Annotated in this window: 96 protein-coding genes (1 of these 96 running past the window's edge); 45 read left to right on the plus strand and 51 right to left on the minus strand. The window is 41.3% G+C overall.

Annotated elements, in window-relative coordinates; all coding sequences use genetic code 11:
* The first annotated feature begins 224 nt into the window (after window positions 1-224).
* Both GL182_RS03205 and GL182_RS03210 read left to right on the plus strand, forming a co-directional pair.
* Entirely contained in the window at window positions 225-1,274 is a 1,050-nt protein-coding gene (locus tag GL182_RS03205) for a ParM/StbA family protein (RefSeq protein ID WP_317167783.1), read from the plus strand.
* Window positions 1,275-1,278: 4 nt separating this feature from the next.
* On the plus strand, window positions 1,279-1,845 hold the full coding sequence (locus GL182_RS03210; protein WP_163378102.1) for a polymer-forming cytoskeletal protein: 567 nt from the start codon (window positions 1,279-1,281) through the stop codon (window positions 1,843-1,845).
* Window positions 1,846-1,929: 84 nt separating this feature from the next.
* Here the strand turns inward: GL182_RS03210 and GL182_RS03215 are convergent, their stop codons facing one another.
* The 9 genes from GL182_RS03215 to GL182_RS03255 form a co-directional block, all read right to left on the minus strand.
* Window positions 1,930-3,321: a sodium-dependent transporter gene (locus tag GL182_RS03215; RefSeq protein ID WP_163378103.1), complete on the minus strand. Its 1,392-nt coding sequence runs from the start codon at window positions 3,319-3,321 to the stop codon at window positions 1,930-1,932.
* 42 nt (window positions 3,322-3,363) lie between these two features.
* Window positions 3,364-4,311, minus strand: a complete 948-nt coding sequence (locus tag GL182_RS03220; RefSeq protein WP_163378104.1) for an SDR family oxidoreductase — start codon at window positions 4,309-4,311, stop codon at window positions 3,364-3,366.
* Window positions 4,286-5,137, minus strand: a complete 852-nt coding sequence (locus GL182_RS03225; protein WP_163378105.1) for a peptidylprolyl isomerase — start codon at window positions 5,135-5,137, stop codon at window positions 4,286-4,288. The genes GL182_RS03220 and GL182_RS03225 overlap by 26 nt, the downstream gene beginning before the upstream one ends.
* Window positions 5,130-6,068, minus strand: coding sequence for a hydroxymethylbilane synthase (gene hemC, locus GL182_RS03230; protein ID WP_163378106.1), 939 nt, complete (start codon window positions 6,066-6,068; stop codon window positions 5,130-5,132). The genes GL182_RS03225 and hemC overlap by 8 nt, the downstream gene beginning before the upstream one ends.
* Window positions 6,068-6,976, minus strand: a complete 909-nt coding sequence (gene rimK / locus GL182_RS03235) for a 30S ribosomal protein S6--L-glutamate ligase (RefSeq protein WP_163378107.1) — start codon at window positions 6,974-6,976, stop codon at window positions 6,068-6,070. The genes hemC and rimK overlap by 1 nt, the downstream gene beginning before the upstream one ends.
* Window positions 6,977-6,978: 2 nt before the next feature.
* Entirely contained in the window at window positions 6,979-7,419 is a 441-nt protein-coding gene (locus tag GL182_RS03240; RefSeq protein ID WP_163378108.1) for an ATP-dependent zinc protease, read from the minus strand.
* A 57-nt stretch (window positions 7,420-7,476) separates the two neighbouring features.
* Window positions 7,477-8,610: an ATP-binding protein gene (locus tag GL182_RS03245; protein WP_163378109.1), complete on the minus strand. Its 1,134-nt coding sequence runs from the start codon at window positions 8,608-8,610 to the stop codon at window positions 7,477-7,479.
* An 11-nt stretch (window positions 8,611-8,621) separates the two neighbouring features.
* Complete coding sequence (locus GL182_RS03250) at window positions 8,622-9,824, minus strand: putative sugar nucleotidyl transferase (RefSeq protein ID WP_163378110.1); 1,203 nt, start codon at window positions 9,822-9,824, stop codon at window positions 8,622-8,624.
* A 72-nt stretch (window positions 9,825-9,896) separates the two neighbouring features.
* A complete protein-coding gene (locus tag GL182_RS03255; RefSeq protein WP_163378111.1) occupies window positions 9,897-10,142 on the minus strand; it encodes a type B 50S ribosomal protein L31 in 246 nt (81 codons plus the stop codon).
* A 207-nt stretch (window positions 10,143-10,349) separates the two neighbouring features.
* On the opposite strand from GL182_RS03255, the gene GL182_RS03260 reads away from it, so the two are divergent.
* The 5 genes from GL182_RS03260 to GL182_RS03280 all read left to right on the plus strand — a co-directional run bounded on the left by GL182_RS03260 (window position 10,350) and on the right by GL182_RS03280 (window position 16,511).
* On the plus strand, window positions 10,350-12,020 hold the full coding sequence (locus tag GL182_RS03260) for a hypothetical protein (protein ID WP_163378112.1): 1,671 nt from the start codon (window positions 10,350-10,352) through the stop codon (window positions 12,018-12,020).
* A 72-nt stretch (window positions 12,021-12,092) separates the two neighbouring features.
* Window positions 12,093-13,925 (plus strand): ABC transporter ATP-binding protein, encoded by a 1,833-nt coding sequence (locus tag GL182_RS03265; RefSeq protein ID WP_163378113.1) that lies wholly within the window; start codon window positions 12,093-12,095, stop codon window positions 13,923-13,925.
* A gap of 34 nt (window positions 13,926-13,959) precedes the next feature.
* Entirely contained in the window at window positions 13,960-14,313 is a 354-nt protein-coding gene (locus tag GL182_RS03270; protein WP_163378114.1) for a hypothetical protein, read from the plus strand.
* Window positions 14,314-14,362: 49 nt separating this feature from the next.
* Window positions 14,363-15,901: a YifB family Mg chelatase-like AAA ATPase gene (locus tag GL182_RS03275; protein ID WP_163378115.1), complete on the plus strand. Its 1,539-nt coding sequence runs from the start codon at window positions 14,363-14,365 to the stop codon at window positions 15,899-15,901.
* 142 nt (window positions 15,902-16,043) lie between these two features.
* Window positions 16,044-16,511, plus strand: coding sequence for a polymer-forming cytoskeletal protein (locus GL182_RS03280; RefSeq protein WP_163378116.1), 468 nt, complete (start codon window positions 16,044-16,046; stop codon window positions 16,509-16,511).
* On the opposite strand, the gene GL182_RS03285 is transcribed toward GL182_RS03280, so the two are convergent.
* Both GL182_RS03285 and GL182_RS03290 read right to left on the minus strand, forming a co-directional pair.
* Window positions 16,505-17,614 (minus strand): trans-sulfuration enzyme family protein, encoded by a 1,110-nt coding sequence (locus GL182_RS03285; RefSeq protein ID WP_163378117.1) that lies wholly within the window; start codon window positions 17,612-17,614, stop codon window positions 16,505-16,507. The genes GL182_RS03280 and GL182_RS03285 overlap by 7 nt on opposite strands.
* Before the next feature lie 293 nt (window positions 17,615-17,907).
* Window positions 17,908-18,387 carry a DUF4293 domain-containing protein gene (locus tag GL182_RS03290; protein ID WP_163378118.1) on the minus strand — a complete coding sequence of 160 codons (480 nt, stop codon included), beginning with the start codon at window positions 18,385-18,387 and terminating at the stop codon, window positions 17,908-17,910.
* 102 nt (window positions 18,388-18,489) lie between these two features.
* Here GL182_RS03290 and truA point away from each other — a divergent pair, with 102 nt between their 5' ends.
* From truA to GL182_RS03415, 25 genes are all read left to right on the plus strand, one after another.
* The gene (gene truA, locus GL182_RS03295) at window positions 18,490-19,245 is read left to right on the plus strand and encodes a tRNA pseudouridine(38-40) synthase TruA (RefSeq protein ID WP_163378119.1); all 756 of its coding nucleotides are present in this window, start codon (window positions 18,490-18,492) and stop codon (window positions 19,243-19,245) included.
* A gap of 11 nt (window positions 19,246-19,256) precedes the next feature.
* Entirely contained in the window at window positions 19,257-21,032 is a 1,776-nt protein-coding gene (locus GL182_RS03300; RefSeq protein ID WP_163378120.1) for an ABC transporter ATP-binding protein, read from the plus strand.
* A gap of 114 nt (window positions 21,033-21,146) precedes the next feature.
* Window positions 21,147-21,734, plus strand: a complete 588-nt coding sequence (locus GL182_RS03305) for a hypothetical protein (protein ID WP_240469547.1) — start codon at window positions 21,147-21,149, stop codon at window positions 21,732-21,734.
* A 2-nt stretch (window positions 21,735-21,736) separates the two neighbouring features.
* Window positions 21,737-22,255, plus strand: coding sequence for a hypothetical protein (locus GL182_RS03310; RefSeq protein ID WP_163378122.1), 519 nt, complete (start codon window positions 21,737-21,739; stop codon window positions 22,253-22,255).
* 154 nt (window positions 22,256-22,409) lie between these two features.
* A complete protein-coding gene (locus tag GL182_RS03315) occupies window positions 22,410-22,955 on the plus strand; it encodes a hypothetical protein (protein ID WP_163378123.1) in 546 nt (181 codons plus the stop codon).
* Window positions 22,956-23,098: 143 nt separating this feature from the next.
* The gene (locus GL182_RS03320) at window positions 23,099-23,644 is read left to right on the plus strand and encodes a hypothetical protein (RefSeq protein WP_163378124.1); all 546 of its coding nucleotides are present in this window, start codon (window positions 23,099-23,101) and stop codon (window positions 23,642-23,644) included.
* A 112-nt stretch (window positions 23,645-23,756) separates the two neighbouring features.
* Window positions 23,757-24,782, plus strand: coding sequence for a uroporphyrinogen decarboxylase (gene hemE / locus GL182_RS03325; RefSeq protein ID WP_163378125.1), 1,026 nt, complete (start codon window positions 23,757-23,759; stop codon window positions 24,780-24,782).
* Between the two features lie 246 nt (window positions 24,783-25,028).
* Window positions 25,029-25,721: a sugar transferase gene (locus GL182_RS03330; protein ID WP_163378126.1), complete on the plus strand. Its 693-nt coding sequence runs from the start codon at window positions 25,029-25,031 to the stop codon at window positions 25,719-25,721.
* A gap of 478 nt (window positions 25,722-26,199) precedes the next feature.
* Window positions 26,200-26,781 (plus strand): sugar transferase, encoded by a 582-nt coding sequence (locus GL182_RS03335; RefSeq protein ID WP_240469550.1) that lies wholly within the window; start codon window positions 26,200-26,202, stop codon window positions 26,779-26,781.
* A 385-nt stretch (window positions 26,782-27,166) separates the two neighbouring features.
* Complete coding sequence (locus tag GL182_RS03340; RefSeq protein ID WP_163378128.1) at window positions 27,167-27,964, plus strand: polysaccharide biosynthesis/export family protein; 798 nt, start codon at window positions 27,167-27,169, stop codon at window positions 27,962-27,964.
* Window positions 27,965-27,975: 11 nt separating this feature from the next.
* Window positions 27,976-30,348: a GumC family protein gene (locus tag GL182_RS03345; RefSeq protein ID WP_163378129.1), complete on the plus strand. Its 2,373-nt coding sequence runs from the start codon at window positions 27,976-27,978 to the stop codon at window positions 30,346-30,348.
* Window positions 30,349-30,386: 38 nt separating this feature from the next.
* Window positions 30,387-31,757, plus strand: coding sequence for a lipopolysaccharide biosynthesis protein (locus GL182_RS03350; RefSeq protein ID WP_163378130.1), 1,371 nt, complete (start codon window positions 30,387-30,389; stop codon window positions 31,755-31,757).
* Entirely contained in the window at window positions 31,754-32,428 is a 675-nt protein-coding gene (locus GL182_RS03355; protein ID WP_163378131.1) for a CatB-related O-acetyltransferase, read from the plus strand. The genes GL182_RS03350 and GL182_RS03355 overlap by 4 nt, the downstream gene beginning before the upstream one ends.
* 9 nt (window positions 32,429-32,437) lie before the next feature.
* Window positions 32,438-33,691 (plus strand): hypothetical protein, encoded by a 1,254-nt coding sequence (locus tag GL182_RS03360; protein WP_163378132.1) that lies wholly within the window; start codon window positions 32,438-32,440, stop codon window positions 33,689-33,691.
* A 45-nt stretch (window positions 33,692-33,736) separates the two neighbouring features.
* Complete coding sequence (locus GL182_RS03365; protein WP_163378133.1) at window positions 33,737-35,074, plus strand: glycosyltransferase; 1,338 nt, start codon at window positions 33,737-33,739, stop codon at window positions 35,072-35,074.
* Window positions 35,075-35,076: 2 nt separating this feature from the next.
* Window positions 35,077-36,090 carry a glycosyltransferase family 4 protein gene (locus tag GL182_RS03370; RefSeq protein WP_163378134.1) on the plus strand — a complete coding sequence of 338 codons (1,014 nt, stop codon included), beginning with the start codon at window positions 35,077-35,079 and terminating at the stop codon, window positions 36,088-36,090.
* A gap of 29 nt (window positions 36,091-36,119) precedes the next feature.
* Window positions 36,120-38,282, plus strand: coding sequence for a bi-domain-containing oxidoreductase (locus tag GL182_RS03375; protein WP_163378135.1), 2,163 nt, complete (start codon window positions 36,120-36,122; stop codon window positions 38,280-38,282).
* A gap of 46 nt (window positions 38,283-38,328) precedes the next feature.
* A complete protein-coding gene (locus GL182_RS03380) occupies window positions 38,329-39,225 on the plus strand; it encodes an AAC(3) family N-acetyltransferase (protein WP_163378136.1) in 897 nt (298 codons plus the stop codon).
* Between the two features lie 5 nt (window positions 39,226-39,230).
* Window positions 39,231-40,319 carry a glycosyltransferase gene (locus GL182_RS03385; protein ID WP_240469553.1) on the plus strand — a complete coding sequence of 363 codons (1,089 nt, stop codon included), beginning with the start codon at window positions 39,231-39,233 and terminating at the stop codon, window positions 40,317-40,319.
* A 1-nt stretch (window position 40,320) separates the two neighbouring features.
* Complete coding sequence (locus GL182_RS03390; protein WP_163378138.1) at window positions 40,321-41,460, plus strand: hypothetical protein; 1,140 nt, start codon at window positions 40,321-40,323, stop codon at window positions 41,458-41,460.
* Window positions 41,447-42,661, plus strand: a complete 1,215-nt coding sequence (locus GL182_RS03395) for a delta-aminolevulinic acid dehydratase (RefSeq protein WP_163378139.1) — start codon at window positions 41,447-41,449, stop codon at window positions 42,659-42,661. Before GL182_RS03390 ends, GL182_RS03395 begins: the two co-directional genes overlap by 14 nt.
* Window positions 42,662-42,876: 215 nt before the next feature.
* On the plus strand, window positions 42,877-43,632 hold the full coding sequence (locus GL182_RS03400; protein ID WP_163378140.1) for a WecB/TagA/CpsF family glycosyltransferase: 756 nt from the start codon (window positions 42,877-42,879) through the stop codon (window positions 43,630-43,632).
* Window positions 43,633-43,711: 79 nt separating this feature from the next.
* Window positions 43,712-44,779, plus strand: a complete 1,068-nt coding sequence (locus GL182_RS03405) for a glycosyltransferase family 4 protein (protein ID WP_163378141.1) — start codon at window positions 43,712-43,714, stop codon at window positions 44,777-44,779.
* A 72-nt stretch (window positions 44,780-44,851) separates the two neighbouring features.
* Window positions 44,852-45,814: a hypothetical protein gene (locus GL182_RS03410; RefSeq protein ID WP_163378142.1), complete on the plus strand. Its 963-nt coding sequence runs from the start codon at window positions 44,852-44,854 to the stop codon at window positions 45,812-45,814.
* 111 nt (window positions 45,815-45,925) lie between these two features.
* Window positions 45,926-46,936, plus strand: coding sequence for a glycosyltransferase (locus GL182_RS03415; protein WP_163378143.1), 1,011 nt, complete (start codon window positions 45,926-45,928; stop codon window positions 46,934-46,936).
* A 69-nt stretch (window positions 46,937-47,005) separates the two neighbouring features.
* Here GL182_RS03415 and GL182_RS03420 read toward each other — a convergent pair whose 3' ends face one another.
* On the minus strand, window positions 47,006-51,940 hold the full coding sequence (locus GL182_RS03420; RefSeq protein ID WP_163378144.1) for a malectin domain-containing carbohydrate-binding protein: 4,935 nt from the start codon (window positions 51,938-51,940) through the stop codon (window positions 47,006-47,008).
* Window positions 51,941-52,386: 446 nt separating this feature from the next.
* Here GL182_RS03420 and GL182_RS03425 point away from each other — a divergent pair, with 446 nt between their 5' ends.
* Window positions 52,387-52,665, plus strand: coding sequence for a hypothetical protein (locus tag GL182_RS03425; RefSeq protein WP_163378145.1), 279 nt, complete (start codon window positions 52,387-52,389; stop codon window positions 52,663-52,665).
* A gap of 302 nt (window positions 52,666-52,967) precedes the next feature.
* On the opposite strand, the gene GL182_RS03430 is transcribed toward GL182_RS03425, so the two are convergent.
* The 9 genes from GL182_RS03430 to GL182_RS03470 all read right to left on the minus strand — a co-directional run bounded on the left by GL182_RS03430 (window position 52,968) and on the right by GL182_RS03470 (window position 63,225).
* Window positions 52,968-53,762: an alpha/beta hydrolase family protein gene (locus tag GL182_RS03430; protein ID WP_163378146.1), complete on the minus strand. Its 795-nt coding sequence runs from the start codon at window positions 53,760-53,762 to the stop codon at window positions 52,968-52,970.
* 482 nt (window positions 53,763-54,244) lie between these two features.
* Window positions 54,245-56,683: a right-handed parallel beta-helix repeat-containing protein gene (locus GL182_RS03435; RefSeq protein ID WP_163378147.1), complete on the minus strand. Its 2,439-nt coding sequence runs from the start codon at window positions 56,681-56,683 to the stop codon at window positions 54,245-54,247.
* A 129-nt stretch (window positions 56,684-56,812) separates the two neighbouring features.
* Window positions 56,813-57,922 carry a mechanosensitive ion channel family protein gene (locus GL182_RS03440; RefSeq protein WP_163378148.1) on the minus strand — a complete coding sequence of 370 codons (1,110 nt, stop codon included), beginning with the start codon at window positions 57,920-57,922 and terminating at the stop codon, window positions 56,813-56,815.
* A gap of 129 nt (window positions 57,923-58,051) precedes the next feature.
* Window positions 58,052-59,038 (minus strand): glycoside hydrolase family 25 protein, encoded by a 987-nt coding sequence (locus GL182_RS03445; RefSeq protein ID WP_163378149.1) that lies wholly within the window; start codon window positions 59,036-59,038, stop codon window positions 58,052-58,054.
* A 27-nt stretch (window positions 59,039-59,065) separates the two neighbouring features.
* Window positions 59,066-59,614 (minus strand): DUF2589 domain-containing protein, encoded by a 549-nt coding sequence (locus GL182_RS03450; protein WP_163378150.1) that lies wholly within the window; start codon window positions 59,612-59,614, stop codon window positions 59,066-59,068.
* Window positions 59,615-59,618: 4 nt separating this feature from the next.
* Window positions 59,619-59,903 (minus strand): hypothetical protein, encoded by a 285-nt coding sequence (locus tag GL182_RS03455; RefSeq protein ID WP_163378151.1) that lies wholly within the window; start codon window positions 59,901-59,903, stop codon window positions 59,619-59,621.
* 6 nt (window positions 59,904-59,909) lie between these two features.
* A complete protein-coding gene (locus GL182_RS03460; RefSeq protein WP_163378152.1) occupies window positions 59,910-60,644 on the minus strand; it encodes a DUF2589 domain-containing protein in 735 nt (244 codons plus the stop codon).
* Between the two features lie 141 nt (window positions 60,645-60,785).
* On the minus strand, window positions 60,786-61,769 hold the full coding sequence (locus GL182_RS03465; protein ID WP_163378153.1) for a helix-turn-helix transcriptional regulator: 984 nt from the start codon (window positions 61,767-61,769) through the stop codon (window positions 60,786-60,788).
* A gap of 220 nt (window positions 61,770-61,989) precedes the next feature.
* Window positions 61,990-63,225 carry an MFS transporter gene (locus GL182_RS03470; RefSeq protein ID WP_163378154.1) on the minus strand — a complete coding sequence of 412 codons (1,236 nt, stop codon included), beginning with the start codon at window positions 63,223-63,225 and terminating at the stop codon, window positions 61,990-61,992.
* A 927-nt stretch (window positions 63,226-64,152) separates the two neighbouring features.
* Between GL182_RS03470 and GL182_RS03475 the strand changes: the two genes are divergently transcribed.
* The 5 genes from GL182_RS03475 to GL182_RS03495 all read left to right on the plus strand — a co-directional run bounded on the left by GL182_RS03475 (window position 64,153) and on the right by GL182_RS03495 (window position 68,468).
* On the plus strand, window positions 64,153-65,001 hold the full coding sequence (locus tag GL182_RS03475) for an SPFH domain-containing protein (RefSeq protein WP_163378155.1): 849 nt from the start codon (window positions 64,153-64,155) through the stop codon (window positions 64,999-65,001).
* 3 nt (window positions 65,002-65,004) lie between these two features.
* A complete protein-coding gene (locus tag GL182_RS03480) occupies window positions 65,005-65,511 on the plus strand; it encodes a hypothetical protein (protein ID WP_163378156.1) in 507 nt (168 codons plus the stop codon).
* A 4-nt stretch (window positions 65,512-65,515) separates the two neighbouring features.
* Window positions 65,516-65,695 (plus strand): Arc family DNA binding domain-containing protein, encoded by a 180-nt coding sequence (locus tag GL182_RS03485; RefSeq protein ID WP_163378157.1) that lies wholly within the window; start codon window positions 65,516-65,518, stop codon window positions 65,693-65,695.
* 121 nt (window positions 65,696-65,816) lie between these two features.
* Window positions 65,817-66,356 (plus strand): HEAT repeat domain-containing protein, encoded by a 540-nt coding sequence (locus GL182_RS03490; RefSeq protein ID WP_163378158.1) that lies wholly within the window; start codon window positions 65,817-65,819, stop codon window positions 66,354-66,356.
* A 45-nt stretch (window positions 66,357-66,401) separates the two neighbouring features.
* The gene (locus GL182_RS03495) at window positions 66,402-68,468 is read left to right on the plus strand and encodes an alginate lyase family protein (protein WP_163378159.1); all 2,067 of its coding nucleotides are present in this window, start codon (window positions 66,402-66,404) and stop codon (window positions 68,466-68,468) included.
* Between the two features lie 47 nt (window positions 68,469-68,515).
* On the opposite strand, the gene GL182_RS03500 is transcribed toward GL182_RS03495, so the two are convergent.
* The 3 genes from GL182_RS03500 to GL182_RS03510 form a co-directional block, all read right to left on the minus strand.
* Window positions 68,516-70,078: a SulP family inorganic anion transporter gene (locus GL182_RS03500; protein WP_163378160.1), complete on the minus strand. Its 1,563-nt coding sequence runs from the start codon at window positions 70,076-70,078 to the stop codon at window positions 68,516-68,518.
* Window positions 70,079-70,412: 334 nt separating this feature from the next.
* On the minus strand, window positions 70,413-71,756 hold the full coding sequence (gene purB, locus GL182_RS03505) for an adenylosuccinate lyase (protein ID WP_163378161.1): 1,344 nt from the start codon (window positions 71,754-71,756) through the stop codon (window positions 70,413-70,415).
* Window positions 71,757-71,891: 135 nt separating this feature from the next.
* Window positions 71,892-72,626, minus strand: a complete 735-nt coding sequence (locus tag GL182_RS03510) for a DUF4397 domain-containing protein (protein WP_163378162.1) — start codon at window positions 72,624-72,626, stop codon at window positions 71,892-71,894.
* A 206-nt stretch (window positions 72,627-72,832) separates the two neighbouring features.
* Here GL182_RS03510 and GL182_RS03515 point away from each other — a divergent pair, with 206 nt between their 5' ends.
* Complete coding sequence (locus GL182_RS03515) at window positions 72,833-73,933, plus strand: ferredoxin--NADP reductase (RefSeq protein WP_163378163.1); 1,101 nt, start codon at window positions 72,833-72,835, stop codon at window positions 73,931-73,933.
* Window positions 73,933-74,439 (plus strand): hypothetical protein, encoded by a 507-nt coding sequence (locus GL182_RS03520; protein WP_163378164.1) that lies wholly within the window; start codon window positions 73,933-73,935, stop codon window positions 74,437-74,439. The genes GL182_RS03515 and GL182_RS03520 overlap by 1 nt, the downstream gene beginning before the upstream one ends.
* Before the next feature lie 79 nt (window positions 74,440-74,518).
* Here GL182_RS03520 and GL182_RS03525 read toward each other — a convergent pair whose 3' ends face one another.
* The 8 genes from GL182_RS03525 to GL182_RS03560 all read right to left on the minus strand — a co-directional run bounded on the left by GL182_RS03525 (window position 74,519) and on the right by GL182_RS03560 (window position 82,308).
* Complete coding sequence (locus tag GL182_RS03525) at window positions 74,519-75,436, minus strand: DUF4097 family beta strand repeat-containing protein (protein WP_163378165.1); 918 nt, start codon at window positions 75,434-75,436, stop codon at window positions 74,519-74,521.
* A 19-nt stretch (window positions 75,437-75,455) separates the two neighbouring features.
* Window positions 75,456-76,481, minus strand: coding sequence for a hypothetical protein (locus GL182_RS03530; protein ID WP_163378166.1), 1,026 nt, complete (start codon window positions 76,479-76,481; stop codon window positions 75,456-75,458).
* Between the two features lie 21 nt (window positions 76,482-76,502).
* Complete coding sequence (locus tag GL182_RS03535) at window positions 76,503-77,261, minus strand: hypothetical protein (protein WP_163378167.1); 759 nt, start codon at window positions 77,259-77,261, stop codon at window positions 76,503-76,505.
* The gene (locus tag GL182_RS03540) at window positions 77,251-77,820 is read right to left on the minus strand and encodes an RNA polymerase sigma factor (protein ID WP_163378168.1); all 570 of its coding nucleotides are present in this window, start codon (window positions 77,818-77,820) and stop codon (window positions 77,251-77,253) included. The genes GL182_RS03535 and GL182_RS03540 overlap by 11 nt, the downstream gene beginning before the upstream one ends.
* 130 nt (window positions 77,821-77,950) lie before the next feature.
* Entirely contained in the window at window positions 77,951-78,394 is a 444-nt protein-coding gene (locus GL182_RS03545) for a carboxypeptidase-like regulatory domain-containing protein (RefSeq protein WP_163378169.1), read from the minus strand.
* A gap of 166 nt (window positions 78,395-78,560) precedes the next feature.
* Window positions 78,561-79,961 carry an MBL fold metallo-hydrolase RNA specificity domain-containing protein gene (locus tag GL182_RS03550; RefSeq protein WP_163378170.1) on the minus strand — a complete coding sequence of 467 codons (1,401 nt, stop codon included), beginning with the start codon at window positions 79,959-79,961 and terminating at the stop codon, window positions 78,561-78,563.
* A 58-nt stretch (window positions 79,962-80,019) separates the two neighbouring features.
* Window positions 80,020-81,918, minus strand: a complete 1,899-nt coding sequence (locus GL182_RS03555; RefSeq protein ID WP_163378171.1) for a PspC domain-containing protein — start codon at window positions 81,916-81,918, stop codon at window positions 80,020-80,022.
* 51 nt (window positions 81,919-81,969) lie between these two features.
* Window positions 81,970-82,308, minus strand: coding sequence for a PadR family transcriptional regulator (locus tag GL182_RS03560; protein ID WP_163378172.1), 339 nt, complete (start codon window positions 82,306-82,308; stop codon window positions 81,970-81,972).
* 393 nt (window positions 82,309-82,701) lie between these two features.
* On the opposite strand from GL182_RS03560, the gene GL182_RS03565 reads away from it, so the two are divergent.
* Both GL182_RS03565 and GL182_RS03570 read left to right on the plus strand, forming a co-directional pair.
* Complete coding sequence (locus GL182_RS03565; protein WP_163378173.1) at window positions 82,702-83,817, plus strand: PorV/PorQ family protein; 1,116 nt, start codon at window positions 82,702-82,704, stop codon at window positions 83,815-83,817.
* Between the two features lie 7 nt (window positions 83,818-83,824).
* The gene (locus GL182_RS03570) at window positions 83,825-88,852 is read left to right on the plus strand and encodes a C25 family cysteine peptidase (RefSeq protein WP_163378174.1); all 5,028 of its coding nucleotides are present in this window, start codon (window positions 83,825-83,827) and stop codon (window positions 88,850-88,852) included.
* Here GL182_RS03570 and GL182_RS03575 read toward each other — a convergent pair.
* Window positions 88,844-90,346 carry a hypothetical protein gene (locus GL182_RS03575; protein WP_163378175.1) on the minus strand — a complete coding sequence of 501 codons (1,503 nt, stop codon included), beginning with the start codon at window positions 90,344-90,346 and terminating at the stop codon, window positions 88,844-88,846. The two genes, GL182_RS03570 and GL182_RS03575, sit on opposite strands and share 9 nt — an antisense overlap.
* A 223-nt stretch (window positions 90,347-90,569) precedes the next feature.
* On the opposite strand from GL182_RS03575, the gene GL182_RS03580 reads away from it, so the two are divergent.
* Window positions 90,570-92,285, plus strand: coding sequence for an Ig-like domain-containing protein (locus GL182_RS03580; protein ID WP_163378176.1), 1,716 nt, complete (start codon window positions 90,570-90,572; stop codon window positions 92,283-92,285).
* Window positions 92,286-92,567: 282 nt separating this feature from the next.
* Window positions 92,568-93,491 (plus strand): sugar phosphate isomerase/epimerase family protein, encoded by a 924-nt coding sequence (locus GL182_RS03585; RefSeq protein ID WP_163378177.1) that lies wholly within the window; start codon window positions 92,568-92,570, stop codon window positions 93,489-93,491.
* Between the two features lie 71 nt (window positions 93,492-93,562).
* On the opposite strand, the gene GL182_RS03590 is transcribed toward GL182_RS03585, so the two are convergent.
* From GL182_RS03590 to GL182_RS03610, 5 genes are all read right to left on the minus strand, one after another.
* The gene (locus tag GL182_RS03590; RefSeq protein WP_163378178.1) at window positions 93,563-95,017 is read right to left on the minus strand and encodes a DUF6600 domain-containing protein; all 1,455 of its coding nucleotides are present in this window, start codon (window positions 95,015-95,017) and stop codon (window positions 93,563-93,565) included.
* Between the two features lie 156 nt (window positions 95,018-95,173).
* Window positions 95,174-95,341: a Lacal_2735 family protein gene (locus GL182_RS03595; protein ID WP_163378179.1), complete on the minus strand. Its 168-nt coding sequence runs from the start codon at window positions 95,339-95,341 to the stop codon at window positions 95,174-95,176.
* A 47-nt stretch (window positions 95,342-95,388) separates the two neighbouring features.
* Window positions 95,389-96,972: a toxin-antitoxin system YwqK family antitoxin gene (locus GL182_RS03600; RefSeq protein ID WP_163378180.1), complete on the minus strand. Its 1,584-nt coding sequence runs from the start codon at window positions 96,970-96,972 to the stop codon at window positions 95,389-95,391.
* A gap of 239 nt (window positions 96,973-97,211) precedes the next feature.
* Window positions 97,212-97,799: a hypothetical protein gene (locus tag GL182_RS03605; protein ID WP_163378181.1), complete on the minus strand. Its 588-nt coding sequence runs from the start codon at window positions 97,797-97,799 to the stop codon at window positions 97,212-97,214.
* 11 nt (window positions 97,800-97,810) lie between these two features.
* A complete protein-coding gene (locus tag GL182_RS03610; protein WP_163378182.1) occupies window positions 97,811-98,809 on the minus strand; it encodes a 3-oxoacyl-ACP synthase III family protein in 999 nt (332 codons plus the stop codon).
* A gap of 446 nt (window positions 98,810-99,255) precedes the next feature.
* Between GL182_RS03610 and GL182_RS03615 the strand changes: the two genes are divergently transcribed.
* Window positions 99,256-101,832: a malectin domain-containing carbohydrate-binding protein gene (locus GL182_RS03615; protein WP_163378183.1), complete on the plus strand. Its 2,577-nt coding sequence runs from the start codon at window positions 99,256-99,258 to the stop codon at window positions 101,830-101,832.
* A gap of 59 nt (window positions 101,833-101,891) precedes the next feature.
* On the opposite strand, the gene GL182_RS03620 is transcribed toward GL182_RS03615, so the two are convergent.
* The 13 genes in view from GL182_RS03620 to GL182_RS03680 are tightly spaced (at most 53 nt apart) and all read right to left on the minus strand, a layout consistent with a single transcriptional unit that may run on beyond the window.
* On the minus strand, window positions 101,892-102,848 hold the full coding sequence (locus tag GL182_RS03620; RefSeq protein WP_163378184.1) for a beta-1,6-N-acetylglucosaminyltransferase: 957 nt from the start codon (window positions 102,846-102,848) through the stop codon (window positions 101,892-101,894).
* Between the two features lie 16 nt (window positions 102,849-102,864).
* On the minus strand, window positions 102,865-103,710 hold the full coding sequence (locus tag GL182_RS03625; protein WP_163378185.1) for a polysaccharide deacetylase family protein: 846 nt from the start codon (window positions 103,708-103,710) through the stop codon (window positions 102,865-102,867).
* Window positions 103,711-103,740: 30 nt separating this feature from the next.
* Entirely contained in the window at window positions 103,741-104,607 is an 867-nt protein-coding gene (locus tag GL182_RS03630) for a hypothetical protein (RefSeq protein ID WP_163378186.1), read from the minus strand.
* Window positions 104,608-104,614: 7 nt separating this feature from the next.
* A complete protein-coding gene (locus GL182_RS03635) occupies window positions 104,615-105,625 on the minus strand; it encodes a Gfo/Idh/MocA family protein (RefSeq protein ID WP_163378187.1) in 1,011 nt (336 codons plus the stop codon).
* 49 nt (window positions 105,626-105,674) lie between these two features.
* On the minus strand, window positions 105,675-106,154 hold the full coding sequence (gene pssE / locus GL182_RS03640) for a PssE/Cps14G family polysaccharide biosynthesis glycosyltransferase (RefSeq protein WP_163378188.1): 480 nt from the start codon (window positions 106,152-106,154) through the stop codon (window positions 105,675-105,677).
* Between the two features lie 48 nt (window positions 106,155-106,202).
* On the minus strand, window positions 106,203-106,691 hold the full coding sequence (gene pssD, locus GL182_RS03645) for a PssD/Cps14F family polysaccharide biosynthesis glycosyltransferase (RefSeq protein ID WP_317167778.1): 489 nt from the start codon (window positions 106,689-106,691) through the stop codon (window positions 106,203-106,205).
* A gap of 53 nt (window positions 106,692-106,744) precedes the next feature.
* Window positions 106,745-107,761 (minus strand): glycosyltransferase family 4 protein, encoded by a 1,017-nt coding sequence (locus GL182_RS03650; protein ID WP_163378190.1) that lies wholly within the window; start codon window positions 107,759-107,761, stop codon window positions 106,745-106,747.
* Window positions 107,762-107,772: 11 nt separating this feature from the next.
* Complete coding sequence (locus tag GL182_RS03655) at window positions 107,773-108,867, minus strand: glycosyltransferase (RefSeq protein ID WP_163378191.1); 1,095 nt, start codon at window positions 108,865-108,867, stop codon at window positions 107,773-107,775.
* 25 nt (window positions 108,868-108,892) lie between these two features.
* Window positions 108,893-109,918 carry a glycosyltransferase family 2 protein gene (locus GL182_RS03660; protein ID WP_163378192.1) on the minus strand — a complete coding sequence of 342 codons (1,026 nt, stop codon included), beginning with the start codon at window positions 109,916-109,918 and terminating at the stop codon, window positions 108,893-108,895.
* The gene (locus GL182_RS03665) at window positions 109,915-111,198 is read right to left on the minus strand and encodes a hypothetical protein (protein ID WP_205603567.1); all 1,284 of its coding nucleotides are present in this window, start codon (window positions 111,196-111,198) and stop codon (window positions 109,915-109,917) included. Before GL182_RS03665 ends, GL182_RS03660 begins: the two co-directional genes overlap by 4 nt.
* A complete protein-coding gene (locus GL182_RS03670) occupies window positions 111,195-112,598 on the minus strand; it encodes an oligosaccharide flippase family protein (protein ID WP_163378193.1) in 1,404 nt (467 codons plus the stop codon). Before GL182_RS03670 ends, GL182_RS03665 begins: the two co-directional genes overlap by 4 nt.
* Complete coding sequence (locus GL182_RS03675) at window positions 112,595-113,500, minus strand: beta-1,6-N-acetylglucosaminyltransferase (RefSeq protein ID WP_317167779.1); 906 nt, start codon at window positions 113,498-113,500, stop codon at window positions 112,595-112,597. The genes GL182_RS03670 and GL182_RS03675 overlap by 4 nt, the downstream gene beginning before the upstream one ends.
* 27 nt (window positions 113,501-113,527) lie before the next feature.
* Window positions 113,528-115,343, minus strand: the 3' portion of a protein-coding gene (locus tag GL182_RS03680) for a GumC family protein (RefSeq protein WP_163378195.1). 530 nt of this gene lie beyond the right edge of the window; the window shows 1,816 of its 2,346 coding nt (coding positions 531-2,346); the start codon falls outside the window, past its right edge; the stop codon is at window positions 113,528-113,530.

The following is a 115,343-nucleotide window of genomic DNA, read 5'->3' on the forward strand; positions in this document are numbered from 1 at the left end:
ATTACGGGCATAAACTTGCAGGAGTAGCTTGTTATTTCGCAAAGGTTCCTTTAATTTGTCTTTAAAGAGAAGGTTAGTCACCTGCTTCCTTAATATATTGATGAAAAATAATTAAGTTTGTAGATACCTGTATCCTTGAAGAGGTGGTTTGTTTAACTTTCTAAGGTCTTGACAATTTTTAATATTATATTGGAAAAAGAACTTGGTAAATTGTTTTATAAAAGATAAAAGCAAATAAAAATTCCATGATAGAAGTAATAAAGTACCCCAGTGTATTGGAAAGTAGTAATCTTGAACTCAGGAACGTGGCAAAGGATTTGGTCTCAGGGCTAAAAATTTATCACGATAATATTGGTTACCTGGTTGGGGATTTGGCATTGTCCGAAGGTACATCACCTCACAGAAATATCAACAGTTCACCGGAAGAAATCGATTACAGGATATTTTTGAAAGCCGGGCTGCTTTTGGCTTCCCAGAAGTTGGGCAGTCCCATTACTGTGACCACGGGTTTTCCTTTTTCTACATTTCAGGTATTTAAAGAGAATGCCTATCGCTTATTGGAAAATGAACATATTATAGAATACGACACCCAGACATTTGGTGGGGGAGGCCGCAAAAAAATGGCAGTAGAAGTGGATAGGGTAGCTGTAATTCCGGAAGTGGTAGGGTGTAGCATGGCCGTCCGGCAAATGTACAGCGATGCCCCTAAAAATTTCTTCATGATCAGTCTGGGCTATGGTACCATGGAGGCCATACTAAGTACAGAAGGGGGGCTGGTACAGCGGTCCAGTGTGTCTACATTTGGACTCCGATATGCCATTAACCTGATTACCAGGGAACTTCAAAAAGACAATTACCTGGATCTGAAAACCGAACATCAGATCGATCAATACTTTAGTGAAGGTACAATTATATTAAACAGGAAGCGTTTAGATTTAAGGGAATTGCGCAAGCAGGTGATCATACAATATTACAATGACGTTATTTCACCTTCCATTAGGAAAGCTTTTTCAGATAGTGATTTTTCTAAATCCGCTGATCTTTATTTGGCCGGAGGAGGCGCCAATTATGTTGAATTGGTAAATCTTTTCAGGGATGAATTTGATGGCTTGTTGAATGTGCATGTTCCCGATGCTCCGGAACAAATGGCATCAATTGGTTATTGCTACAACAGTTTGGCCATTGGTGGAGGAGCTAAAGATAAGGCTGTGGGATTAGATCTGGGCAATAGCTCAACTATCCTTACAACATTCAAGCAAGAAAAAGAAGAATAATCATATGAAATTTGGATCCAATAAGCAACAGAACGAAGAACCAAATGTAGGAAAAGTGACGGTTTTGTCACTGGGCTTTGAGCTAACAGGTGACATTATATCCAAAAGCGATATCCGCGCAGATGGTATATTAGTAGGGAGTATCCGTACCGATAAAAGAGTGGTAGTAGGAGAAAAAGCCTCCATTACCGGTGATATTATTGCAGAGGAAATCAGTATTAGTGGAGAAGTAGTCGGTGATTTGTACATCAAGGGAGAAACCACCATTTATGCGAATGCTAAGGTTTCCGGCAATATCAAAACAAGTTCCATTTTTATCCATAAGGGTGCCCAAATCAATAGCGGAATTCAGGTTTTGCAGACTCAGGAAGTAGAAGAAGCTTCCAAATCCAGCAAAATTAATTCGGTGAGCAGGGAGGAACTTTACTCCATGTTGGACGACAGGTCCGCCCCAAAGAGAAATAAAGAGGTGCCGGTGAAACCCATATCACAGCCCAAAACCAGGACTTACAATGATTCGTCCTCAGATAGTGAAGAAGACAATTCCATGGATTATCCCCGGTCCTGGTAATTGGCCACTGACTGTTGTTTTATCCTGATTGAAAAAAAATGGCAACCCACTGATGGGTTGCCATTTTTTTTATGCCATATGGTCTTATCCTCCTTCGCCTGGCTCTCCAAAAACACCCACCATATTTAACAATACAAGAATAATCACAATGGGACAAATCCATTTGATGAAAAAGATCCACGCTTTTTTGGGAAAGCCTTCAAATGAAACAGCACCCATAGAAAGTTCTGAGGCATATTCTTTAATGTTTTTCACCCAACCGGTGTAAAGGCTAAGCATCAGACAAATCACTACAATCGCTAAAGTACCAAAAAAGAAATCCATTAAATCGAAAAATCCCGTGATCTGCTTTCCAAAGAAATTAAATCCCATTTTATTGAAAAAATTGCCATTTACTGCCGCCAGGGAAGAGGGGATACTAAGTACCATGGCTGCAAGACCTATGGTCCACGCAGCTTTTTTCCTGGACCATTTTCTTTCATCGATGAAATAAGCTACTGGTACTTCCAACATGGAAATGCTCGATGTAAGGGCTGCTACCAGCAATAGGAGAAAAAACATGCCTCCAATGATGTTACCGAAGGGTTCGATCTGATCAAACACCCTTGGTAGTACATTGAAAACCAAAGCGGGGCCTTCATCCGGACTGACTCCCGGCAATAGCGCAAACAGCGCCGGGAAGATCATTAAGCCTCCCATTAATGCCACCATGCTATCCATTCCGGCTATCCAACCCGATGAACGGATAACATTGTTGTTTTTAGGTAAGTAAGACCCAAAGGTGATCATCAATCCCCAACCAACAGACAGACTAAAGAATGCCTGCCCCAGGGCAGAAAGGATTACTTTTCCATTGATTTTAGTGAAATCAGGCGAAAGGTAATACTCTATCCCTGCCCCTGCTCCGGGAAGGGTAACCGCCCTGGCCGCAATCAGGATGATGATTATAAACAATACCGGCATCAAAAACTTAGCTGCCTTTTCAATTCCACCAGAGATCCCTCCCAATACTACACTGATGGTCATGAGTATGAACACCATGCACAGGGGGATCACATATAGGGGAGTTTGGACAAAATCTTCAAAATCTACCGGTATGTTGATCAATTCAGTAAAAATATAACCAATGGTCCATCCTGCTATGACAGAATAATAACTCAATACCGCAAAACAAACCATGACACATAACACACCTGCAGATTGCCAAAATTTGCTACCTCCTGTTTCCTTAATTGCTCCAACTGGATTTCTACCTGATTTTCTACCCAAGGCAATTTCATTGAGGAGCAGGGGAAGTCCTATCAATAAGACACAAAGCACATAAACAAAAACAAATGCCCCTCCTCCATTTTGTCCGGTGATATAGGGAAATCGCCAAATATTACCTAAACCTACAGCGGAACCTCCCGCAGCCATTATAAAACCAAATGAGGATCCCCATTGCCCTCTGGAGGGTGTTTTATTAGATTTTTGCATATTGTTAAATGAGTTGTGTGATGTACAAAAGAAAAAAGAATGTCAGGTTTTATAATCGGCTAATTTAATTTGTTTTGCCATAATACCAATTCCTTCTGCAAAACTTTTTGGGCTAAAACCCAGAATTTCTTTGGCTTTTGAAATGATTAGCCCGGTTCTTAAAGGCCTGATTGCTACCTGACCAAAATGACTGGAATCTGTTTTTTTGATTTTTTTTGTGTCCAGATGGAAAAAATTGGCTGTCATTTTTGCCATATCATAAGGGGTGAGTAACTCCTCCCCGGATATATTAAAAATTCCTCTGGCTTTTTTGGCCACGATAAGTAAGCAGCCTTCTGCCAGATCCTCTGCCAGTGTTGGGGTTCGGAACTGATCGTCTACCAGTTCAAGTGTCTTGCCTTGTTCCAGCCCTTTTTTGACCCAAAGAATGATATTCGAACGGCTCATGTCATGGGAGATGCCATATACCAGGTTTGTTCTTACGATGGACCAATCAAAGGGGTATTGCCTGACCGCAGATTCCGTTTCCAATTTTGTCTGGCCATAGTAATTTAATGGGTTGGGTTTATCATCTTCATCATACGGGCCGTTTTTGCCATCAAAAATAAAATCTGTGGAAATAAAAATAAGGTGTGATTGGCTTTGGCTGCAAGCCTTAATGATATTCATCGTAGCTTTCACATTTTGTTCATAACAATTGTGCCTGCTGACCTCACACCTGTCCACATCTGTCATCGAAGCTGCATGGATTACGTACTGAGGGGAATAGATATTAAAAACCTGCATTACCTCCCTGCTATCGGTAATGTCCATCTCTTCGTAGTCATAACCATCCCATTCACCCGGTAACCTGCAAGATCCTATTCCAGTTGCTATGGCTTCATATTTTCCATCAATAAGAATCTTCTTGACAATCTTTTGTCCCAGCAGGCCATTGGCCCCTGTAATTAATATTTTTGGTTTCTTACTCTTCAGGATATTGATATCCATAATCTTCCGATATTTTCTTCTTAGCAACTAATTCAACATTTACTTTGATGTAAACAGGAGTAACAGGTTTGTCATTTGATCCTTTTTCCAGTTGCGTTATCGCTTCCATTACATCCAGCCCCTTGATCACCTTTCCAAAAACCGTATAGGTATCGTCCAAATGGGGAGTTCCTCCTACACTGGTGTAGGCCCTGACTTGGTTTTCTCTCATGTCTTTTCCCAAATTTAAGTTAAAAAATTGTTCCATCACTACTTTTTTGGAAAGCATTAGCGCATTTAAACTGTCAAATTGTTGATTACTATATAGTTGACCATAAGCTTCTCTTAATTCGGTATTGCTATCCAGCTGAACGTATTTGGTAAATGCTTGCTGGAGTTTCCGCATGTCTGTAGTAAGCTCAGGTTCTTCATATACCCTGCCTTCCACAATGTAAAATTGGCAGCCACTGGATTCCTGTTTTGGATTGAGGTTATCCCCTTGTCTGGCTGCGGCTATGCTCCCTTTCTCATGGATCAGGGAAGGATTAAACTCCGCCGGCAGGGTGTACCAATCCTCTTTCGGAATGCCCTCTTTGGTAAAGACATCTCCTCCCTGAATCATAAAATCATCAATGATCCTGTGAAACTCGGTGGAATCGTACCGGCCTGAACTGGCCAGGTCAATAAAATTTTCTTTATGCCCTGGGGTTTCATCGTATAAAACGGCGTACATTTTTCCAAATCTGGTATCGATGGTTACCAGGTAATCCTTTTCTGAGGCGCAGGAGACCATAAGTGAAAGACAGGCCAGAAAGCCTGCTGCCCGGATTATTCTTAACCTATTCATTCAGTGTTTTCTTGATTTCTTGTAACATTCGATCTCCCCCCCTGGCCAGGATACTATCGGCAAGTTGCTGACCCAGGCTTTCAGCCTGCTGTTCGGAGCCAGTGAAGCAGTCAAATAGCCTGTTTTTCCCGTCCAGTGACATCAGCCCTCCCTTCAATTCCAATTGGCCTTCTTTCCATTGGGCCAGGGCAAAGGCAGGAATACTGCATCCTCCTTCCAAAACTTTCAAAAAACTTCGTTCTGCCCTCAGGCAGGCTGATGTGGAAGAATGGTTGACGGCATTGGTAATGGCCTTTTTAATCTCAAATGGAAGGAGTCGGTGGGCTTCTATGCCAATACTGCCCTGACCCACTGCCGGAATAAACTGCTGTAAATTCAACTCTTTCCGGATCAGCTGATCATACCCCATGCGGTGCACGCCTGCATAGGCCAACAAGAGCCCGTCACAGATGCCATTTTCCATTTTGGCAATTCTGGTCTGTAAGTTACCCCTGATATCTGTGGTCTTTACGTGTGGATAATAATGTTTTAATGTAGCGATCCTTCTGGTCGAAGAAGTGCCCAGAAGGATTGGTTTTTCATTGTTGTTGAGATCAGGAAAATTTTTCCGGTGGCTAATGATGACATCATTCACCTTTTCCCGTTCCGTAAAAGCAATAACTTCGAAGCCTTCAGGAAGCCGGGAAGGCAAATCTTTGGCACTATGTACCGCAATGTCTACATTGCCTTCAGCCAACTGGTTTTCTAATTCTTCCGTAAATACCCCCTTGCTCCCAATTTTTGAAATGGCCACGTCCAGGACTTTGTCTCCCTTGGTTTCTATGATTACAATTTCCGATGAGATCCCCTGCCTTGTCAATAAGTCTGCGACATGATGGGCCTGGAATAGCGCCAGCTTGCTGCCCCGTGTTCCTATGCGAATTGGATTCATTACTGTCCGTTTTTTCTCTTTGTCGTTTTTTTCTCTACCGCATTTTCTATGTAGGAAATGATCTTACCGGCAATATTGATGCCTGTAGCTTTTTCTATGCCTTCCAGACCGGGGGAGCTGTTTACTTCCAATATCAATGGACCCCGATCAGATTGCAGCATATCTACTCCCGCTACTGAGAGTCCCAGTGCCTTGGCAGCATTTAAAGCGGCTGATTTTTCAAGCCTGCTAAGTTGAATGACCTCTGCTTTACCACCTCGATGCAGGTTGGAACGGAATTCTCCTTCTGCTCCCTGCCGTTTCATGGCTCCTACCACCCTGTTATTTACTATAAAGGCCCGGATATCTGCTCCTTTGGCTTCCTTGATAAACTCTTGTACAATAATCCGGGCTTTAAGCCCATGAAAGGCTTCAATGACGGATTGGCTGGCCTTTCTGGTTTCAGCCAATACCACACCCAGACCCTGGGTACCCTCCAGCAGCTTGATGATAAGCGGCGCTCCTCCCACCATTTCTACCAGTTGTTTTTCACCCCCTTTCGAAAAATTGGTAAAGGCTGTTTTTGGCATGCCCAAACCTTCTCTGGATAAAATTTGTAAAGACCTCAATTTATCCCTGCTGCGTACAATAGCCTGTGACTCCACCGCAGAAAAAACCCCCATCAATTCGAACTGCCGGACCACTGCCGTTCCATAAAAAGTTACAGAAGCCCCTATTCTGGGGATAATGGCATCAATTGAAGTGAGTTTTTCTCCCTTATAAAGGATATATGGACCATTTTGTTCAATAATCAAATCGCAGGCGGAGTGGTCGATTACCATGGCTTCATGCCCGGCTTCCCGAATGGCCTGCATCAACCTTTTGGTAGAATACAGGTTGGCATTTCGGGACAATACGGCTATTTTCATTTCTATATATTTTTGTTTGGCTTTCCGGCAAAATTAACTTTATCCACATCTACCAAAAACCTGCCTTTCAGGATTTTTCTACCTAACAAAACGGCATTTTTCATCTTGGATCTGTTGGAAAGGGTAAACGCCGCCTGAAAGGAAGCTTCTCCAATGATCAGGGTGGTAAGCACCAGGTAGCGCTTTTCCATCTGACCGAAGGAATTTTTCACTTTTTTTACCTTATATTTTGCTGTGCGAATTCTCTTTCCTGAATAGGAGCCATGGCGGGGATCCAGAGGAATGAATTCCAATAAATTCTCCTTTTCATGTTGTACCTCATTTACGGATGATACATGTATGGTGCAATTGTAGGCACCGGTATCTACCTTAGCATTTACCCTTCCGATGTCCCAGTCCGGAAGACTGATCCTTTCTCTTCTCCCTATAATTGATTTTTCCATTGGCTCAAAGGTAACTCATTCCAACTATTTACAAGAGCTATTCACCTGCTTTATGGACTAACCTGCCCGGATTATTCTCGCCAGACTAAAAGCCAGGTCTAGAAAGAGAATCTTGGGATTGCCATTCCTCTCAATGTGGTAGTGCCCATCATTTAAAACCCGATAAATTCCCATGATTTTTTCATCATTCAGCACGGTATTGCTAAAATTCACAATGAATTCCCTGTCAGCTTCGCTGCTCCTCATCAAATCTGTTAATTGTGTTCTGTTAAGCAGGGATTCTCTGATAACATTGATGCCTGTCAATAGCAGAGACTTTTGCTGCTCCTTATTAGTGCTGCTTATTTGTTCCGTAAAGGCTATGAGCGATTGAATATCAGCTTTGTAACAATCCCTCAGCCAATCCCTGAAAAGCAGGGTATTTTTATCAACCACATTTTGGGATAACAAAAGGGCTTCCCGCATATTGCCGTCTGCGAGTGGAGCAATCTGCTGGGCTGCCAGTGTATCGGCCAGGGATTGATCCTCCAGAAATTGACGGATCTCCTCATCGGTAAAATTTCTTACATGTATTTTTTGGGTTCGGGAAAGTATGGTTGTCAATAAATTTTCAGGTTGCTGACTGACCATCAGGAATATGGTTTTTACAGGTGGTTCTTCCAGGATTTTAAGTAAGGCATTGGCAGAAGAAAGGTTTAGGGTTTCTGGTGCCCAGATCAACATCATCTTATAGCCCCCCTCAAAGGATTTAAGCGAGAGGGTTTTTACAATCTGTCGTGCGGCAGCTTTGGATATGCTCAGCAGTTTATTGATTCCCAGGTGTGCACTCCAATCCTGAAAATTACCATAAGTTTTTTCCAAGGCGAAGGATCTCCAGAGGGCATGAAAGTCAGGCTCATCATCATCCTCTTTTTTTTCTTGCTTTTTTGTAGGAGCTGGAAGCGGTATGGCAAAATTCAGATCCGGATGGACCAGTTTTGCCATTTTCAAACAGGAAGCACACTTACCGCAGGCATCCTCTTTTCCAGGCTGATTACAAAGGATATAGGTCGCCATGGCCAAAGCCATGGCCAGGTTAGGGCTGCCTTCTTTTCCATGAAAAAGTAAGGCATGAGCCAGGTGATCCTTTTGAATCGCATGGATAAGTTTCTGCTTGGTTTCCCCAAGTCCGGGGATAGATGAAAAAAGCATGGTGTTTTACATTAAAATTCTTTGTCCCAAATCCTGTAGGGCCTGGTGAGTTCAAATACCCGTTGTAATATAGCCCTTTCTTTTTCATCGAACTCCATGCCTTTAAAAGCCATGGCTTTTTGCGCAGTTTCTTCAAACCGCATTAATTTAAAGGTGCTAAATCCGGATGCTCCTCCCCAGGCAAAGGAGGAAACAAATTTCCTGGGAAAACCTTCGCCAAATAAATTGGCCCCTACTCCAATAACGGTACCGGTGTTCAATGTGGACCCTATACCCAATTTGGCATGATCTGCTACCATGGATCCGCAAAACTGTAGCCCGGTATCGCTGAAACCACCCTTGGTATAATCCCAGACTTTAACGGGCATGTGGTTGTTTTTCAGATTGGAAACTACTGTGTTGGCTCCAAAATTACACCATTCTCCTACCACACTATTGCCCATGTAGCCATCATGGGATTTATTGCTATGCCCCATAAAGACCACATTGGATACTTCTCCGCCCACTTTACATTTCGGTCCAATGGTGGAGTTTTCCCTGATCTTTGCCCCCATACTGATGGTGGCTTCTTCACAAAGTGCAAAAGGCCCTCTGATCAAAGCTCCTTCCATGATTGTTGCATTTTTACCTATGTAAATGGGACCATTGGTGGCATTGAGTATGGCAGCCCTTATTTTTGCGCCTTTCTCAATAAAAATATTTGGCTCATTGTACAGGTGGGTATGAGGGTCGTCGGTTCCCCAGGAGACCCGTCTTTTTGTCAAAATATCAAAATCCTTGCTGATCTCGATGCCGTTCCATTGGAATATGTGCCAGTTTCTACTCAGTAATTGAATATCTTTTTCATAGGTTACCTTTTTTTTCTGAGGCAAATGATCTGTTTGAAACTGTTCAGGCTTATCCAAATGGCTGGCTAATAGGGTGTCATGGTGCCACAAGGATTCATTATTCTTCAAGGCTTCTATGGCATTTACCAAATCATCATCCGGACACAACGCCCCATTGATGTATAAGGCTGGTTCGCGTATAACAGTGTATTTTGATTGTAGATAATCCTGGGTCAGGAACCCCACCTGCTTTGCCTGCAGGCGGTTTTGCCATTTCTCACTGATTTTTAATATCCCGACCCTGATATCTGCGACAGGCCGGGTGAAAGTGAAGGGTAGCAAATTACCCCTGCTGCGGGGGTCGTCAAACATCATGATGTAATCCATGGTACAAAAATAAAAAAGTCTACCGGAATAAAGCTTCCGGTAGACTTAATCTCAGGTAATAACCTAAAGAATTTAATTTTTCTTGTACCTTCTGTTGAATTTTTCTACCCTACCTGCAGTATCCAACAACATTTTCTTGCCGGTGTAAAATGGATGTGACGCAGAACTTACTTCCACCTTTACCAGGGGATAATCCTTGCCATCTTCCCATGTAATGGTATCACCAGTCTCTATGGTAGATTTGGTGATAAACTTATAGTCACTGGAAGTATCCAAAAATACAACGTCTCTGTAATTGGGATGAATTTCTTTTTTCATTATATGGTTTGTTATTTTTTTACTTCTTCAAATCGAGGCACAAATTTACCTTATTTTATGATTTTCTCCAAAACATTCCCTTTCAAATATAAAATACTTCCTTAATTTTATGCGAAAGTTGGTCTTTTAGGTCAAGTTGCTATGAAACAGGTATTTCCTTCAAGGAGATCCACCGTAACAATTAGCGTTACATTACCAGTTATTTATATGAGATTATTTTTTTTCTTTATTTTATTGACAGCAATTAACATCACCTTTTCGCTGGCACAAAGCCCATTTGTTCCCTTTGACAGGGATTATTATCAGTTGATTGAAAGGTACGAAATCAAACAGGGGTTTTTCACAGATGCCTTTCATTCCGGTCACAAACCCTATAGCAGGGATGAGCTGGTTGGTTTTTTGGAAAATTATAAAGCATCCTATACAGGTCTTTCTGAGGTGGATGATTTTAACCTGAACTTCCTGCTTCAGGATAGCTGGGAATATGTTTCGGATACACTTCCCTTTTCCCGAAATACTGTCGGAAAGCATTTTTACCAAAGACCCGCTGATTTTTACTACCATAGAGATCGTTCCCTGGATGTACATGTCAACCCGGTTTTGTATTTAATGGGAGGAGTGGAGTCAGGTGAAGAAAATCTCCGTTTCAGAAACACCCGGGGACTGTCAGTAAGGGGAAGCATAGACCGGAAAATCGGCTTTTATACCCTATTGACTACTACGGATTTGGTTTTTCCGTCATGGATCAAAAGGTATGTTAACCACCAGGGGGCTATACCTGGTCAGGGCTTTTGGAAGAGATATGGGGAGCAGGGCTACAGTTTTTTTTCTGCCAGGGGACACCTGAATTTTAACGCTACGGAACATATACAGGTCATTTTTGGGCATGACAGCCATTTTATAGGAGAGGGTTTTCGTTCCTTCGTGCTCTCTGATTTCTCCAACCCATTTGTTTTTTTAAAATTGAATACCCATATCGGTAAAATCAATTTTACCAATCTATGGGGGCAGATGACTGCGGATATTATCACTGACAGGGGCTTTCCTACGGACGGCAGGTATCCCCAAAAATGGTTTTCTTTTCATCGGCTGGGCATAAATTTAGGCAATCGATTCAATCTGGGTGTATTTGAATCTGTGATGGCCAGTCAAATGGATTGGAACTACCTCAATCCCGTGATTTTTTACCGCTGGGTAGAACACCAGTTGGGTACGCCGGACAAAGTCATGCTGGGAACCGACTTTAAATGGCATCCGGGCAATGGGATGCAGGTTTATGGTCAGTTTGTGCTGGATGAGTTTGTGTTCAATGAGTTTTTCGGAATTTCCGGTAAGGGATCGAGTCGGAACAAACATGGCTTTCAACTTGGCTATAAGTATGTAGAAGTGGCAGGCATCAATAACCTGGATGTACAGGTAGAATACAACCATGCCAGGCCCTTTACCTACCAGGAAAAGTTTGCCTACCAATCCTACACCAACTACCGCATCCCCCTCACACATCCCCTGGGGGCAAATTTCAGGGAGTTTATGGGAAGCGTTACTTACCAGCCCCTTCCTAAATTCAGGTTGAAAGGAATTTTTCTTTATCAAATGAAGGGAGAGGATCCCGATGAGTCGGCTAATTATGGGGGAGACATCCTCAAAAGCAGGCTTGAAACCAGCACGGCCCTTTTTGGTAATTTTATCGGGCAGGGGCTGAAGCAGGAAAACCTGATGTTTACAATTCAGGCAGATTACATGCTGCGACACAATTTATTTTTGGATTTTTCCCATACCCTGAGAAAAAGTAATGGTGGCGTAAATCCCATTCAAGATACTGCTTTTGGTCAATTGGCCTTGCGATTGAATATGGGTAGGTTTGATCCTCATTTTTGACTACCGATCCAAAAGCAAGACCCAATACCCTTAAAAAATTGTAAATTGCGCCCGTACATGAGATGAGAACGTATGAACACCTATTTGCGAATACTTGCCTATGCCCGTCCCTACAGGCGGTATTTTCTGATTTATATCTTGTATGCCCTTTTAGCCATAGTTTTCGGGCTACTGAACTTCACCCTGTTGAAGCCACTTTTTGATGTGATATTTGAGCAGGTGGGACCTGAAGAATTACAGGCATACAGCACCAAACCGGAGTTTTCCTTTTCCCTGCAGTATTTCATGCACCTGTTTAACCATTATTTCCTGGAAATAGCCACCCTGTATGGAAAATTTGGTACCCTGGTTTATGTTTGTATCATCATTGTCATTTCAGTTTTTTTAAGTAATCTCTTTGCGTACCTCTCGGGAGTAGTCCTGGCTAAGGTAAGGGCAGACATCATACAGGGCATGCGTGTCCATATCTTCCGTGCTGTCAGTAACATGCACCTGGGATACTTTTCAGATGAAAGAAAAGGAGATTTGATTTCAAAAATGACCAATGATATTCAGGAAGTAGAAAACAGCATTGTTCAATCATTGCGGGTAGTGTTTAAAGAACCGGTTACCGTCATCCTTTATTTTGCAGTGCTTTTTTTTATGTCTGTGCAGCTTACCCTTTTTACTATATTGCTGATCCCGGTTTCCGGTGCAGTGATCGGATATGTGACCAGGCGGTTGAAGAAAACCGCTAAGCAAAGTCAGGAGTCATTGGGGAGGATAGTCAATATCCTGGATGAAACCATTGGAGGGATGAGGGTAGTAAAGGCCTTTGGTGCCAGGCAATTTGTACAGGATAAATTTGAATCCGAAACAGATCATTATGCCAGGGTAAATGTAGCCATGGCCAGAAAATACGAACTGGCCTCACCCATCAGCCAGTTCCTGGGTGTTTCCGTGGTGGCCGGAATCCTGTTGTATGGAGGTAACCTGGTTTTAAACAACACTTCTTCACTCAGTGCCAGTGAATTCATCGCTTACATTATTTTATTTACCCAGGTTTTGAACCCGGCCAAGGAAATATCAAGAGCGTTGAGCAGTATTCAGCGTGGTTTGGCTTCCGCCAGGAGGATATTCGGAGTGGTAGACGCCCGGCCAAAGATTGAGGATGCACCTGATGCCAAAGGTCTGGATGGGTTTTCAGAAGCAGTAGTTTTTGAAAATGTTGGTTTTGCCTATCAGGAGACTTTTGTTTTGAAGGACATCAGTTTTGAACTAAAGAAGGGAAAGACCATTGCCCTGGTAGGTCCTTCAGGCGGGGGGAAATCGACCTTAGCCGATTTATTGCCCCGGTTTTATGACCCTTCTGCAGGCAGGATCAAAATTGATGGGATTGATATAAAAACCTTGAAAATTAATGACATACGCCGGATCATGGGGATTGTTACTCAGGAATCCATTTTGTTTAATGATACGGTGTTTAATAATATTGCCTTTGGCATGCAGGGAATTGCTCAGGAAAATGTGGAGAAAGCGGCAAGGATTGCCAATGCCCATGAATTTATAATGGAGCTTGAGCAGGGATATCAGACCAGCATAGGGGAACGGGGAACCAAACTCTCAGGAGGTCAGCGACAACGATTGAGTATTGCCAGGGCGGTATTAAAAAACCCTGATGTTTTGATATTGGATGAGGCCACATCGGCTTTGGATACCGCTTCTGAGCGATTGGTGCAGGAGGCGCTGGCTAATTTAATGGCAAACAGGACGTCATTGGTGATTGCTCATAGGCTAAGCACAATTCAGCATGCAGATGAAATCTTGGTTATTGATGGGGGCCGTATAGTGGAAAGGGGCACACATGAGGAATTGATTCTGAAAAATGGATTATACAATAAACTTTCCCAAATGCAGTCTGTTTAGTATATTGTGTTTAGAAACCCTAATCAAATGTTTTATGAAAAAAGTAAACAGCATATTTCAACTTTTAACCGCTTTGTTCTTTGCCTTGGGCCTTGTTTATTTTCTGACTTATGAAAGGATGTGGAGTGGTAGTCCGCAGGCAGGTGAAGTAGTGTCCTGGCTGTTGGCAGGATTGGTTGTTTACCTGATTACCTGGGGAACCGGATGGGGACATACCAGTAGTCTGAATAGTAGGATCAGGAAATTGGAATTGGAGAAGAAGGAGTTGAAAGCCATGGTATTTGACCTGGAAAGAGGTGTAAAGATGGGTCAGTTGGATAAGAAAATTGAGTCGCAGCCCGAAGAAAAGGATTCCTCATCCATCAAACCCCGCGAGAATTTTAAATAGAAAAATTTACATGGGGGCCTAATTGTGATTTTCATTTGAAGCCTTATCTATGGTAGCCAAGACTTTTGGAAGTGCAGTGTCCGGAGTGGATGCAAACCTGATCACCATTGAGGTGAATGTAGGTCAGGGGACCAGTTTTTATATGGTGGGATTGCCAGATAGTGCGGTTAAAGAGAGCCAGCAGAGGGTTGAATCCTCCCTAAAATTTTATGGTTACCGCATGCCCCGGCAGAAGGTGGTCATCAATTTGGCCCCCGCAGATATCAGAAAAGAAGGATCTTCTTACGATTTGCCCATAGCCATGGGTATCTTGCAGGCATCCGAGCAAGCTTTTTTTCCGGAATTAGCCGACTATGTAATCATGGGTGAGTTGTCCCTTGATGGTAAGTTACGCTCCATAAAAGGGGTTTTGCCCATTGCTATTGAAGCCAGGAAGCGGGGTTTCAAGGGGTTCATTTTGCCCAAAGAAAATGCCAGGGAGGCCTCGATTGTCAATAAGCTAGATATTATTGGCGTAGAAACCCTGCAGGAAGCCATTCATTTTCTGGAAGGGAAGGAAGATATTCCGCCCCTGGTGACGGATACCAGGAATATTTTTTATCATTCCATGGAGGATTATGCCTTTGATTTTGCCGATGTGCAGGGTCAGGAAAACATCAAACGAGCCATGGAAATAGCTGCGGCAGGAGGGCATAATGTCATCATGATTGGTCCTCCAGGGGCAGGTAAAACCATGTTGGCCAAAAGGTTGCCCTCTATTTTACCACCCCTGAGCCTTCAGGAAGCCCTGGAGACGACCAAAATACATTCTGTGGCCGGAAAATTAGGGCCTGAATCCTCTCTGGTAGCTCAGCGTCCCTTTCGCTCCCCACATCATACCATTAGCGATGTAGCCCTGGTAGGTGGAGGGGGAAATCCCCAGCCAGGTGAAATATCTCTTTCCCATAATGGGGTCCTTTTTTTGGATGAGTTGCCAGAATTTAAACGCACAGTATTGGAAGTCATGCGGCAGCCACTTGAGGAGCGAAAAGTAACCATTTCAAGGGCCAAAATATCTGTTGATTTCCCTGCCAATTTCATGTTGATCGCCAGTATGAATCCCTGTCCTTGCGGGTTTTACAACCACCCGGAAAAAGAATGTGTGTGCGGGCCGGGTGTCGTTCAGAAATACCTCAATAAGGTAAGTGGCCCACTTCTGGACAGGATAGATTTACATGTGGAAGTCACGCCTGTAAATTTTGATGAGATGACTTCTGAAGCCAAATCAGAGTCCAGTAAATCCATCAGAGAGAGGGTCTCCATGGCGAGAGAGCAACAGCATTCGAGGTTTGAAGAAAGTCCGGAGGTGCATTGCAATGCGATGATGCCTTCTCACATGGTAAAGGAAATTTGTAAAATCAATCAGGCTGGTAAAACCCTATTGAAAACGGCAATGGAGCGGTTAGGCCTTTCTGCCAGGGCCTATGACCGGATATTAAAGGTATCCAGAACAATCGCAGACCTGTCAGGGGCAGAGGAAATCAGGGTAGAGCATTTGGCCGAAGCCATTCAGTACCGGAGTCTGGACAGGGAAGGTTGGGCAGGTTAATTGCTTCTCACGTTCATTTGGGTTCAGATGTTAAGGAATTTATTGCTTATTTGCCTATATTTGTTTGGCCTTCTGGTCGTTTATAGCTGATAATATGGGATTTATCTATTGGTTTAAAAGTTTAAAATGAGCAGTTGAATTTATGTGGACTAAGGAACGAAAAATTCAGGAAGAAATGGAAATGGCTAGCGCAACTTCAGTTTTTGCACCAGGATTAAATATCAAAGGCAATGTAGAGGCAAGTAGTGATATCCGGATTGAAGGAGAAATTGTCGGTGATGTAACTACCGGGAAAAAGGTAATCATCGGTGTTTCGGGAAAGATCACCGGAAATATTATTGCTTCAGAAATCTGTGTAATGGGCGAGGTTTTGGGAGATATTTTTGTTCAAGACCTGGCCAGGTTTACCGCTGAAGCGAAAATGAGGGGGAATGTCTATTCAGGAAAAATAGAAATCGAATCAGGAGCGGACATGGAAGTGACCCTTTCCAAACCCAAGAAAACCAATCCCAACGCCTCCCTTGCAAAAGCCGATACCCAAACCAAAGTGACAGAAAGCAAGGATACTTCCCAAAAATCCGGAAAGGAATTGGTCAAAATGGATCAATGAGTAGGAGGCAAGGCCTGCTCCAGGTCCTCCAGTAAATCTTCAATATTTTCTATTCCAACTGACACCCTGATGAGCTGCTCCGGGATCCCAGGTGTTACCCCCTGAACCCTGGATCTTCTTTCAATCAAGCTTTCTACCCCACCCAGGCTTGTAGCATTGGTAAAATATTTCAACCTGGCTATCAGCGTATCTGCAGCGGCAACATCACCCTTGATCACAAAAGATAACATCCCTCCAAAATCATTCATTTGGGATTTGGCGATCTCATGCCCTTCATGTACCGGTAAGCCAGGGTAGAATACCTTTTCGACGGCATGATGTTGATTCAAAAAGACGGCGATTTTTCCCGCATTGGCAGCATGGGCTTTCATGCGATAGGGCAAAGTCTTGATGCTTCTGGTTAAAAAATAGGTATCAAAGGGGGAAGGTACTGCTCCGGCCAGAGTTTGTACATTTCTGATCTGTTCCCAAAAGTCATCTTTTTCCTTTGTAACCAATACCCCTCCAATGATATCGCTGTGCCCACCAATGTATTTCGTATTGCTGTGCATGACCAAATCAGCACCTAAGGTAAGGGGCTGTTGAAAAACAGGGCTGGCAAAGGTACTGTCTACCACCGTTCTGATGCCCTTTTCTTTGGCCATCCTTGATAAAAGCCGGATATCTGAGATTTTCAAAAGTGGATTGGAAGGGGTTTCCATCCAAAGTAATTGGGTGGTGTCTCGGATGGTTTTTGAAAGTATTTCTGGTTTGGTGAGATCGATAAAGTCTACCGCAATTTTTTGATCGAAAACTGTCAGCAACAGGTTTTTTAATCCGTGGTACATGTCATCCGGTGCGATCATATGGGCACCAGCAGGTAATGCCTGAAATACCGCATTGGCTGCTGCATTTCCGGAGGAAAAAGCCGCAGCATCGGTGCCGTTTTCCAAAGCAGCCAGCACGGTTTCCAGAGACCTGCGGTTTGGGTTCTCCAAACGGCTGTAAACCATTGAGCCCTCCTGGTGACCAAAAGTGGTTGAAAGGGTGATGGGTTGAATGACCGGTTTTAGCGGATCATTGACGATGTTGCCCCCATGAATAGCTATGGTTTCAGGTTTCATCTGTTTATAATTTGATTTTTAATGGTCAGATGGAATCTTTGACGATTAAAATAATCATTGCCCTGTGTGATTAATGATGATTTTAATCGTGTCGATTTCATGTGATTAATTGTTTTTGCGTTGCCACAACTTGCCCCAATCTTTAATTGGGAGACCCTCATGATCACCCCGATAGTTATCGGGGCTATCGGGGCATCCCACTGTGTGACGATAGGGTTACCTTGATGTCCTGTGGCCCCACCTTTTATTACTCGACATTTCTTTACTTTGGCATCCTGTCAGGATGGCCTGCCTTACCGGATCCTGTCCACCGACCGGATGAGCATTTCATCTTTTCTAATGAAACGGTTGGCAAATAAATTCATTACCAGGGCAAATGCTATGGCATAAAAACCCAAAACAAAAGCACCACTTACTGAAGGATTAAATTCCTGGTTGGCCTGGTAGCTGGTATATACCACGAGGCCTAAATTCAAGCCCATCAGCAAGGCGTTGATCATGTTTAGCATCAATTGTTTTTTCCTGTTTTTAAACTGCAGCATACTGAAAACAGCAAGGGCTGCCGCTAATAAAGCCATGCTGCCAATATACATGTTGCCGGTTTGTGAAAGGATGTTTTCCTGGGGAAGTTCCCGGATGGTGATGTACCATGCCGTCATTTCCATGGTTTGGTTTTGCATGGCATTTACCTGCAGCCAGATTGGAGTAAATACTGCGGTGATCATGGCAATGGCCACAAGAAGAAGAAATAGGGACTGGATTCTTTGAATCATTTTATTAATCTTTTAACAAAGAAAACGGGTTATTTGAATTTTCGCAAGGAATACCCAAATTCCGACCTGATATAGGGGTATATTTTTAACTTTGCATTTGAAATGAATGAAACCAATCGCTATTTTATTGAACTTGCCTATAATGGAGCTAACTACCATGGTTGGCAAATGCAGAAAAATGCTGTTTCAGTTCAGGAGAAACTGCAAATTTCCCTATCCACCCTGCTTAGGGAAACTGTGGGTATAATGGGAAGTGGGAGGACAGATGCCGGAGTACATGCGAAACAGCAATTTGCCCATTTTGATTTTGGGGGAGAAATTGAGAAAGGGGAATTTTTAAAACGAATTAATGGTTTATTGCCTGGAGATATAGCTGTATTTGATGTTTTACCTGCACTTCCAAATGCCCACGCAAGGTTTGATGCTAAATGGAGGAGGTATGAATACCACATCACCTTTAGAAAAGACCCGTTCCAGGCTGGAAAAGCCTGGCATTGTTATTATGAACTGGATGTTTTAGCCATGCAAACCGTCTCACAAATACTTTTGGGTAAACAGGACTTTGAATGTTTCAGTAAAACAAAGACGGACGTTAAGGGTTTTGATTGCGAAATAAAAAATGCCTTTTGGGAACAAAGCAGCCATGGATTGATATTTCATATCAAGGCCAACAGGTTTCTGCGCGGGATGGTTAGAGCCATAGTGGGGACTTTGATTCAAGTGGGAAGGGGGCAATTGGACAAGGGAGATTTTGCTGCAATTATAGCAAGCAAAGACAGAACAAAGGCTGGAATTGCTGCGCCTGCACATGGGCTTTATCTGACTGAGGTCAGCTATCCTGAAAATATTTTTACCTAAATCATAGTACATTGGGACTGGAAAAAGAAAATGTAAAAAGTGGAGACATTATTGATACCAAGGTTTTAAAAAAACTGTATCAATTTGTTCACCCTTATAAACAACGGTTTTATTTTTTAGTTGTGCTTACCCTGTTGTTGGCTGTCTTGGCTCCTTCAAGACCTCTTTTGATCCAAATCGCTATAGACGACTATGTGGCTTTAGGTGATGCAGATGGACTCATGACGATGATGTACTTTTTAGTAGGGCTTTTGGTTTTGCACGCCTTGGTGCAATTTGGACATACTTATTTGTCCGGATGGATTGGGCAGGTGATTATCAGGGATATCCGTATCAAGCTTTACAGGCACCTGCTTAAGATGCGACTGAAATATTTTGACAATACGCCTATAGGCCGGCTGGTAACCCGGAACATCTCAGATGTGGAAACCCTATCCGACGTATTTAGTCAGGGACTTGCAGAGATTATCGGGGATCTTTTGCAGTTGGTTTCTATTTTAGCAGTCATGTTTTACGTGGACTGGAAGCTTACTTTGGTCAGTTTATGCACCTTGCCCTTGCTGATTATATCTACTTATGTATTTAAAGAAAAAGTAAAAGTTTCTTTTAATGATGTGAGAAATGCCGTTTCCAATTTGAATTCTTTTTTGCAGGAACACATTACCGGGATGAATATAATCCAGGTTTTTAACAGGGAGGACCGGGAGTACGAAAAATTCAAAGCCATTAATAAGGAACACCGGCGGGCTCACCTGAAATCGGTTTTGTATTATTCTATTTACTATCCGGTGGCAGAAATCATTCAGGCCATAGGCATAGGTTTGGTAGTTTGGTATGGTGCCACCGGTGTTTTTGATATGCAATTGAAGGTTGGTGTATTGATTTCTTTCATCATGTACTTGCAGTTGTTTTTCCGCCCTATACGCATGATAGCTGATAGATTCAATACTTTACAGATGGGGGTGGTAAGTTCATCCAGGATTTTTTCGATCCTTGAGAATAACGAGCAGATACCCAATGAAGGCAGTCATGCTCCTGAAAAAATCAAGGGAAATATAGCTTTCGAAAAAGTCTGGTTTGCCTATGAAAAGGAAGATTGGGTACTCAAGGACATCAGTTTCAATGTTCGTCATGGAGAAACCATCGCTTTGGTGGGCGCTACAGGTGCGGGAAAATCGTCCACGATTAACCTGATCAGCCGCTTTTATGATATCAATAAAGGACAAATTAAAATAGATGGCGAGCCAATCTCTTCATTTGAGCTCTCAAAATTAAGGAAACATGTGGGTGTAGTATTGCAGGATGTATTTCTTTTTTCGGATACTATTTTTCAAAATATCACGCTTGGCAATCCCGATATTTCCAAAGAGCAGGTCTTGTATGCAGCAGATTTGGTTGGGGCAAGGAAGTTTATTGAAAGGCTTCCCGGAGGCTTGGATTATGACGTAAAAGAGCGGGGTGGTACCCTGTCAGTGGGCCAAAGACAACTTATTTCTTTTGTCAGAGCCATGGTTTATGATCCTGAGATTATCATTTTGGATGAGGCGACTTCATCAGTAGATACCGAAACAGAGGAATTGATTCAGGGTGCTATTGAGAAAATGATGCAAGGAAGGACTTCCATCATAATTGCTCACAGACTTTCCACCATTCAAAAAGCCAAAAAGATAATTGTTTTAAACAAAGGGGAAATCGTAGAGGAAGGAACGCACGATCAATTGCTGAAGTTAGATGGTTTTTATGCCCAGCTACATCAAATGCAACTTAAAACAATGGTAATTAGCTGATTTTTTGACCAGTGTGTTGTGGCTGTGAAAAGTTTTGTAAAAACCCTGTAACATCTCTCTCAGGTGCTTCGTTGGAAGGACAGTTAAACTTGGTTAATCCGATTGGTATCAGTTATGAAACATATTTTTATTGTGGTTTTGATGTTTGCTGGCATCAATGGTTTCGCACAGCAACATCAGGTAGGACTGAGGTTGGGAGACCCGTATGGGCTTTCGCTAAAGACCGATTTAAATGAACATTATGCTGCTGAGGTCATCCTTGGAAGGGGCAGTCCAAACAGTAGCCAGTATTACAGGAGGACATTTGATCAGAATAAACCCTTGAGTTCAGCAATCTATTACGGGCAGCAAGTTTCAGGAGCCTTTTCCCTGCAGGCCAGGCTGGCATATGAAGAGTCGCTAAATGGAGAATTTGATATAGCAGCCGGTAATTTAAAGGGTTTTGCAGGTTTTGGGGTTCAGCTGAGAAATGTAGCCGTCAGCTACTTTTACCATACGCCTAATGGGGGAGAAAATGCCTCAGCCAATTTGTCTGAAAGGTCTGATATTGATTTTGGTCCGGAAGGTTTTGTGGGTGCATCTTATTTATTTGAGGATTTACCTGTGGTCCTTTTTTCTGAATTGGGGTTATTTATGGAGTTGATGAACCGGATAGGGCATTTAAAAGTTCAGGGTGCCATTGGTGCCCGGTATAGATTCTAATCATGATGGATAAAAAGAAAGTTCTTCCTGTAGCCATAGTTTTTTTCCTTACTTTGTTCGGAATATACGTTTACATGGGAGGGCTTAATGAGGTTCGTATGGAGCTGATTGACTGTAGGGATATTGAGCTAATAGGTTTGGAATACCGTGGCACTCCGCAGGATGAAGAACTTGGTTTGACATTTCAAAAAGTAGAAGCGGAAAGAAATGAAAACCCTTTGTATACCATTTACTATAAAGAGCCATCTGGAAAGCGTGATACCCTGCATGTCTTCGTAGGTTTGGAAAGGGGAAATACAGGTAAAATCCTTTCTGAAGGATGGATTGAAAAGACTTTTGAATGCCGTAGGGCAATTAAAGCTTCTATAGAAATGCACCAATTGGTTATGCCAGGAGCTGGAAAAACAAAACAACAAATGGTTGATTTTGCCAGGAGGGAGCAGGTAGATCCCCAGGGGGTCTATATTGATAAAATCATTTCAAGGGATAAGGTAGAGGTACTGGCCCCCATAGTGGATTAAACCAATCGGTAGGCGAATTTTGGTGTTCTCAATGGACGGTTTACTTTTCAACCAAGCGTTGCTACCCTTGTAAAAAGGTGTAATTTTTCTTGTTGTAAGCTATTGGTATGATTTTAGAGAATAATTTTAAGGTTTTAAATAATTTTATGATACTATGGAAAAAGTAAAACTGATGAAGCGTTTTAACCTGAGTTTGTTCTTTTTGGCCGCTCTATTATTCTGGAGTTGTGAAGGTCCCGTAGGACCACAGGGCCCTCCAGGTTCTGATGGCTTGGATGGGGTCAATATTGTAGGTGAAGTTTTTGAAATTGTTGGCGATTTTGTTCCTGGAAGTGATTTTCGACTTAGGGGAGAATATGGCTTCGATATCCTAGAATCAGATAAAGTTTTGATTTATCGCTTGGATGGTACGGACCAGGAGGGTACCGATATCTGGAGGTTAATTCCACAGATAGTCTTTCATGAGCAGGGTATTTTCACCTATGATTTTGATTTCACTTATTTTGACTATACCATCTTCTTAAATGGGGATTTTGATTTAAACAATTTGGAACCTGCTTTGACGGATAATCAAATTTTCCGGGTGCTGATCATTCCTGCCGACAGGATTGACCTGAGGCTGGATTTTTCCGATCATCGGGGAGTGCTGGAGATGTTGAAAATCGAAGAATCGGACATACAGCGTATTTCCCTGAATTAAAAAAAAGCCGTATGATTCAACAATAATTCGCTGAGACAGTTTATCCTAAGGGTAAGCTGTTTTTTTTGTATGTTGTTGGATAAACAAAAATTACCCTTTATCTTTCAAATAAAGCATTATATAATTCAGGTAAACCAAAATTTATGAAAAAGATTTTATACTTATTAGCGTTTGTATGCGTGTTGGCATTACCAGCATGTGAAGGTCCCGAAGGACCACAGGGCCCTCCTGGCCTGGATGGAGTAGATGGTGAGGATGGTGAAGATGGTATAGAAGTGTTGAATTTGGTTTTTGAGGGTCAGGTGACCTTTTCAGAAGAAAATGATTTTGCCATTGGTTCACAATTTGAAATTGAGCGTGGTGACAATCTACTGGTTTTCCTGGAATGGGCTCAGGCTGAGGGCAGCTCCGTATGGAGGCAGCTTCCACAAAACGTTTTTTTTGATGAAGGAGCCATACTGACGTATAATTACCAATATACGACTACTTTTTTCAATGTGTTTATGCAAGGGAATTTTGACCTGACTCAATTAGATCCGGAATGGACAGATAATCAGAGAATCCGAATCGTACTGTTACCTGGCTTTTTTGTAGAAGAAAACGCAAGGATGGATTTCAGTGATTTTGATGCAGTTATGGAATTGATAGGCAAAGAGGAAAAAGATATCGTACAGATGGATTTCAAATAATGTACTGAGTGAGTAGTTTTTTGGATTCAAAGTGCTTTTTTATTTCAAAAAAGCACTTTTTTCATTTTAAGGCCGCCTTCTTTTTTGAAATATCTTAGGCTATATTTGCAGCATGCAAATAAAAAATGACATCCTCTTAAAGGTTATCAGCGGAGAAAAGGCAGAGCGCACGCCGGTGTGGTTAATGAGACAAGCCGGAAGGATTTTGCCAGAATACCGGGCGGTTCGCAATAGTGTGAGCGGCTTCATAGAATTGGCAAAGACGCCTGAATTGGCAGCAGAGGTGACCATACAGCCGGTGGACCTTTTGGGGGTTGATGCGGCCATAATTTTTTCTGATATTTTGGTGGTACCCGAAGCCATGGGCTTACCTTACCAAATGATAGAGAAAAGGGGGCCATGGTTTCCTGATACTATAAAGAGTGCTGCGGATATAAAAAAATTGAGGATTGCTGATCCTAAGACAGATCTACATTATGTCCTGGAGGCCATTCGCATTGCTAAAAAGGGACTTAACGGAAGGGTTCCCTTGATTGGGTTTGCAGGTGCTCCCTGGACCATTTTTGCTTATATGGTGGAGGGATCGGGAAGTAAAACCTTTTCCAAGGCAAGGGCGATGTTGTACCAAAATCCTGAATTGGCCCATCAGTTGTTAGATATGATCACCAAGACCACAATTAAATATGTCAAGGCCCAGGTGGAGGCAGGAGCTAATGTTATTCAGGTATTTGATAGTTGGGCGGGTATTTTACCACCTTACCATTACAGGGAATTCTCATTAAAATACATAGAGAAGATTTGTGAAGCTGTTACAGAGGTCCCTGTGACGGTATTTGCCAAAGGAGCTTTTTTTGCGATGCCGGAAATTCTGCAACTCCCTTGTGATACGGTCGGTTTGGACTGGAACATGAATGTTGAAGAAATCTGTAAACTTTCCGGAGGAAGAAAAGCCATACAAGGAAATTTAGATCCTGCAGTTTTGTATGCTTCAGATGAAGTGTTGGTGACCCAGACACAGCGCATGTTAGATCAGTTTAAAGGAGCCAGGCATATTGCCAATTTGGGCCATGGTGTCTACCCGGATACTGACCCTGAAAAAGTCAGACTTTTTATTCAAACTGTAAAAGCCTATCAATAAAATCAGCCGCATGCCTCTCTCTTTATTTAATAATTTATGGATAAAATTTAATTTATTTTTTATTTTTTAGATAAATACTACTAATATTGATTTTAAATAATCTTTTAATATTTTTAAAGTCCTTCCAGCTGAGATTTTAACCCCGATTATTTGCTAATGTCGCAACAGCTAAATATATTTGTTAAAATGTATTTTAAATACAATAAAACGATTTATAGTTTTTATTAGGGGTTACCTGTTGCAACAATGGAAAAGTTTTTACGTAAGGAAAAGGAGCCTGATTTTTTTTCCAAAAGGCTTAGCGGTTACATTACCCCTGAAGGAGTTGTTTATTTAACAGATTCTCATAAGTTACTGGTTAAGAGATTTTTGGATTTGGTGGTTTCGGTTTTCTTTTTGCTATTCATCATGTCCTGGGCATTCCCAATCATTGCATTAATGATTCGTTTTGACTCAAAAGGTCCCATTCTTTTTAAGCAATTGAGACATGGAAAAGGTAATAGTACCTTTTGGTGCTACAAATTCAGGACAATGAGAGTGAATACCGAGTCAGACCTTTTGCAGGCCAGCAGGGATGACCTTAGGGTAACCCGGGTGGGAAGGTTTTTAAGAAAATCGAGCATAGATGAAATTCCACAGTTCGTTAATGTGTTCTTGGGGGAGATGTCTCTTATTGGTCCCAGGCCACATGCGGTACCCATGAACCACCTCTTTTCCAATGAAATCGATAATTATATGTTCCGTCATGCGGTAAAACCCGGAATTACAGGTCTCGCTCAATCGAAAGGCTTTAGAGGAGAGGTGCTGGATTTTTATGATATTTATGGCAGGGTAAAGCTGGATCATTTCTATATTAGGAAATGGTGTTTGGTTTTAGATTTCAAAATTGTTTTTTGGACCCTTCTTACCCTACTTTTTAAAAACGGGAAAGCTTATTGATCAAGGGTATCTCTTTTCGGCTAAGGCTCCTTTTTTGACCTTCGATTTTCAGTTATCCCGAGACCGATGACTTTTGCTCAAGTATCAGAACAGAATGTTCGGGATGGGGATAAATGGCTTTAAATGCCATTTTTTCGATTATAAATTGAAAATACCTATCTTAAAACCAATTTTTAAAACTATAAAAACGAATTTTAAATACAAAAAAACGGTTTTTAATTAAATTTATTTCTGCAATCGCTTGTATGCTGCTAAAAGTAATTATATATTTGTAAAAATGTATTTCAGATATATAAAAATGTTTTTTAAACAGGTAGTTTGGTTTTGAAGTTGAATGTAAAGATTGTTAGAGATGGAAGATGTTTTGATAGGTCAAAAGCTTGGCCAGTCCCTGAAAGGGAGAAATTTTGTTAAACAGCAGCAGCCAACCAAGGTCGTCTTTTTGTATCAGCAAAAAGATAATTTTAAGAAGAGAATAATGAAGAGGACTTTTGACCTGGTCATTTCTCTTTTCACACTTGTCTTTGTAATTTCCTGGTTATTTCCTGTGATTGCGATACTGATTAAACGGGATTCGAAAGGCCCGGTATTTTTTAAGCAGTTACGTCACGGAAGGGGTAATAAGAAATTTTATTGCTACAAATTCAGGACTATGGTCAAAAACAATGAAGCAGATACCAGGCAAGCTACTCAAGGTGATGCAAGGATCACTAAAATTGGCAAGTTCTTGAGGAAAACAAGTCTGGATGAGTTGCCTCAGGTTTTTAATGTGATTCTGGGCGAGATGTCCATTGTCGGGCCCAGACCACATGCGGTACCTATGAACCTGGAGTTTGCCAAGGAAATTGAAAATTTCATGCAACGGCATCAGGTAAAGCCCGGAATCACCGGACTGGCACAGAGCAAAGGGTATAGGGGAGAGATTTCCTCATTTCAAGAGCTTTATTCCAGGTTCAGATTGGATTTCTTTTATGTAAAAAAATGGTGTCTGATTTTTGATATTAAAATTGTGATTGAAACAGCTATTTCTTTAGTGACCAAGAATCACAAGGCTTATTGATTCTTGATAGCCTGTACTTTGGCTATTCAAAAAAAACCGATACCTGTTGTCTGGTTTCCTTTTTTTCAAGGCACTTATTTGTATTTGGTTCGATGTTTGCTGTGGTTGGTCGATTTATGGAAGTAAAAGTAGAAAGTATTGGTGTAAATGGGGTATGGGTTATTTAGGTAGTAAACCCGTAGGATTTGAAAAATCAATTTACTCCTTACCATTACCAAAGTATAGTAAATGAAATTAAAATTATTATGCAAAGTTCTTATTGTTCTGATAATTAAGTAATTTGCGGTTCCTTTGATGGATTAATGTTTTAAAAAATAATTGTTTAGCTTTTTCGCCAGTAATAAAATTACGGTGAGTAAAATCGATGTAACAGTCTTATTATTTTATGAAAAAATTTACTTTATTTAACAGCTTGGTTTTTATGGTTTTGTTTTTTGGCCTGATGGGTTGTGCAAAAAGGAATCTGGTGTATTTCAGTGATATAGAGTCAGGTTCTGATTTTTCTACTGAAATTGAGGATTTTCCAGAGCCCAAAATACAGAAAGGTGATTTGTTGAAAATTACCGTCAGCAGTCTTAGTGCAGAATCCAATTTATTATTCAATGCCGGAGTAATGTCCTCCGCCGAAGATGGAAGGATGATGAATGCAGCAGTACCCATCAACGAAGGATATCTGGTGGATAAAGACGGGCAGGTTAATTTTCCTGTTTTAGGTAAGATTGGCTTAGAAGGATTGACAAAAGAGGAGGCCATTGAAAAAATGGCACAACGATTGGAGGAATATGTTAAAGACCCAATTGTTAACCTTCAATACCTTAATTTTAAGATAACGGTAATTGGTGAAGTCTCCAATCCCAATACCTTCACACTGGAGACTGACAGAATCACCATTTTGGAAGCTTTGGGGCTTGCAGGAGATATGACAGAATATGGAAAGCGGGAGAACGTTTTGGTTATCAGGGATGAAGGTGGAGTACGGAAGGCGGTAAGATTGAATCTGAATGACAGGGCAATTTTGAATTCACCTTACTTTATGTTGCATCAAAATGATGTCATTTACGTTGAACCAGATAAGATCAAGGCAGTACAGGCAAGCACCAATCAACGTACTTTTGCAGTGTTGGGTTTGCTGGTCTCAGTTGGCGTTTCGCTTCTGTTTAACTTACGCTTCTACTTAGAATAAGATATAATATTATGAAAATGTCAGACATGTTGATGGATGATTTTCAACCCAAGGAGGTTGAGAATACGGATTATAAATACCTGATCATGAAATACCTGAAATATTGGTATTTATATATTTTGGGTGTTGTTTTCTGCTTTGGTTTGGCCTATGTATATTTTCAGTATGCCACTCCGGAATATCCTGTTGGGGCTACGATTTTGATCAATGGTAACAAGGGATCTGATTTTTCCCAAAATGCGGTTTATTCAGAATTGGAAACCTACCAATCCGTAAAGACGGTAGAAAATGAAGCGGAGGTTTTGAAATCTGTTAGCCTGATGTACGAGGCGATCCGAAAACTTGATCTAAATGTATCTTACTATGTTAAAGATAATTATTTCAGGGATAAGGAGATTTTTGGGGCTCAGTTACCGATAAAAGTTAACCTGGACAGGTATGATTCTGCTGCTTTTTTTAATAAGGACATGTTGACCAGGTTTAAAGTTCATGTCCTGGATGAGAATAATTTTCAACTGGAGAATGAAGAGGAAAAGACTTCCAACCATGAGTTTGGTGAAAAGCTGGCCTTTCCCTTTGGAGAGCTATCCATAGAACGTCTCAAGGATATGGAATATCCAAGTACCGTAATCATCAATTTCAATAATCCCTATTCCATACCTGGCAGGTACAGCGGTAAATTGGATGTGATGATTGTCAATAAACTGGCCAGTGTGGTACGGCTGAGTTTTACCGATCCGGTCCCTCAAAAGGGGGTTTTGGTGTTGAACAATCTCATTGATGCTTACAATAAAGAAGCGATTCTTAATAAAAATCAAACCGCCAAAAACACCATAGATTTTATCAATGAGCAGTTAGACTCTGTGACAAAAGATTTAAGGCAAATTGAATCTCTAGTTGAAAACTATAAAAAGGAAAATAAAATTACCGAATTGAGTAACGATGCCCAGCAGTATGCATCCAATTTCAATGAAGGAAAAGAACAGCTTGCGGAGTATTCGATTCAGTTGGATGTTTTGACATCAATTGAAAATACCCTTATGAATCAGCAGGAAGATTATCAAGCCGTTCCGAGTTCATTGAGTATTGAGGATCAGACCCTCATGTCCTACATTACCCAGTTCAATGAATTGAATCGGGACAGGGAAAGAATGCTCCGAACCACACAGCCGGGCAGTCCTTTGATTATAGAAAAAGACCAGCAATTGCGTACGGTTCGAAGAAACATTCTTGAGAACATTAAAAATATTAAGTCAAGTATAGAGATTGCCAGAAATAACCTTTTGGCAAGAACAACAGAGGTAGAAATCCAAAGCGGCAAAGTACCTGAGATTGAGCGGAAATTATTGGAAATAAACAGGCAACAGGCTATCAAGCAGGAGCATTACCAGTACCTGGTCAAAAAGAGAGAAGAAGCCGCCATGTCCCTGGCAGCCACCACCGTGAGCAATTCCCGGATCATTGATCCGGCCATGGCAGGAAGTAAACCCTCAAAACCCCACAAAATGTTGATATTAGGCTTTGCCTTTTTCCTGGGCTTTGGAGGGCCTCTTGGATTGGTGTTTGCTTATTATCAGCTCAATACAAAAATAAAGGTGAAAAGGGATGTTACCTCGAAAACCAGTATTTCAATTTTGGGAGAAGTATCCCACCACGATAAGAAAATTCCGATTGCTATTTCCAAAGGGGTAAGGACACCTGTGGCAGAACAATTTAGGTTAATCCGGACCAACCTTCAGTTTGCCTTACCCAATAAGGATAGGAAAGTAGTGCTGGTTACCTCAAGTACAAGTGGTGAAGGGAAGACTTTCTTCGCACTCAATCTGGGCGTAAGCATGAGTCTTGCAGATAAAAAAGTGGTTGTATTGGAATTTGACCTGAGGAAGCCCTTGCTTCTGGAGTACCTTGGAATGACAGCTGAAATGGGTATATCTGATTATCTGCAAAATGACTCGCTAACCATATCCGACCTTATCGTAAAAAGCAATAATCTTCCCGATAACCTGGATATTATTGGTTGCGGGACCTTACCTGATGATCCCTCCGAATTAATGCTTCTTCCTAAAGTGGGATATTTTCTTGATAAGTTGCAGGAAATGTATGATGTCATTATCATCGACTCAGCACCTGTTGGTCAGGTGGCTGATGCTTTTTCACTTTCCAAATTTTCGGATATTACCACCTATATCATGAGGTACAATTACACCACCTCAGAGATGATTGATTTTATCAATGAAAATAAAAAGGAGAAAAAACTTAAAAACCCTGTGATTGTTTTAAATGATGCCAAGACCAAACTGAGTTATGGCTATGATTATTATCAAAAGGGAGATATTAAGAAGAAAAAACGCACGGTTTACAAAAAGATGGCCAAAAAAGTATAGTTAATTTTTACTTTATTTGAGAGGGAAAGTTTTTTTATATGAAGGATCAATTTGCTTCGCTTTATCTATTCATCAGTAAGGCGATCAATAAAGGGCATAAAAGAAGTGTGAAGGCCAAAAAGAATATCCTGGCTTCTTTTATGATTAAAGGGGGAAGTATAGCCATAAGCCTGATATTGGTGCCATTGACAATTAATTATGTTAATCCAACCAGTTATGGAATATGGCTTACCCTTAGTTCTATGGTGGGTTGGTTTGGCTTTTTTGATATTGGCTTCGGTCATGGGTTAAGAAATAAACTGGCTGAAAGTATTGCAAAGGAAGAATTCGTTCTCGCAAGGAAATATGTCAGTACTACTTATGCCATTCTCAGTTTGATCATAGGCGCTGTCCTGGTTTTATTTCTGGGAATAAACCCATTTTTGAATTGGGCGAGTATTTTGAATACCCCTGCGGATTTGGGAGAAGAGCTTGGGGCCGTGGCCTTGATCGTTTTTACTTTTTTCTGCCTGCAGTTTGTGCTGAAGTTGATTACTACGGTATTGACAGCAAACCAGGAACCGGCAAAGGCCTCATTTTTTAATTTTTTAGGGAGTTTATTTTCTCTTCTCGTAATTTTTATCCTCACAAAGACAACGGAGGGGAACTTGGTTTATTTGGGTGCCTCCTTGAGTTTTACCCCGGTATTGGTACTGACCTGTTCCAGTATTTGGTTTTATACGCATGACTATAAGCGCTACGCTCCTGCTTTTAAGCTGGTGGACTTTAGCCTGGCAAGAGATTTAATGTCTTTGGGAGCCAAATTTTTTATCATTCAGATTGGGGCTCTGGTGCTTTTCAGTACAAATAATGTGATTATTACCCAACTTTTTGGCCCGGAAGAAGTTACGCCATTTAATATAGCTTTTAAGTTATTTTCCATTATCACTATGGGATTTGGAATCGTGGTGACTCCCATGTGGAGCGCTTTCACGGATGCGTATGTCAGGGAAGAGTATGGATGGATCAAAAACACCCTTGCCAAGATGAGGAAAATATGGTTTTTGGCCATACTTGCATCGGTAGGCATCTTATTTGCTTCTCCTTTTCTATATGATATTTGGGTAGGAGATACTGTGAAAGTCCCATTTGAACTTTCTATTGCCATGTGTCTTTATGTAATAGTAGCTATTTGGCAAACCATGCATGTGTTTTTCCTGAATGGGATAGGGAAAATCAAATTGCAATTGTACCTGGTATCCATTACGGCTTTATTAAATATTCCATTGGCCATTTTTCTAGGGAAAATGTTCGGGTTGGTGGGTATAACCATGACCAGTGCCTTGATTTTTGGCACCATGGGGATCGTGTTTTCCATACAGACACATAAAATATTAAATAAAACAGCTAAAAATATTTGGAACGAATGAATGTTTTCAAACCGGTATTGAATTTTATTTCCAACCTGTATTACCTGATCAAGGTGTCAGCCAAAAACGAGAAGGTACATTGGGAAATATTGGGAAGCAACCTGATCAACAGCCAAATTCATCCGAAAGCCAGGGTTTTCAAATACCATGTGCTGAGCAATACCAAAGTAGATTTAGGATCTTACATTTCATTAAACGCAAGAATTTATAATACATCCATAGGGAAATTTTGTTCCATTGGGCCAAATTTGGTCAGTGGTTGGGGTGTTCATCCCATCGATGGAATTTCTACTTCTCCAGTTTTTTATTCAACCAGCTGTCAGGTTGGCTTTACCTACTGTAAGGAGACAAAAGTGAAGGAACTAATTCCTATAACCATTGGAAACGATGTTTTTATTGGTGCCAATGTGACCATTCTTGATGGAGTTACCATCGGTGATGGCGCAGTGATAGGGGCAGGGGCAGTTGTCAGTAAAGATATTCCTCCCTACGCAGTAGCGGTTGGCTGTCCCATTAAAATCATCAAATACCGCTTTGATGAAAAAACCATTGAAGGATTATTAAAGTCCAGGTGGTGGGATCAGGATGAAGCTACCCTGATGAAAGTCGAGGAAATGTTTTATGATGTTGAAAAATTTCTTAAAATAGAATCTCAAACTACTGAAAAATAAGGATTTATTGTGAATCAATCCAACCAAATATTGTTGTACAGAGAATTTACAGCATACCTGGACAAAAAAATGGTTATTTTTTGGACCTGTGTTGCCATATATGGGATCGGTTCTGCTTTTACCGCAACCTATGCCACGGGTATGATAAAGGTGATTCAGTTGATCCAGGCCTTTGCCATTTTAGGTATCATATATGCTGTAGCTACCACCGTTCAATTTTCTGTAAAAAATTATTTTTTAAGGATTACGCTGTTCATTTACATCATGTACTCGATTTTTATCTTGTTTCATGGCTATGATTATACCTATGAGTTTACAAAAAGATTGTTTTTTTCCAGTTTTATCAAATATTTCTTTCCCTTAATTCTTTTAATACCTAAAAATTTAAAATTTTATTCCAGGATTTTTGATATTATCGTCATTTATTCGATAATGTTTATTTTATTGAATGCTGTTTACGCAGACCTTGTATTTACCCATTATGATCAGAATGTTCAACAAAAATTTACCTTTGAAGGATTTTTTAAACATTTGGGTGTACCTGTTTCCTTTTTGCTATTTACCTATATATACCATAGCAAAAACCGAAATATCCTGGCATTCATTGTTCTGCTGATGATTATCGGGATCTCAACCTTTAAAGCCAGGCGGGCAATCATGGTGCTATCCACCTCTCATTTACTGATTTTTATGGTGATTTTCTATTTTAAATCGAACTATAAGCTGGTAATGAGTGGTGTTCTTGCATTATTTATTGGAGTTTTAGCCGTTTATGGACCGAAATTTTATCAGGAGAATAAATATACCTATTTTGGAGAATTGAATGAGAGGGGAATGGAGGATACCAGGACAGGTGTAGAGGTGGCCATGGCCAGGGATTTTGGACCCGTAGATTGGGTGATTGGAAGAGGGATTAATGGTAAATATTGGTGTCCTAATATTGACATGAACGACTCCTCCGGATACCGTACAATGATTGAAACGGATTACCTGAATATCATTCTGAAAGGAGGGGTGATTTATTTGGGATTGATTTTTCTAATGGCTATACCGGCAGCATTTAAGGCTTTCTTTTTTTCAAAGAATCTTTTGTCTAAAGTGGCTGCAATCTGGATTGTGTTGTGGATTTTATCGCTATATCCATTAAATGTTTTTAATACTGATCTGAATCACATGCTTTTATGGATTTCCATTGGAATTGGGTATTCCAAGGATCTCAGAAATATGTCTGATGAAGACATTAAAGCAGGTTTTTCAGGATGATTTTTTTACTTTTAAAATTAAATTTTATTGTTTAAAAATTTTATAATGAAAGATTTCCCAAAAGTTTTGATATTGAACCAACCTTTTAATAATATATCGGGTGGAGGGATTACCCTGTCCAATTTATTTAAAGGCTGGCAAAAGGATAAACTAGCAGTAGTCTGTCTCGGAAATCTTCTGAATGAACAAACCCAATTGGAAGCCTGTGATCAGTACTACCAGTTGGGTCACAAAGAGCATATCTGGCAGTTTCCATTGAGTCTGCTCAAGAGAAAATATGAATCTGGCCCCGTCACCGTAAATAAAAGGGAAAAGAAAGTAAAGACGCTGCAAAAATCACCTTTGAGGGAAAGGTTGCTCAAGGAATATATAAATCCTTTTTTAAAATGGATAGGTGTATTGAATTGGGCATCCAGACTACAACTATCTCCTGAGCTTTGTCGTTGGTTAGATGCCTATGCTCCTGATGTGATTTATGCGCAGGCTCAAAGGAGGGAAGCTGTAGTATTCTGCCGGTTGATTCAGCAATATCTAAATAAGCCCATGGTTTTCCACATGATGGATGATTGGTTGGAAGTATTACCAGGAGAGGGGATATTGGGTAAGTATTGGCACAGAAAAATTGAAGGAGAATTCATGGAAATGCTTGCCTGTTGTGACAGGCATTTCAGCATAAGCGAACCGATGGCAAAGGCCTACCAAAAACGGTATGGCTTTCAATTTCAAACTTTTCATAACCCAATTGAATTGGAGTTTTGGAGCAAGAGTCAAAGGAAAGACTATTCATTTGGGGATAAAATTCAAATTCTTTATGCGGGTCGTATGGGCATGGGAATTCAGAGTTCATTGGAAACCATGGCGCAATGTCTGGAAGAACTTAATCAAAACAGGGAACGGCAGATTGAACTTGTCTTACAAGTCGGTAAGAAACCGTCATGGGCCGACAGGTATTCCTGTATGGTACACAGGGGATTTGTTCCTTATGAAGAATTGCCGGATAGGTTTGCTGCAGCAGATATTTTAATTTTACCTTACGATTTTACGCCTTCCGCTACGGCCTTTATCAAATATTCCATGCCTACTAAGGCTTCTGAATATATGATTTCAGGAACCCCTGTATTGGTATTTGCCCCTGAAGATACCGCTCTGGTCAGTTATGCCTTGGATCATCATTGGGCAAAAGTGGTCACAAAAAACCAGGTCAGGGAATTGAGGTCAGCATTGCTTGAACTCATTGATAACGAGGATTTGCGCCGGGAAATTGCCAGGTCGGCCATTCAATTGGCAGGAGAAAGGCATGATGCGGTGAAGGTAAGAGCAGCCTTCAGGAAAGAAATTAATGCATTGACCCATTCAATCAGGACCACAGCGAGACAAGTGTAATTATGGCAGCCATTTTTTTGTATCCCAAGATTGATAAAATGATAGGATCACCCAACCCATATATCCTGAATTTTCAAGACGCATTGTCAAAAAATCACCGGGTTGTAAATGCCAGGTCTCCGAACAGGGGAATCCTGAACTTTTTCCTGTTCTTTTTTTCAGCAGATACATTTATCCTTAACTGGCCCGAGACACTACCGGAAAAAAAATTCGGGAATATTCAGCAAGGGCTTTTCAGGGTTTTTCTTTGGTTAAAGAAAACATTTAAAAAGAAAATTATTTGGGTTTTGCACAATAAGGGTTCCCACCATAAGGGAGAAAACTCTACTACCCGACAGATGTTTGATATGCTGATGGTGCATTCCGATTTTATCATAACCCACTCCCACGCAGGTGATGAATTTGTGGGAGAGGTGTATCCGGAGCATCGCCATAAGGTACATGTAATCCCACATCCCATTAAGGGTCTCCTGGGTAAAGGCAGGTATCATCCTGAAAATAAAAAATATGATTTTTTGATTTGGGGAAGTGTTTTCAGGTACAAGGGGATCGATCGGTTCCTTCAATTTTGTCATTCTTCTTCTGCATTGAAAAAGGCAAAAATTCTTATCGTAGGTAAGTGTAAGGACCTGGATTACAAGCAGGAAATTCTTTCTATATTGCCTGAAAATGCTGAATTTAGGGACGAGTTGTTGAGTTTGGAGGAAATTGCTGTTTTTGCTGATCAATCCCGGTTTACCCTGTTTACCTATAATTCCAAGACAGTGATCAGCTCAGGGTCATTAATCGATGCCATTAGGATGGGAGCGGTGGTCGTGGGTCCGGATCATGGTGCTTTCAAGGATTTGAAAAAATATGATTTCATGCGGACTTTTGGTGATTTTGAAGACATCCCCCGGATGATGGAGGGATTTAATGAAGATGGCAAGAAAATAGAACGTGACAGGTTACTATTTATGAAAGAAAACACTTGGGAAAATTTTGTGAACAAATTAGAACAGATCACAGGTATTTAAAATATTATTTAATTTATTCTTTAAAGGCAATGAAACAAGTAATTCAAAATTTTAAGACTGGGCAGTTGTATGTAGATGAAGTACCGGTACCCGCCATTTCGGAAGGAATGGTATTGGTAGAGAATGAGTATTCATTGATCAGTGCTGGTACAGAAAGAAGTACCGTAAAAGTAGCCCAGGCAAATTTATTGGGAAAAGCCAAACAGCGGCCAGACCTGGTATCTCAAGTGATTCAGAATATTCAAAAAGAAGGTTTATCAGCGACCATCAGTAAAGTCAGAACCAAGCTGGATTCATTAAAAGCCTTGGGATACAGTACCTCAGGAAGGGTGATTGCGTCAATGGATACCAAGGGTTTATTCAAGCCTGGAGACAGGGTAGCTTGTGCCGGAGCTGACTATGCTTCCCATTCAGAGGTAATCTCTGTGCCCCAAAACCTGGTCACTAAAATTCCGGATGAAGTAAGCTCGGAGGAGGCAGCATTTACCACCTTAGGCGCCATTGCCTTGCAGGGTGTCAGGCAAGCCGATCCCCGATTGGGAGAAAAAGTTTGTGTGATAGGTCTGGGACTTTTAGGGCAGCTTACTGTCCAATTGCTCAAAGCCAATGGCTGTGGGGTGTTTGGTATAGACATGTCAGATCAATTGATAGCCCTATCTAAGGAGTCTGGGGCAAATCAGGCGCTTAACCGCAATGATTCCAACCTGATCAGTGCCTGTGAAAACTTCACCAACGGTAGGGGATTTGATTCCATCATCATTACAGCTGCTACACCTACCAACGATCCCATTGTTTTATCTACAGAAATAGCCAGAAAAAAAGGAAAAATCATCGTGGTAGGGGCTGTGAAAATGGATATTCCCAGGGAACCATTTTTCTATAAAAATGAACTTGAACTAAAAATTTCCTGCTCTTATGGTCCTGGAAGGTATGATGTGGACTATGAGGAGCTTGGAAAAGATTATCCTTATGCCTATGTACGCTGGACAGAACAGCGCAATATGGAGGCTTTTTTGGATCTTATTGCAGGGAAAGCCATTGGTATTAAACCCCTGATTACCCATGTATTTGATATTGCCGAGGCCGAAAAGGCCTATGATATCGTAATGGGGAGGGTCAAAGAGCCTCATATTGGGATTTTATTGAAATACGAAACAAATACCAATAAACTACAATCCAGGACAGAAGTAAACCAGGAACCCATCAAGGAAATCAATACAGGGTTTATCGGGGCAGGTAGTTTTGCACAAAGTTACCTGATACCCAATGTGAAATCCTGGGGAGGATCCCTGGACGGGGTAGTTACTTCCAAAGGAATTACTTCTAAAAGTGTATTGGACAAGTTTAAGTTTAATTTTTGTTCATCGGATGCAAAGGATGTACTTGAAAAAAAGGAAATCAATACTGTATTTATTGCTACCCCTCATGTTTCCCATTCCTCTTATGTGATCAGTAGCCTGAAAGCCGGCAAAAGTGTATTTGTAGAAAAGCCACTAGCCATGAATATGGAGCAGCTAAAAGAGGTGGTTCAAGCTAAAAATGCTTCTGAAAAGCCTGTGATGGTAGGTTTCAACCGACGATTTGCACCTGTGGCAGAAGAACTCAAAAAAGAATTTGAAAACACAGGAGAACCTATGGTAGTCAATATTCGCGTGAATGCAGGCTTCATACCAAAAGACCATTGGTCTCAAATTCCTGAAATAGGAGGAGGCAGAATTGTTGGAGAAGTATGCCATTTTATTGACCTGATGCAATATTTTACCGGAGCAGATCCGGTTCGGGTTTTTGCAGAGTCTATCAATACTTCCAATGAGCAAATTACTTCTGCAGATAACGTGGCCATCACCATTAAATTCAGTAACGGATCCGTAGGTAACCTTACCTACCTGGCCAATGGAGACAAATCGTTGCCTAAGGAAAATATAGAAGTTTTTTCGGGTGGTAAAGTGGGCATTATCCATGACTTCAGAAGTGGTAGCATTTACAAGGATAATAAGCAGGTTAAATTGAAATCTGTTGGTAAAGGTCATAAGGAGGAGGTTCATCGCTTTCTGGAGCAGGTAAAAGCAGGCAAAGGGAGTCCGATTCCATTTGAATCTATCTGTCTGACTACCCTGAGCACCTTTAAGATTCTGGACAGCCTTTCTACCGGCCTTCCACAGCTAATAAACCTGGAAGAGATTCATTCCTGAGCATGATAGAAAAAGGGTTGATTTTCAACCATTGACAAAATGGTAAATGATTGATAGGGTTTTAAAATACATCAAATATTGGACTCCGGTAGAAATTAAAAATTTCTACCGGAAGTTAAAGAGAAGGTATCAACGTAAGGTAAAGCTTTCCAGGGAGGATAAGATCCCCCTGAGTCTTGGAGCTTTTGAAGATATCTTACGGAATAGTTTGGAGATTGCTGAAGGAGATACCCTCATTATTCACTCCAGCTTCGGAAATATGAATGCCGGATTTTCTCCACAGGAAGCTGTTGATGTTTTGAAAAAAGTGGTCGGAGACTCAGGTAACCTGATGATGCCATTTTACCCTACAGGCCATGCCTATTATTGGATCCAGGAAGGGGAGATTTTTGATGTCTACAAGTCCAGATCCTATATGGGTATATTGACGCAAACTTTTAAGGAAGCAGAAGGTGTGAAACTCAGTCCTCATCCGGTAAAAGCCCTGGCAGTTTGGGGTAAGGACAGGGATTGGCTGATCCAGGAGCACCATCAGTCCAGTTACCCCTATGATGTCCATAGCCCTTACTATAAATCCAGGCTATTGCCCGGTAGCAAGACTCTTGGTCTGGGAGTGGAAATAAATTCTTTTTTTCATTCCTGTGAAGATTTATTTTTGAAGGATAAACTTGAAATCTATTCTGATAAGCTATTTACCGGCAAATTGAATTATTACGGGGAAATGCTCACAGTAGATACTTTCTTGCACCAGCCTGAAAAGGTCAATTCAATCGTATCTGCCTGTCATTTCCTTAAGGAGACCAAATGTCCCGGTTATATTTCCTTTGCCTCTAAAGGAGCACCCTATTATTCGGTCAGCAATGAAGCCGTGTACCTGCATGCCAAAGAATTATTGCAGAAGGGGGTTTCAAGAACAACTTTTTCTCAACAAAACAGCAATTGATGGCAATGGAATTTGTAATCTACACGAATACGGTGTGGGATAGTCCACCAAGGTCCAGACACCAGTTGGCACAAGCCTTATCTGACAAATACAAGGTTACGTTCGTATCTTCAAATGTGAACGGACGTCCGGGGATGGAAATCAAGCAGGTAAAGGAAAACTTCCAGGTAATGATTCCTTCCTTTCCTATCAGTCGCAGGATCAGGTACAGGATGCCGGTAGTAAATGAAATGTACCAACTTTGGTTATTCCCGAAACTAAAAAGCCATTTTAAGGGGAAAGAAGTAGTTTTGATCTGCTCGGATTTTGGTGGACACCTGATTGGCCGTTATTTTGAAAAATTCATCTATTTTGCCAGTGATGATTACATCAACAATGTGAAAGTTCCGGCACTTGTAAAAGCCTATACCATTTTTACTCAAAAGCGGCTCTTGAAAACAGCTACCTTTTCTTTGGCAACGGCAAAGAAATTGGTGGATGATTTTCGGAAGGTCAACCCCAGGTCTTTTGAACTACCGCTGGGAGCACCTGATTTCTCAAAATTCAATGCAGCACCTGTGCAGCAAAGGACAAGGGATGGAAAATTGAAGGTAGTCTTATTGGGATTTATCGATAAAAAGAAAACGCCACTTGGCTTAATGAATGCCATACTCGGAATAGAGCATGCAGAACTTCATCTTATTGGCCCCATTGCTGACGATTTTCTTGATCACCTTTCTTCTAAAGACAGGGTGGTGGCGCATGGAGTCATGACGGGAGATGTCTTGCATCAACAATTGATTCAAATGGATGTGGCCATTGCACCCTACTATATGGACGATCCGAACACGGGAAGAACGCCAAATAAAATGTGGCAGTATCTGGCAAGCGGAAGACCGGCTGTGATCACCAATCTGTTGAATGTCAGACATTGGCAGTTTCCGGAAGGAACTGTATACAAGGCGAATGATGATAAAGAGTTTGTAGCATGTATCAAAAAGGCCTACGAGGAGGATTGTCAGGAGCTGATCGGGGAAAGAATTTTGCTTGCAGCCAATAATTCCTGGACTGCCAGGGCAGAAAAGCTTTTGGGATATATTGAAAATAATTTTTAAAATGAAAGAAAATCAAACAAGCGTTTCACACTTGATCCTGACCCTGGATTATGAATTATATGGTGATGGATCGGGAAGTGTATTTGACACCATGATTTATCCTACAGTGGATTTTTTGAAGGTTTGCAAAAAACATGGCATAAAGTCAACCATTTTTTTTGAAGTGATGGAATACCTTCGGATGAAAAAGGAATGGGAGTCCGGGAATTCCATGGGCTATACAAAAAATCCGGTTGAGGCCATAGAAAGCCAAATCCGGCAGGCCCACCAGGAGGGTCATGATATTCAACTACACATTCACCCACATTGGGTAAATGCCGAATTTTCTGACGGTAAATGGCGTCCGGATCACAGGTATTGGAAACTGACAAAGGTACCCCTTCAGGCTGATGAAAATTTCCCAATTAGTTTGGAAGACCTGATCGCTACAGGTAAAACGGGGATTGAGTCGCTGATCCGGGAGGTGGACCCAGGTTATGATTGTAATATTTTCAGAGCAGGTGGTTTTAGTCTAACTCCCTCCACAGAGGTAGTAAAAGTTTTACTTAAATTGGGTTTCATTGCCGATTCTTCGGTGATTCCAGGTGCCTTTATAGATAATGAATTCTATAGTTATGACTTTCGCCACCTATCGTTGGATACCCCCTACTGGATGGTAGATGAAGCGGTGGAAAAGCCTGTCCAGACTACGAAAGGATTGGTAGAAATACCCATATTTTCAAAGGCAATTACCAGATTCAAGAAGTATGACAGGCAACGGATCCGGGTAGCTTTAAGAAATAAAAATTCAAATATGGTAAAGATCAAGGATAAGGTGGAGGGGAGAAGTTCCATTTGGGGTAAGGTAAAATTCTTTCTGGAAAAGGAGCACCTTACCTGGGACTTTTGTTTGTTTTCTAAAGGAAAGATGCAACAATTTTTGCGCTACGCCAGGAGTTTTGCCCAAAAGTCCGGAGTTGGATTTCATCCATTTGTGTTAATCGGACATTCAAAAGAATTTATTCATTCCGAAACATTTGAAAAGTTTGTTGAATCGAACAGAAGTACCTTGCAGTTTTTGACACTTAAAGATGCTGTAATTAGAATTCATCAAAACTATGGAAAAACAGATAACCAGACCACAAATAATGCCATCAGCTAAACCGAATACTTCTCGCCAACTTTTAGATTCATTTACGGATTTGGAAAACTTTTGTCAGCAGGAAGGGTACAAAGGATATGACCCGTATGACAGTTTGAATAGCAAGCTATTTCAAAATCTGCCCTTGCTTCCCAAATCAAGGATAGCCAAATTGGCCTGGACACAATTTTTCAAAAGGGCACCTGTAAACCTGAGGCCATTGGTAGGTGTTCCGAAAGAATACAATCCGAAGGCTATGGGCCTTTTCCTATCCGGTTATAGTAATCTTTATTGCATAGCTCCCGATCCGAAATTATTGGAAAAAATTTACTTTTTCGGTGATAAGATACTGGAGCTGCAGAGCAAAGGTTGGAGTGGAAGTTGCTGGGGATATAATTTCGATTGGCAGGCAAGGGCGTTTTTTCAGCCAAAATATACTCCTACTGTTGTTGCTACCACATTTGTTTCCTGTGCCTTGCTGGATGCATATGAGATTACTCATAAGCAGGAATATTTCGATGCCGCAAGAAGTGCATGTGATTTTGTGTTAAAGGACCTTTACAGAACCTACGATGATAAGGGGAATTTTTCTTTCTCCTATTCTCCCTTGGATAAAAGTGTCGTTTTCAATGCTTCACTCCTTGGCGCCAGGTTGTTGAGTAGGGTTTATCATTACACAAGGGAGGAAGAACTTTATCAGGAAGCCAGAAAGGCCGTGGATTTTGCCTGCGGGTACCAGCAGGAAAATGGGGCATGGAGTTATGGAACCTTGCCTTTCCACCAATGGGTTGATAATTTTCACACAGGGTATAACCTGGAGTGCCTTTCTGATTTCACCAGATACACGGATGACAAGAGCTTCGATGGGTATTTGAAAAAAGGATTTGACTATTATATCCAAACATTTTTCACTCCTGAGGGAGTATCCAAATATTATAACAATAGTACGTACCCTGTGGATATACACGCACCAACACAGTTGATTATCACTTTGGATAAGTTGGGCAACTTTGAGGAGTACAAGCACCTTGCAGAAAAGGTTATGACCTGGACCATTGACAATATGCAATCTTCAGAGGGATATTTTTATTATCAGATAAATAAGTACTTTACGTCCAAAATACCCTATATGCGCTGGGCACAGGCCTGGATGTTTGTGTCGTTTACAGTATGGTTTAAAAATGACGTGTCGGTCTATGCTGGTTCGGGGAGCATAAATTGAATAAATTGATCGATTTTAAACTTAAAGCTGGACCCCAAATGAAGAAGTGGAATGTTTTTTGGTTAAAAAAACCCATAAAGAGAATCACTAATTTATCCTGATGAAATCGAGCATGACGTACCCGTCACACACCGGGATGGTTATAAGCCATGCGAGATTCTCCCGATTAAGGATCGGGACAGGCTATGTGACCACTAAAAGGCAATTATAAACAGATGAAAAATGTGAAAAGAATTCAAATTTGTAACGTGCCGGTAGACTCGCTAACCATGGAGCAAACGGTGCGACTGATTGATCAAAGCATAGAAAAAAAAGAGCACCTTCACCATGTGGTGGTCAATGCGGCGAAACTGGTCAATGCTCAAAAAGATCCTGAACTCAGGGCTTCGATTGTAGATTGCGATATTATCAATGCGGATGGGCAGTCTATTGTTTGGGCCGCAAGATTTTTGAAGCAGCATTTACCGGAACGGGTAGCAGGTATTGATTTGATGGAAAATCTCGTAGCTCTTGGAGCAAAAAAGGGGTACAAGATTTTTTTTCTGGGAGCAAAAGAGGATATTGTAGCCAAAGTTGTTCAGAAGTATACCAAGGCATATGGTGGACATATCATTGCAGGGTATAGAAATGGTTATTTTGGTAAAGAAGAAGAGGAGGGAATAGCCCATCAGATAAAAGATTCTCAGGCTGATATCCTATTTGTTGCCATAAGCTCCCCAAAAAAGGAAATATTTTTAAACAAATATAAAGACATCATGCAGGTACCGTTTATTATGGGAGTTGGGGGTAGTTTTGATGTGGTTTCTGGTAAAATCAAAAGAGCACCACTGTGGATGCAGAATATTGGACTGGAGTGGTTTTACAGGACCATGCAGGAGCCGGGAAGGATGTGGAAGAGGTACCTGACCACTAATTTGGCTTTTGTTAAAATGCTGTATAAAGAAAGAATGAAACTGAACCGTCAGGCCTAATCAACATTGAAAGCTATTTTTTAAATAAATAAGGATGAGTGCAGAAAAGCCAAGGTTATTATTAGTTAATAACTATTCGATGGAAAATGCTTATGAACTGTGGAAAAAGGGGAACAGTGGTAGCCACCATGTCTGGGGAAAAATAGAACTGGAAAAAAGGGGAAAAGTGGAGGTCATCATTTTTCCTCATGAAAAATATACTTTTTTAAATAAGCTTGGCAAATTAATTGGCATCAAACATTTGGACCAGCAGGTAAGAATCTTGGGACATTCTAAGGCTTATGACATATTATATGCGCCTTATTCTTTATCCAATACCCGGTTTCTGCTTCTTTTGAAATTTTTAGGGCTTTATCGAAAACCCATTTTGGTGACGGTTCACCAACCATTTTTGGGGATGAATTCTAAGAACTCCTTCATCAGGTGGTTGTCAAGGAAAGTATTGTTACAGTATGACGGGATTCTTTTCCTGAGTGAGAAATTAATGGAGAATACCCTTAAAGCATTAAAAATAAAGGATGAAAAGAGCTTGTCAAAGATTGATTCGGCTCAATGGGGGCCTGATATCAATTTTTATCAAAACTTCAAAACCAAAACGCTTAATAATAACGGTGGGTATTTTATCAGTGCAGGACACACTGCCAGGGACTACGTGACACTGATTGAAGCCTTCAGAAGGATGGAACATCAGTTGAAAATATTCTGTACTCCCCAGTCCATGCCTGAGGTAACGGATCTACCAAAGAATGTGACCATTCATTCAGAATTCATTCCCTATGCAGAGTTGATGCAGTTTTATGTCGGAGCCAAAGCCATCCTTATTCCTCTCAAATATCCCGAAAGATTGGAAGGCTGCCAGGGAATGACAAGTTTGCAGGATGTGGTTGCACTTGGAAAGCCCACTGTGATCACCAAAAACCCGTCTATTAATATAGATGCAGCCAGGGAAGGATTTGGCATAACTGTTGCCAAGGGAGATGTATCTGGTTGGGTTGATGCGGTAGAATCACTTGCTAAGGACCGGGCTTCCTTTCAACAGATGGAAGAAAATGCTTCCCGGGTATATCGTGATAAATTCAATTCGGAATTGTTTGCAGATAAACTGGAAAAAGCAGCATTGAAGATTTACAATAAGTACCGAAAATAAAATTTCAACATACATGGCTAACCTATCTTACCTATTAATTGGCATATATGATCAAAATTAGATAAATGGTATATGAGATTGTTTGAACTAAGCAACGTGTATTATGAGGAGGAGTCAAACTATAGATTTGAAGACTTAAATGAATCTTTGTTTATTAGAAGGTTGATAGAAGAACTAAAAGAATTTTTGGGACCGCGGTTTTTCAATTATGAATTTTTCATTTATTCTAATCATAAAGTAAATAAAAGAAACCCCGATTCCTGCAAAGACACCATGCCGCCAAGCGGGAACCTTTCTACAAGTCGGAAAAAGGTGCTGCTTTATTTTTCAGACGAAGGAGGATTGGATCCAAGTTTTTATTCCAATAAATATTTTGCCATTTTCAAAGCATATATTGGTGAGAAGGCCCTGGCTTCAAATGTGTTCCCCTTGTCTCTGGGATATGTCAATGCTGTACCGGAGTTTCCGGATAAGTCTGTAAAAAATAGAAAATACAATGTATTTTTTAGAGGTAACCTGAACATGAACCGAATAAATTTTTATCGGACTTTTTCCAAACTCAGGTATTTATTGCCTCCGGAGCGTATCATTACCCATGAATATTACAGGAAGTTGCTGTTGAAAATCAAGAGTGATTTCAGTAATTTTTTCGAAAAATCCATTGTCATATTTAATGATGGATTTAAGGTAGGTTTTTCCCCGGAAAAGTATGGAGAAGTACTTTCGGAATCCAAAATTGTCTTGTGCCCAAAAGGGTATTTCATGACAGAATGTTTCCGGCATTTTGAGGCGATGAGGGCAGGATGTATTGTTATTTCAGAACCCCTCCCCGATACCCCATTTTATAAGGATTCGCCAATTATTCAGATAGGCAATTGGGATCAGGGTTTAAAGATCATCCGTTCACTGCTAGAAGATGAAGAGAGAATGGAAGAAATCCACCAACAAACACGGCGTTGGTGGATTGAAAAGTGTTCTGAAAAAGCTACTGCCAGCTATATTGCTGAAAGGCTTGATCAATTAGAAAAGAAATAACTAGCTATTTTTGGTATGGTAAAAAAAACTAAGGTTCTTCTAATCAATTCGTATTCATTTGAAAAGATATATCAAAACTGGCAGCAGGGTATCAATCCAAGTCATTATTTGATGGGTAAGATTGAACTTGAGAAATCAGGTGAGTTTGTAGTAGACATTCACCCCAACCAGAAATACAAGTGGCTGGATACCTTGGGTAAATTTTTAAAGATCCCTTACCTGGATCAGCAGTTCAGGGCCTTGTTTGTCCTCAAAAATTATGACCTGATCTATATGCCTTATCCTTTATCCACCAGCCGGTTGTTATCTGTTTTAAAAATATTGGGACTAATAAAAACGCCTATGGTTGGGCTGGCACATCAAAATTTTATTTTTTATAAGAAAAAGGATTCCCTATTTAATAAATTTGGGATCATGCGGCTCAAACAATTTGATGCTTTTGCTTTTTTTTCCGAAAAGCTTTTGCAAAAAACTTCAAAAGATTTACGGTTGTCGCAAAAAGAGATGGAAGAAAAGTGTTTTCCAGTCAGGTGGGGTGCCGATTTAGAATTTTACCGAGAAATAAAATCAATGAAATCCCCAAACAGCAAACCCTATGCTGTTTGTGCTGGTACGGCAGACAGGGATTATGACATGCTAATCAAAGCCTTTGAAAATATTCCTTTGGATTTGATGATTTATTGCACCCCCAATACAATCCCAAATGCGGATAATTTGCCAGCCAATGTCACGGTAGATACCAGCTGGGTGCCTTATGATCAATTGCTGCAGGCCTATGTAAATGCTGAGTTTATCATTATTCCACTTAAAGAAGAAATAAAGAATAAGGGTAATACTTATGGTTTAACCGTTTTATTGGATGCCATTGCTGTAGGTAAGCCGGTATTGATGACCCAACATCCCTTTTTGGATATAGATTTGGAGAAGGAAAAAATCGGACTTTGGGTAAAGGACAATACCAGTATTGGCTGGGCAACGAAAATCTCACAGATGATCGGTGAAGAAGTGGATCTTGAGGAAATGGGACAAACGGCAAAAGAATTGCATCTTAGTAAATATAACATCGACTTTTTTGCCACCCAAATAGGGGAAGTGTTCCACAAAGTGGCCAAGAGATCCTAAATTCTTTGGTTTTTTAAACAAAAAATCCCCTGAAGAGTATTTCAGGGGATTTTTTTGCATTGAATTCTATTATGGATTGACAATCAGTCTTTGCTTGTCAACGATGTTCTGATCATCACTGATGCTTATCAGGTACATTCCCTGAGATAAATTGTCTACAGGTATGGTATATTGATTTGCTGCAGTTCTTATCCAGTCCAACTCAAACTGACCTACCAATTGACCACTCATATTGTGTATCAATATTCTGCCCTGTCCTATCTCTTGTCCCAGTTCAAGTACAGTCTTATCCTTTGCCGGATTGGGGAAAATCCGATTGTCATTGGCGAAAGGTTCTTCCAGATATAGGTCCATTTCCTTATACCCACGACCAATCATTTCCTTGTAGCCTCTGCCAAACATCTCCCGGTATCCTCTCAGGTTTGCCCCGGCAATTCCGCTTTTGGATCCTGAGCCGACTATGGCAATACCCGAAATGCTGGCCCTGTTCTCTTTAGCAATCATTTGCAGGTCCAAAACTCCATCCGTTACTTCAATATTTTCGAAGGCCAGTATGGTGGGAGCATTGCCATTTTCAACATAGATATCAAATTCCGCTTTTACCATTTTGTCCTCCAAAAGGATATCAAAGATCCTTCTTCCTACAGTTGCAGATGGACCGCTCAGTCCAAACCAAAGTTCATTATGCATGGTAAGAACGGTATAGGTTCCATTTGGAACAGGAATAGCATATTGAAGATTTTGACCATTCCTCTCTGTTTGAAAGAGCTTTTCCTGTGATGCCTGGCTGTTTTCGAAACGAGAGGAAGTTGAGGTATAATAGGACTTATTATTTTCTTCAGCAATGAAAACATCACCAGATATTGTCTCGTCGGATTTACCTCCTGTGTTCAGGTAGAAAACATGGTCTGTCCCTACATTTTCCTGTACCTGTCCAGATTCTTTGAAAATGGCAAGACCTGAAATGGATGCCTGGTTGGCGCTTGCCACCATATCCAGGTTCAATACCCCGTCTTTCACCTCAATCTTCTCGAAAGAGAGTATGGTTTGTTTGTTGTTACTCTCAACAAAAATATCAAAATCATCTTTCACCAGTTTGTCTTCAATGAATATGTCAAATACCCTGTTGCCTGCTTTTTCGGCCGGTCCACCATTTCCATAATGTAATTCATTGTGGTAGGTTTTTAGGGTGTAAACGCCATTTTCAACCGGGATACTGTATTTCAAGACCTCAGCATTTCGGGCATTCTGAAACAACTTGTCATCACTAGCACTGCTATTGGTATAGGTAGAAGAATTACTGAAATAACCCAGGTTATAGTCTGGAATAAAATCTTCTCCACCATAGCTTACGGTCCTGTAATATCCGGTTTTCAATCGCAATACGGGAACCAATTCATAAGCCTCTTCAACGGCATTTCCACTATCTGAAACGATGGACAAACCACTGATAGTGGCCCTGTTGGTAGAAGCATTCATGGCCAGGGCTAACTTTCCATCAGTCACTTGAACGTCCATAAATGTAAGTTCAAGCGGTTGGTTGCTGTTCTCTACATATAGATCCAGGTTTTCCTTGACGAGTTTTCCTTCAAGAAGGATGTCAAAAACTCTCCGTCCTTTAGTAGCAGAAGGACCTGCTTGCCCGAAGTACAATTCGTTGTGGTAAGTTTTGACGGTATATGTGCCATTCGGAACGGGAATTTCCAGCGTAAATTGCTCACCGTTTCGTTCTGTTTGAAACAAAGGCTCCTGAAATTTGGTATTGGAATAGGTGTAAGTCTTACCTGAAAATAGGCTGCTTACTGCCTGCTCACCTTCAAAATCAGTTCCTCCAAATACGATTTCCTTTTGAGTGCCCAGATTTACAAATAGGCTGTAACCTTCGTTTATTTTATCGGTTGGCGTATCTGATATTTCTTCATCAGAGGGTATGGTTTCGGCTGTATCTTCATTTTCAATAACCGATACCACCACCTCATCAGACAATCCCTTGCCATTTTCGTTATCTGTTGCCTGTAGGGAAAGCGTATAAGATCCTTCCTGGCTTGATGCCCAGGTGAATTCGAAAGGAGAAACTGCTGAAGAGGCAAAGGAGCTTCCATTAACCAAAAGGTCAACCTGGGAAATTTCTCCGTCCAGGTCAATAGCCGACCCTTTTACCACCAGGCTCTCACCGACTTTGATTTCACTATTTTCAAGGGGTTGTGTCAGCGTAATTACCGGTAAAACATTCTCCTTTTTCACCTCTATAGCGACACTGTCGGAAAAGACTGTTCTGCCGTAAATATCCAACGCTTCAGCATAAATATAGTGAGAACCATAGGGGATATCTTTCCAGGTACATGCCAAAGGACTCTCCTCCTCTGCGGAAATCAATGTTTCACAGTAGTAATAGTTGACTTTTTCTACCTCCATTTCCCTGCCTTCGTCTACATACAAAGTAATGGGAAGGTCGTCCCCTTCGATCATTCCGGAACCGTACTCAGGGATAATTACCCTAGCTTCCTGTATGGGATCGGGTTGACTGACCGTTTCTTCGGAAGTTTTGATTAATAATATAGAGCGGAAAGGATCCAGTTCAACACTTCCTGAATAGCTTTTGTTGTTCATGTCCACAAATTCTCCAGGTAAGCTGACAGATTTTTTTGAGTTCCCCTCGTTGTAAGCAAAGAATATTTTATCATCGGGATCAGTCAATTTTAAATCTGCTTCGTAAACGCTGAGGTTGTCTATTTGAAAATCAGCAGAACTTACATTTTCAAATTTGAACATTAACACTGTTTCTTCGGAGGTTTCAGCAGGGTTTAATAGTATTTCGTACTCATTTCTTTTCGAAGAGAATTCCACAGCATTGACAGAACTAATGGTTCTCCATGGAGAAAACTTTTCCCGTAAATAGGCCTTACCTGCAAAGTCTTTATTACCAATGCCACTAAATCGAATCAAATAATTGGTTCCCTTGACCACTTTTCCAACGCTCACATTGATTTCAAAGGTACCAGACCCGGTTACCCGCAGGGCGCCTCCATCAAGTTTGGAATTGCTTGCCCAATAGGTTTTTCCGTTTTTAACGGTCACATAATTGGCATCTTTATCAAATCCTTCATTATGGTATTGGTTTTTGCCGATTACTCCGTTTACTTCGTAAGAAGGAATGCTTACCGGATGAATTTTGGATCCTGCATCCTTGCCGTAAAGGTTTTTCCAACCGTCTAAATCCAAGACTTTTGTAGTCTCATAACTCGTTCCCATGTTGTATTTATTGATGATCCGGTAATTGTCGGTCATCGGGCTGGCATACACATTATTGGAAAAATTACCCATTTGTCCCAGGTCATTTTTTATGGAACTCATGTTTAGGTTGTTTTGCCCACCATTTTGAGAGAAAAACAGGTTGTTTTCAATGGTGTTATTTCGAATATCGGCACCCATATGGTCATTTCGGAAAAACAACTGATAAGTACTGTTGTAAATGGTATTGTGGTGAATGTGGTTTTGCCGGGCATTGTGCAGGTAGATTCCTTTGCTTGAAATATTAGCGATGGTATTGTAGGCAACTTCCACTCCGGTGGTATTGTCGTCCAGGTAGATGCCTTCGGATTGGGGTTTAGCTAAAGCAGACCGGATATTTGTACCTTCTACTACGCCATGTCCATTCAGAATGATGTTGCCAATTACTTTTCGGTTGTAATAGGTCTGGTTGCTATTGCCGGTGTAAACATAGATGCCCCCACCGTCATTTTTAGTCTTATTGAAGTGATTGATAAAATTGTTTTTAACCGTGCTATTATTTCCACCAAAGCGAATACCTACATAGCCGGAATTGATGATTTTATTACCTTCAATAAGGTTATTGTCGTTTGGAGAGAAAATACCAAACCCATTCCCGTCTCCTGATTTTCCCATTCCGGGATATAATTGAATGTTGTTGATGCGGTTGTTCCGGATGATAGTATTGTCACAGGATTTCAATTCAATCCCTGAATTGTGAATATCTCTGATTTCATTTCCTTCCAGGCGCAGTTTGTAATTTCCTTCGCCATAAACACCGTTTTCTCCAACCATTTCCACTTTTGAATTTTTGATGGTTACATTAGTACCTGTAGTGAGGTGAATGGCATTTGTATTGGCCCCTTTAAAATGTAAGTTTTCAATTACCACATTGTCTACCCGCTTTACCTGGGTTAACAGCATGTCCAAAGCGGCTACCTCTACCGCATGTTTAGATGGGGAATCACTTCCGAAAAAAACCTTCAATTTGGCGCTTCCGGTATCAAAGAACCATTCTCCCAATTGGTCCAGTGTACGGACATGGTTTTGGATAAAATAACCGAACTCTGCTTTGGGTTGATAGTTGGTTTCACTGTTAGAAGCGTATTTGATAGTGTTGCCTGAGTGAGAAGTGATTTTGTGCCGGTCAAGAATCCAGTATATTTTTCGAATGACCACTTCAGCTCCAGTCCAGTTGGGCCAGGAGCTCAATTCTTTGTCAGTAATGGAATTCCAAGCAGTAGACTCATAGGTAAGGTATCCTTTGTTGTCGCTGTCGGAGTTTGGAAATCTCCCCATTTCTTTGTCCTGATCATTAAATGATACCAGTGTGAGTGGCTTGGATTTCAATTGGGAATGGCCTGCTTCATAAATCCCATTTCCGATGGATTTCCAATTGCTTAGCTTGACCAATCCTGTGATTACCGGATTATCACCGTTTCCATAGGCACCTATGGTGATAGGGTTAGTCACGGTTCCTGAGTTGCTCATTATAATTGTACCAAAATAGGTTTCTCCTCGTCTGAACAAAATTTTGTCTCCAGGATTCAAGGAAGAAAAAACGGTATTCAGTTTTTGAATCGATTTCCAGGGAGTGTCCGGGTTTTGTGCCTGAGCAAAACTTCTGGAATCGTCTCCGCTGCCCTGAGAAAAATAATAATTGGCTCCATGGCTGAGGGCTGGAACCGCAAGGGTAGCCAGGACCAGTAGCAGAATTGAAAGTAGCTTTTTCATGGTATTGATATTTAAATGTTTTGAATCAGTTAGTATCTTTTGTGCTCTTGTCGTCTTGATATTTTTTGAGGGAATATTCATTTTGTTTAATCTTTTCTGGTTTATGAAGTGCCAATTTGGTATTTCGCCATTTACAATTAAATTTTTTGAATTTCGCATATATCAAAATGATATTCTTTAAATGATTACTATTTTGATAATTAAGGGTATAATATTTTAAAAACAAAATTTTATTTTTATTGAAGAGGGGTGAGGAGATATCAAAAAATTGGATAATATCGGTATGTGATTTCAATAGTGTTTTTGGAATTATTTTTATTGCCGATAATCCTGAAATGAGGTTTTGAAAAAAAAATGTTTTTTTTTAAGATTTTTTTAAAAGCCGCATTACAGAGGAAGGAATATGTGCAGAAGGAAGGTGAAGCTCGAAAAAATGGCTTCATTCTTTGCTCGAGTGGCTTCGCAAAAAGATTTGGGGAATTCTAAGCAACTTGATCCTGGGGACACAACAATGCTTCACACTTCGCCTTGATGGAGACAGCAACCGCAATGTCAGGAAAACGCTGGTTGTCTCCCGTGATGGCTTAAATGCCCATATGAAGCATTTAAAGGCTTGCCAAAACAGCCTACAGGAGTTGTTGAAATTTGAAAACGGATCACTTGCGGGGCTTTTGCCCGCTCATACCACCATCAGGTACCCCAGGTTCGATGAATTAATGGGGTAATTTGAAAAAGTAAATCATGCCTGCAACCATCACGGCTTTACCTTCCTGCATCATTACAGAGACTATAGCCTTCAGATCAAGAAATTTTAAAGTTATACGCAGTTTATGGAACACTACAACCGTAAAAAATGTCATGATCACCGGGGTTCCATGAAGCTTGACCATGAGCCCGGAAAGTAGCTTTTTCAATCAGTGGAGAGGACTTACCTGAAACCGCCCCTGAGGAAGCCTACCAGATGAAGGATTATCTCAGGGTCAGGGTTCAGAAAATGGGTCTGTGTTTGCGAGTCACCCAAAAGTTTTTATTGGTCAATACTTTTTAAAATAAAATCAACAATTGGTTTTGGGTCTTTTAAAGAATGTGGGTGATGTCCAACACCTTCTTTTCTGATAATTTCAATTGTTCCTCCAGCTTTTTTAAAATTCTCAGCCAGTAATCTAGTATTCTCTTCAAAAGGCACAATGGTGTCAGCATCGCCATAAACGTGTAAAACTGGAATACCAGCTTTTGCAATACTTACACAATTATTTATTGGAATATCTTTAAATGTCTTGACTGAAATTGTGTCAAGATTGTATGCTTTTAAACAAAGTTTCCAATCCTCAGGACTTCCACTTCCACCATACATACCACCCGGCCAACTTTTTATATCACAAACAGGTGCGTCAGCATAAATACTAAAAACTTTATCCGTGTTTTTTGATGCCCAATTATACACAATTAATCCACCACGACTCATTCCTTCCAATACGACTTTTTGATTAAGTCCGTATTCTGAAGTGCAATGATCATAAAATTCATTCCATAACTCTACGGCTTCATTGTTTCCAAACAGATTGGTAACATCAACATAAACAAGGTGAAACCCTTTTTCCAGTAAAGCTTTGTCAACCTGTGGCTCATGTCCCCAGAACCTCGCTCTCCATATCCAATAATTATTTTGATTTTTTTCAGGTGGAAAAACAATCTTTGCGTCACGACCATTAAATGAAAATTCTTTTATCTCATATTCTGCAAATACTATATCATCTCGACATGATGTTATTGCAATTAAAACTGTTAACAAAACTAAAACTATACTATTTTTCTGATTCATTCTGCGTCTTTTTTAATGAGTGGTAACAGTATTCAGCCCGGATACAGCGGGCACTTTGGGGTCCCTTTTTTCCTACTATCGATAATTTCTTTAAGTTTCCTTTAAATTAAATTTTTCCCGGAGAACTCGAACTTATGCCATGGTTTTTGTTTTTTATTTTTTAAAATTAAATCTGACCATGAAATTATTCGTTTTTCCCAATTTTTCCCAATTCTTATAAATACATATTTCTAGTTAATAAGAATTCTGCTTTGATATTCGGTAAAAATGTATCCTGCCGTTTTTTCCGGCTGATCTGTTGCAGGATGGGATGTTTAATTGGAAACCAAAACAGGATCAATCACTAAAGGGGAAAAATGGAATGTGGCGATTTGGATTGGACCATAATGGAGTTTTTTATCCCTTTTGGAAAATAATAAATCAATCCAACTTGATAGCAGTTTTAGAATCTGGTTCAGAACATGAATAAAGTAACGTTTAGCCTATTCTTTTATCAGAAAGATGCTTTGGTAAGGTGGCAGGTTAATTTTCCCGGAATGACTTTTACTGGCCAGGTCTTTATAGCTTCCTTCCAGGTCCAGCATGTCCTGACTGGATTTCGGATTGGTTACCAATAGAAAGTTGTCCGGTTCATCGGTTTTTTTCTTTGGAGGCAACAGATCAATTCTGATGTTATCAATTCTGATTTCATTTTTGGATTGAAAAATGTTAAGTATTAAAGAGGCATCACCATCTTCTCTGGGTTGTTGGATAAGGATTTGATTTTCGTTTCCATTTATATTCAGTGCAAAAGGTTTTCCGTGACATAATTTCTGATAGGCAGGCCCTCGCTGTCTCAGATAGGCTTCCATCATTACAGGTTCACCGCTGGATGCTGTCAGCGTCAATAAATAGATTTGTTCATGCCTGACAGGGCCAATGTCTAATTTTAAAGCTGACACTTCATTTTCCGCAGAAACCGAAACATTTCCACCCTCCCCCCAGGTTAGGGTACAGTCTTTCACACAATTTAACCCCGAAGTATCCGTAGAAAAGTCGATATTTTTGATGGTTTTGGCTTCAGAAGTATATGAATAGGGCTTATCAGGAGACCGGATGGTTTCCTCACTTTTGTTTTCCCAATTTGTTTTTTTCCTCCAACCCTCAAGGCTAAAATAAATTTCTTCTTTTGTGTCGGTATTTTGGATAGAAAAGGACGCTCCTGCTCCGCTTATATCTACATGTTTGTTTTGGTCTGAGACACCGATGAGTGTAAATTCAGGATTGGCCGATCTGACTCCCATACTCACCTGGTGAGGGTTCTTTTTTATTAAGGTATTTTCTGTGATTAAAACTCCTGCCAGGGGCTGTCCCAGTTGATCATCAGCCAGAAAGATCAGGAAGGATGCATCAAACACCAGATTGTTTCTTACGTTAATATTTTTTGCATTGTGCAGGTAAATGCCTCTATTGTTAATTTGGGAAACAGTATTGTCAGCTACAAGAATGTTTTCGGTATTGTCATCCAGGTAAATTCCTTCTGCTGGAGCTGGAAAATCAGTGCTATGTAGGGGAGTACCCTCTCTGGCCCCATTTCCGTTTTGAATAATATTACCAATAATTTTTCTGTTCGAATATTTTTTTCCGGCATTTCCTGTATAGGAATAGATTCCGCCTCCGTCACCCTTGACCAGACAGAAGCCATCGATGTAATTATTTTTCACTAGCGTATTGCTCCCCCGAAACCCAATCCCCACATACCCGGAGTTTTTGATGGTATTGTTTGTAATTGTGTCGGCATCCGATATACTGAAAATACCGTACCCATTGTTATCACCACTTTGGCCCATTCCTGAGTAAATATGGGTGTTTTCAATGTGATTGTTCCTTATGCTTGCCTGATAGTTTCCCGACCTCAGGTATATGCCTGAATTTTGTGCGTTCAGGATTTTGGAATTTTCAATGCGAAAACGGTCCATGTTTTGAACCATAATGGCATTTTCACCTGAATTTTCTATGGTTACCGCATCCAAATGAAAATCAGTCCCACCTCTTATAAGTAGTGCATCTTTATTGGCCCCTTCAAAATGAATTCCTTTGATCAGAATATGTCTGGTATTGGTAAGGGTGGTAAGCAGGTGCTCCTCTATACTGACTTTAATCCTGAGCTCTTCGGGAGTTTGCTCTCCGGTACATAGGTATAGTCGGTTTTTTTGGACATCATGGTACCACTCACCCATTTGATCCAGTGTATTCAAATGGTTCTGAACAAAGAAGCCATAGCCCTTTTTTGGCGGATAGCCTGATGAGGGTAAAAAAGTAAGGGAATTATTCTGATGGGACAGGACCTTTTCCCTGTCTATGATCCAATGGTTTTTTCTGATGACCAATTCTGCTCCTGCCCATTGTCCCGATTCATTTAAGGTTTCATGGCTGATTTGGTTTTTTCCGGTGATTTCATCCGGTATCAAATACCCCATATTCTTTTCATCTCCATTAGGGAACCTACCCAGGGGCTGGGATAGTCCATTTAAGGTCAGTACATTGATTTGAGAACTGGTCTGAGGTACATGGGTGAAATAGATACCGGGTGCCGATTTCTCCCAGTTTTTGAGGGTAGAAAACCCGGAAATAACAGGAGGAGCTCCATCTCCATAGTGGCTAAAAACAATAGGTTTTTCTGAGGTGCCGGATTTTTTAAGGTTCAGGCTTCCATAAAAAACATCTCCGGACTTAAAGAGTACCGAATCCCCCGGATTCAATTGGGGAATATAATCATTCAATCTATTTAAAGTTTGCCATGGGGTGTCGGGATGCTGCGCTTCCTTCAAAGTTCGTTCGTCATTTCCTGATGAAGCTGACAAATAATAGTTGGCAGAATAGCTGCGCTCACTATACCAAATTAGAAAAAACAGAAGAAAAAGTCTTGTTTTAGGCATCATGTATACATTGATATCAGCTCATTCGAAATTAAGTTCAATCAGTAAATGTGATTAGAGATAAGAACGGTATTGACAGCTGTAGGTTAGTCTTTTAGGGAATTGTTGAAATCTTATTCGCCAAAATTCCGCCTAACTCTCCGAAGCTTTAACTAATTGGCCAAAGGCCTCGATGTTGAATTTTTGATCATTTTCATTTCTGACATATAAGGTGCGAGTAGGGAAAGCGATAGAAACGCCCATAGCTGTAAACTTCTCAAAAATCTCAAAATTTATCTGTTGTTGGATGTCCATGTAGGTATTGTAGGCCGCATCCTCGATGAAGTAAACGATTTCAAAGTCCAGGCTTGAATCGCCAAAGGATTTAAAATGCGCCCTGTCAAAGGTCACAGGAGATTGGTTTTTGACGATCTCCTGAAGCAAATCCGGAATTTTTTTCAATTTTTCCAATGGAGTTTCATAGGTGACTCCTACTGAAAACAATATCCTTCTTCGCTGCATTTTTTTGAAATTGTGGATCCTGGAACCAGTCAGATCACTGTTGGCCACCACCAACTCCTCCCCGGACAAGGTTTTGATCCGGGTAGTTTTAATACCAATTTTTTCTACGATGCCATTTTTATCATCTACTACCACAAAATCACCAATCTCAATAGGTCGGTCAAAAAATATCACAAAGTAATTGAACAAGTCACCTAAAATATTTTGGGCGGCAAGCGCAACAGCAATACCTCCTATACCCAAACCGGTAATGATGGCGGTAACATTGTATCCCAGATTATCAAACAAAAACAAAATGCCTATGCTCCAAATCAGGAAATTGATAATGATGATGATTCCCCCAATTTGCTTCACTTTTTCTTCCCCGTTTTCTTGTCTCCTGACGTAAGAACGCAACAGCATGATGATAAAACTGGCAATTACCCGAACAAAAAAATAGGTCAATACGACCTTATGGCTTACAGAAATTGCCTCGTCCAATTGCCCGTTCAGGGTTAATATCTGGATCCCCCAGAAAAAAATCGAAATATAAATGGTGGGTAGGATAAATTTTTCGATGATTTCAAATAAATAATCATCGAAGCTATTATCGGTTTTTTCAGTAAGTTGTTTAATTTTTTTAAACAATGTTTTTTTGAAAGCCTTGATGATCAGGAAACCAAGAAGGATGAAACCCAGGGATTGCAGATAAGCCTGAAGGCTGTTGTTCCAAAATTCCTGATCTAAATATTCTTGTATCATGTGAGTAAAATATTTACTTGGATTTTAATGAAGTCAAAAAATAATGCATGAGTCGCTGGAAGAGGCCGTTCTTTATTTTAATGGTTTAATTTCCAGACTAAATTATGAGTAACTTATTTTTTATAAAAATTATTGGGCAAGAATTAATGCCCTTTTTTGTGCAGGAAGAAAACTCATGTCTGTTTTGCCGGCAATTCCTTTAATCTTTCCGGAGTCAGTAAACTGCCACAGGGCAATCTCAGGTAAAACAGATCTGGTCGTATCCGTTTTAATGGAAAAGTATCGGGGAGGTTTATGGGAGAATTTTGCCATCCAGTAGGTATATTGGTCAAAATGACCCTTGAGGTGACTGTCGAAGAAGGCTTCGTAGGTATAGATAATGGGTTTTACCTGGAAATGGTCTTCAATGGCTTTCAGGTATATTTTTAAATTCTGGATCAGAAGCGTATTTGATATTTCAGGGCTTGTACAGGAAGTACAGTCCAGCTCGATATCGACAATAGGTAAAATATCATTTTCTTGCAGGCTAACTTGGCTGATGTAATGCCTTGCCTGCTCCAATGGCGGGTCTTTGTATTGATAAAAGTGATAAGCTCCACGTAACAAGCCTGCTTCCCCTGCTGATTTCCAGTTGACAGTAAAATAGGGATCCGTTACTTTGCTTCCCTGGGTAGCCTTGATCAGGGTGAAATCAATGGCATGTGGTAGAGAATCCCCGGCTACTTCTGGCCAATTGATCGCATTTTGCCAATGGGAAACATCGATACCGTAATAGCCATGGGTTTGATGTCCAGGACTCCAGTCCTCATCGTGCAGGTTAAATATCCGAAGCATGCTGTCATAATGGTGGCCCCGCTGTGATATTTCATTGTTTCCTTTTGGAGTGGAGTGACCGGCATAAAAGAGTGGTTGACCGGCCACCTGGGCCTGCGGAGCATCTTGACTTATTTTTTCTTGATCTTTTAGGTTGAGGTAAATGTGGTGTTCATGCACACTTTTTCCGAGACTTATCATGCCCGCCATCTGGAGCAAAATGACCACAAGCATGATGCTCATCGTAAAAAAACCCAGTAGCATGATAAATACAATCCTTCTGTACATTTCTCTTTTGCTCATGTTGATTCAGTGGACCATCCCGATGGCTTAGATGATTGATTTGATCAGGTGGTCGTTGATACGGAGAAAAGACTCTGCCGGTTCTCCGGCCTCAAAGGTTATCTTTATTTTTGCCAGGGAGGATTTTTTACCAAAAAAACCACCTCCGGAGACACCTCCAAGGTCAATTCCCAGGGATTGTTCCTCTTCTCGAGGTTGGTTCTTTTTAAAAAGATGCCGTCCTGATTTCTGATCTTCTATCAGGCTGCCAAGGGCTACCTTAAACTCTACCTCCATATTTTTTATTTTTATGGCTGTAGGGGGGACAAGACTCATTAAAGGGACTTGGATGGTGGTAGTACTATCTTTAGCTGCATCCGGATGCATATTGGGGACTTCTACCGCCCAGGTTTTGGCAATACCCCCATTCCTATGGACATGGGCTGCCATTTCTTCATTTTTCTTACTTTCATCCTCTGGCCATTCAAAGTACCGGTCAAGTTGCTCCAGGTGTTGTTGTTCGGTAAGCAGCTGGGCTTCCAGGACAGCCTGATGAATGGCTTGAAGCAGGTTGTCGAGTTTAATTGTTTTCGCCATAAGGTTATTTATTTTTTTCCATCCACACCGGCTTTCTTAAAAACCCTACATGGTAGGTGGTTCGTTGTAGGGTAATCTGATGGTCGCCCACCTGAAAAACTCCCACCGAAATGTCTTTCCCGATGATCCTGCCTTTGGGGTACTCATTAAGGCATTTATTTAATAAGGCCATTTGATTTTCCTGTTGCTCCTCATTAAGTGGGTTGTTTGGGTTGATGTTACCTATGCTTACCCGTTTGACATAGGTAACATCCCCCAAATCAGCTCCCTTGTTTTGCTGTCGGATCATTTCATTTTAGCTGAGTGATGGGTGAGAACCATCAGGACTTACCGGCTTGGTATCGACCAGTTTGCCTGTTTTAGGATCTCTTTTGCTGGCAGCCTCCAATGGAGCGACATTTACATCCAGCGGTGTGGCTGCTGTTGCCATCATGTCCAGAACCCTGGCCAATCCTTCCGGTGTGCCGTGATTGGAAGCAGTTACTTCCACATGGTATTTAGCGGAATTGTCCGAGGTTCGCGTGTTTTCCTTGTGGGTGGCTACCGATCCATGAATTTTCACGGTGGCACTGACAGGCCCCCACCCTATCTTTGCCGAAACATCTGCGGAGGCGTTCATGTCTGTGGAACTGGTTTCAGAGGTGGAACTTTTGACTTCCATGTCAAAGGTAATGTCCACTGTGTCCACCTGAAGATTCGGGATAGGCACCACTGCCAGCATGGGCACCCTGATTTTAACTTCTTCAATGGTACGCTGGGGAGTAGGATTGGGGTTTTTTTCACTTACTTCTGGCACATAAATTCCAGGACGTTCAAACTCAAAGTCTAACATTCTGGCAGCCCCGGTGGTGAATTCTCCGGGCTTCTTGTCTACCGGAACCTGAGTGAATCCTACTGTATTGATAAAATCTGCTGTTGCTTGTGCCAGCTTAACATTTGCTGTAACGGCTGCATTCAAAGGCCCTCCGATCAGGTCTTGCATGGGCAAGCCTTTAAATTGGTCTGACATGTTTACTAATCCTTCTGCCATTTTATTGATGTTTTTGTCGTTAAAAATAAGAATAGTGAATTGTGGGACTTAATATGCTATTCTTTTTGAGAATTGTATTAAAATTTGGGGTGGACAAAAAGTAGACAATAACGGAGTAAAAAAAAGACTTCATCAGGGAGGTCAGATCAAGCCATTTATAAGCATCCTTTTATTGTAGTTATCTGAGATGGTGTTGATTTTCTTTTTAAACCTGTACCTGGCCTTTTTGGTGCCCTCATAGGAGATACCCAATAGGGATGCCATCTCCCTGGTGCTCATCCCCAATTTGAAAAGGGCAGCCAACAACAGTTCGTTTTCAGACAGTTCAGGAAGATCCCTTTTCAGGCATTCCCAATATCCCGGAAACACCTTTTCAAACAATAGCCTGAAAGTACGGCAATCTTCCTGCTTCGAAATTTTAAATCTGGCCAGCTTTTCTAATGCTTCCTGCCGGGCAAAGTTGAGAGAGGATTTTTCAAGCTCCCGCAGGAGTTCCTGATTTTTACTCATGGAATTGGCCAGATTTTCGGAATATTCCAATAATTTTTTTTGCAATCTTTCCTGTTTTTGATTGCTGTCTCTGAGCTGCCGGTCGAACACCCGTAATAATTTTTCCTTAATGCTGAGCTTGTAATAAAAATAAACCAGAAAAACCGAACTTGACAAGGCCATCAGAGCCAGGACCCACTGTATGGATGAGGTGGATGACTCAGGGAGAGGATAGGAGGTGTTTGCCAATGGGGTTTCTTTTTCCCCTTTATTTGTTATTGCTGCATTGGCAATATTTTTGGCTTTCTCCAGAATGATCGGGCTGTCCGATAGCATTTCCTTTAACCCAAGGCTACTGTGATAGACCTGCATGTTCTTTTGTTTGAAATATTCCTTCAATAGGTCTTCAAGTAAATCCCTGTGTAAGGATAGGGCTTTTACTTTTTGGGTATATTCGAATGATGGCTCCCGCCTGGTATTGGCCAGGTCATTGGAGCTTTCCAGAAGCAGGCGGATGCTGTCCGGGTTTGCCTGTTCCTGTTCCACGGCTTTCACCTCAATAATCCCAGGTAAAAGAATTAAAGCCAGTAAAAAAAAAGTAACCTTGGTCACGATTAAAGCTGTTTGGTTTATCATATGGCCTGAATATCAGCCAGATATTCTATGATTAAATTTAATATAAAATTTTAATCAAACCTAAAAGGCCTTTTCAAAAAATCACAATGGGCATCAAAAACAGAAAAAGGTATTTGAAATGCAAAAATAAGTAGCTATTTCTATGGGTTGAGTTGGTTACAAATGAAAAAAGGAGCCGGTGATGACCACCGACTCCTTTACAAATCATGGAGTTGTCTTTTTAGTGAGAGACAGGGCTGACCATCTCTGTTTTTTTAGAATTCTTTTGCCAGAAGAAGAATATGATGAAGAGAACAATCAGAATACCCGGAAACATGGTCATATTGGCCAGGGTAGCCTGTCCGGCCATGAGTTCGAGTTCTTCCCCGCTAAATCCTTCTGCCCTCATGGTTTCTCTTGAGCTATCAATCCAGCCACCTATAATAGGTTGCCAGATGGCGGTAGAAAACATACCAACACCACCAATGATAGACATGCCCAAAGCACCACTAAGCGGCACTCTTTGAGCAACAGCTCCAACCATTACCGGCCAGAAGTAAGCTACTCCCAAGGCAAATATAATGGCGACAAAGTAAGCAATACCACCGGTAACTTCACTAAAAAGGTAAATTCCCACGGTGGCCAGAATGGCTCCAGCCAACAATACGCCTGTTTGGCCCAATCTTTCAACCACAGGACCTGCAAAGAACCTGGCAACAGCCATTACTCCTGTGGTTAATGCCAAAATAATCATGGCATTGGCACCACTATTGGCCAGTACTATGTTTACCCACTGCTGCGGACCAAATTCAGATATGGCGGTGAGCGACATACAAACAAATAGGAATAAGAAAACCGGACTGAAGAGGGCTTTAAAATTATTTAACAAAGAAGTAGCACCTTCCACTTTTGCTTTTGGAAAAGCCTTGCCATAAAATAAGACAGCGTATATCACGGTGGGTACCATGGTGATCCACATCTGAGCTTCCCATCCTAAATTCATAGATGTCATCACATTCGAAATGATGGCACCTAGCATGATTCCTCCGGGGAACCACATGTGAAACCTATTGAGCATTTTGTTCATTTTCACCCCTGAGTACATATCCGCAATCATGGGGTTACAAGCAGCTTCGGTACATCCATTACCAAAGCCAATAAAGAGGGTGGAGATCAATAAGGTGGTATAACCACCGGCATAAATGGTAAGCAAGATACCTAATGTGTGCGCGACAAAGGCCACCCTCATGATATTTTTAGCACCAAACGAATGGTAAACAATTCCTCCGATAATCATGGAAATGGGGAATCCCAGAAACCACATGGAGTTAATGAATCCGAGTTGTGCCCCGGAAAGACCAAATTCTTCTCCAAGCTGCGGAAGGATTCCGGCACGGATACTGAAGGTAAAGGCGGTGGTAATCAAAGCAAAACAACTCCCGTTAAAGAGTGCGCTTTTGTTAATGTTTTCGTTCATTGAGATTGGGTTTAGAAGTTTTAAATATTGTTTTAGGATGATTGATCAAAACTTTCGGACAATATATAAAAAAATGATTTTATCTTTTTGCTTTTATAAAAATTTATGATGAATGACTGATTGGGAGTTTGAACACGAAAGTTTTTCTTGCGAGCCACCTGTAGGAGGCGCCAAATGGATGTGGTAAGAGAATGGTTACCGGAATAACTTGTACCTACCTAAAAGATATCCTCCATTAAATGGCATGTTTACACGCAAAATGGATACTTTTAGATACATTTTTCAAGTTTCGGGATTGAATGGATCTCAAATCACCTGTTAGCTGAATCACAAAAAATAATCTCCTTGTCGAATTGAAAAAATGATCCCTGTTTCTCTCAAATAATCGAAAAACAAAAACGGGAAATACCCTTTACGACTATTTCCCGTTTCATGACATAGAAACCGTGGTTTATATATCATGCCAAGCTACAGTTATTGTGACTTTTCCTTAGTTGCCCAAGTGCATGACCAAAGGTATCAGCGTACTAAATTAAAATCTTTTCAGAATTCAAAATTGGATGGTGGCACGTCTGCGGTTTCCCGTTTCAGGTATTGACAATTAAGTCTGAACCCATTTTGTACTCCTTCCTGTAGCTGAACCAGGTCCGAAATCCTACTTCCGGCCTTTTATCTCTTACTTGATGGTAATAAATTTAGCTGGTATTCCCCTCAATTCCAATAGTTTGTAAGATTATTTACAAACAATTTTTCCACCAATAATTTGAGTATATGCACAAATTATGCACATTATTTTCTATTGTAAGCTGGGCCCTGAAGCGTTTTGTTTGGTTGGGAAAAGTTGATTTAATTTTTGGAACCAAAAAATCCAACCCAATAAAAAAAAATTCGTATATTAGTATGATATCATTTTAATATTAAATCAATATGGAAAAAGTAATCAAACCCCAATCCGGATACCTCTTGATTCTGGTAGCCTTAGGCATTTTAGTCCTTACCATAGTAGCCTTTGCAGCGAAAGCTTTCATCTTTGCGCTTCCTGCTGCACTAATGTTTTTCCTAATCCTGCCAGGGTTTTTTATTGTGGAACCCAACAAAGCCATGGTGCTCTTACTGTTCGGGTCCTATAAAGGAACAGTTAAGGCAGATGGTTTTTTCTGGGTGAATCCCTTTATGAGTAAAAAGAAAATTTCCCTGAGGGTAAGGAATTTCGAAAACAAGCCTTTAAAGGTGAATGATAAAATAGGTAACCCCGTGATGGTGGGTACCATTGTGGTCTGGCAGGTAGAAGATACATTCAAGGCCTCCTTTGATGTAGATGATTATGAGAATTTTGTTCACCTTCAGGCAGATGCTGCTGTTCGGAAAATGGCCGGCACCTATCCTTATGACAATTTTGAAGACGAACATGCAGAAATCACCCTTCGCTCAGGCGTGGAGGATGTGAATAAGTCCCTGGAAGATGAAATCAGTGACCGCCTGCAACATGCAGGAATCAGGGTGATTGAGGCCAGGATTTCACATTTGGCCTATTCCTCTGAGATTGCTTCAGCCATGCTTCAGCGACAGCAAGCGACGGCCATCGTCGCAGCCAGAAGAATGATTGTGGATGGAGCCGTGGGCATGGTAGAAATGGCTCTTGAAGATTTGAAAATTAAAGGAATTATAGATTTTGAAGATGAGAAAAAAGCGGCCATGGTCAGCAACCTGATGGTTGTGCTTTGCTCGGATAAGAATGCCAGTCCGGTAGTAAATGTGGGGACTTTAAACCAATAACCAATGGTTTTTAAAGAAACACAATCCCTAAAAAAGACCTGGCTGATAATTTTTATTCCAGTGATTCCGTTAGTCGTAGGTTTATTGGGATTAACTGGCGGTTTTTCCGGGGAGCAGTCCACACAAGGATGGATTGGTTTCGGTATCATTCTCCTGATTTCCGGACTTCTTTTTACATTGATGCTGGGTATGCGCCTGGAGACCAGAATGGATGCCTCCGGTTTGAGTTTTAGAAGTCCTCCTTTTGTGAATTCCTGGCGTAAATATCAATGGGAGGAAGTGAAAGACATACAATGGCTTTCAACGGGTTCATTTAGGTGGATAGGGGGAATGGGCTTGCACCTGGGATGGAGCCATGGAATACGCCTGGGTTGGAATGGAGAGTGGCGGTATTTGTTTAGTTCCGGAAATGCGGTGCGGGTTATTCTGAAGGACAGGAGATTTGTACTGAGTACGCGCAGACCAAAGGAATTTATGGCTGCCTGGAACGAATGGAAAGTAGGAACATAAGATTATGGCGCAGAAGAAACCCTTTGCCCTGAGGATAGATGAAAGGCTGATGAAAGCCGTAGAAAAGTGGGCTTCTGATGAATTCAGAAGTACCAATGGACAGTTGGAGTGGCTGATCCATGATGCTTTAAAAAAGGCAGGTCGGCTTCCTAAAAAGGATCAGCAGGATGATTCCGAAAGCTGAGTTCAGGCATAAGGATTAAGGAATGGAATGAATTTAGCCAGGGGCAAATACATTATTCGTTGCATAAATGCTTATTTTTAAAATGCCGGTCAAGTGGATTTAAACTATAAAGAAATCAAATATGAGTGAAGAAAATGAAGAAAAAATCAATGGGCTTTTGGAGAAAATGCTTGACAAGGAGCAGGAAGAGCCTTTAAAATATGGAGAGCATTTGGCGAGAATAGGCGGGCCGGAGCTGCGCCAACGCTTGATCAGGCTGATGAAGGAAGGAGACATGGAGCAGGCATTTCTGGCCGGAAAGACCCTGTCAATGATGCCGGAAGAAAAGGATAAATCATTGGATGCATTGTTAGAAGTCATTCATCACCCGGCCAATCATCCTCATAATGGTGGGCTGGTGTCGTTATTGGACGAATTTGATTTGAGCCAGAAATTCGTAGACCTGTTTCGGATTTACCTTTTTGGCAATTTCAAAGCCTCCGCATTGGCTAAAGTTCACCTGGATTACACGGAATTTGATATAAGCCCGAGAACTTTGAAGAAGGCGGAAAAGCACTGGAAACATTTTTTGCACAATGCGTCCCATGATGAAGCCTTTGAGCTTAAGAAGGAGGAAGCTGAAACCATCCTCAAGGAATTGGAGGATTTGTTGTCAGGTTAAATTGAAATTTTTAATTACATTTAAAATCCACCATTTGAATGAAATATGTTTAATAAAACAGTACCAAAAAGCAGCTTCCTGCTACTTTTATTTTCTTTTTTGTGGTTTCACGAATTGCGAGCACAGAAAGATTGGAAGGCGATTCATACTGCGGAAGACCTTTACCAGGCCTATCCTGAGACGGTTAAGGGGATGTTCGAACACCTGGATTTGACCCATCCTGGTATGGAAGAAGTGAGAGCCACCAAAGAAAAGGGAGAGTGGGTAAATGCTGCAGAAAATTTACTCGATTACTATAAGAAAAGCACCAATGCCCGGGATCTCCGAAAGACACTGCCTGCTTCCACTGACCAAACCATTGCCCAGGCAGACACCATTTTACAGGACATTTTTACCATTCAGAATGTCAGCGGCAAGGTTCCCCTGCTCCCGGATGGGCATCGGGATTGGTATTATAAAGGACCTAATAATGACAGGGAGTGGGCCTGGCTTTCCAACAGGCACAGCCAATTGTTACAGGTCATGAATGCCTATTTTGAAACCGGAAACCCAAAATACGCTTCTTATGTGGATATGTTTCTCCGGGATTTTATCATCAAGAGCATGCCCTATCCCGGGGAAAAAGGAACGGAATCCATATGGAGGGGATTGGAGGTAGCCGCCAGAGCAAAGGCCTGGTCCAGGGTTTTTTATGGCATGTTGGAAAGTGAACACCTTTCTCCCGCCACCCGATTGTTGGTGCTGAGTAGCTTACCGGATCATGCCCATTATTCCAGGAATTTTCATGGTGGAAATAATTGGCTGACCATGGAAATCTCCGCACTGGCTACGATAGCAGCGTATTTTCCAGAATTTAAGTCCTCCGATGATTGGTTGGATTATGCCATTGAAGCCATGACAGCAAGTATGCGGGACCAGGTATACCCGGATGGGGTTCAGACAGAGTTGGCTTCGCACTATCACAATGTCTCTTTGCATAATTTTGAACTTTTTAAATCCTTATGTGAAGAGGCAGGCCGCGAACTGCCGGACTATTTCACCCAAACCATAAAGGAAATGTATGGATACATTGCCAGGGCGGTAAGACCAGATGGCCACCGTATCCTGAATAATGATGGAGACAGGGGAAGTGATAAAGAACTCATTCTGCTTGGTGCTGAAAAATTTGACCAACCGGAATGGACTTTTATAGCCAGCAATGGAGCCAGGGGTAGGGTACCAGAAGAAGGCCCTTCTTACTTCTTTCCCTGGGCAGGGCAATTGATTTCAAGAAGTGGGTTTGATGAATCGGCCCATTGGTCCTTTTTTGATATGGGGCCCTGGGGCAGCGGTCACCAGCACAACGATAAATTGCACCTCTCCGTGTCGGCTTTTGGCAAGGACTTTCTGGTAGACGCTGGAAGGTTTGCCTATACCGGAGCAGTAGCCGAAAAATTCAGGCCTTACGCCAAAAGTAGCAAGGGGCATAATGTGTTGCTCATAGATGGAAGTGGACAATTAGCAGGACCAACCCATGCCTCTGAAGCATTGAGCCAGAAATTTGTAAAAATAACACCTGATTTTGATTATGCTTCCCAAAGTTTTGACCGATTTGAGGAGCTGGAAGGTGAGGTTACCCACATTCGCAGCCTGGTCTATGTACGCGACGAATTCTGGGTGGTGGTAGACCGGGTAATTACTGACTGGCCCAGAAAAATTACTGCCTTATGGCACTGGCATCCGGAGATTGACCCCGTCCTGAATGGGTTAAAGGTAACAGGCAAAGGGAAAGGGGGGAATTTGTCAGTCATCCCTGTCGGAGACAAACTTAACTATGAAGTCCAGATGATAAAAGGCCAGGAAAGCCCTGAAATTCAGGGTTGGTACAGCCCGGAATATAATCTGTATGAGGGTAATGTTGCCAGTACTTACGATTTAAGCGTTGGAAAATCGACGAATATGGTCTGGCTACTAGTCCCTTCGAAAGTGGAAAATGCCAGAACTACAGCAAGCATTTTATCTGAGAGCGATGAAATGGTGGAGTTGGAAATAACGAAAGACAACCAGAAATGGCAGTTGATTATTCCCTTTCTTGATAGTGAATCAGCCCATTTACGAGAAAACAATAAATAAAAAAAAAAGGACATCTAACCTGAAAGAAAGATGTCCTTTTTAATTTTTTAATTTAATACAGAGGTGTTCTCTTTGTCTATATTGATGACTTCGACAGTGATGTTTTTTTCCCTGGCGTTAATCTGAAAATCTTTGATGACTTCTATCACATCATAATCAATGATTTTAGAATTGCTACCATCGATAACGACCTTTTTGTTTTCTCCGACTTGTTTGAGGGTTTTGATTAGGGAACCCTTGTTTAGAAAGCTTACCTCCTCAGCAAGAATGATATGGATGATGGAATCATCGTCTTCCCTGGAATCTTTGAAAAAGTGAGAATTTTTGTAATTCCGCTTAAGGATGTACACAATACCTACAATCATGCCCATACCGATACCTTTTAGCAGATCGAAGAAAATGATACCCAATATGGTTATCAGGAAAGGTAAAAACTGGTCCCAACCTAATTTATACATGGATTTAAAAAGAGATACTTTAGCTAGTTTGTAACCAATCACCAATAGTATAGCGGCCAAACTGGAGAGTGGAATCAAATTTAGCAGGTTCGGGATGAGCAATACACTCAGCAACAACAAGACTCCATGGAATATGGCAGACATTTTGGTTTTACCACCTGAATTGATGTTTGCCGAACTTCTTACGATCACTGCAGTAATGGGCATCCCTCCCACGAAACCATTGACTAAATTTCCTGCTCCCTGGGCCAAAAGTTCCCGGTTTGGCGGAGAAACCCGCTTTTGTGGATCTATCTTATCAGCAGCCTCCAGGCTTAAAAGGGTTTCCAGACTGGCGATGATGGCAATGGTTATGGCCACAACCCAAACTTCGGGGTTGAATACTCCCATGAAATCTGGGAAAAACAAATGCTCACCAAGACTGGAAAATCCGGTGATTTCCGGAAGGGTAACCTTATCTTCCGAGTCAATGTAAAGATTAGGGATAACAAATTTAAAAAATTTATTTACTCCAATACTGAGAAATACTGCCAGCAGGGGTCCTGGTATAAATTGCAGATAGCGGTGGTTTTTAATGGCCGGTTTATCCCATAAAATTAAAATTAACAAGGAAACAACTGCTATAATCACTGCTCCATATTCAATGGTTTCCTGAAGTGATTGAAGTGCCATTACAGCTTGCAAGTCATTGACCAATGGAATAAAATCCTCCACCAGTTCGCTTGAGTTGGTGCCAAAAACAAAAGGCAATTGTTTGATGATCAATATAATACCAATCCCAGCCAGCATTCCCTTGATTACGGATGTAGGGAAATAATAGCCAATTACCCCTGCCTTGATGTATCCCAGTACCACTTGAATGGCCCCGGCAATCACAAGTGCTGTCAAAAAAAGCTCATAGGCTTGCAAATCCTCAATGGCATTCAAAACGATGACGGTAAGTCCCGCAGCTGGCCCGGAGACTGCAGTATGGGATCCTGAGAGAAACCCTACTACGATTCCACCCACTATACCAGCAATTACACCTGAAAATAGGGGGGCTCCTGACGAAAGTGCAATACCAAGACAAAGGGGAAGAGCTACCAAAAAAACCACTAATCCGGCAGGTAAATCTGAGCCTAAGTGTGAAAAATATCCTTTTTTATTCGACATAGTTTAGTTATTTTTTTAGTAAAATCGGTCTTTGCAAGTTGATTGTCTTCCTTCCTATCCATTAGAAATGAGACTGAAAACCCACAATTTTCTAGTTAAACAGCCAATATTAGCTTTTTTTATGATTTTGATAAGCAAATTTTATGCAAAAGGGTTCATTTCTACATGGATTTGATAAATAATCTCAGTCATGACCTTTTCCGAAATCCTTTGTGGTTATCTTTTTGAATCACCTGACATGATGACTTTTGCCTGTTTTTAAGAAATTTAGTTCCATTTTTAAGCAACAAAAGTCAAGTTTTGGCTGGTGAAATCAGGCTTTATTTCCTGGGTTTTACTTACCCGTATACGTAAAAGGGCTTATTTTGCCCAATTCCTCTTTCACCACATCCTTTACTTCCAGGGTTTCAATAAATGCTTTCAGGGAATTTTGGCTAATTTTATGATGGGTTCGGGTAAGGGCTTTTAAAGCTTCGTAGGGTTTGGGGTATCCCTCTCTTCTCAAAATGGTTTGTATGGCTTCAGCCACTACTGCCCAATTATCCTCCAGGTCACTATTGATAGCATCCTGGTTAAGCTCAAGTTTTTCTATTCCTTTTGTCAGGGAACGCATAGAAATCAGCATATGTGCCATAGGTACGCCAAGTACACGGAGGACGGTACTATCGGTCAGGTCCCGCTGAAGTCTGCTGACAGGCAGCTTGGCCGAAAGGTGCTCCAATAAGGCATTGGCTATCCCCAAATTCCCCTCTGCATTTTCAAAATCAATAGGGTTCACTTTGTGGGGCATCGCAGAGGAGCCGACTTCTCCGGCTTTAATGCTTTGTTTGAAATAATTCATGGAAATGTATTGCCAAATATCTTTGCTGAAATCCAGAAAAATGGTGTTAATTCTTTTGAGGGCATCCATGTGTGCCGCCAGGTGGTCATAATGCTCAATTTGTGTGGTCGGAAAGCTTCTTTTCAGGCCAAGCTTCTGAACCACAAAATCACCTGCAAATTTTTTCCAATCAATTTCCGGATAGGCTACATAATGCGCATTCATGTTACCTGTGGCGCCTCCGAATTTGGCGGCGAAGGGGATGGCATGAATTAATTCCAATTGCCCGTCCAGGCGACTCACAAAAACCTGAAGTTCCTTTCCCAAACGGGTAGGGGATGCGGGCTGTCCATGCGTTTTGGCCAGCATGGGTACGGCATCCCACTGCAAGGACCGCTTGGCTATTTTTTCTTTTACTTCAAGAATTGCAGGTAAAATAATTTCCTGAATGCCGTCCTTGTACATCAGGGGAATGGCGGTGTTGTTAATGTCCTGAGACGTGAGGCCAAAATGAATGAATTCGGATACCCTTTCCAATCCAAGAGTAGCAAATCGGTCTTTGAGAAAGTATTCTACTGCCTTCACATCGTGGTTGGTGGTCTTTTCAATGTCTTTGATTGTTTGCGCATCTTTTTCTGCAAAATTTTTCTCAATCTCCCTAATGGAATCAAAATGGGATTGTTTTACACTTGACAATTGAGGCAAGGGGAGTTGACAAAGTGCGATAAAGTATTCAATTTCAACTTTCACCCTGTACCTTATCAAAGCAAATTCAGAAAAGTAAGCCATCAGGGGACTTGTTTTGGAACCGTAACGGCCGTCAATTGAAGAAATCGCAGAAAGGGGAGTCAGTACCATAGGTTTAGAGATGCTTATTTTGAAGCACAAAATTAATTCTTATTATTGAAATGGCGAGGCTAGGGCTGGAATAAATTAAAATAAAAAAGGCTCCCAAATACGGGAGCCTTTTAAAATAAACATTGTTAAAGCGTATTAATAGTTGGGATAGTTTCTGATTAATTGCAGCCGCAGCGCATCTGCAGAATTGCTCTCTGCCTGTACCTTTCCCCTGATAACCAGGGTATAGATCCTTCCCTCCCGAAGATGGATATCATTGATCCTAGCTAATTCTTCGCTGCCCTCATCGGATCTTAGTATCAGGTCGGTTTCTCCCATGTCCACGGGGACAAAGTCCGTTATATCCATGAATTCCCTATCATTGATCAATGGACCTTCCTGATTTCTTTGGTAAACACTCACATTCGGGATGTCTGAACTAAGGTTGACCAAACGAATCAGGGCCTTACCCTCATCCGGTGTTTCCAGGCTGTCTTCGGTAAAGAGGGTTTTTACCTGTTCTCCGACTTCTGTCATGAAAAAGGAATAAACCTTTTCTATTTCAAGGGTAACGGTTGTATCCAAAACGGATTCCTGTGTCACAGGATCTTTGAAGGAGAAATTTCGCTCCCCGGTATAGAAATACCAGTAATCGATGTACTGACCAAAATCAAATGATTTTCGGTCATAAACCTTGTTGTCTACCTCAATTTTAATTTCATTATTTGCCCGGGTCCCATTGAAAAAGGATACATAGGCAGTAGGAGTATTCTCTAAATTTCCCTCGTCCATATCCAGACAAGAAAAGGTAAAAGGGATCGTGACCAGGATCCAGGCCTTTCTCCAGCTGACCCTGCTGCTTTTTAAGTAGTTTAACATTTGTGCTTTCATTCAATAGTTTGGTTTAATCTTGTGTTGCCAATACGCTTTAAAAGGTAAAAGTGCTACAGTAGCAAGGAAAATATTTTAAAACAAATGGAGAACCTAAAAGAGCGACTGATAGTTAGCATTATGAAATTAATGTTTTGCCTGTAGGTAATTGAAGGCAGGAATGTTATTTTTGAACGTTAGGAAATAAAAATATAGCCATAGGAGAAATGTTATTTAATTTATTTAATAGGGATAAGGAAAAACCCCAAAAAAAGGAAGATAATTATTTAACCTTAAGGATCAGGGAAACTGTGATGGAGACAGCAGATACCATGACCGTTTATTTTGAACAACCCGAACCTTTTCTGGAATACCAGGCGGGTCAGTTTTTAACCCTGATTTTAGAAATAGATGGTAAACAGGTAAGAAGGTCTTACAGCCTTTGCACCTCTCCATTTGTCGACCCTTTTCCCGGGATTACAGTGAAAAGGCTCAAGGGAGGTCTGGTTTCGAACTACATCAATGATCATTTTTTCCCGGGGAAGCGGGTTGGGGTGATGAAGCCTTTAGGCAAATTTGTGACTACGTATCACTCAGAAAATCGTCAGGTTTATGGCATGATTGCAGGAGGAAGTGGAATCACGCCAATTATGGGTATTGTTAAATCCATTCTGGTAAATGAGCCCCATGCCAAAATTCATTTGCTGTATTGCAGCCGCTCCCTGGAAATGATCATCTTCCGAGAAGTATTGGAAGACCTTCAGAAAAAATTTCCTGGTAGATTGTTGGTCAGTCATCAACTGAGTCAACCCGAGGCTGAATGGGAGGGAAGCTGCGGCAGGTTGGATCAGGAGAAGGTAAAACAGTTTTATCTGGAAAATTTCGGGTCTTTTGAGCCAAATCAAAAGTTTTTCATTTGTGGCCCGGAGGGACTCATGGAAACCAGCCGGAATGCCTTGCAACAGCTCAGTATACCTGGAGAGGCAATCCTGACGGAGAGTTTTTATCTGGACAAAGAGGAAGACAATCCTGAGGCCGATTTGGGGGATGTCATCAGCCGACCTGTGAAAATTATTTTGGAGGGTGAAGAATATGCCTTCGATGTGGGCCCTAAAAAAACCATCCTGGAGGCTGGCCTGGATGAGGGTTTGGATATGCCTTACTCCTGTCAAAGCGGCTTGTGTACCGCCTGTATGGGAAAATTGATTTCTGGAGAAGTGAAAATGGATGAGGATGCCGGTTTGAGCGAGCAGGAAATCAAAGCAGGATACATCCTCTGTTGCTCTTCCAAACCTGCCGGTTCGGATGTAGTCATTCAAATTGAATAATGGATAGGGATTTACTGATTTTGAAGTTGAAGAAAGATTTCAGGCTTTTGGAGACCAAGGTATTGCTATTGATTGCAGTTCCCTTGCCCCTTTTCTCCTTTGCCTACTTGTATACCAGTAGTGGCAACCTGCAGTTTGATTTGCCAGTTTTCCCTCAGATATTCAGTCATTTGATATTTGCAGTGGTTATATCATTGTTGTTATTCCAGTATTTTGCCTTTCAAAAGAAGGTAGGTCCCATAAGGAATAGTCAGGCTTCATTGAATGAAAAAGTGATGTGTTATGGCAAGGCCACCTATGCGAGGTATTGGCATTTATTCTGGGTTGGTATACTGAGTGCAACAGGCTTGTTTTTTTTCGATAATCAGGTGTTTACCATTGCTTATGCCCTGAATTTGATATTTATTTCTCTCGGAAAACCTACTCCAGACAGGATTATCAGAATCTTGAAATTGAAAAAAGAAGAAAAGGAAATGGTCTATCAGATCAATCGAAGGGAAAACTAAACCCGGCTAATGCCATGGAGACGAAGAGGAAACGCCAACGCATTGGCCGGGTTATGAAAATGGATGCCTGCCCTATTTGTCAAATGGGCTGAATCACGATGTTTCCTGAGCTGATCTTGCCTTTTATCGTAGGGTAATTTCCGTTCCGAATAACCAGTGATTTGGATTTGGATTGTTGGTTTATCCGGATATTTCCGGAGCCAGCCTGCAGGTCAAAATTATAGGTTTTGAAATCACTTGGCGTGCTGATTTGAATATTCCCGGATGAGCCACTTAATTGGGTAGATTTTCCTAAACCTGCATGATTGGCTTTGATGTTACCGGAGGTGATTTCTAACCGGCCCAATTCACCTATATTCTCAAGGCGCATGTTTCCGGAGGTAAGGCTGGCATTCAAAATTCCTGCCACCTCCTGGGCTTTTAACTGCCCGCTGGTAGCCTTGAAGTCTACATCCCCCTCAATATTTGATAGGGAGGCATTGCCAGATGTCAGCCGGCAGGAGACATTTCCACTGATTTTTTGCAGGTTTAGGTTTCCCGAACTTCCTTTTATCCAGATTTTCCCTGCCAGGTTTTCTACATTGACTTGGCCTGAGCTGATTTCAAGGTGAGTCTCACTGGCGTCGACACCTGATACTGCTAACGTGCCCGAACCACTTTTTATATCCAATAGCAGGTTGGTAGGCCCCTTCAGATGGATGTGTTTTTTAGAATTCCAATTTCCCTTTGGAGGGTTATAGGCGATTTTCAGGGTGTTGCCTACCGTTACCATTATCAGGGACTTGTCAGTAATTTCATTTTCTCCCAACAAAGCATTAAGAGAGATTTCTTTCAGTCCTTCCTGGCCTTCATATTTTATGGGGATGCCACTGGATTTAATTTCTAGTTTTTGTATCCCTGAAAATGACTTTTCTATCAGTTCCTGGGCCTCTATGGACATCAAACCCAGGAAGAGCAGGAGCAGAGTTAATGTGCTGAGCTTTAAATTATTTTTCATGAATGAGTATAGGTTTAAATTAAAATACGATTCCGAAACTGAAGGGGTGTAGCTCAGGACTGAGGGAATTGTGAAACAAGGGATTTAAATCATAGGTGGTGAAAAACGTGATGCTTTTAAAGCCAACTTCACCCCGGATGCCGTACCTGAAATTATTCAGGTAGCTTCCTGCGGGTAATTTATCCTTGTTTCGGGAGGAGCCGCCAATTTCCCGGTATACAAACTTACTTCTGCCTCCAAGCCGGTAGCCGGCATAGGGACCAATACCGATGCGCAGCCCGTTTCTGCCATTGTCATTGAGTTTGCCAAAATCAAGTTTAAACATGGTTAGGGCGTTTAGGTAGGAGGCGGATATCTTACTCTTAAAGCCGTTGACATCCGTCCTGTTTACCATGTTGATGCCATCCTCCGAACCAATGGCCTGGTAGCTGGGATTATCGAGTTTAAAATTGTACCAGCTAATGCCCAAACCAAAATCCCAATAAGCACCTTTGGTTATTTTTTGACTTGCCATCCAGTGAAAGCCTACATTCCAGCTCCCCCATCCTTTGGGGCTGAAAGCAGATCCGGCTCCGGGGATGGTACCATTTTCAAAATAGCTGTTGATACCCAGATCTGTATTCAGATATGTTCTGAAAGGGGGATCTTTCTTTTCTTTAGGGCTGGTTTCCATCTTCACTTTGGTCCTGCCACCAGTTTCATCTACTATGATCTTATACCTGCCAATGTTAACTTCTGTTTCTCCCACATTTTCATAGATACTTACGATTTCCTTGTTGCCATCTTTTTGCCTCATCTCGATGACAGTAACTACCCCTTCGCTTTCATTTTCCGGAATGTTGAGTTCTTTAATAATCTGGTTGATATCCATGCTTTTCAAGCGCTCAAAATCCTCCGGGTTGTCTATCAGAAAAACTACTTTTCCGGATTTTCCAAACTCCACAATAATGCTGTCATTGACAGGCTTCTCTTCTGGAATGACAGGATTTCCAAATGCCAGTTGCACAAGGGCCATCAGTAGTATGGCGATTAAATACTTTTTCATATTTATCAGGTGTTTATACAATTATCTGTTTACTCTCTTTTCTCTTTTATTACCCAGGGAGGCGAAAAGGTTGTTTTTGGCATCTTGTAACTCACCAAAACCCTCGTCTACTTTATTGAAAAACCCACCAATTTTATTTTCCAGTCCATCTACCAGTTTTTCTTTATCGGGTTGTAAGGCATAGCCTCTGGAGACAATTCTGACCGTGTAATCATCTTCTGTCCCGATCTCTCCTTGCGAAGCTTCTTCCTGGGCCAGGTCTATATCTGGAACAGGGATGAACTCCTGCCACTCAGGTTCTATTGCTGCAGGAGGGTCAGGCATAAGCTCCTGCTTTCTGGGAGCGGCGTTTTTGTCTTCAGCCTGCGCAATTAAAGGGCTTTCTTCTGTCGTTTTTTTGGGAAGTAACGGAGTGTTTGCTGAGCTTTTTTGTTCCTTTTCGTGCCGTACTACTTGCTCAGGTTCATTGGTCTCAACCTGATCTGTATCATCATCCGTTTCTTCCTGGCTGACATAAGTTTCTTCGGATTGAATGCTTTTATTCATGTCCTGGGAGAGGGGCTGATTGATCTCAGGCATTTCAAACCTGATTAAGAACCAGCTGAAGCCCAATAACAAAACTGCAGCGGCTGCCCAGCCTTTCCAAAAGACAATTACCGGCTTTTTCTTCTTTTCCAGCCTGCTTGAAATCTCCTCCCATACCCAATCTTCGGGGACTACCTGATGATCCGATAGCCTTTGACGGATTCTTTCATCGAGATGATTCTTCTTATCCTCCATTGTTCTTCTCTTTTTGTTGATTTGGTTTCAGCTTTTGCTGAAGTATTGCTCTTGACCTGCTTAGTTGGGATTTGGACGTGTTTTCCGAAATGCCCAGCATTTCTGATATTTCCCTGTGGGAGTACCCTTCAATGGCATAAAGGTTAAAAACCGTTCTGTAGCCCAGAGGAAGAGCAGCTATTACCTGAAGCAGTTCTTCTGTATCAAAATCTCCAATTTGTGGATTGAACTCAACCATTTCCGTTTGCGTATCCCAATCTACCTCCATCCGTAATTTTTGGTTTTTCCTGAGCGTGAGCAAGGCCTGTGTTACTATGATTCGTTTCATCCATCCTTCAAAACTTCCAGCATTTTTAAATTGCGATAAATTTTCAAATATTTTCATAAACCCCTCTACCAAAACGTCTTGTGCCAAATCATGATCCTTGATGTACCTAAGGGATATGGCTAGAAATTTACCGGAATACTGTTCATACAATTCCCTGCAGGCTAATCTTTCACCTTTTAAGCAAGCTTCGATCAAAGCGGTTTCTTCCGTAAATCTGTTTTTGGCTGGCATTATTTATGGCTTACAATTAGGTAGATACATTTGACCAAATGATGGTTGCATGCCAGCATGAAATTAATGAAAAATTTTTTTTCAGGCCTTACAAATAGCTTTTAAAAAATTGAATGTCAATCATTTGTAATCAGTAGGTTGCCTGGTAATCAATAAGTATTTTTATTCTATTCCATCCGCTTTTTTCTATGGTTACCGGATGAATGTAGCTGTCCAGATCAAAGACATTAGCGAAATAACCTTTTTCTTCTACGGTAAATATGGAATACCTGCCCGGCGGAAGTTCTACTTTAAAATAGCCCTCTTCATCGGTTTCAACCTCCTTCACCAGGGGCGTTTCAATATCACCAAAAAGGTAATCTCCCAGGTTGGCCTGGTTGATATGCGTGAGTTCATGGATTCTCAAGGTTCTTTTGGTGGGTTTTCCAACTTGCTCCGGTGCAGCCTGTTCTTTGTTTTCAGAGAATTGGGGCATTTGGTTGCCTTCTACCCAAAATACCTGTCCTTCTATACCGGCCGATTGGTCCCTATCCCTTGGTTTTTGTGGATCATCTGTTTCCTTTTTTTCTTTCATTTCCTCCGCTTTTTGAGACTTAATTTTTGAGGATTTACAAGAAAAAAGGCAGCAGGTGGCCAATAGCCCATAAGCGAATAATCTTACAACTGTTTTCATAAAAAGTAATTAAAAATATTCCCGATAAAATTATGAATTACAAGAAGGTCAAACACCAGGACCTACCCTAAATTCCTGAAAATAGTTCAAATGACTCCAGGTATTGGGGACAGATGGTGTTCCATTCAAATTTGTCTTTCAAAATTCCGGCCAGTTTTTCGCTGGCCTGTTTTTCTCCATGCACCAGAAAGGTAATTTTTGGTTTGGAAATGAAATGCTCACACCATTGGATCAACTCGGTCTGGTCAGCATGTGCGGACAATCCATCAATAAAATGGATGTTGGCTTTTACGGCTACGTCTATGCCATAAATTCGGCAAATTTTGTCACCATCAAGGATTTTGCGCCCCCTGGTGCCTTCAGGTTGATAGCCCACAAATATTACACTGTCATTCTCATTTGGTAAGCGGTGATACAAATGGTGTAATATCCTTCCTCCGGTAGCCATGCCGCTGGCAGAAATAATGATGGCATTGCCTTCCAGGTGGTTCAGACTCATGGAAGCCTCCTGGTCTCTGTAGTAATGGAGGTTTTTATGAAGAAATGGGTTAGCCTCCCGATCTTCCAAGGAGGGACCAAGATGGTGGTAGTGGGAGAATTTTTTGTAAAGTCCTGTCACATCGATGGCCATAGGACTGTCCAGGTAGATGGGGATATCTGGAATGAACCCTTTTTCCTTCAGGCGATGAAGGTAGTATAGGATCATTTGGGTTCTTCCCACAGCAAAAGAAGGAATCAGGGAAACGCCTCCATTTTGGTAGGTAGTCCGGATGATTTGTGCCAATTGTTTGTCCAGGTTTTCGGATTCATTGGTTCGGTCCCCATAGGTGGATTCCAAAAAAACAACATCTCCAAAAGGTATTTCAGCAGGTGGGTTCAAAATGGGGTCCTTGTATCTACCCAGATCCCCTGAAAAAATTATTTTCTTTTCCTGATTATCTCCCTTGATTTTTAGTTTTAAAATAGCAGCACCAAGGATGTGTCCTGCATTGTATGCGGTAAGGCTGATGGAATCATTTAATTTTAATTCCTCTTCAAAAGAAATGGGCTTCAATAGAGGAAACACACTTTCTGCATCTTTTTGGGTAAATAGGGGCAGGGGCTTTTTATGTTTAGAATACCCTTTGCGGGCTGCAAATTTTGCCTCTTCCTCCTGAAGCTTTCCGGCATCCAGCAGCAGTATTTTTACCAATTCAAGCGTAGGTTCGGTGCATACAATCTGCCCCTTGAATCCTTCTTTGACAAATTTGGGAAGGTAGCCCGAATGGTCAATGTGGGCATGTGTTAACAAAACCATGTCTACATCCGAAGGATCTGTAGGAAAGCTATCCCAGTTACGAAGCCTGTAGTCCTTTAGGCCCTGGAATAAACCACAATCTACCAGTAGCTTAAATCCACCAGCCTCCAGCAAAAATCTGGAGCCGGTCACAGTACCTGCACCACCCAAAAACTTTACTTTTACATCCATCTGACTTCTCTTAATTTGCGGACCTGAAAGTAAGAAAAAAGCGGTTGATACCCATTGATTATTCCATAAAATACCTTTCCTGAAATTGGCTTCTTGACAGGCTGTCCGCCGTGGATTGCCTGTGATCATTGATACAATTCAAACATAGCAGACCATCTTCATTGAATACCCAATGGTGTCTACTGCTAATATCTCTCGATTTATAGCCATGTTGATTCAGCGTGTTTTTCAAAATGGGCAATAAAGACCTATCCAGGACAAAAGGTTTATTCATTGGCAGGTAGAGTGTCTGATTCAATTCCTGCATCCGAAACTTCGCTGGTTTGGGAAAAGTCAATATTTTGCTGAATACCAATACACTGTCCTCCATTTGCAGGTTGTAGTTGACAGAAGATGCATTTTTTAAGGCATCCTCCCGGGTTGAACCTTTGGAGGAAAAACGTTGCTCCACATAAATTTTATCAGCATCATGTCCCCTTATCTGAAGGTGCACCAATCCCCAGTCTTTATTTTCCAACAAACCATCTTCTCCTTTGACCAAAAGCGTTTCCTCTGGCACTTCCAATTCCTGATTTACGGAATGGATTGCCCCAGACTTAAACTGGCTGATGATTTTGGGTGCCTGAAACGAACAGATCAATATACTCAAAATCCATATTCCAAACATGACAAAACCAAACCTGCCATCTATCAGGTTTCTTTTGATTAGCACACTCAGGCCCAGGAGTACCAAAGCGATGCTGGGGATCAATGCGATAACAGCAGCCGCTATTGCCAACCAAAATGGTAAAAGTTCTCCAATCGCTTCAATGGGAAACCCATCCATGACATAATTCCAACCACTTTGACTCAATATTTCAGAATATAATCCAAGGAAACCAAGAGGTATTATGATCAGGATCATGCCCAGAAAAAATATGATGAGTCCGAAGACGACACGGACCACCTCCAGTAAAAATCTCCCAAATGGACCAAGGGCTTTGCCAAGACCATTTATGACCATGCCAAGAAATCTAAATGGAGCAAGTACAACGGACTTGGCTGCAGATTCCTTTCTGGTGGATTCGCTGGAGAGGTTTTGCTGTAGGGTGTTTTCAATGTTACTCAGGGTGATGGCGCCTCCTTTCATTTCTATCCTTTCTGTGATGGATTTGGCCATGGGGGTAATGATCCAGAGGATCAGGTAGAGTACAAAGCCAGAGCCACCGGCAAATATCAAACCCACAAATGCCAGCCTCATCCAGATAACATCAATATTGAAATAAGCAGCCAGGCCACTTCCTACGCCACCCATCACCCTGTCATCGGGGTTTCTGTATAGTTTTTTAATGTTTTTGTCTTCCGGCCTTTCATCCGATACCGGTAGAATGATCCAAAGCAGGATATAGGCGGCGACTGTCCACCACCCGATGGCCATTCCCAAATGCAACCGGTCAGAAAAGAATGGTATGGGTAGGTTGTTAAAGCTAAGGCCACCACTGAAGACCAGCAATATGGCAATCAACCTGGTCCACAGGGGATCAATGGAAAGGTAGTTGGCGAATCCGGCACAAACACCACCCAGAATTTTTGTATGTACGAGTCGGGTTAGTTTTTTATAGCCTTTTCCGGAGTTTTGATTGGGAGGGGTTATGTACTTGTAGAAATCATTATGCCCTTCCTCCGATTTGTTTCCTTCCTGCATGTCTTGCTCCACAGCCTTAAAATCTGCTATGGTTCCCATTTTATCAATCAGGTTGCTCACATTTTCTGCAGTGATGACCTGCTTGTTGTTCTTCAGGTTGCTGAGAAAAATTTCAGCAATCCTGTTTTCTATGTCCGTAATGATTTCCTGATTGTCCTCATATAAGGAGAAATGCTGGTTGATGGCATCCAGATAATGCTTTAGCGAGGTATAACCATCCTCTTCAATGTGAAATAGTATCCCGCTGATATTTATACTTATTGTCTTCTTCATGATTTTCTATGGCTAAGGTTAAGAAAATTAAGTTTAATAACCTGATTGCTGCTATTGGTTTTTTGGTTTTTTGAGAATTTGATTGACGGAGTTGTCCAGGTCCAGCCAGGTTTGATCGAGCTCTTTCAAAAATTCCTTTCCTTCCGGGGTGATGGAATAGTATTTTCTAGGGGGGCCGGTTTCGGATTCTACCCATTTATAGCTGGCTAGTCCGGAAGTTCTTAACCTGTTTAGAAGGGGATACAAGGTTCCTTCAACAACGATTAGCTGCGCACCTTTGAGTTCATCTATCATATCTGTGGCATAGACTTCACCCCTGGCAATAATATGTAAAATACAGAATTCCAATATTCCTTTCCGCATTTGGGTTTGGGTGTTTGAAGCTTTCATTTTTTCTTGATTAATAGCTTTTAGGGATTAAGCCCAATAATTTCATTTCTATTTATGCTGATACAAGAAAAATAATACCAATTTTTTAACAGGTACCTTGTAATACTTCTTTCCAGTATGAATCATTTTTGGACATTGACCAGAATCAGACCTGAAATGCGGAATTAAGTCCTTAAAGGGCATGTTTTGGTATTCAAAATGGAGAAAAAAATTCTTTCAAAATTGAGCTTCATCAGTCGGACAAAGAAGCCATTCTGAAAATCAAGTCATCTGCGAACAGTTATGTGTTCACTTTTGAACAATACTTTCAGGATTGCGGGTAAATTTTTAATTTCAAAATATTACCATTGATTATTTTCTTTTTACTTTGCAACAGAATTATTATTTAACCTTATGATTTCCAGGGCTAATTTTTGTGTGTTGGTAGGGCTGTTGCTGTTTGGATCTGTCAAGGGACAGGGAATTGCCCCAAAATATTCCAATGAATTCATGAATATTGGGATAGGTGCCAGGGGATTGGGCATGGCAGGTGCCCAGGTAGCTGCTGTGAGGGATGTCACTGCTGCTTATTGGAATCCTGCTGGTTTGATTGGAGTGGCCCATGAGCATGAGTTTGCCCTTATGCATGCGGAGTACTTTGCCGGTATTGCCAAATTTGATTTTGCAGCTTATACTACCAATATACAAGAGGACAACCAGATCGCTATATCTTTGATCCGTTTTGGGGTAGATGATATTCCGGACACCCGCTTTTTATATGATGCTAACGGAGCCCTGAATTATAACAACATTCAATTTTTTAATGCGGCAGATTATGCCCTTCTGCTCAGTTATGCCCGGGATGTGAGCGATAATTTTAAGTTGGGGGTCAATACCAAGATCATTCATAGAAATGTAGGGAAATTTGCCAAAGCCTGGGGTTTTGGTTTGGACTTTGGTGCCATTTACCTGTGGAATGGCTGGCGTCTGGGCTTAATGGCCCGGGATGTGACGACTACCTTCAATGCCTGGTCTCACAATGCAGATTTGGTAAGAGAGATTTATGACCAGACACAGAACGAAATCCCCATTAACAGCATTGAACTGACGCTCCCCAGAGCGATTTTTGGCCTTGCCAAGGTTTTTGAAATTACTTCTGATATCAACCTTCTTGCCACCATGGATTTCGATTTCACCTTCGATGGGCAGCGCAATGCGCTATTTGGAAGCCGTATTTTCAATATAGATCCGAAGATAGGAGCTGAGCTGGATTATAAAAGCACGGCTTATTTCCGCTTAGGGGCCGGTAATTTCCAAAGATTAACCAATTTTGACGGAAGTAAGTATTCCAGCTTGCAACCCGGTTTTGGTTTGGGGTTTAAAGCCAGTGAAAAGGTATTGATTGACTATGCATTGACAGATATTGGAAGCATTTCTGAAACACCATTTTCTCATGTTTTTAGTGTTAAAGTTTCATTGAATCCTTTAAAAGAGGATTTTAGGATTTATGGGGGTTGGGAAAACAATTAGTCAGAGAATGTTAAGAGTATTTATTTTATTGATTTTCTATGGTGTTAGCTCATCTGTTTTTGGCCAGGCAAGCCAATGGGTGAAATATGACCAGGATTATTTTAAAATCCCAACGGCGACAGATGGTGTTTTCCGATTGAGCTATACCACTTTTTCAGCATCTGGCTTGCCATTGGAATCTTTGGATCCCAGAGAAATACAGGTTTTTCACCGGGGCGAAGAGGTAGCAGTTTACATCCACGGGGAGGAGGATGGCGTTTTTGACCAGGGAGATTACCTGGAATTTATTGGCAAAAGGAATGACGGCACTTTGGATTCCGCCCTATATGGCAGCCCGGATTTACTACCCAACCCCTTCTACAATACCCATAATGATACCACTGCCTTTTTCTTAACCATTTCCCCCGGTCAAAGAGGTAAGCGGATGGACACCGCATCCTTACCAGGCGGAGCGGAAGAAATTTCCGGATACCAAAAATCCGCTTTGGAACATTTTGCAGAACAGTATTCCCTGGGTAAAATTTATTTTCCCGGGGTGAGATTATCCAGCTACGATGAGGGACAAGGCTGGACATCCTCCATTGTCACCAAGGGATCCAGTCGGTCAGTGAATTTTTCAAATCTTGGAGAAGTCATAGGGGATAAGTTACCGACACTTGAAATCGGACTTGTGGGTCGGTCAGAAACCCCTCACCTGACCTCTGTTAGGGTCGGGCCTTCCGCAGGCGCACTCCGGGAGCTGGGACAATATGCATTTGACGACTTTCAAAACAGGGTTTTTCTGGAAAACCTTCGCCCGACTGATTTTTCAACTGAAGGCCAACTTTTTGTAAGCATCACCTCTCTCGGTGTAAATAATGCCGTGGATAATATTTCGATCAATTATTGCAGGGTGGTTTACCGATCGAGAGGTTTATCAGGTGATTTTGAGAAAGAGGTCTTAGCATTTGAGGAGGCGGATAAAATGCTAACCATACCAGGGGTAAGCAGGGATTATGTCGCCTACGATATCAAAGATGCCAATAATCCGGTTAAATATGGTTTAAATCTGATGGAGGATGAGCTTCAGATTCCCACCGGGAGTCAGGGAAGAGCGGGGACTGTATTGTTACAAAATCTCAATCAGGTGAAAGAAATCAATGTATTGCAACGGGTAAGGTTCAGAAATCTCTTGGCGCAAAATGCCAATTTTCTGATCATTTCACATGAGAGATTAAGGCGACCGGCCAGTAATTATGGAGACCCGGTGGGTGCATATGCCGCCTACAGGGCTACCCCGGCAGGAGGGGGATTTGACACTTTGACAGTGAATGTACAGCAGTTATACGATCAATTTTCTTTTGGAGAAAAGTCCCCACTGGGCATCCGGAATTTTTTAAAGGAATACAATGATCGATTCAGGCCGGAATACCTGCTGTTGGTTGGAAGGGCATATGGAATGATCAATACGAGAAGGCAGGCAGGGGTAACGTATTTTTACAGAAATAATCCTTCCTTATTTGATTTTCAGGAACTGGTACCGGCATATGGTTATCCCTATTCTGACAACCGATTTGTGGTGGGATTGGATCCCGAGGATCCATTGGGACAAAACATAAGTATTGGCCGGATCCCTGCCAGGACCCCGGATGATGTGGGTGCCTATTTGGATAAGATTAAGGAAAAAGATGCCATGGGAGTTTCTGAACCCTGGCAAAAAAATATTGTCCATTTGAGTGGAGGCAGATCGGCTTTTGAATTGGAACGGTTTTTTAATTTTCTAAATGGATTCAAAGCGGTAGCCGAAGATGTTTATCTGGGTGGAAATGTGCAAACGATAAGGAAGAGGTCAAATGAATCTACAGAATTGATCAATATTTCAGATGAAATCAATGATGGGGTGGGTTTGGTGACATTCTTTGGCCATGCCGCTCCCTCGACCACGGATATTGATATTGGATTTGCGAGTGTCAATGAAATGGGTTATCGCAATGAAGGAAAATACCCGGTATTACTTTTAAACGGCTGCGATGCAGGGAATGCCTATGGGGATGCCTATACTTTTGGTGAAGACTGGATAGTCACACCAGAAAGGGGGGCATCCAACTTTCTGGCTCATGCTGATATTGGAATAGATGTCTACCTCAGGAGGTATAGCGAATCCTTTTATGCCAAGGCTTTTGCAGATTCATCCTTGATTTACCAAAGCCTGGGTAAGGTAAAGGTGGAGGCCGAGCGACAGCTTTATTCCAGGTACGGAGGCTCGGAAGTAAACCAATCCCATGCCAATCAAATCATACTTTTGGGTGATCCTGCATCCCGCATGTTTCCAGCCAATAGGGCAGATTATGCCATTTTGCAGGAAGATGTGGTCCTGCAGGGAATAGGGGGGCAACCTTTAAACTCCCTGGCTGATTCGCTCGAGTTGTCGCTGCTGATCAGGAATTTGGGACGGGTGGATTTGGATTCTGTAAGTTTGGATATTGAGAGGCAATTGCCTGATGGAAGCGTCCTCAGCATTGAATCAGGAATGATTACCCCGGTTTTCAGACAGGACACTTTGGTGATTTCCATCCCCAATACGGGAATCAGTTCGTTTGGCGACAATATTTTCACCATAAACATCAATGATGACCGGGAGATTGATGAAATGACCTTTTCAAACAATTCCGTTTCCGCTTCCTTTTTTGTTCCCTTAAGCGGCACTTTGAACCTCTTTCCATTGGAGTTTGGTATCGTTAACGAAACGGAGGTATCCTTGATAGCGCAGATCCCAGGCTTTCTTCAGGAGGCCAGAAACCTGGTCATCCAATTGGATACAACGGCTGATTTTTCCAGCTCCAGGAGGAGAGAAGTAAGGATAACCACTGAGAATCTGGCCAGGTGGGAGGTAGCGCTTTTTGATAATATTCCAGCAAGGGATTCGCTTACCTTTTACTGGCGGACAAGGTTTTTATCCCCCAGAGAAGGTGAGGACGCTTCCTGGAATACCAATAGTTTCTCCTATATCCATAATGGTCCTGAAGGATGGACCCAAAGACAATTGCCTCAGTTTTCAGGAAACCAGCTGGATAATATACAGCTCAATTTGACCGATGGAGAATGGCAATTTCAGGAGACGGCCTTGAATATTGATATTTTCACTTTTGGAGCAGATACGGAAGGATATGATGTAGAGAATACCCAAATCATGTTGAATGGGGTGTCTTATATCCTGGATACATTTAATCGCTTTTGCCCCAATGGGTCCCTGGGTTTGATGGCTTTTGACCACAGGACCTTAGAGCCTTATTTGCCCGTTCCTCTGGTTACTATTGATGTTTTGGATTCTCGTTCTTGTGGTCGGGTGCCGCAGGTGATACAGAGTATTCGAAATGCGAGTATCACAGGTCCGAATGGGACCATGTTATTGGATTTTGTGGATGGTATGAAAACGGATGATTATGTCGTAATTTTTTCTGTAGGGAATGTTACTTTTTCGGACTGGCCGGATAAGGCCTATTTAAAAATGAAGGAATTGGGAGCAAATGAGGCTACCCTGCGGAATCTTCAAACAGGAGATCCCTATATCCTATTTGGGAGGAAGGGAATGAAACCGGGTGAGGCAATAGAAGTAGTTCCCGATATCAATGGGGCGTCTCCAAGGGAGTCCCAGGTGATTTCTTTTGAAACTGATATCACGGGATATTTTCCTTCTGGTAAAATTCTTTCTCCAAGGATTGGGCCTGCCGCTGAATGGATTAGTTTTTTCAACGAAATCCAAAGTAAAAATCTTTTTGAAAGTGAAAGAAGTAGCATGGGCATAGTCGGGGTAACGCAAGATGGAGGAGAGGTGCCCTTACTCAGCGACCTGGATGATGAACGGGCGGATCTCTCCCGGTTTGATGCAGAAAGCTATCCCTACCTGAGATTAAGGTATGCCCTGGATGACATGGAGACCAATGCCCTGCCTCAATTGGCAAAGTGGCAGGTGGACTATACGGGCGTGCCGGAAGGGGTTTTGGTTTTAAAAGATAAAAGAACATCATCCCAGCTATTGGAAGGAGAATCGGATGAGCTTGAATTTGAATTTGTAAATATATCCAAGTACGATTTTACAGATTCCATTACCATTGATTATACCTTTCAAAACATTGATCAAAAAAGAATCGAGCAGGCAAGCAAAAAAATTCCGGCGGTAAAAGCCGGTGCGGTAGCATCCTTCACTTTGGGTTTCAATTCCGAGGGTAGGCCGGGGGATAATTCCCTCAATGTTTTTGCCAACCCCAGAATAATACCTGAGCAACTTTACCGAAATAATGTTCTTGACCTTCCCGGTTTTTTTAAAGTAAAAGGAGATGATCTCAATCCCATACTGGAGGTTAATTTTGATGGTAGGAATATCATGAATGGGGACATTGTTTCTCCCACTGTAGTCATCTCAGCCCTGGTAAAGGATGAAAATAAAATAGCCCTGAAAAAGGATACGCTGGGTATGGAACTGATGATCCGGAAGCCTTGTGAAGGCTGTGATTTTGAAAAAATAAGTTTCAGCAACCCGGAAGTGAAATGGTTTGAAGCTACCGAAAACTCGGATTTTAAAATTGAATATCAACCGGGGCCTTTGGAGGATGGCCTCTATACTTTGCGGATCAACGCCAGCGATGCTTCCGGTAATGAAGCGGGGTCCGATCCCTATGAAGTGAGTTTTGAGGTAATCAATGAGAGTCAGATCACCCACTTTTACCCTTACCCCAATCCGTTCAGCAACAATGTGCGCTTTGTATTTACGCTCACAGGCTCAGAGATACCCGATGAGATAAAGATTCAGATCATGACCATCAGCGGCAAGGTGGTCAAAGAGATATTTCAGGATGAATTGGGCCCGGTAACGATTGGGAATAACATTTCTGCCTATGCCTGGGATGGGAAAGATGAATTTGGAGATCAATTGGCCAATGGCGTTTACATTTACAGGGTCCTGGTCCGGAAAAATGGTCAATTTATGGAGCTGCGCAGCAGTGCAGGGGACAAGGCCTTCAAAAAAGGGTATGGTAAAATGTACCTGTTAAGGTAGTTCGCTTACGGACAAAATCAAGACCTTGTCATCTCCTGAAGTGTCTACATTGCTTTTTTCAGCTACCTGCTCCCAAAATTCATCTGCTTGAAACAACACGATAATGGATCTTCCGCTAAGCAAGGATGCCAATGCCTGGTCTCTTTCCATCAGCCTTTCCGATTCACTCAGGGGTTTGTTTTTCCCTTCAATGAATAGGGCTTTTGGCTTAATTGGTGACACCTGCAAATCTACAAAGGAAAGCATTAGCTTTTCAGGGGCATCGGTCCGTATTTCCTGATGGTGTCCCTCTAATACAGCCTCAATATTCTTTTTGACATCACTTTGGTGAAAATGCTTTGCCAGGGTCAGGGAGGCTACATCCTCCCTTTGCCAAAGCAGGCCATGTCCGACAAGGGTATGTCCACCGATACATATGGCCAGTAGGACCATTACTTTTTTCTGATTTAAACGAATAAGTGAAGTCCAGGTAGCCCAGGAAATTACCAAAAGGTAGGGGAAGAGGGTCCGGTAATTCACTTCCTGGTATCCCGACAACTGTTGAAAGGCAAGAAAGCACAGGGTGTAAATAACTCCGAAAAGTATCAAAGGATAGGTTTTGTTTTCCCTTTTGTTTTTATTCAGAAACAGATAAGCCAGAAGGAAAAATGCCCAGACCAGGGCCAGGATAAAGGCCAGGGGCTTTGGGATCCGCTGGCTTAGGAAATCTGATATGACAAGGCCTAAGGTTACCTGCATCCAGCTGGCCATATTTTCATAGAAAAGGGCCAAATGATTTAAGATACCTGGATTAGCATTTGCGTGCTCGGTAAGATGGAATTGTAGGATGTTTTCCGGTACCACCCACTGGAATACAGCCCAGGAAGCAATTATACAGCCCAGGACAATTAACCAGCGCCAATTAGGGTCTATAAGGATCCAGACCAGTAACAGAGGGATTAAAAAAAGGGTGTTTAATTTTACCCATACCATGAGGGCAGACAACACACCCAAGGCAGGGAAGTAATGGTTGTCATCCTTGTCCGACCAGATAAATACATATAGCCAAGCCAAAACCAGGAGGTAGAATATGCTATCTGCATGGGCACTTCCCAGTACCCTGAATGACCACCAGGACAACAGACTAATACCAAATAACGAAAAAATTATTCCGGCATTTTTGTCGGCATGAGCGGCTATTTTGTATAGGAAATAGAAAGCAAGAATACCTGTGATGAGGTTTAAAACCAGAATCCGATCAAATAAAGGAATCAAAGATAATGGTAAATTGGAGAGTAAAAATGGATAAAATGGAGAGAGGGAGGAAAGGGCATCAGGTAAACCAATAGTGATCTGAAAATATCCGATGGTGTCCGGCGAAAGGTGTGAGCCGAATTTCCAGAAGCTGATCAGGGTGAGGATGAACAGTAGGGAAAATGTTCCTGCAACAATTAGAAAGGAACTGTCATTTTTGAAAAAATTCACCAATTGAGGCGCTATATTCTTTTTCTCCATGAGATGAAATGGTTTGGCCGCTTTGACTTGTAAAGCTAATTAAATTCTTTTAATAAATTTGTGATTTATAATATTTAATTATAATTATTAGAAGTTTAATGCTTATATTTATGTTTTAAAACCAATAAAGATATTAATATTATAATACAATCGTCAGATTTATCTATAGGAAGTTCAAATCTTTGTATATGTTGGTTTGCCCGGATTGCAAATGAAATGTAGCATGGTTGGTTGGATCAAGACCATATGGGCCTGTTTGAATGAAAACCTATTCATTAGAAGTGGTTTGTGGTATTTTATTGCCTTTGCCTTTTTGAATCCAACAGATCTGCAATCACAGACTTATGGGGGGGCTTCAAGGGTCTTTACCGATCATGATGGATATTGGACTTCCGGTGTTGGGGATATTAGTCCGATCCTTCCCAATGATTCCCACCATTTACTGGGGTTTACCTGGCAGGGAAGCGTATATTCTACTGGCATTGATGATGGGAGGTTGAGTCTTGAGGGAGTTGGTTTTTCTCCGCAAGTTTACCAGGCTTTTCCTGTCAGGAACATTACAGAGAAGCCCTCCGGTACCTATATTGGCCTGGGGCAGCTCTATGATGGTGTAGACAATGGCATATCAAACCCTCCACCTTTCCCGGTACCACCCAACCTATCCACATTTTTGACAGATGGGCTTCAGGGACTCGATTATGGCACCGGAGTAGCGAATATTGCCTCAGGCAATGTTATTTTTGATTTTTCCGGCATCATTGATCCCGACCAAATAGGAGATGGTATTCCTGATATATTGGTTACCCAATTTGCCGATCCAAGTAGCACCCTTGATGAGATCTTTCTTACTGATGGGGATGGAAACCTGGTGGGAAATTCTTTGAGTATTGACCATACAGCAATCAATATCCTTGGGCAATGGTCTGCTGATTTTTACGAATTGAACGGTACTGGTGCAGCCTTTGTGAAAAGCCCCAGAGACTTGCGCTTGTGGGTGGCAGAACTGGAAGCCTTCGGAATCAATATGGGCAATTATGAGCAGGTTAGAAGCTTGCGGTATAGGCTCAATGGGACCAGTGATATTGCATTTGCCGCCTATAAAGTGGGGGTGTTTGATATTGTAGCCGCCAATAATGATGAAGGAACAACCAATCAGGAGGAGCCCATAGTTTTGGATGTATTGGATAATGACCTGCCTGGTGAAATATTGGACCCTTCCTATCTCAGTATATTGGATGGGCCGGATAATGGTTCTTTGACTATCAATACTTTGACGGGGGAAATAGAGTATGTTCCAGATCCTGAGTTTTTCGGTATAGACCAATTTACTTATCAAATATGCGGAGAGGGGGGCTTGCAATGTGATGAAGCCCTCGTTACCATTGAGGTAAACCAGGTGGCGCTGCCCGTAAAATGGCTGAAGTTTACTGCTTCTACTTTGGCAAATCAGGGTATCTCTCTTGATTGGACGACAGGCTTTGAAAAAAACACTGCATTTTTTGAAGTAGAAACTTCTGTAAATGGGAGTGAATGGCAGATTGTTGATCGTATTGATGCAGAGGGGTTTTCAAACAGTACAATAGATTATTCCCATTTTATTCCCATGAAGGGAGAAGGCAGGTTATTTGTGAGGTTGCGGCAGGTTGATCAGGATCTCAGTGTGGCTTTTTCCGAGGTGGTAGCGGTGGACTTTCCGGAGGAAGGACAGGTAGACGTCAGACTTTACCCAAATCCGGCGGAAGCAGAACTCATAATTGAAGGCCCTTTTGGTGAAGGGGAGGCCTTAAAGATTTTCGATATGGCGGGTAGTGAGAAAACGCATTTAATCCATAGTTTGGAAAGGAATGGATTTTCAATCCGGCTGGATGTGCAAAGGTTAAATAATGGAATATATGTACTGATATGGGGTAAAGAAAGCCTTAAATTTAAAAAGAATTGATGGGCAGATTCCTTCAATTTCTAAAGTTCTGGGATTATTTCGTACTTTTAACCGTGATGGGGTTTTTGCATTTGCCCCATGCGGCTATATTTTCAAGCTCTGAAAACTACGAAAAATTGCTTTTGATAAAATCATGAAATCGACACGATTAAAATCACCATTAAACCCACAGGGCAATGATTATTTAAATCGTCCAAGATGCTCCCGATTTAGTGTTGGGACAGGCTATCCCGATCTTCGGTGCGGGACAAGTAGTGACCATTAAGAAACCATTATAAACACATGAAGACCGACAGAAGAAAGTTATTGAAATCCATAGGTTTAGGATCCGTGGTAGCCTTTAGTCCCGCAACGTCTTTTGCAAGGACCAAAAAGAAAACCAACTTCAGTTATTGTTTGAATACCAGTACCATCAGGGGGCAAAAAACTGGATTGAAAAGGTACATAGAGATCGCTGCTGAAGCAGGTTACGATGGAATTGAGGTATGGATTGAAGATGTTAAACAATTTATTGCAGGGGGAAATAAGGCGGATGATCTGAATGGAATGATTCAGCAGCATGGCCTAAGGGTTGAAAATGCCATAGGCTTTGCCCCCTGGATGGTAGCCGATGAGGAAAAGAGCAGGGCTGGATTTCAGCAGATGGAAGAAGAAATGGAGCTATTGGCAGCCATTGGCTGCAAAAGGGTCGCCGCTCCTGGTATAGGTGCTGAGGCGCCGGTAGATCTTATGTTAGCAGGAAAAAGATACAAGGCTTTATTGGAACTTGGAAAGAGAACCGGGGTAATGCCTCAACTTGAGTTCTGGGGGGCATTTGCCCCTTTTCATCATTTGGGGCAGGTATTGATGGTGGCAGCCGTGGCCAATGATCCGGATACACGGATACTTCCGGATGTTTACCATTTGTATAGGGGCGGTTCTGGATTTGAAGGGTTGAAATTGATTAACGGTAATGCCATCGAGATTTTTCACATGAATGACTACCCTGGAGATATTCCGAGGGAAAAGCAGCAGGATAAGGATAGGGTATACCCTGGAGATGGCATAGCGCCATTGAAGCAGATCATAACTGATCTTAAGGAGATGGGGGGTGATAAAGTGCTTTCACTGGAACTATTTAATCCTGGTTATTGGGAAAAGGACCCTCTTGAAGTAGCAAAAACAGGATTGAAGAAAATGAAGCAAGCTGTGAGTTCTGCTTCCTGATTATTAGTAACCCATCAGGATATAAAAAAAAACGCCAGGCGACAGCACTGGCGTTTTTTTATCCTGGCTATTTAATTACCCCGCCTTGACCGGGCAGAAGGGGCCGTAGCAGTTCGGGTACGTTGGCCTGCCTGGCTTTTGGGTGCCACTCTTGTGTTGGCTCTGCTCCGGTTTACGGTTGAATTACTCCGTCGGGAAGTGGAGCTTTGAACTTGTTGCCTTCTCTGGGTGGGTGCCTGCCTGGTCACTGTACCGGAAGGTGCAGACCTCCTCACCTCCTGTCTGGAATTTCCAGGGTTAATTTTTCGGGTATTCGGTGTCATTTTCCTTTGGCCGGAAGTCACTCTCTGTGTATTCGGGCTTACTTTCCGCTGTTCAGGAGCAACCCTTATATTGGCTTGTCTTTGAGGAGCCCTGGTATTTGTCTGGACTTGATTCCTGTTATTCGAAGGAACCGACTGCCTTTGCCTTATATTGGGGTTTGTTACCCTTGGATTAGTGCTAGTGTTTCCTTGCCTGTTAAAATCAACTTGTGACCTTCCGGATCTGAGTTCATTGTTACGGGCATTCACTTCATTTCTTCCTGCATAACGGTTGTTTGTTACCTCCCTGTTTTTTAGGGCTTCTGTCCTTACGGAGCTACGGGTATTGGTAGCTGGCATGGTTGCCCTTCTATCGTTGAGAACCTGATTGCTACGTGAAGGTTTATAATCTCTTGAAGAAGTGAAATTTCTGGGCCTGACATTGTTATTTGGTCTTACCGTATTGCTGGCTCTCCTGATTTCCGGTTTGTAAAGGCTCAGGTTATTGTTATTGATAGAAGCTCTGCCTGGTCTCCCACCTTCCCTTACCTGATGGACGGGCACATTCCTGCGGGTTACCCGGCGCAATTCCGATCTGCTGGGCCCGGTAATATAGGTCTGATTGTTGTAAACATAGGTATTGTTGATGATCGTGGTTTGGTTGTAAATTACATTGACATTCCTGCCTGGCAGATAGTATCTGTAGATATTTCTGCTAAGTAACCTTCTCCTGGGTACGAATACCCAATGGGAGTAAACCGGGAATCTTACGGAAGCATAAAATTGTACCCTTGGACCAAGGGGAAACCAACCATAATAACCCCTACCGGATCTCCAGTTGACCCATGCCGGACCCCACTCATATCCCGGAATCCAGGCCCAACCATACATGTCACTGAAAAACCACCTGCCATAATGGAAAGGAGCCCATCCCCAGTCATACATGGAAACCCAGGTGTTGCCGTAAGAAGACATAACCCAATGTCCATTCGTACGATAGGGTTGAAATCCCTGTTCTACGTAAGGAATCCAGATAAATCCATAATGTGGATCTTCCACCCAGTCCCCATAGGGGCTCAATTCATCATAAAATACCTGAAAGGAAACTGCAAAAGGGCTTGCTTTGATTTCATTAAAATTGCCCATGTACAGAAACAAGAAACTGAAAATAAAAAACCTGGTGACATTTACCATTCGGGACCGATTACTTATGGGATTTTTCATGGCGTATAAGAATTGATTGTTAATTACTCATACGACAATAAATGTACCATGTTGCATAAAAAGCTTTAAAACAGATTAAAATAACAAAAAATTGAAAAAATAAAGAATAAAAGGCTTTTATATGTCGGTATTTAAATGAATATTTTGTATTAAAAGCTAGTTTTTTAACGCGTCAATTTTTTTTGCTATCTCCTCTGCTTCGGTCATTAATTGATCAGAACGTGTCCTGTCCTGATGGGAAACCTGATGCGCTTTTTGCATCAATTTTTCGTATTGGTCCTGTAACTTTTCAATCTCTGACTTCTTTTTGAATAATCCGAACATAAACTTTTTTCTTTTTGTAACACTTAAAGAACTGCTACTGTTTTGATTTAGTCAAAGTTTTGAAAAAGCTCACTCTCTTCGGGCATTTCCTCAGGAACAACTTCGTCATTTTTAAAATTGATCATGTCTTCCAGATTACCAGATCTGGAATAATATTTCCAGGGGCCTTCTTTTCTGCCCTCCTCCATTTGGCCTTCAGAGGCTAGTCTCCCATTATCATGGTAATATTTCCAGGTGCCCTCAGGTTTTCCGGAGGTATAATTACCTTCTGATTCTTTTTGCCCGTTGATGTAATAGGTAATTCGGGTACCGTTCCCATCTTTGAGGGTGCCGGGATCCAGTTTAGCAGAGCCGTCGTAATTGTAATATTCGCTGACATTGATGAGTCTGCCAAAGTCCCAGAATTCTTCTTGTGTCAGTTGTTTGTTGTCATAAAAAAGGCCCCACACCCCGTCTTCCTGTCCTAAGAGATAACTTCCGACTGATTTCAGCTGCCCGCCGTCGTAATAATAAAACCATTGACCGGCTTCATTCCCCAACTGATAGTTGCCTTCCGCTATCAAAATACCGATTTTATTGAAATATTTCCAAAGACCAGATTTCAAGTCATTCTTATAGGCGCCTATGGAGTATAATTTTCCCTCCGGATAATAGTTTTTCCATATGCCTGAGCGGAATCCATTTTCATACTGACCTCTGACAGAGGGCTTTCCATTGCTGTGGTTTTCAATGTATTCACCTACAGGTACACCCAGATCATAAGTGACCCTTTTTGCCAGAGATTTATCCGGAAAATATTCTTCCCACTGGCCTACAGGAATATCATTTTCGTACCGTTCCACCCTTGCTGTTCTCTTATTTTCATAATAATAGGTCCATGTACCGGTTTTATTACCAGATTGGTCGTAGGTTTTTTCAGATTCCAAGGTTTTGGTATCGGGAAAAAAGCTTGTCCATTTGCCTGCTTTTTTCCCATCCCGGAAAGTTCCTTCTTCCTGAATCCTTCCTGATGGAGAAAATCTTTTGAAATCCCCATCGGTACGATTGTTTTTGTAATTGGCTTCGATGATTAACTCTCCATAAGGGGAATATTCTCTATACGGGCCTTCCTTTAACCCATCCTCAAAACTTATTTCTACGGCTTTCTCTCCGTTTTCATAATAAAAAACCCATTCTCCTGTCTTTTTCCCATCCGTAAATTTCCCTTCGGTTTTGACTTGTTCAGGATCAGCATATCCCGATCGGCCCTGATTGCCATAATATTCTTTATAGGGACCAATCAAAACGCTATCCTGATAAACGGCTTCCTTGATCAACGCCCCTCCCAAATCAAATTCCTGAAAGCCACCGCTCAGCTTATTATTTTTGTATTCGGCTACTATATGACGCTGCCTATTGGAGAAATAAATGATCCACTCACCATCCTTGACCCCTTCATCAAACGTTCCCTGCTGGATGAGAGCATTGTTTTTGGGATTGATAAATTTCCAAAGGCCATCCATTTTGCCATTCACCATTACCCCATTGCCCATTAGGGTGGAGTCATTATTGTAGATGTTTACTACCTGACCTTGTCCATAGGAAAGTGCAACTGAAAAGACCGAGAAAATCCAGGCAAATATATATTTCATATGATTATAATTGTTTTTTAACGGCCATATGGAATCTCGCATTTTTAATAATCACCCCACTGTGTGACGCGTTGGCCAGGCTCGATTTCATGAGTATTTCAGATCAATTTACAAAGTGATACGGATTGTGTTTGTTACGGGTTCCAATTTACATTATATAGTTAAAAAATTATATTTAGTTTGGAAAAAGTTTAATCCTTTTTATGAAAAGGGTGGTTTTATTTCGGATATCTCCTTTTTTATGACCCATGCTGGGGCATCCAAAAAAGTATGTTTTCTATTTCTTTCATAATTTCATCCTTCAAGCTTTCGGAATCAACCCATGGAATGGGTTTGATCAATTGGAGGTGAGCGAAGGCTTTTAGGTGGTTGGTCAACTTTAAAGGGCTAAATGTATTGGCTTTCTGGTGTTTCTTTTCGTCAATAATTTTCCCGTAAGCCCATAAATCGGAAAGGCAGACCTGAAATGATTGTAGGCTTGCCCAATGGATCATTTTTTGGGGATCACTAAGGCAGGGGTGATTTTTACCGAAATACACCATGACAAATATACCCCTTCCCCACCAGTGAAGCACGCGGATATTACAGCCCTGGTACTGGTCAAAATCCCTGAGAACATCCAGCACCTGGTAGGGGCACTGTTGCAATTCATTTCCTTTACTAATCTTAATTCCCAGATGGTTTTGGTGGGCTTTTGTTAACCAATCGCTGGGGATTTGATTGGCTACCTGGGCAAAAATCCGGGTAAACCTTTTTTTTGCTTCACTGATTTTTTCAAAAAGCAACCTGTTTTTCGTGATCGCCAATAACTCCTCATCATCTAACATAGCTTCAGTAATTACCAACGGATCAAGGCAGAAGCCCAGGCAAAACCACTTCCAAAGGCTGCCAGGCATACCAGGTCATTCTGTTTAATCCTCCCCATTTCCAATGCTTCACTAATGGCAATAGGAATGGTAGCCGCAGTAGTGTTGCCATAAGTCATGATATTGTTAAAAACCTGATCATCTTCAAGTCCCAGTTTTTCCTGGATGTATTGGCTGATTCTCAGGTTTGCCTGATGGGGAATCAACAGGTCCAGGTCCCGGCTGGTCACCTTATTGGCATTCAGGGCCTCCTGGATTACCTCGGAAAACCTTACTACGGCATGTTTGAACACCGCATTACCGTTCATCTGAAGATTAAAGGACCCACTGTCAATCAGTTCCTGGGAAACCCTTACCTCTCTACTGCTGCCGGGATCTTTTACAAAAAGTTCTTCAGCGTGATCTCCATCCGCATGTAGGTGGGTAGAAAGTATTCCTTTATGGGGGTTGTTACTGGCTTGAAGCACCACTGCCCCTGCTCCATCTGCAAAAATCACGGCACTGGAACGTCCTTCATCACTTTTGTCAAGAGCCGAGGATTGGATTTCTGCCCCCACCACCAGAATGTTTTTGTACATACCTGTTTTGATAAACTGGTCTCCTACGGACAAGGCATAGACAAAACCTGAACAAGCATTTCTGATGTCCAGGGCTCCTATTCCCTGTAAACCGAGCTCTCTTTGTAATAGGACCCCATTTCCGGGGAGGAAATAATCCGGGGTGATGGTAGCAAAAATGATAAAATCGATTTCGTTGGTAGGGATCCCGGCATTGATAATGGCCCTTTCCGCAGCGGTTTTAGCCATGCTGGTAACGGTGTCTTTTCCCGGGGTAAACCACCTTCTTTCCTTGATGCCGGTACGCTCCACGATCCAGGCATCATTGGTATTCATCATAGAAGAAAGCTCCTCGTTGGTAACGATTCGTTCCGGGAGATAATGGCCGGCGCCTGATATGAAGGAATTTTTCATTGTTGGAGGGGTGCTAATTCAGGAACAAATATGTCATTTTAAATTGAAAAATCAATTTTGGCATTGATTATGGATTTCCATCTTTGCCAATGCAGCTTAAATCACCCTTATTCTTGTTTGGCATAAAATTATTTCTTCTTAAAACATTATTAATTATAGATTAATTATAATCTATTATTTGAGGTTCTTTCCTCAAAAAATGTATTTCATCGTCTATTTCGAAAGGCTTAGGGGAAAGTGTGGTTTTTTTGTGGAAATAATTTTTCTTCCGAATGTTGCATCAAAGAATAAAATTCTGTTTTTTATAAATAAAACATGCTTAATCAGAAAAAATTATTTATGTATTTGGAATACATAATTTAATATTTGTAAAAATGAAAGACAGAAAATTATTGATCAATTCCTTTTTTATGAATTAAATGTTACCTAACCAAAAGAAAACTGAAATGAATCGGACAGTAAACAAAGTAATAGCTACCCAAAATAGGTTTATAAAAGGAGCGATTGTAAGTGCTTTTTTAATCTTTTTTACGACTATAGTAATTAATGGTGAAACTATTGGTGCAAAAAATACTTATAATGATATTGAACATAGATTTGATTTACAAGATCAAGATACTGTTCCTTTAAATGATTTGGGAGAAGAATTATGGAAGGCTGGACATGAAAGCGGTACACAAGAGGAGTGGTTACATAGTGGTGGTGGGGGAGAGTTTAATAGCAATAGGGGAGATAGTTATGTAAGCACAGAAGTGGCAAGGTCAGGAGAACATTCCCTGAAAATGTCCATTAATACCACAAATGGTGGAGGTCATGCAACAAGAAATTACCGATGGGCAGAGATTGCCGACCATAAAGATTTAATTTTTACCCAATATGTTTACTTTCCGAATAGAATCGATTTTGATAGGAATAACAATTGGTTTAACCTGATTCAGACTAAAGGTGTGAAGTTTGCTCCGGGAGGAGCGGGAACAGGTCCGGATCAGATCAATTTACCTCATTTTGTGCTGGGGCTGGAAGTTCGTGGGGGTGCTGGAAGTGGCGGAGCCAACTATTTAAGTCTGGCTGACTTGCAAAAATTTTGGGGAAGCGAGCCTGATGTAATCTGGAAAGCCCCGGCAGGAATAGACCTACCTGTCAAGAAGTGGGTTAAAATTCAAATGCGCATCATTCAGGATAGGGGAGACAAGGGTAGGGTACTTGTTTGGCAGGATGATACCTTGATTATTGATACAAAATTTAGAAATACCCTTCGACCGGAGGTAGACATTAATATGTATAGTATCAATGCCTACGCCGATAAAACCTATCCCAATGTTACCAATATTTACCTCGACGATCTTTCCATCAACCTACCAGGATCATCGGTAGAGGAAAAGGAACCCGTTTCAATTTTGGAGCCGGCAGTATCCATCATCGTACCCCAAAACGAATTCAGAATTGTCAAAGGAGAACCATTGACAATTGAAACCGAGGTATCTGCCGACCCCAGCCTTGATGTTGATCTGGTAGAGTTTTTTATCAATGGGGAATGGGTAGGGGATATAAAAAACTCCCCATATAATTTTAATTTGACTGGTCTTTCAGAAGGGGAATATCAGCTTAAGGCAAAGGTTTGGGATTCCCGGAGAGTATTTTCTGAATCCAAAGAGGTAAGTTTTATGGTTTTGCCAAAGGAAGAAGAAAATGCAAAACAATCCGAACCTATTCCTGATGAAACGGGGGAACTTCCTTCCAATTCAGTTTTAAACTATAGCTTTGGAAGTAACCAATCAGTAGTATATGATGAAATGGTTTATTTTCCCGATCCAGTAGCTGAATTTATACTGGGGACTTCCTATAAGTACAGCAATGCTGAGGCAAGTAATATAAAGCTTTTCCAGCAGGAAAGAAACTCTCCTGATCTCAGGCTAAAGATCCCTGTCAAAAATGGGAATTATTCGGTTGTCACCTATCATAATGAACTCTGGTTTGGTAGGAAGGGCCCGGCTGCCAAATCCGGGCAAAGGGTATTTACCATTCAAATGGAGGGTAACTCCGTTCAAAAAGATTTGGATCTTTTTAGGGAAAACAATAACAAACCCATTCGATTGACATTCAATGATATTGAGGTAGTTGATGGATTTTTGGATATCAGGATGATTGCTTCAGTTAACCGGGCCACAATATCTGGACTTTCTATAATTCCTGAAGAGCTGAATGAAAAACCCTTGCCAGCGGAAAATGAATTTCAAATGGCATTAAATGTGGGAGGTAGGGAATCAGCAATCTATGAAGATTACGAATTTGAAGCAGAAATAGGTGCTTTTGATTTTTTTAATTCTCCCACTACCTATTCTGATGATGCATCCAGTAAAGATGTCTTGTTTCAAACCGAGCGCCACGGACTAAATTTAACCTATAAAATCCCCGTACCCAATGGCAAGTATTTGGTTAAAACCTACCACAATGAACTTTGGTTTGGGAAAAAGGGCCCAGCGGCCACTGCAGGCAATAGGGTATTTAGCATTTCTTTAGAGGGGAAGGTAGTGAAAAACGATCTGGATCTTTTCTTGCAAAGTAACAACCAGCCCCTGGAATTAATCTTTGAAGAAGTAGAGGTATTGGATGGAGTCCTGGACCTTGAATTGGAAGCATCTTCCAACAGAGCTACCCTTTCGGGTTTGTCCATCACGGGGTTTGCTCTCAGCTCAGGTTCAAATCTAAGGATTCAACAAACTTCGTCAGATCTGCAGGATTTTGAGGAGGACAAAAAGAACATTTCAGCAGCGTCTGTTTCTTTATATCCCAATCCTGCTGTTGACCAGATTTACCTTGAGGGAAACGGCCAGGAATTTCAACAATTTATTATACATGATAGTTTTGGAAACTTTTTGTATGAATTTGATCCGAAAGAACTCAAAAGCGGCAATAATCGGTATCTTCTATCACTTTCAGGTATAAAGGAGGGGATCTACCTAATCAGTATTATTCAAAAGGATAATACGGTAGAGAGGTTGCGTTTTCTCATTGGATCTTGAATTTTGTACCATGAATAGATAAAAAAGGCGATTTACATGAAGGTTAAATCGCCTTCATTTTATTTCTGAATTGTCCAGACTTCCTTTTCGATTTGGTTCAGAATTTCGGGATTACGATCCAAATCAAATTTTCTTGCAAACAAATAATCGTCCGGAAGATCCTTGATTTTTTGGATGTCTTCTGCTGTAATGAATCTGGGAGAAGGCTCATCCTTACCCGACCAGTTTGCATAGGTAAGCGAGTGTTTAATTTTGTTTGGGCTCTCTTTGTGAATTTCCCATACCAGACTCTGAAATAACATTTCATCAGGTAAGTTGGAGTGTTCCATGTACCGCAAGAGGTCAGGGTGATCCTTCAAAAAGGTAAGGATCTTTGAGGTAGTTTCAGGGCCAAGAGCCCACCAGGTATCCCCTCCATAAGGTATGATATATGCAGGAAAGGTTTTACTGGGCAATAAGGTTTTTATTTCTCTTCCTTTTTTTCGAATAGTAAGTTTAAGCAGCTTTTTCAAGGATCCAAGGCTATAGAATTCCTTTGATTGAAAGGAAGGAAGCTGTACAAAATCGCCTCTTTTGTCAGATAAATCTATTTTATACCAGTGAATACGGTCCTTACCTCCGTTTGTCCAATAAGGGGTAGGGAGGGGAAAACTGGATATGAAATCAACTCCGGCATTTTTTTGAAAAAAGGATTTGATGTAGTCCCCATTTCTAATGGGGTAATCTTGTCCACTCAAAAGTATGGAATACCCGTTCTTATCACTATCGGCTACCCTTTTGAGCATGGTCAGGGTGGCTTTAACAATTCCAATTCCTCCCCAGTTGCAGTGTTCGCGTTGGCCTTCTGGAATCAAATAAAGGTTCGAGAAATCCTTTAATGCCTCCCTGAACGGAAAAGGGTTGGTTTTCAAATCTATATGTACATAAAATCTGGTGTTCTCTTGATTTAATGCTACAACCATTTTCTTAACCTGAAATGGATTGGTATGAGCAAGGATTAAATAATTGATGGTCATTGGTTTATAGCAATGGCTAAAACAAACGAAACAAAGATTGGATTCCCGAGGATTTGACGATCAGTTCATTGATATTTTGAGTGTCATTTGGGTCCAGTCTCTTTAGTTCGAGAGGTTTACTGTGAATGGAATTGAATCCAGGCTCTACAGTAAACCCGCATAAGTAACCCGCCTCTTTCGCAAAATTGACCTCTCTTTTAGTAAAACTTCCATTCGGATAGGCGATGGCATTTATCGGCTTCTTCATTTTTTCTTCCAGAGCAAATTTTGATTCGGTAATTTCCCGCTTTGATTCTTCATCTCGGCAGTTACTTAGAATAGGGTGCGAAACCGTATGGGATTGCACGGAAGCCCAGGGTGCCATTTCTGCTATCTGAGTAGCAGTCAATGCCTGTTTATCAGGATGCTCTTCTTCCGAATGGAATCCTCTCGCTTGCAATATTGAGAGGCGTTCTTCATTAGGGATCCGTTTTAGATGCCCGATTGTTTTTTTATCCATCTTCTCCAAAAACCAAAAATGTTTGCCTGTATCAACGATTCCCGAACATAGAAATATGGTTACTGGTACCTGGTATTTTTTAAATACAGGAAGCAAAGAATGGTTTTTAATGTGTCCGTCATCAAACGTAACCACCATGGCTTTTTTGGGGATTTTACCGGGATCTTTTTTTTGAATGGCCGCAATCATCTCATCCATAGAAATGAAATTATAATGTTTTGAAAGATAGGCAAATGACCTCTCAGCAGTATCGGGATCTATGTCGTGAAAAACCAAAACTGAAATTTTATTTCTTTGGATAACCTCCCTAAAAAATACTGGAAGGCCGGAATACCGCAGCAGGGCGAAAACTATTTTTTTCATAAAAGTCTAAAATTAATTTAATCTGGAAGCCTATCCATGAACCAAAACCGAGCAGCTCTCAATAATTGATTTTGACTGGTGGATATTCGCCCTAGATGAGGCACCGAATAGTATTGACTCTACTCCCTCCAGAGAACAAACGTATTCAAAAGCCTCTTTAGGAGGCACGGCTCCGGCTGCCAATACCTGCATGGCCACCAACCTGCATCTTTTTTGTGCAATCACTTCTTCATATTTTTTAATTCCTCCAGACATCCTGAAACCTATCTTGTTGATGGAAGCACAAACGGTCGGGTTTTCGATTCCGGCTTTCTCCAAACTATCCAGTAATAAGGGTAAATTCATTGTAATAAACCCTGGTTCGGCTTGATATTTTTCTTTGATGTGCCTGTAAAAGGTAACGAGGAAGTCAGTCATTCCCAGTCCCAGGAGTAAATCCGTAATCACGTTTTGCACCCATATTACTGGTGTATTGATTCCTTTGAACATTTTCATTTCAGCATCAATCATAAGCCTAGCCAACTCATTGAAGTCTTTCTTCATGAAGGCCAGGCCTCCCTTCGCAAAAGTGCTGAAAATATTTCCTGGTACAAATTGTTTAATGGTTCCCAAATAACCCAATTCAGTCACTGCGTTGGCATATTTGTGAGCATACGGCATGCATGGGTATAACTTAAAATCTTTGTACTTGTCATTTCCTCTGATGCGGTTACAAATTTCACCAATCCGATCATGCGTTGTACACATAAAGGTATTGATCCCTTCATCAATGGCACTATCTAATACAGCCATGATGGCATCGTCTTCCTGAAACCGAATGGTTTGTGCCCTTGCTTTTTCATCTGAACTGTGGTTAACACCAAAAAATTGGTTGTCACCGAATAGTACTCTTTCCATGGTTTTGTTATTTACTGTCTGTGATTAATTTAGAAATAAGTTGGTCGGTATAGGATGCGCTTCGGAATGAACTTTTATTGTTCGTTTCAGAATTATTGATACACTTAATAAAATGATCGATTTGAGAGGAGTATTCTTCCCCCCGCAGGTAATAATCTACATTAGGAGTCAGTTCTGTGAGGTATTTTATTGTCCAACCTTTGGGTAAGTCTAATAGCTCGTTGGCCTCTTTTAAAAAGATTTTTACCTCAGTAGCATCTGCGATTATTTTCCCTTTTTTACCCAAAATGGTTATTTGGGTGTTCATTTTCCTATGTGTCTCGTCGCTCCAGTTTACTGATAATTGGCCACTGAGTCCATTTTGGAGGATTATGCTGGAATACACGGCATCTTCTACATCATTGGAGTAAATTCGCTTTAATTGAGTGCCGGAAACATCCATGGGTTTGTCCAGTAGAAAATGTATCAGATCAATGGTGTGCGAGGCATAGTCATACAGGCACCCGCCTCCCTGACCTTTTTGGGATCTCCAGGTGCTCCCTTTTTCTCGTAGAACTACCGGACCGTAAGATTCACCGCTAAAGTGGTACAATTCTCCCAATACGTTCATTTGAAGCAATATTTTCACCTCATTGAAGGTGCCCAGAAACCGGTTATGATAGCCTACCTGGTTGACCAGTTTTTTCTTTTCGGCTTTCTCTGCTAATACTTCGGCATCCTCGGCTTTTAACACAAAGGGTTTTTCACAAAATACATGAAGAGAACGATCGAGTGCATAATGCACCATCTCCGTATGAAATTTGGTTGGAGAGGCAATCACGATAGCATCCAGATCCATCTCTGTAATCATTTTTCGGTAATCTGTAAAACATTGGAATCGTGTATGTTTCTTAAACGCATCAATCACCAATGAGGAGCTGTCACATACCGCTACCAGCTTTACATCCGGATGCGCTCCCAGAATGGCACAATGGGAGATGCCCATTTTACCTAAGCCTATAATTCCTGTTCTTATCATTTTTTTGATTTTAAAATTATTTTGTTTCAATTTATTTTTAATCGATACCTCAAAGGGCATCTATGTATCTGTCTAGAAAGTCAATGATATTTTGCTTTTTAGAGACGAAAGGTTTGGGTTCAAATTCTTTGATTTGGAGCAGTAGCTCCTTTAAATCGTCCGTTTCCCTCCACCCTAAGAGATAATTTTCTTTTTCAAATTCAGTTAAGATTTCCATTTGATGCTCATCCACAACCTCTCCGTACTTGGGCATGCGGGGAATAGCAATTATTTTTTTACCCATTTTCAGTCCTTTTAATAGAGACCCTGATCCTGCATGGGAGATGATGATGCGGGCTTCCCTATATAATTGATCCAGTTCCTCCATCGGAAGAAAAGGTTTGTAGGTAAGGTAGTGGGATGGAAAGTCGGTAAATCCATTCTGAACAATTACTTTTTCCCGGATAATTCCCTCCCTGCAAAGACTATCAATGGCCACCAGTGGCCGTTCAAATTGAGTTGGAAAAGTTCCTAATAATACAAGAATCATAATTTTGTTAATAGTTAAATGAAAAGAATCAGTAGTTCTCGATGAATGTTAATAGATCCCGCCCAGATAGATTGCTTTCTTATAAAACTTCTGTGGTTCAGGCCACTGTATAATGAATTTATCTGCAATGGGATATATCAAATCAGCAGAAGCTGCCCGGGATTTGATCCTCGCATAGGATAAAATCCAAACGATTTTAACTCCCATTGATTTCCCTAACAAACACATGGGTACAGCCGTATGGCTGCCGGTTGTGATGATGGCTTTTGGAAAATGTCCTAAAAGTATTTTTAGGGTTAGGAAAAAATTTACCAGTAAATGAATAAAGAAATTAAGGTTTCTTTTCTTCCCCTTTGGCCTTCCCTTTAGAAATTTCATATTGAATTGGCGTGCATAGGGAAGAGTGGAAGGTGCTTTCTCCGTAATGATGAGGTAATCGTATTTAATAAACCAATCCTTTAATTCCATTATTTGGGCTAGATGCCCACCATCCGAGCAAATAAGAATTATTTTTTTCTTTTTTTCTATGTTTTCCATATTTCAATTCTGCCTATTTACACCCTTGACTATTTGTTTTATTGCTGTTCTTTTCAGGAAACGGTTTCTGTTGCCTTTAATGTATGGGACACCGGCTGAGGTAAATCCATAGCCTTTAGGTAGTGTTTTGCCAGGCTTTTGGCAATGGCCTGGTGCTGGTATATTGACTTTTTTAAAAAGGCTTCCCGGATTCCACCACGCTCCTCTTGAAACGTTCTGATCAACAGGTTTGCTAACTCCTCTACTTCATGTGAAGAAGCCACCCGGCAATTAGGAACCTCATCCACAATTTCTTTTACATCACCTACCGGTGTAGCTACCACAGGAAGGTTGCAGCAAAGGGCTTCTTTTACTACCTGAGGGGATCCTTCTGTTTTTGAGGTCAGCAGCAAGCAGTCCGCTTTATTTAAAAGTGACCGTACTTCTGAGCGGCTTAATTTATCGATGCAGGCAAAGTTTACCTGATGCGAAACCTTTTTCCTTACTTGCTCTATTACCCTGAGAAATAGTGGGTAATCTTTGACTTCTCTGGAAGGACTACTTGGGAATAAAACCAATTTTGAATTTCCAGAAGTACAGGTGGGTAGTTCGGGCTTGAAGAATTCAGCATCCACCCCACATGTTACAACCTCCACGTTTTGGTTGTAGGGATGGACAAGATTTTTCATGGCCTCATTTTGTACAAAGATCTGATCTGCCTTTGGTAGAATTTTTTTTGTCAACCAAACTTGCCACCCATTTTTCTTCCTTTTTTGGATATCGCTTCCGTGCAATGTTAAGAATACCTTTTGGCGGGGTTTGAAGAATAATAGAAATATCCCGGATAGTCCATAATGCACATGTATAAGATCAAAGCTTCTGGATTGAATAATTCTTGGGATGGACAAGATAGATTTCAGGTATTCCCATTTTCCCTGATAAACCGAATCAATCAATTTAACCTCAACCTGAAGGGGGATTATTTCAGATAAATCCTGGATTTGTTCCTTAATGAAAATACCGTCAACAGGGTGATCTTCGGTTGGGTACATATTGGTCACGTAAAGTGATTTTATTGTCTTTTTTGGCATGGTAATAATCATTATCCGACTTGATATGAAATGCGATGAGAAAGCAGAAGTGATTCCAGATAAGGAGCCAGATTATTTCTGGCAATGTATTGCCAGGAATAATCGTTGCATACCCGGCGAATTTTTTCCGAGTCGAACTCATTTAATCTTTGAATCAGTTTTTCCAACCCCCTGGCGACCGATGCTTCATCGTCCTGTATGAGTTCACCACTGATATCTGTGATGATTTTGGCGTTTTCCACTGTAGCAGTGGCCAGCACGGGCAAACCAGAAAGTAAATATTCATAGGTTTTTGTAGGAGGCTGATGCGTATAATACGGGGTTATGGGGACGTAAGAAATTCCTATGGTCGCCTCTTCAAAATACCCGGACAACTGATCATTGTGTACATAGCCTGTAGTCCGAATCACATTTTCCAGTCCATGTGATTGGATGTAATCTTCAATTTCTGTGCGCTCATTTCCAGGTCCGTCACCGATTATGGTTAATGTAATGGGGGGCTTCACCAATTTATTGTCAGACATATACCGGTATAGACCCCGAATAAATACCAAGAGATTTCTGTTTTCCAGGGTGCCTACATACAATAAATTCGCATGGTTAAAAGATTTATTCCCGGAGCAGAATTTCTCCCCACCTAAGGGAAGGAAATGATACTTTGTAAAACCCAATTTATTGGCCAGTCCATGACTCAGGATGGAAAGGTGAGGAAACCTGACTGCCTCCCACTTCAATAGTTTGTCTTTGACAAGGTTGATTAGGGCCTTATCCGTATCGGTGGCTGTTCGTATATCGAGATTGAAGGTTTGTTGCGGGTTTTGCCAGCGAAGAAAAGTACAGCCGGGAAAATACACCAGAAATACCAGGTCATAATTGCCGGACCCGATTTCCATATTGATTTTTTTCAAAAACCGATACCAGCGTATCAATTTGTTGCCTTTTCTGGCAAGATACTTTGTCCGTACACCGGGAACTACGATTTTTGGCAAACCAAAATCCCAACTCAAGTGTGTGATTCGGAAATCATTTTTCAGGTAATACCCAAATTTATATGGGTCTACATGGTATCCGTATTGGGATTTGGTGACGATCAGTAAATTTTTCATTTCATTTTGTTGTAAAAATAATAGCTTAAAAACGCCTGTACCTGATGAGGCACCTTACCAGTAATTTGATGCTTTGGTACAGATCCGCTGGATAAATCTTTTTGGTTTCTTTCAGGTAATAATAAAAAACAGGTAAGCCTATTTGAGAAGATTTTTTGCTTAGAAAGAAAAAGATGCTCCCCAGCACTTCGGCAAATGCTTCTGAATCATAGACTTTTTTGATCTCGTTTTTCTCCTGAAGGAAAATCAGCCAGTCAAAAGCTTCCTTATAAGAAGGGTAGGTTTGAAACAAATGGGTAGAACCAATTTTGCGGTGCATGCGGAGTTGGTCCTCAGTAGGAACTATCTCAAGTTCCCGTAGCGATTTTTCATAAATCAATTTATGTATGATAAAACTTCGTTCTTCTGCATTCTCAAAACTTTTCATGATGCTGGTGTCCGAATCGCGGTAATAGTACAGGGATTGAGGGATATTGGCCACTGGGAATTTCCTACAGGCTTCCCAATAAAAATCGTAATCCTCGGCAACGGCGAGTCGGCCATCGAATGCGAGACCAGCTTTTTTCACCCAATCCAGGCGATACATGGCTGTTGCATTCCAAATGGCGGGCTTGAACAACAACAGTGCTTTAATCCGTTCGTGATCAGTAGGAGATTTGGAAACTTCGGATTTTTTTTCATCAAATCTGGTAAGCCAGGTGCCACATATTCCGATGTGCGGATGAGTATCCATGAAGTTTAACTGTTTTTCAAACCTATCGGGTGCTATGAGATCATCACAATCCATCCAGGCCAGAAATTCTCCTTTGGCTTCATGTAGCCCCCTGTTTCGGGTAAAGGAAATTCCCTTGTTCTTACCGTTACTGAGAATGCGAACTCTGGGATCGGTAAGTTTCCGAATGATTTCCAGGGAGCCATCCTCTGAGCCGTCATCGATAATGATGAGTTCAAATGCCGAAAAACGCTGCTCAAGCACACTGTCAATAGCTTCTTGCAGATGCTTTTCACCGTTGTAAACAGGCATGACTACAGATAATTTGGGAGCTTTCATAGGTTAATGAGCTTTTCTTTTGAGTGAGAGGGAGTTTGCTTATTTATTTCCCCTGTAGCCGAAGAATTTTCTATCAATTTCCAGAGAATTTCCTTTTTCTTTTGGTCCATATAGGAGCGGTGATAGATGTAAAGGGCAAAAATGGTAGCGATGAGGTAATGGTAATGGTAAACCGAATACCAGGTAAAACTGGTAAGCAACAAATACCATAGATAATATTTTACATATACATGTCCTCTGGGTATGGGTAAAACAAAACTTTTGTACCACATCAATCCGAATCCCAAAATTGCAAAAACTCCAAACATGGCATAAACAGCAATTATGCCTACATCAGATAGAAAATATTCGTGAGTGTTACTAAGCCTTTCCATGAATTTGCCATAAGAAGATATTCCCCAGTTTGGAGCTCCATTCCCAAAGATTTGGCTTAGGGTATTTGGAGAAAATTCGGTCAGGAAATATTTGCCGGCCTGAACCCGAATGTAATTTTCCCCCAATTTTGAATCCCTTTGCTGCGCTTCTATGACACCTTTAATCATGGGAATGTCTGCATTTACCAGGATGATTAATCCTCCGGCAAATGCGCCCAGGATGAGGGATTTTTTTATCAGAGACTGACTTTTAAAGAAATGGTAAAAATAGATCAGGAATACTCCTGCAATAAATTGTCTGGTTACCTGCATTACCGGCACAATTAAGCCTATTAGTGCCAATCCCATATACATCCATTTATATCGATCATTTTGAGTGATTTTGGTGATGGCGATAAAAATAGATAGGATAAATATACCTGCGCCCGGGAAAATGATGCGTATAGCCCCTCTTTGCTCCGAAAACTCCTCCCCCGAAATGGGTTTCCCAAAGAATACGGTATGGGCATTGGCATATTGAAAAAAATACAGTAAAACATACAGTAAACCGTAGCCCAGAATAATTTTTTCAAGGGTGCTTATGGAGATTTTTAGGTGAAGTAAAAGGAAAAACAGGGGCCATAACATGTATTGGGAAGTCTCCAATAAGCTGTCTTTAAATCCCTGCCCCCATGAAAAAAGGGCCATCACCATGGAGAGAATGATGGAAAATGAGATCATCTGTACGGGTAGGACGAAGCCACCCTTTCGGTCAAACAAATACAAACTGGAAATCAAGACTGTTCCCAACACCGCCACAAACTCCAGGTAATTCACAATTTTTGGATTGATGAATTTGGCATCAAAAAAATTAAGGCTTACGATTACCAGGAGTAAAAGGAATACTATGGGTAATTTTTCTTTCATACTGATTTAGCCAAAGTGTAATTTCTGAAAAAATATATACCAGTAAGGATCAGCACCAGGATCCCAACCAGCACTTTATAGGTTAAAGTAATATTTCCCGCTACAAAATAGGATAAACCAAACAATACTGCGGCAGATACCCACATGAGTCCCCTGTCCTCTATTTTGAAGTGTAGGGTTTTACGGAATACATACCAGAGATAAAATTGGAAAATGGCAAAGGAAAACACCATGCCCGATGCTAGTCCCAAAGCACCATATTGGCTGCTCAAGAATAAAATAGGAGTAGAAAACAGCGAATTGACAATGCCCAGGCGGAGGATTTTTTTCTCGTTGTTGGTGGCCCCAAAGATGGTACCGATCAGGCTGTCTACGGATGTAAGGAATAAGTACCACACCTGTAGCTGACAGACAAGGACAGCGGGCAGGTAACTTTCCGGAAATATTAATTCAAATAATTCTTTTGCAAAAAGTGTGAAAAGAAAACAAAGCAGCATACCCAGTAGCATGTAATATTTAAATCCCAGGCTGACAAAGTTTTGGAATTTGGCCTTATTAGTAACCCAAAGTGCGGATAGGTTCGGGAAGATAGCCACCAGACCAAAATCCAATACAAAGGAAATCGGGCCTGTTAATCTTTCAGACAGGTTGAAATAACCAATTTCCTCACGAGTCGAATTGATATCCAGAAAGTTATTGGTGAATTTGGTGTAGGGCAGCATGACCAGAACCAGGGCCAAATAAGGCCAGCTTTCTTTCAGCAGGGAATAGGAGGAAGTCACAAACCCTTTCATTTTCCCCAGGACGAGCCCTTGCTTGCGCAAGGTGATGTGAAAAACGAAGTTTTTAATCAGGTTTAAGGCCAGAAAAGAGTAAAAGAGAAAGGGTACATCCATATAAGATCCCGGTAGAGCAAATATCCAAAGAAACCATACTATACTGAATGCTAAATTGATTATAGACGGGGGGAGCATTTTTTGATGTCCCAGGAATGCCGTTTCAAACAACTTTCCAAAACAGGAAACCAATGCAAATAGAAGAACGAAAAGTAATTCCTGTCCATGCAGGTTACCCAACAAATGGTTGTATAAAAGGTAAATTGCTCCCAGCACCAAAAGTGCAAGCGTTCTTAATATCGCACCGTTATAAATCAGGTCTTTAGAACGATTCGGATCTCTGGCGATGCTCCGGATTACTATGTTTCGGATTCCTAAATCTCCTATTGTCAAAAGAAGTGTACCCTGAGCAATCAGGAAAGTATACAATCCGTAATCGTCCGGATGGAGAATTTTGGTGATTTTCAATACCGTTAACAAACCAATCAATTGGGACAGGATGCTCCCAAATGTCAGGTAAGAGAAATTTTTGAAAACCTTATTTTGAAAAAGATTCCTTATCACGGTAAAAATGTTTTTTTCTGAGCGCTTACTTCCTTCTTTATCAATTTCACTAGTTCATATGAAGTGGGGTAATCAAATCTTCTGGCAAAAAGCTTTGTTGATTTTTTAAGTTTGGGAAAGTCAGATTTGTCCAGAGTGGCCGGACTGTTTCCATTTCTATGTTCCCATAAAACCAGGGTCATGGTATTACCTGTTATTGCAGTTTTGAAAGGAGAATTCATGAGAACGGTTTGGAATAGAATTTCTTCCGGACACAAAGTATGTTTCAATCGTTTTAAAATGGTCGGTTCTTCAGCCAATCGGTCAATGACGTACCGGACACAGTCACTGCTTAATGACCACCATACTGATCCTCCATATAGCTTTGGGAATGCAGTAAAGGGTTTGCGGCGGATGCGTAAGAGTTGCTGTACTTTCAGGCAAAGATTGATTAATTTCGATCCTGATAGGGTTTTCCGATTAAATAGGTCATAAAAGTTGTAATAATTTAACCGATTTATCTCCCCTTTTGCCCATCTTGATGAGGGTAAGGGAAATTGCTCGATAAATTGCATCCCTTTATGTTTTCTGTAAAAATCCTTGATTTCCTGGCTACTTTTAATGGGGAAATCCTGACCACTCATACTATGGATATAGCCGATTTCCTTGTTTTTCAAGGCTTCTTCTGCTAAAAGAAGCAAAGCTTTCAATAAATTCAATCCACCCCAGTTTACAGTATATTTGCGACTGATAAAGACCACATTTTTTTGCTGGGTAAGATTCTTGATTGATGTGCTCTTCAAATTACTTTTTTTGTCCAGATGGATGTAGAACAAGAAATCATCATCAAGTAGGTTAATATACTCAATTAAATGGTGGACGTTTTTGTAGGCTAAGAATAATACCGCATGTTTCATGGTCATTTCAAAAAGTTAGAAGGTGGCTGTATATTATATGCTTGCTGTTTTTTTTTCGGAATAATATCCATAACCATATCCGTAACTATGTTCGGATTTGGCATCGTTTAATATCAATACAGGGTTTGGGAATTTATTTTTGTCTGCGATTTCGTTGATTAAATTGAGGTGATTGGGCTTGGTGTAATAATACCGTATCACGTAGGCCAGCATGTCGGCATAGGGGGACAAAGCAAAGGCATCGGCCACCAGGCCAACCGGTGCACTGTCTATGATAATGTGGTCAAATTTATTGCGTAACTCGAGGAAAAGTTCTTCTAACCGGGGACTATTCATGAGTTGTATAGGGTTATCCGGTATTTTACCCGCCCCGATTAGGAATATGTTTGGGTTATCTTCTGAGAGGTGAAGAATATCTGTCGTCAAATAGGTTTCATCCCTTAAGTATTCGCTTATCCCTGGTTTTTGCGACTTGACGCCAAGCTGTTTCAGGACAGATGGTTTTCGTAAATCAAATTCCAGGATTACGGTTTTCTTTCCGGATAAACCAATGGTACGGGCAAGGTTTATACTAAAGAAGGTTTTGCCTTCTCCACCAATGCTGGAGGTCGTTAAAATCACCTGATTTGGCTTCCTCATGGAAGCAAATTTCATGTTTGTCCAAATCAGGTTAATTTGTTCGCCTACCAGGGACTTTCGGCGACCACTTCCCAAATAAAGGTTTTTTCTTTTTTCATGGGATATTTCCCCCATCACCGGAACAGGGCAGGCAGCTTCCACATCTTCCTTTTGGCCGATTTTACCAAAAAAGTAATCGTTTAGATAAATCAGGCTAAAGGGAAAACCAAACCCTAGAATTAAGGCAAATATCATGATTAGCTTTTTCAGAGGCTTTGCAGGATACAGACCAGCCATTGGCGGATCAATCATCCGGGCATTCGATACGGAAGTAGCAGCAAGAGAAAGTACTGATTCTTCTCTTTTTTTCATTAAATACTGGTAATTTTCTTGTTTAGTGACTTGTTGCCTGGTAATGTTTAGTAGTTCCCTTTCAATCTTTGGTACCCGGTTGGCCCTTTCTTCGATTTGCAAGGCGTTTTCTTCCAGACTTTTCCTGGCGATCTGAATACTCCTTTTACTACTTTGAATATTTTCTAAAAGGTCCGATTTAAGACTAAAAAGCTGTTCGTCCAGGTTTTTTACCAGGGGATTATCTGCCGTGGTTCCATTTAATAACCTTTGTCGCTCACGCTGCAGTTCATTGTATTTTTTTACCAAATCTGACAAGGCAGCATCCTCAATTAAAAGAGAACCCTGAACCATTTTTGAAGAATTGTTGGTCGCCGATAAATTTTCTTCGAGGTTATTCAGCACTTCAATGCTGATGTCATATTCAGATAGTTTTTGTTTGGTATTCCCCGAATTTTCCAGGTACAATTGTGATTCTGCACTTAGGTCAGAAATGGAATTTTGGTTTTTGTAAGTTTCAACAGCTTCTTCTATTTCAGCCAGGTCTGCAGTAAGTTTGGCCATTTGTTCATCAATAAATGCCAGGGTATTAGCCGCAGTGGAATTGACGTTTTTCAACGCCTCATTATTATATACCTCGACCAAGGTCTTTAGAAATTGCTCACCTTTTTCAGGGATTGGTGCTAAAAGACTCAGAGAAATGACCGTGGAGAGTTTATTTGTTGGCTCAGCATTGATGTTTTCGCTGTATTCATGCGCCATCTCCCGAAGATTATTGTAGGTAAAATAAATTGTCTTTGGAAGAGGTTCTTCCTGATTTTCATTAAGATGAATGGTGAATTCCCCAAAAAAATTGCTTAACTTCTCTCCAAAAACATGT

Origin of the sequence: Cyclobacterium sp. SYSU L10401 (assembly GCF_010993705.1) — a bacterium.
Taxonomy (GTDB): domain Bacteria; phylum Bacteroidota; class Bacteroidia; order Cytophagales; family Cyclobacteriaceae; genus Cyclobacterium.

What these genes read in the sequence shown, in the direction of transcription:
- GL182_RS03545 (WP_163378169.1), bottom strand. Translation starts at nt 78,394, where the DNA reads ATGAAAGAAAAAAAGGAAACAGATGATCCACAAAAACCAAGGGATAGG.
- GL182_RS03605 (WP_163378181.1), bottom strand. Translation starts at nt 97,799, where the DNA reads ATGTTAGATGATGAGGAGTTATTGGCGATCACGAAAAACAGGTTGCTT.
- GL182_RS03590 (WP_163378178.1), bottom strand. Translation starts at nt 95,017, where the DNA reads ATGAAAAATCCCATAAGTAATCGGTCCCGAATGGTAAATGTCACCAGG.
- GL182_RS03395 (WP_163378139.1), top strand. Translation starts at nt 41,447, where the DNA reads ATGCCATCAGCTAAACCGAATACTTCTCGCCAACTTTTAGATTCATTT.
- GL182_RS03460 (WP_163378152.1), bottom strand. Translation starts at nt 60,644, where the DNA reads ATGGCAGAAGGATTAGTAAACATGTCAGACCAATTTAAAGGCTTGCCC.
- GL182_RS03675 (WP_317167779.1), bottom strand. Translation starts at nt 113,500, where the DNA reads ATGACCATGAAACATGCGGTATTATTCTTAGCCTACAAAAACGTCCAC.
- rimK (WP_163378107.1), bottom strand. Translation starts at nt 6,976, where the DNA reads ATGAAAATAGCCGTATTGTCCCGAAATGCCAACCTGTATTCTACCAAA.
- GL182_RS03650 (WP_163378190.1), bottom strand. Translation starts at nt 107,761, where the DNA reads ATGCCAAAAAAGACAATAAAATCACTTTACGTGACCAATATGTACCCA.
- GL182_RS03355 (WP_163378131.1), top strand. Translation starts at nt 31,754, where the DNA reads ATGAATGTTTTCAAACCGGTATTGAATTTTATTTCCAACCTGTATTAC.
- GL182_RS03340 (WP_163378128.1), top strand. Translation starts at nt 27,167, where the DNA reads ATGAAAAAATTTACTTTATTTAACAGCTTGGTTTTTATGGTTTTGTTT.
- GL182_RS03245 (WP_163378109.1), bottom strand. Translation starts at nt 8,610, where the DNA reads ATGCTTTTTTCATCTATCCCCGGACTTGGGGAAACCAAGCAGAAACTT.
- GL182_RS03275 (WP_163378115.1), top strand. Translation starts at nt 14,363, where the DNA reads ATGGTAGCCAAGACTTTTGGAAGTGCAGTGTCCGGAGTGGATGCAAAC.
- GL182_RS03455 (WP_163378151.1), bottom strand. Translation starts at nt 59,903, where the DNA reads ATGATCCGACAGCAAAACAAGGGAGCTGATTTGGGGGATGTTACCTAT.
- GL182_RS03215 (WP_163378103.1), bottom strand. Translation starts at nt 3,321, where the DNA reads ATGCAAAAATCTAATAAAACACCCTCCAGAGGGCAATGGGGATCCTCA.
- GL182_RS03510 (WP_163378162.1), bottom strand. Translation starts at nt 72,626, where the DNA reads ATGAAAGCACAAATGTTAAACTACTTAAAAAGCAGCAGGGTCAGCTGG.
- truA (WP_163378119.1), top strand. Translation starts at nt 18,490, where the DNA reads ATGAATGAAACCAATCGCTATTTTATTGAACTTGCCTATAATGGAGCT.
- GL182_RS03375 (WP_163378135.1), top strand. Translation starts at nt 36,120, where the DNA reads ATGAAACAAGTAATTCAAAATTTTAAGACTGGGCAGTTGTATGTAGAT.
- hemC (WP_163378106.1), bottom strand. Translation starts at nt 6,068, where the DNA reads ATGAATCCAATTCGCATAGGAACACGGGGCAGCAAGCTGGCGCTATTC.
- GL182_RS03290 (WP_163378118.1), bottom strand. Translation starts at nt 18,387, where the DNA reads ATGATTCAAAGAATCCAGTCCCTATTTCTTCTTCTTGTGGCCATTGCC.
- GL182_RS03445 (WP_163378149.1), bottom strand. Translation starts at nt 59,038, where the DNA reads ATGAGCAAAAGAGAAATGTACAGAAGGATTGTATTTATCATGCTACTG.
- GL182_RS03315 (WP_163378123.1), top strand. Translation starts at nt 22,410, where the DNA reads ATGGAAAAAGTAAAACTGATGAAGCGTTTTAACCTGAGTTTGTTCTTT.
- GL182_RS03220 (WP_163378104.1), bottom strand. Translation starts at nt 4,311, where the DNA reads ATGGATATCAATATCCTGAAGAGTAAGAAACCAAAAATATTAATTACA.
- GL182_RS03665 (WP_205603567.1), bottom strand. Translation starts at nt 111,198, where the DNA reads ATGAAAGAAAAATTACCCATAGTATTCCTTTTACTCCTGGTAATCGTA.
- purB (WP_163378161.1), bottom strand. Translation starts at nt 71,756, where the DNA reads ATGGTACTGACTCCCCTTTCTGCGATTTCTTCAATTGACGGCCGTTAC.
- GL182_RS03485 (WP_163378157.1), top strand. Translation starts at nt 65,516, where the DNA reads ATGGCGCAGAAGAAACCCTTTGCCCTGAGGATAGATGAAAGGCTGATG.
- GL182_RS03330 (WP_163378126.1), top strand. Translation starts at nt 25,029, where the DNA reads ATGGAAAAGTTTTTACGTAAGGAAAAGGAGCCTGATTTTTTTTCCAAA.
- GL182_RS03620 (WP_163378184.1), bottom strand. Translation starts at nt 102,848, where the DNA reads ATGACCATCAATTATTTAATCCTTGCTCATACCAATCCATTTCAGGTT.
- GL182_RS03435 (WP_163378147.1), bottom strand. Translation starts at nt 56,683, where the DNA reads ATGATGCCTAAAACAAGACTTTTTCTTCTGTTTTTTCTAATTTGGTAT.
- GL182_RS03525 (WP_163378165.1), bottom strand. Translation starts at nt 75,436, where the DNA reads ATGAAAAATAATTTAAAGCTCAGCACATTAACTCTGCTCCTGCTCTTC.
- pssE (WP_163378188.1), bottom strand. Translation starts at nt 106,154, where the DNA reads ATGATTCTTGTATTATTAGGAACTTTTCCAACTCAATTTGAACGGCCA.
- GL182_RS03310 (WP_163378122.1), top strand. Translation starts at nt 21,737, where the DNA reads ATGATGGATAAAAAGAAAGTTCTTCCTGTAGCCATAGTTTTTTTCCTT.
- GL182_RS03655 (WP_163378191.1), bottom strand. Translation starts at nt 108,867, where the DNA reads ATGAAAAATTTACTGATCGTCACCAAATCCCAATACGGATACCATGTA.
- GL182_RS03405 (WP_163378141.1), top strand. Translation starts at nt 43,712, where the DNA reads ATGGAAAATGCTTATGAACTGTGGAAAAAGGGGAACAGTGGTAGCCAC.
- GL182_RS03415 (WP_163378143.1), top strand. Translation starts at nt 45,926, where the DNA reads ATGGGTAAGATTGAACTTGAGAAATCAGGTGAGTTTGTAGTAGACATT.
- GL182_RS03365 (WP_163378133.1), top strand. Translation starts at nt 33,737, where the DNA reads ATGAAAGATTTCCCAAAAGTTTTGATATTGAACCAACCTTTTAATAAT.
- GL182_RS03285 (WP_163378117.1), bottom strand. Translation starts at nt 17,614, where the DNA reads ATGAAACCTGAAACCATAGCTATTCATGGGGGCAACATCGTCAATGAT.
- GL182_RS03440 (WP_163378148.1), bottom strand. Translation starts at nt 57,922, where the DNA reads ATGATACAAGAATATTTAGATCAGGAATTTTGGAACAACAGCCTTCAG.
- GL182_RS03465 (WP_163378153.1), bottom strand. Translation starts at nt 61,769, where the DNA reads ATGATAAACCAAACAGCTTTAATCGTGACCAAGGTTACTTTTTTTTTA.
- GL182_RS03540 (WP_163378168.1), bottom strand. Translation starts at nt 77,820, where the DNA reads ATGCCAGCCAAAAACAGATTTACGGAAGAAACCGCTTTGATCGAAGCT.
- GL182_RS03575 (WP_163378175.1), bottom strand. Translation starts at nt 90,346, where the DNA reads ATGGAGAAAAAGAATATAGCGCCTCAATTGGTGAATTTTTTCAAAAAT.
- GL182_RS03335 (WP_240469550.1), top strand. Translation starts at nt 26,200, where the DNA reads ATGAAGAGGACTTTTGACCTGGTCATTTCTCTTTTCACACTTGTCTTT.
- GL182_RS03495 (WP_163378159.1), top strand. Translation starts at nt 66,402, where the DNA reads ATGTTTAATAAAACAGTACCAAAAAGCAGCTTCCTGCTACTTTTATTT.
- GL182_RS03470 (WP_163378154.1), bottom strand. Translation starts at nt 63,225, where the DNA reads ATGAACGAAAACATTAACAAAAGCGCACTCTTTAACGGGAGTTGTTTT.
- GL182_RS03615 (WP_163378183.1), top strand. Translation starts at nt 99,256, where the DNA reads ATGAATCGGACAGTAAACAAAGTAATAGCTACCCAAAATAGGTTTATA.
- GL182_RS03530 (WP_163378166.1), bottom strand. Translation starts at nt 76,481, where the DNA reads ATGAAAAAGTATTTAATCGCCATACTACTGATGGCCCTTGTGCAACTG.
- GL182_RS03280 (WP_163378116.1), top strand. Translation starts at nt 16,044, where the DNA reads ATGTGGACTAAGGAACGAAAAATTCAGGAAGAAATGGAAATGGCTAGC.
- GL182_RS03550 (WP_163378170.1), bottom strand. Translation starts at nt 79,961, where the DNA reads ATGGATGTAAAAGTAAAGTTTTTGGGTGGTGCAGGTACTGTGACCGGC.
- GL182_RS03490 (WP_163378158.1), top strand. Translation starts at nt 65,817, where the DNA reads ATGAGTGAAGAAAATGAAGAAAAAATCAATGGGCTTTTGGAGAAAATG.
- GL182_RS03580 (WP_163378176.1), top strand. Translation starts at nt 90,570, where the DNA reads ATGGTTGGTTGGATCAAGACCATATGGGCCTGTTTGAATGAAAACCTA.
- GL182_RS03320 (WP_163378124.1), top strand. Translation starts at nt 23,099, where the DNA reads ATGAAAAAGATTTTATACTTATTAGCGTTTGTATGCGTGTTGGCATTA.
- GL182_RS03260 (WP_163378112.1), top strand. Translation starts at nt 10,350, where the DNA reads ATGAGATTATTTTTTTTCTTTATTTTATTGACAGCAATTAACATCACC.
- GL182_RS03380 (WP_163378136.1), top strand. Translation starts at nt 38,329, where the DNA reads ATGATTGATAGGGTTTTAAAATACATCAAATATTGGACTCCGGTAGAA.
- GL182_RS03450 (WP_163378150.1), bottom strand. Translation starts at nt 59,614, where the DNA reads ATGGCGAAAACAATTAAACTCGACAACCTGCTTCAAGCCATTCATCAG.
- GL182_RS03630 (WP_163378186.1), bottom strand. Translation starts at nt 104,607, where the DNA reads ATGGAAAGAGTACTATTCGGTGACAACCAATTTTTTGGTGTTAACCAC.
- GL182_RS03225 (WP_163378105.1), bottom strand. Translation starts at nt 5,137, where the DNA reads ATGAATAGGTTAAGAATAATCCGGGCAGCAGGCTTTCTGGCCTGTCTT.
- GL182_RS03410 (WP_163378142.1), top strand. Translation starts at nt 44,852, where the DNA reads ATGAGATTGTTTGAACTAAGCAACGTGTATTATGAGGAGGAGTCAAAC.
- pssD (WP_317167778.1), bottom strand. Translation starts at nt 106,691, where the DNA reads ATGGAAAACATAGAAAAAAAGAAAAAAATAATTCTTATTTGCTCGGAT.
- GL182_RS03560 (WP_163378172.1), bottom strand. Translation starts at nt 82,308, where the DNA reads ATGAAAGCTTCAAACACCCAAACCCAAATGCGGAAAGGAATATTGGAA.
- GL182_RS03265 (WP_163378113.1), top strand. Translation starts at nt 12,093, where the DNA reads ATGAACACCTATTTGCGAATACTTGCCTATGCCCGTCCCTACAGGCGG.
- GL182_RS03250 (WP_163378110.1), bottom strand. Translation starts at nt 9,824, where the DNA reads ATGGATTACATCATGATGTTTGACGACCCCCGCAGCAGGGGTAATTTG.
- GL182_RS03600 (WP_163378180.1), bottom strand. Translation starts at nt 96,972, where the DNA reads ATGAAATATATATTTGCCTGGATTTTCTCGGTCTTTTCAGTTGCACTT.
- GL182_RS03385 (WP_240469553.1), top strand. Translation starts at nt 39,231, where the DNA reads ATGGAATTTGTAATCTACACGAATACGGTGTGGGATAGTCCACCAAGG.
- GL182_RS03570 (WP_163378174.1), top strand. Translation starts at nt 83,825, where the DNA reads ATGTTAAGAGTATTTATTTTATTGATTTTCTATGGTGTTAGCTCATCT.
- GL182_RS03475 (WP_163378155.1), top strand. Translation starts at nt 64,153, where the DNA reads ATGGAAAAAGTAATCAAACCCCAATCCGGATACCTCTTGATTCTGGTA.
- GL182_RS03585 (WP_163378177.1), top strand. Translation starts at nt 92,568, where the DNA reads ATGAAGACCGACAGAAGAAAGTTATTGAAATCCATAGGTTTAGGATCC.
- GL182_RS03370 (WP_163378134.1), top strand. Translation starts at nt 35,077, where the DNA reads ATGGCAGCCATTTTTTTGTATCCCAAGATTGATAAAATGATAGGATCA.
- GL182_RS03500 (WP_163378160.1), bottom strand. Translation starts at nt 70,078, where the DNA reads ATGTCGAATAAAAAAGGATATTTTTCACACTTAGGCTCAGATTTACCT.
- GL182_RS03595 (WP_163378179.1), bottom strand. Translation starts at nt 95,341, where the DNA reads ATGTTCGGATTATTCAAAAAGAAGTCAGAGATTGAAAAGTTACAGGAC.
- GL182_RS03350 (WP_163378130.1), top strand. Translation starts at nt 30,387, where the DNA reads ATGAAGGATCAATTTGCTTCGCTTTATCTATTCATCAGTAAGGCGATC.
- GL182_RS03255 (WP_163378111.1), bottom strand. Translation starts at nt 10,142, where the DNA reads ATGAAAAAAGAAATTCATCCCAATTACAGAGACGTTGTATTTTTGGAT.
- GL182_RS03240 (WP_163378108.1), bottom strand. Translation starts at nt 7,419, where the DNA reads ATGGAAAAATCAATTATAGGGAGAAGAGAAAGGATCAGTCTTCCGGAC.
- GL182_RS03270 (WP_163378114.1), top strand. Translation starts at nt 13,960, where the DNA reads ATGAAAAAAGTAAACAGCATATTTCAACTTTTAACCGCTTTGTTCTTT.
- GL182_RS03515 (WP_163378163.1), top strand. Translation starts at nt 72,833, where the DNA reads ATGTTATTTAATTTATTTAATAGGGATAAGGAAAAACCCCAAAAAAAG.
- GL182_RS03345 (WP_163378129.1), top strand. Translation starts at nt 27,976, where the DNA reads ATGAAAATGTCAGACATGTTGATGGATGATTTTCAACCCAAGGAGGTT.
- hemE (WP_163378125.1), top strand. Translation starts at nt 23,757, where the DNA reads ATGCAAATAAAAAATGACATCCTCTTAAAGGTTATCAGCGGAGAAAAG.
- GL182_RS03520 (WP_163378164.1), top strand. Translation starts at nt 73,933, where the DNA reads ATGGATAGGGATTTACTGATTTTGAAGTTGAAGAAAGATTTCAGGCTT.
- GL182_RS03210 (WP_163378102.1), top strand. Translation starts at nt 1,279, where the DNA reads ATGAAATTTGGATCCAATAAGCAACAGAACGAAGAACCAAATGTAGGA.
- GL182_RS03555 (WP_163378171.1), bottom strand. Translation starts at nt 81,918, where the DNA reads ATGAAGAAGACAATAAGTATAAATATCAGCGGGATACTATTTCACATT.
- GL182_RS03400 (WP_163378140.1), top strand. Translation starts at nt 42,877, where the DNA reads ATGAAAAATGTGAAAAGAATTCAAATTTGTAACGTGCCGGTAGACTCG.
- GL182_RS03610 (WP_163378182.1), bottom strand. Translation starts at nt 98,809, where the DNA reads ATGAAAAATTCCTTCATATCAGGCGCCGGCCATTATCTCCCGGAACGA.
- GL182_RS03420 (WP_163378144.1), bottom strand. Translation starts at nt 51,940, where the DNA reads ATGAAAAAGCTACTTTCAATTCTGCTACTGGTCCTGGCTACCCTTGCG.
- GL182_RS03565 (WP_163378173.1), top strand. Translation starts at nt 82,702, where the DNA reads ATGATTTCCAGGGCTAATTTTTGTGTGTTGGTAGGGCTGTTGCTGTTT.
- GL182_RS03625 (WP_163378185.1), bottom strand. Translation starts at nt 103,710, where the DNA reads ATGAAAAAAATAGTTTTCGCCCTGCTGCGGTATTCCGGCCTTCCAGTA.
- GL182_RS03635 (WP_163378187.1), bottom strand. Translation starts at nt 105,625, where the DNA reads ATGATAAGAACAGGAATTATAGGCTTAGGTAAAATGGGCATCTCCCAT.
- GL182_RS03390 (WP_163378138.1), top strand. Translation starts at nt 40,321, where the DNA reads ATGAAAGAAAATCAAACAAGCGTTTCACACTTGATCCTGACCCTGGAT.
- GL182_RS03305 (WP_240469547.1), top strand. Translation starts at nt 21,147, where the DNA reads ATGAAACATATTTTTATTGTGGTTTTGATGTTTGCTGGCATCAATGGT.
- GL182_RS03660 (WP_163378192.1), bottom strand. Translation starts at nt 109,918, where the DNA reads ATGAAAGCTCCCAAATTATCTGTAGTCATGCCTGTTTACAACGGTGAA.
- GL182_RS03480 (WP_163378156.1), top strand. Translation starts at nt 65,005, where the DNA reads ATGGTTTTTAAAGAAACACAATCCCTAAAAAAGACCTGGCTGATAATT.
- GL182_RS03535 (WP_163378167.1), bottom strand. Translation starts at nt 77,261, where the DNA reads ATGGAGGATAAGAAGAATCATCTCGATGAAAGAATCCGTCAAAGGCTA.
- GL182_RS03430 (WP_163378146.1), bottom strand. Translation starts at nt 53,762, where the DNA reads ATGAATCAGAAAAATAGTATAGTTTTAGTTTTGTTAACAGTTTTAATT.